Origin of the sequence: Caballeronia cordobensis (assembly GCF_001544575.2) — a bacterium.
In the GTDB taxonomy this organism is placed as follows: Bacteria; Pseudomonadota; Gammaproteobacteria; order Burkholderiales; family Burkholderiaceae; genus Caballeronia; species Caballeronia cordobensis.
Genome location: NZ_FCNY02000003.1, coordinates 228,636 through 340,976, shown reverse-complemented (window position 1 = coordinate 340,976; position 112,341 = coordinate 228,636). Strand labels below are relative to the sequence as shown.

At 64.6% G+C, this 112,341-nt stretch carries 109 protein-coding genes (2 of these 109 running past the window's edge); 52 read left to right on the top strand and 57 right to left on the bottom strand.

What is annotated here, in order from left to right:
* The 7 genes from AWB70_RS07980 to AWB70_RS07950 form a co-directional block, all read right to left on the bottom strand.
* Positions 1-1,050, bottom strand: the 5' portion of a protein-coding gene (locus tag AWB70_RS07980; protein ID WP_053571298.1) for an LLM class flavin-dependent oxidoreductase. Its footprint begins 342 nt before the window's first position; the window shows 1,050 of its 1,392 coding nt (coding positions 1-1,050); the start codon lies at positions 1,048-1,050; its stop codon lies off the left edge, out of view.
* Between the two features lie 3 nt (positions 1,051-1,053).
* The gene (locus AWB70_RS07975; protein ID WP_053571297.1) at positions 1,054-2,019 is read right to left on the bottom strand and encodes an ABC transporter ATP-binding protein; all 966 of its coding nucleotides are present in this window, start codon (positions 2,017-2,019) and stop codon (positions 1,054-1,056) included.
* A complete protein-coding gene (locus tag AWB70_RS07970; RefSeq protein ID WP_063786747.1) occupies positions 2,016-3,011 on the bottom strand; it encodes an ABC transporter ATP-binding protein in 996 nt (331 codons plus the stop codon). Before AWB70_RS07970 ends, AWB70_RS07975 begins: the two co-directional genes overlap by 4 nt.
* Positions 3,008-3,805: an ABC transporter permease gene (locus tag AWB70_RS07965; protein ID WP_060854066.1), complete on the bottom strand. Its 798-nt coding sequence runs from the start codon at positions 3,803-3,805 to the stop codon at positions 3,008-3,010. Before AWB70_RS07965 ends, AWB70_RS07970 begins: the two co-directional genes overlap by 4 nt.
* Positions 3,802-4,722 (bottom strand): ABC transporter permease, encoded by a 921-nt coding sequence (locus AWB70_RS07960; RefSeq protein ID WP_053571295.1) that lies wholly within the window; start codon positions 4,720-4,722, stop codon positions 3,802-3,804. The genes AWB70_RS07965 and AWB70_RS07960 overlap by 4 nt, the downstream gene beginning before the upstream one ends.
* A 3-nt stretch (positions 4,723-4,725) precedes the next feature.
* Positions 4,726-6,294: an ABC transporter substrate-binding protein gene (locus AWB70_RS07955; protein WP_053571294.1), complete on the bottom strand. Its 1,569-nt coding sequence runs from the start codon at positions 6,292-6,294 to the stop codon at positions 4,726-4,728.
* A gap of 207 nt (positions 6,295-6,501) precedes the next feature.
* Entirely contained in the window at positions 6,502-7,710 is a 1,209-nt protein-coding gene (locus tag AWB70_RS07950) for an LLM class flavin-dependent oxidoreductase (protein ID WP_053571293.1), read from the bottom strand.
* A 261-nt stretch (positions 7,711-7,971) separates the two neighbouring features.
* Between AWB70_RS07950 and AWB70_RS07945 the strand changes: the two genes are divergently transcribed.
* The 19 genes from AWB70_RS07945 to AWB70_RS07855 all read left to right on the top strand — a co-directional run bounded on the left by AWB70_RS07945 (position 7,972) and on the right by AWB70_RS07855 (position 29,031).
* Positions 7,972-9,570, top strand: a complete 1,599-nt coding sequence (locus AWB70_RS07945) for an ABC transporter substrate-binding protein (RefSeq protein WP_053571292.1) — start codon at positions 7,972-7,974, stop codon at positions 9,568-9,570.
* Between the two features lie 12 nt (positions 9,571-9,582).
* Positions 9,583-10,563, top strand: a complete 981-nt coding sequence (locus AWB70_RS07940) for an ABC transporter permease (protein ID WP_053571291.1) — start codon at positions 9,583-9,585, stop codon at positions 10,561-10,563.
* Between the two features lie 23 nt (positions 10,564-10,586).
* A complete protein-coding gene (locus AWB70_RS07935) occupies positions 10,587-11,555 on the top strand; it encodes an ABC transporter permease (RefSeq protein ID WP_053571290.1) in 969 nt (322 codons plus the stop codon).
* A 16-nt stretch (positions 11,556-11,571) separates the two neighbouring features.
* Entirely contained in the window at positions 11,572-13,269 is a 1,698-nt protein-coding gene (locus AWB70_RS07930; RefSeq protein ID WP_053571289.1) for an ABC transporter ATP-binding protein, read from the top strand.
* A 300-nt stretch (positions 13,270-13,569) separates the two neighbouring features.
* Complete coding sequence (locus AWB70_RS07925) at positions 13,570-14,139, top strand: sugar O-acetyltransferase (RefSeq protein WP_087086240.1); 570 nt, start codon at positions 13,570-13,572, stop codon at positions 14,137-14,139.
* A 62-nt stretch (positions 14,140-14,201) separates the two neighbouring features.
* Positions 14,202-14,849, top strand: a complete 648-nt coding sequence (locus AWB70_RS07920; protein WP_235024164.1) for a TetR/AcrR family transcriptional regulator — start codon at positions 14,202-14,204, stop codon at positions 14,847-14,849.
* Positions 14,850-14,944: 95 nt separating this feature from the next.
* Positions 14,945-16,120: a cytochrome P450 gene (locus AWB70_RS07915; RefSeq protein WP_053571288.1), complete on the top strand. Its 1,176-nt coding sequence runs from the start codon at positions 14,945-14,947 to the stop codon at positions 16,118-16,120.
* Positions 16,117-16,326, top strand: a complete 210-nt coding sequence (locus AWB70_RS07910) for a ferredoxin (RefSeq protein WP_041733368.1) — start codon at positions 16,117-16,119, stop codon at positions 16,324-16,326. The genes AWB70_RS07915 and AWB70_RS07910 overlap by 4 nt, the downstream gene beginning before the upstream one ends.
* Entirely contained in the window at positions 16,323-17,468 is a 1,146-nt protein-coding gene (locus AWB70_RS07905; RefSeq protein WP_053571287.1) for an NAD(P)/FAD-dependent oxidoreductase, read from the top strand. The genes AWB70_RS07910 and AWB70_RS07905 overlap by 4 nt, the downstream gene beginning before the upstream one ends.
* 184 nt (positions 17,469-17,652) lie before the next feature.
* A complete protein-coding gene (locus tag AWB70_RS07900) occupies positions 17,653-18,717 on the top strand; it encodes a phosphotriesterase family protein (protein WP_235024163.1) in 1,065 nt (354 codons plus the stop codon).
* Positions 18,714-19,691, top strand: coding sequence for a phosphotriesterase family protein (locus tag AWB70_RS07895; RefSeq protein WP_053571286.1), 978 nt, complete (start codon positions 18,714-18,716; stop codon positions 19,689-19,691). The genes AWB70_RS07900 and AWB70_RS07895 overlap by 4 nt, the downstream gene beginning before the upstream one ends.
* A 26-nt stretch (positions 19,692-19,717) precedes the next feature.
* On the top strand, positions 19,718-20,836 hold the full coding sequence (locus tag AWB70_RS07890) for an FAD-dependent oxidoreductase (protein ID WP_053571285.1): 1,119 nt from the start codon (positions 19,718-19,720) through the stop codon (positions 20,834-20,836).
* A gap of 4 nt (positions 20,837-20,840) precedes the next feature.
* On the top strand, positions 20,841-21,782 hold the full coding sequence (locus AWB70_RS07885; RefSeq protein WP_053571284.1) for an alpha/beta hydrolase: 942 nt from the start codon (positions 20,841-20,843) through the stop codon (positions 21,780-21,782).
* Positions 21,779-22,714 (top strand): MBL fold metallo-hydrolase, encoded by a 936-nt coding sequence (locus AWB70_RS07880; RefSeq protein ID WP_053571283.1) that lies wholly within the window; start codon positions 21,779-21,781, stop codon positions 22,712-22,714. The genes AWB70_RS07885 and AWB70_RS07880 overlap by 4 nt, the downstream gene beginning before the upstream one ends.
* Entirely contained in the window at positions 22,711-24,399 is a 1,689-nt protein-coding gene (locus tag AWB70_RS07875; RefSeq protein ID WP_053571282.1) for a CocE/NonD family hydrolase, read from the top strand. Before AWB70_RS07880 ends, AWB70_RS07875 begins: the two co-directional genes overlap by 4 nt.
* A 218-nt stretch (positions 24,400-24,617) precedes the next feature.
* A complete protein-coding gene (locus AWB70_RS07870; protein WP_053571281.1) occupies positions 24,618-25,538 on the top strand; it encodes a SphA family protein in 921 nt (306 codons plus the stop codon).
* 13 nt (positions 25,539-25,551) lie between these two features.
* A complete protein-coding gene (locus AWB70_RS07865; RefSeq protein ID WP_053571280.1) occupies positions 25,552-26,817 on the top strand; it encodes an MFS transporter in 1,266 nt (421 codons plus the stop codon).
* 304 nt (positions 26,818-27,121) lie between these two features.
* The gene (locus AWB70_RS07860) at positions 27,122-28,390 is read left to right on the top strand and encodes a M20 family metallopeptidase (RefSeq protein WP_053572068.1); all 1,269 of its coding nucleotides are present in this window, start codon (positions 27,122-27,124) and stop codon (positions 28,388-28,390) included.
* Positions 28,387-29,031, top strand: coding sequence for a trimeric intracellular cation channel family protein (locus tag AWB70_RS07855; protein ID WP_053571279.1), 645 nt, complete (start codon positions 28,387-28,389; stop codon positions 29,029-29,031). Before AWB70_RS07860 ends, AWB70_RS07855 begins: the two co-directional genes overlap by 4 nt.
* A 45-nt stretch (positions 29,032-29,076) precedes the next feature.
* On the opposite strand, the gene AWB70_RS07850 is transcribed toward AWB70_RS07855, so the two are convergent.
* From AWB70_RS07850 to AWB70_RS07805, 10 genes are all read right to left on the bottom strand, one after another.
* Positions 29,077-31,038 (bottom strand): serine hydrolase domain-containing protein, encoded by a 1,962-nt coding sequence (locus AWB70_RS07850; protein ID WP_510183500.1) that lies wholly within the window; start codon positions 31,036-31,038, stop codon positions 29,077-29,079.
* Between the two features lie 90 nt (positions 31,039-31,128).
* On the bottom strand, positions 31,129-31,707 hold the full coding sequence (ssuE, locus tag AWB70_RS07845) for an NADPH-dependent FMN reductase (RefSeq protein ID WP_053571277.1): 579 nt from the start codon (positions 31,705-31,707) through the stop codon (positions 31,129-31,131).
* A gap of 15 nt (positions 31,708-31,722) precedes the next feature.
* Positions 31,723-32,004: a 2Fe-2S iron-sulfur cluster-binding protein gene (locus tag AWB70_RS07840; protein WP_014252258.1), complete on the bottom strand. Its 282-nt coding sequence runs from the start codon at positions 32,002-32,004 to the stop codon at positions 31,723-31,725.
* 52 nt (positions 32,005-32,056) lie between these two features.
* Positions 32,057-32,815, bottom strand: coding sequence for an iron-containing redox enzyme family protein (locus AWB70_RS07835; RefSeq protein WP_053571276.1), 759 nt, complete (start codon positions 32,813-32,815; stop codon positions 32,057-32,059).
* A 33-nt stretch (positions 32,816-32,848) separates the two neighbouring features.
* Positions 32,849-34,177, bottom strand: coding sequence for an ATP-grasp domain-containing protein (locus AWB70_RS07830; RefSeq protein WP_053571275.1), 1,329 nt, complete (start codon positions 34,175-34,177; stop codon positions 32,849-32,851).
* A 6-nt stretch (positions 34,178-34,183) separates the two neighbouring features.
* Complete coding sequence (locus AWB70_RS07825; protein WP_053571274.1) at positions 34,184-35,428, bottom strand: ATP-grasp domain-containing protein; 1,245 nt, start codon at positions 35,426-35,428, stop codon at positions 34,184-34,186.
* Positions 35,425-36,552, bottom strand: a complete 1,128-nt coding sequence (locus AWB70_RS07820) for a pyridoxal phosphate-dependent aminotransferase (protein WP_053571273.1) — start codon at positions 36,550-36,552, stop codon at positions 35,425-35,427. Before AWB70_RS07820 ends, AWB70_RS07825 begins: the two co-directional genes overlap by 4 nt.
* Before the next feature lie 8 nt (positions 36,553-36,560).
* Complete coding sequence (locus tag AWB70_RS07815) at positions 36,561-37,436, bottom strand: phytanoyl-CoA dioxygenase family protein (RefSeq protein WP_053571272.1); 876 nt, start codon at positions 37,434-37,436, stop codon at positions 36,561-36,563.
* Positions 37,437-37,455: 19 nt separating this feature from the next.
* Positions 37,456-38,844: a 3-phosphoshikimate 1-carboxyvinyltransferase gene (locus AWB70_RS07810; protein WP_063786745.1), complete on the bottom strand. Its 1,389-nt coding sequence runs from the start codon at positions 38,842-38,844 to the stop codon at positions 37,456-37,458.
* Between the two features lie 25 nt (positions 38,845-38,869).
* Positions 38,870-39,979, bottom strand: a complete 1,110-nt coding sequence (locus AWB70_RS07805) for an N-acetyltransferase DgcN family protein (RefSeq protein ID WP_053571271.1) — start codon at positions 39,977-39,979, stop codon at positions 38,870-38,872.
* Positions 39,980-40,161: 182 nt separating this feature from the next.
* On the opposite strand from AWB70_RS07805, the gene AWB70_RS07800 reads away from it, so the two are divergent.
* Together AWB70_RS07800 and AWB70_RS07795 are read left to right on the top strand one after the other, a co-directional pair.
* Entirely contained in the window at positions 40,162-41,403 is a 1,242-nt protein-coding gene (locus tag AWB70_RS07800; protein WP_235024162.1) for an LLM class flavin-dependent oxidoreductase, read from the top strand.
* On the top strand, positions 41,393-42,673 hold the full coding sequence (locus AWB70_RS07795) for an MFS transporter (protein ID WP_235024161.1): 1,281 nt from the start codon (positions 41,393-41,395) through the stop codon (positions 42,671-42,673). Before AWB70_RS07800 ends, AWB70_RS07795 begins: the two co-directional genes overlap by 11 nt.
* A gap of 33 nt (positions 42,674-42,706) precedes the next feature.
* Here AWB70_RS07795 and argP read toward each other — a convergent pair whose 3' ends face one another.
* A complete protein-coding gene (gene argP, locus AWB70_RS07790) occupies positions 42,707-43,651 on the bottom strand; it encodes an HTH-type transcriptional regulator ArgP (RefSeq protein WP_063716395.1) in 945 nt (314 codons plus the stop codon).
* Positions 43,652-44,183: 532 nt separating this feature from the next.
* Positions 44,184-44,447 (bottom strand): hypothetical protein, encoded by a 264-nt coding sequence (locus AWB70_RS07785; protein ID WP_053571269.1) that lies wholly within the window; start codon positions 44,445-44,447, stop codon positions 44,184-44,186.
* Positions 44,448-44,697: 250 nt separating this feature from the next.
* On the opposite strand from AWB70_RS07785, the gene AWB70_RS07780 reads away from it, so the two are divergent.
* The 3 genes from AWB70_RS07780 to AWB70_RS07770 all read left to right on the top strand — a co-directional run bounded on the left by AWB70_RS07780 (position 44,698) and on the right by AWB70_RS07770 (position 48,288).
* A complete protein-coding gene (locus tag AWB70_RS07780) occupies positions 44,698-45,993 on the top strand; it encodes a sugar efflux transporter (protein ID WP_053571268.1) in 1,296 nt (431 codons plus the stop codon).
* A gap of 41 nt (positions 45,994-46,034) precedes the next feature.
* The gene (gcvA, locus tag AWB70_RS07775) at positions 46,035-46,949 is read left to right on the top strand and encodes a transcriptional regulator GcvA (RefSeq protein ID WP_053572065.1); all 915 of its coding nucleotides are present in this window, start codon (positions 46,035-46,037) and stop codon (positions 46,947-46,949) included.
* An 85-nt stretch (positions 46,950-47,034) separates the two neighbouring features.
* Positions 47,035-48,288: an MFS transporter gene (locus AWB70_RS07770; RefSeq protein ID WP_053571267.1), complete on the top strand. Its 1,254-nt coding sequence runs from the start codon at positions 47,035-47,037 to the stop codon at positions 48,286-48,288.
* 10 nt (positions 48,289-48,298) lie between these two features.
* On the opposite strand, the gene AWB70_RS07765 is transcribed toward AWB70_RS07770, so the two are convergent.
* From AWB70_RS07765 to AWB70_RS07735, 7 genes are all read right to left on the bottom strand, one after another.
* Entirely contained in the window at positions 48,299-49,123 is an 825-nt protein-coding gene (locus AWB70_RS07765) for a serine hydrolase family protein (RefSeq protein ID WP_053571266.1), read from the bottom strand.
* A gap of 143 nt (positions 49,124-49,266) precedes the next feature.
* Positions 49,267-50,475: a YbfB/YjiJ family MFS transporter gene (locus AWB70_RS07760; protein ID WP_053572064.1), complete on the bottom strand. Its 1,209-nt coding sequence runs from the start codon at positions 50,473-50,475 to the stop codon at positions 49,267-49,269.
* Positions 50,476-50,583: 108 nt separating this feature from the next.
* Positions 50,584-51,507, bottom strand: coding sequence for a LysR family transcriptional regulator (locus tag AWB70_RS07755; protein WP_060854065.1), 924 nt, complete (start codon positions 51,505-51,507; stop codon positions 50,584-50,586).
* 42 nt (positions 51,508-51,549) lie between these two features.
* The gene (locus tag AWB70_RS07750) at positions 51,550-51,966 is read right to left on the bottom strand and encodes an organic hydroperoxide resistance protein (protein WP_041733356.1); all 417 of its coding nucleotides are present in this window, start codon (positions 51,964-51,966) and stop codon (positions 51,550-51,552) included.
* Positions 51,967-52,003: 37 nt separating this feature from the next.
* Positions 52,004-52,276, bottom strand: coding sequence for a hypothetical protein (locus tag AWB70_RS07745; protein ID WP_041733354.1), 273 nt, complete (start codon positions 52,274-52,276; stop codon positions 52,004-52,006).
* A 43-nt stretch (positions 52,277-52,319) separates the two neighbouring features.
* A complete protein-coding gene (locus tag AWB70_RS07740) occupies positions 52,320-52,541 on the bottom strand; it encodes a DUF4148 domain-containing protein (protein WP_053571265.1) in 222 nt (73 codons plus the stop codon).
* 207 nt (positions 52,542-52,748) lie between these two features.
* On the bottom strand, positions 52,749-53,204 hold the full coding sequence (locus tag AWB70_RS07735; RefSeq protein WP_235024160.1) for a redoxin family protein: 456 nt from the start codon (positions 53,202-53,204) through the stop codon (positions 52,749-52,751).
* Positions 53,205-53,553: 349 nt separating this feature from the next.
* Here AWB70_RS07735 and AWB70_RS07730 point away from each other — a divergent pair, with 349 nt between their 5' ends.
* Complete coding sequence (locus AWB70_RS07730; protein ID WP_053571264.1) at positions 53,554-54,297, top strand: response regulator; 744 nt, start codon at positions 53,554-53,556, stop codon at positions 54,295-54,297.
* Positions 54,294-55,634, top strand: a complete 1,341-nt coding sequence (locus AWB70_RS07725; RefSeq protein WP_053571263.1) for a sensor histidine kinase — start codon at positions 54,294-54,296, stop codon at positions 55,632-55,634. Before AWB70_RS07730 ends, AWB70_RS07725 begins: the two co-directional genes overlap by 4 nt.
* A 9-nt stretch (positions 55,635-55,643) precedes the next feature.
* Here AWB70_RS07725 and AWB70_RS07720 read toward each other — a convergent pair whose 3' ends face one another.
* From AWB70_RS07720 to AWB70_RS07695, 6 genes are all read right to left on the bottom strand, one after another.
* Entirely contained in the window at positions 55,644-56,411 is a 768-nt protein-coding gene (locus AWB70_RS07720; RefSeq protein WP_053571262.1) for a glycosyltransferase family 2 protein, read from the bottom strand.
* Between the two features lie 67 nt (positions 56,412-56,478).
* A complete protein-coding gene (locus AWB70_RS07715; RefSeq protein ID WP_053571261.1) occupies positions 56,479-57,276 on the bottom strand; it encodes a lysophospholipid acyltransferase family protein in 798 nt (265 codons plus the stop codon).
* On the bottom strand, positions 57,269-58,114 hold the full coding sequence (locus AWB70_RS07710; protein ID WP_053571260.1) for a MipA/OmpV family protein: 846 nt from the start codon (positions 58,112-58,114) through the stop codon (positions 57,269-57,271). Before AWB70_RS07710 ends, AWB70_RS07715 begins: the two co-directional genes overlap by 8 nt.
* The gene (locus tag AWB70_RS07705; RefSeq protein WP_053571259.1) at positions 58,114-59,433 is read right to left on the bottom strand and encodes an NAD(P)/FAD-dependent oxidoreductase; all 1,320 of its coding nucleotides are present in this window, start codon (positions 59,431-59,433) and stop codon (positions 58,114-58,116) included. The genes AWB70_RS07710 and AWB70_RS07705 overlap by 1 nt, the downstream gene beginning before the upstream one ends.
* A 16-nt stretch (positions 59,434-59,449) precedes the next feature.
* The gene (fabG, locus tag AWB70_RS07700; protein ID WP_014252232.1) at positions 59,450-60,166 is read right to left on the bottom strand and encodes a 3-oxoacyl-ACP reductase FabG; all 717 of its coding nucleotides are present in this window, start codon (positions 60,164-60,166) and stop codon (positions 59,450-59,452) included.
* Between the two features lie 147 nt (positions 60,167-60,313).
* Positions 60,314-60,574 (bottom strand): phosphopantetheine-binding protein, encoded by a 261-nt coding sequence (locus tag AWB70_RS07695; RefSeq protein WP_014252231.1) that lies wholly within the window; start codon positions 60,572-60,574, stop codon positions 60,314-60,316.
* A 443-nt stretch (positions 60,575-61,017) separates the two neighbouring features.
* On the opposite strand from AWB70_RS07695, the gene AWB70_RS07690 reads away from it, so the two are divergent.
* The 10 genes from AWB70_RS07690 to AWB70_RS07645 all read left to right on the top strand — a co-directional run bounded on the left by AWB70_RS07690 (position 61,018) and on the right by AWB70_RS07645 (position 71,441).
* Positions 61,018-61,671, top strand: a complete 654-nt coding sequence (locus AWB70_RS07690) for a COG4648 family protein (protein ID WP_053571258.1) — start codon at positions 61,018-61,020, stop codon at positions 61,669-61,671.
* A gap of 20 nt (positions 61,672-61,691) precedes the next feature.
* Positions 61,692-63,404, top strand: coding sequence for an ApeI family dehydratase (locus AWB70_RS07685; protein WP_053571257.1), 1,713 nt, complete (start codon positions 61,692-61,694; stop codon positions 63,402-63,404).
* Complete coding sequence (locus AWB70_RS07680; protein ID WP_235024159.1) at positions 63,401-64,375, top strand: lysophospholipid acyltransferase family protein; 975 nt, start codon at positions 63,401-63,403, stop codon at positions 64,373-64,375. The genes AWB70_RS07685 and AWB70_RS07680 overlap by 4 nt, the downstream gene beginning before the upstream one ends.
* A 4-nt stretch (positions 64,376-64,379) precedes the next feature.
* Positions 64,380-64,964 carry a LolA family protein gene (locus AWB70_RS07675; RefSeq protein WP_053571256.1) on the top strand — a complete coding sequence of 195 codons (585 nt, stop codon included), beginning with the start codon at positions 64,380-64,382 and terminating at the stop codon, positions 64,962-64,964.
* Positions 64,965-64,971: 7 nt separating this feature from the next.
* Positions 64,972-67,326, top strand: coding sequence for an MMPL family transporter (locus tag AWB70_RS07670; protein ID WP_053571255.1), 2,355 nt, complete (start codon positions 64,972-64,974; stop codon positions 67,324-67,326).
* A complete protein-coding gene (locus AWB70_RS07665) occupies positions 67,323-68,135 on the top strand; it encodes a polysaccharide deacetylase family protein (RefSeq protein ID WP_053571254.1) in 813 nt (270 codons plus the stop codon). Before AWB70_RS07670 ends, AWB70_RS07665 begins: the two co-directional genes overlap by 4 nt.
* Before the next feature lie 31 nt (positions 68,136-68,166).
* Positions 68,167-68,889, top strand: a complete 723-nt coding sequence (locus tag AWB70_RS07660) for a class I SAM-dependent methyltransferase (protein WP_053571253.1) — start codon at positions 68,167-68,169, stop codon at positions 68,887-68,889.
* Between the two features lie 85 nt (positions 68,890-68,974).
* Complete coding sequence (locus AWB70_RS07655) at positions 68,975-70,183, top strand: beta-ketoacyl-[acyl-carrier-protein] synthase family protein (protein WP_053571252.1); 1,209 nt, start codon at positions 68,975-68,977, stop codon at positions 70,181-70,183.
* Complete coding sequence (locus AWB70_RS07650; protein ID WP_053571251.1) at positions 70,180-70,977, top strand: beta-ketoacyl synthase chain length factor; 798 nt, start codon at positions 70,180-70,182, stop codon at positions 70,975-70,977. The genes AWB70_RS07655 and AWB70_RS07650 overlap by 4 nt, the downstream gene beginning before the upstream one ends.
* Positions 70,974-71,441 (top strand): hotdog family protein, encoded by a 468-nt coding sequence (locus tag AWB70_RS07645; RefSeq protein WP_053571250.1) that lies wholly within the window; start codon positions 70,974-70,976, stop codon positions 71,439-71,441. The genes AWB70_RS07650 and AWB70_RS07645 overlap by 4 nt, the downstream gene beginning before the upstream one ends.
* Here the strand turns inward: AWB70_RS07645 and AWB70_RS07640 are convergent.
* The 3 genes from AWB70_RS07640 to AWB70_RS07630 all read right to left on the bottom strand — a co-directional run bounded on the left by AWB70_RS07640 (position 71,414) and on the right by AWB70_RS07630 (position 73,713).
* Positions 71,414-72,181: a class I SAM-dependent methyltransferase gene (locus AWB70_RS07640; RefSeq protein ID WP_053571249.1), complete on the bottom strand. Its 768-nt coding sequence runs from the start codon at positions 72,179-72,181 to the stop codon at positions 71,414-71,416. The two genes, AWB70_RS07645 and AWB70_RS07640, sit on opposite strands and share 28 nt — an antisense overlap.
* Positions 72,182-72,251: 70 nt before the next feature.
* Positions 72,252-72,911 (bottom strand): hypothetical protein, encoded by a 660-nt coding sequence (locus AWB70_RS07635; RefSeq protein ID WP_053571248.1) that lies wholly within the window; start codon positions 72,909-72,911, stop codon positions 72,252-72,254.
* Between the two features lie 220 nt (positions 72,912-73,131).
* Positions 73,132-73,713, bottom strand: coding sequence for a flavin reductase family protein (locus tag AWB70_RS07630; protein ID WP_053571247.1), 582 nt, complete (start codon positions 73,711-73,713; stop codon positions 73,132-73,134).
* A gap of 153 nt (positions 73,714-73,866) precedes the next feature.
* Here AWB70_RS07630 and AWB70_RS07625 point away from each other — a divergent pair, with 153 nt between their 5' ends.
* The gene (locus AWB70_RS07625; RefSeq protein WP_053571246.1) at positions 73,867-74,604 is read left to right on the top strand and encodes a PadR family transcriptional regulator; all 738 of its coding nucleotides are present in this window, start codon (positions 73,867-73,869) and stop codon (positions 74,602-74,604) included.
* Positions 74,605-74,618: 14 nt separating this feature from the next.
* Positions 74,619-75,449 (top strand): siderophore-interacting protein, encoded by an 831-nt coding sequence (locus tag AWB70_RS07620; protein ID WP_053571245.1) that lies wholly within the window; start codon positions 74,619-74,621, stop codon positions 75,447-75,449.
* Positions 75,450-75,458: 9 nt separating this feature from the next.
* On the opposite strand, the gene AWB70_RS07615 is transcribed toward AWB70_RS07620, so the two are convergent.
* The 8 genes from AWB70_RS07615 to AWB70_RS07580 all read right to left on the bottom strand — a co-directional run bounded on the left by AWB70_RS07615 (position 75,459) and on the right by AWB70_RS07580 (position 82,684).
* Positions 75,459-76,343, bottom strand: coding sequence for an isocitrate lyase/PEP mutase family protein (locus tag AWB70_RS07615; protein ID WP_052485903.1), 885 nt, complete (start codon positions 76,341-76,343; stop codon positions 75,459-75,461).
* 16 nt (positions 76,344-76,359) lie between these two features.
* Positions 76,360-76,977, bottom strand: coding sequence for a 3-isopropylmalate dehydratase small subunit (gene leuD, locus AWB70_RS07610; protein WP_053571244.1), 618 nt, complete (start codon positions 76,975-76,977; stop codon positions 76,360-76,362).
* Positions 76,974-78,380 carry a 3-isopropylmalate dehydratase large subunit gene (leuC, locus tag AWB70_RS07605; RefSeq protein ID WP_053571243.1) on the bottom strand — a complete coding sequence of 469 codons (1,407 nt, stop codon included), beginning with the start codon at positions 78,378-78,380 and terminating at the stop codon, positions 76,974-76,976. The genes leuD and leuC overlap by 4 nt, the downstream gene beginning before the upstream one ends.
* Before the next feature lie 2 nt (positions 78,381-78,382).
* Positions 78,383-79,159 (bottom strand): ABC transporter permease, encoded by a 777-nt coding sequence (locus AWB70_RS07600; RefSeq protein WP_053571242.1) that lies wholly within the window; start codon positions 79,157-79,159, stop codon positions 78,383-78,385.
* Positions 79,156-79,914, bottom strand: a complete 759-nt coding sequence (locus AWB70_RS07595; RefSeq protein ID WP_053571241.1) for an ABC transporter permease — start codon at positions 79,912-79,914, stop codon at positions 79,156-79,158. The genes AWB70_RS07600 and AWB70_RS07595 overlap by 4 nt, the downstream gene beginning before the upstream one ends.
* Entirely contained in the window at positions 79,911-80,771 is an 861-nt protein-coding gene (locus tag AWB70_RS07590) for an ABC transporter ATP-binding protein (RefSeq protein WP_053571240.1), read from the bottom strand. The genes AWB70_RS07595 and AWB70_RS07590 overlap by 4 nt, the downstream gene beginning before the upstream one ends.
* A 7-nt stretch (positions 80,772-80,778) precedes the next feature.
* Positions 80,779-81,777 carry an ABC transporter substrate-binding protein gene (locus tag AWB70_RS07585; protein WP_235024158.1) on the bottom strand — a complete coding sequence of 333 codons (999 nt, stop codon included), beginning with the start codon at positions 81,775-81,777 and terminating at the stop codon, positions 80,779-80,781.
* A 211-nt stretch (positions 81,778-81,988) separates the two neighbouring features.
* Entirely contained in the window at positions 81,989-82,684 is a 696-nt protein-coding gene (locus AWB70_RS07580; protein WP_063786744.1) for a GntR family transcriptional regulator, read from the bottom strand.
* Between the two features lie 211 nt (positions 82,685-82,895).
* On the opposite strand from AWB70_RS07580, the gene AWB70_RS07575 reads away from it, so the two are divergent.
* A complete protein-coding gene (locus AWB70_RS07575; RefSeq protein ID WP_053572060.1) occupies positions 82,896-83,591 on the top strand; it encodes a GntR family transcriptional regulator in 696 nt (231 codons plus the stop codon).
* 10 nt (positions 83,592-83,601) lie between these two features.
* Here AWB70_RS07575 and AWB70_RS07570 read toward each other — a convergent pair whose 3' ends face one another.
* On the bottom strand, positions 83,602-84,102 hold the full coding sequence (locus AWB70_RS07570) for a universal stress protein (protein ID WP_053571239.1): 501 nt from the start codon (positions 84,100-84,102) through the stop codon (positions 83,602-83,604).
* Positions 84,103-84,255: 153 nt separating this feature from the next.
* On the opposite strand from AWB70_RS07570, the gene AWB70_RS07565 reads away from it, so the two are divergent.
* From AWB70_RS07565 to AWB70_RS07550, 4 genes are all read left to right on the top strand, one after another.
* Positions 84,256-85,503, top strand: coding sequence for a LysR family transcriptional regulator (locus tag AWB70_RS07565; RefSeq protein WP_053571238.1), 1,248 nt, complete (start codon positions 84,256-84,258; stop codon positions 85,501-85,503).
* Positions 85,504-85,614: 111 nt separating this feature from the next.
* Positions 85,615-86,151: a hypothetical protein gene (locus AWB70_RS07560; protein WP_053571237.1), complete on the top strand. Its 537-nt coding sequence runs from the start codon at positions 85,615-85,617 to the stop codon at positions 86,149-86,151.
* A gap of 4 nt (positions 86,152-86,155) precedes the next feature.
* A complete protein-coding gene (locus AWB70_RS07555; protein WP_053571236.1) occupies positions 86,156-86,674 on the top strand; it encodes a sigma-70 family RNA polymerase sigma factor in 519 nt (172 codons plus the stop codon).
* Positions 86,671-87,495 (top strand): anti-sigma factor family protein, encoded by an 825-nt coding sequence (locus AWB70_RS07550; RefSeq protein ID WP_053571235.1) that lies wholly within the window; start codon positions 86,671-86,673, stop codon positions 87,493-87,495. The genes AWB70_RS07555 and AWB70_RS07550 overlap by 4 nt, the downstream gene beginning before the upstream one ends.
* Here AWB70_RS07550 and AWB70_RS07545 read toward each other — a convergent pair.
* Both AWB70_RS07545 and AWB70_RS07540 read right to left on the bottom strand, forming a co-directional pair.
* Positions 87,462-88,997 (bottom strand): SulP family inorganic anion transporter, encoded by a 1,536-nt coding sequence (locus tag AWB70_RS07545; RefSeq protein WP_053571234.1) that lies wholly within the window; start codon positions 88,995-88,997, stop codon positions 87,462-87,464. The two genes, AWB70_RS07550 and AWB70_RS07545, sit on opposite strands and share 34 nt — an antisense overlap.
* An 82-nt stretch (positions 88,998-89,079) precedes the next feature.
* Positions 89,080-89,727 carry a carbonic anhydrase gene (locus AWB70_RS07540; protein ID WP_053571233.1) on the bottom strand — a complete coding sequence of 216 codons (648 nt, stop codon included), beginning with the start codon at positions 89,725-89,727 and terminating at the stop codon, positions 89,080-89,082.
* A 281-nt stretch (positions 89,728-90,008) separates the two neighbouring features.
* Here AWB70_RS07540 and AWB70_RS07535 point away from each other — a divergent pair, with 281 nt between their 5' ends.
* Positions 90,009-90,827, top strand: a complete 819-nt coding sequence (locus tag AWB70_RS07535; protein ID WP_235024157.1) for an alpha/beta fold hydrolase — start codon at positions 90,009-90,011, stop codon at positions 90,825-90,827.
* Here AWB70_RS07535 and AWB70_RS07530 read toward each other — a convergent pair.
* Positions 90,817-91,671, bottom strand: a complete 855-nt coding sequence (locus AWB70_RS07530) for a polysaccharide deacetylase family protein (protein ID WP_053571231.1) — start codon at positions 91,669-91,671, stop codon at positions 90,817-90,819. The genes AWB70_RS07535 and AWB70_RS07530 overlap by 11 nt on opposite strands.
* Positions 91,668-92,753: a glycosyltransferase gene (locus tag AWB70_RS07525; protein ID WP_053571230.1), complete on the bottom strand. Its 1,086-nt coding sequence runs from the start codon at positions 92,751-92,753 to the stop codon at positions 91,668-91,670. Before AWB70_RS07525 ends, AWB70_RS07530 begins: the two co-directional genes overlap by 4 nt.
* A gap of 435 nt (positions 92,754-93,188) precedes the next feature.
* Between AWB70_RS07525 and AWB70_RS07520 the strand changes: the two genes are divergently transcribed.
* Positions 93,189-93,599, top strand: a complete 411-nt coding sequence (locus AWB70_RS07520; protein WP_053571229.1) for a hypothetical protein — start codon at positions 93,189-93,191, stop codon at positions 93,597-93,599.
* Positions 93,600-93,624: 25 nt separating this feature from the next.
* Here the strand turns inward: AWB70_RS07520 and AWB70_RS07515 are convergent, their stop codons facing one another.
* Positions 93,625-94,380, bottom strand: coding sequence for a FadR/GntR family transcriptional regulator (locus tag AWB70_RS07515; protein ID WP_014252195.1), 756 nt, complete (start codon positions 94,378-94,380; stop codon positions 93,625-93,627).
* A 589-nt stretch (positions 94,381-94,969) separates the two neighbouring features.
* On the opposite strand from AWB70_RS07515, the gene AWB70_RS07510 reads away from it, so the two are divergent.
* Positions 94,970-95,392 (top strand): hypothetical protein, encoded by a 423-nt coding sequence (locus AWB70_RS07510; protein WP_053571228.1) that lies wholly within the window; start codon positions 94,970-94,972, stop codon positions 95,390-95,392.
* Positions 95,393-95,425: 33 nt separating this feature from the next.
* Here the strand turns inward: AWB70_RS07510 and AWB70_RS07505 are convergent, their stop codons facing one another.
* On the bottom strand, positions 95,426-95,677 hold the full coding sequence (locus AWB70_RS07505; protein ID WP_053571227.1) for a hypothetical protein: 252 nt from the start codon (positions 95,675-95,677) through the stop codon (positions 95,426-95,428).
* A 154-nt stretch (positions 95,678-95,831) separates the two neighbouring features.
* Here AWB70_RS07505 and AWB70_RS07500 point away from each other — a divergent pair, with 154 nt between their 5' ends.
* Positions 95,832-98,513: an excinuclease ABC subunit UvrA gene (locus AWB70_RS07500; protein ID WP_053571226.1), complete on the top strand. Its 2,682-nt coding sequence runs from the start codon at positions 95,832-95,834 to the stop codon at positions 98,511-98,513.
* Between the two features lie 9 nt (positions 98,514-98,522).
* Here the strand turns inward: AWB70_RS07500 and AWB70_RS07495 are convergent, their stop codons facing one another.
* Positions 98,523-99,164 carry a YdcF family protein gene (locus tag AWB70_RS07495; protein WP_231928013.1) on the bottom strand — a complete coding sequence of 214 codons (642 nt, stop codon included), beginning with the start codon at positions 99,162-99,164 and terminating at the stop codon, positions 98,523-98,525.
* Between the two features lie 475 nt (positions 99,165-99,639).
* Between AWB70_RS07495 and AWB70_RS07490 the strand changes: the two genes are divergently transcribed.
* From AWB70_RS07490 to AWB70_RS07470, 5 genes are all read left to right on the top strand, one after another.
* Positions 99,640-99,891: an acyl carrier protein gene (locus AWB70_RS07490; RefSeq protein WP_045460334.1), complete on the top strand. Its 252-nt coding sequence runs from the start codon at positions 99,640-99,642 to the stop codon at positions 99,889-99,891.
* On the top strand, positions 99,888-101,141 hold the full coding sequence (locus AWB70_RS07485) for an acyl-CoA dehydrogenase family protein (protein ID WP_053571224.1): 1,254 nt from the start codon (positions 99,888-99,890) through the stop codon (positions 101,139-101,141). Before AWB70_RS07490 ends, AWB70_RS07485 begins: the two co-directional genes overlap by 4 nt.
* A 32-nt stretch (positions 101,142-101,173) precedes the next feature.
* Positions 101,174-102,226: an amino acid--[acyl-carrier-protein] ligase gene (locus AWB70_RS07480; protein ID WP_075644327.1), complete on the top strand. Its 1,053-nt coding sequence runs from the start codon at positions 101,174-101,176 to the stop codon at positions 102,224-102,226.
* Positions 102,223-103,227: a DUF1839 family protein gene (locus tag AWB70_RS07475; protein WP_041733332.1), complete on the top strand. Its 1,005-nt coding sequence runs from the start codon at positions 102,223-102,225 to the stop codon at positions 103,225-103,227. Before AWB70_RS07480 ends, AWB70_RS07475 begins: the two co-directional genes overlap by 4 nt.
* 71 nt (positions 103,228-103,298) lie before the next feature.
* On the top strand, positions 103,299-105,776 hold the full coding sequence (locus AWB70_RS07470) for a glycosyl hydrolase 2 galactose-binding domain-containing protein (RefSeq protein WP_053571223.1): 2,478 nt from the start codon (positions 103,299-103,301) through the stop codon (positions 105,774-105,776).
* A 4-nt stretch (positions 105,777-105,780) separates the two neighbouring features.
* On the opposite strand, the gene araH is transcribed toward AWB70_RS07470, so the two are convergent.
* The 6 genes in view from araH to AWB70_RS07440 are tightly spaced (at most 48 nt apart) and all read right to left on the bottom strand, a layout consistent with a single transcriptional unit that may run on beyond the window.
* Positions 105,781-106,791: an L-arabinose ABC transporter permease AraH gene (gene araH, locus AWB70_RS07465; protein WP_014252186.1), complete on the bottom strand. Its 1,011-nt coding sequence runs from the start codon at positions 106,789-106,791 to the stop codon at positions 105,781-105,783.
* A gap of 28 nt (positions 106,792-106,819) precedes the next feature.
* Entirely contained in the window at positions 106,820-108,349 is a 1,530-nt protein-coding gene (gene araG, locus AWB70_RS07460; protein WP_053571222.1) for an L-arabinose ABC transporter ATP-binding protein AraG, read from the bottom strand.
* A gap of 6 nt (positions 108,350-108,355) precedes the next feature.
* A complete protein-coding gene (locus AWB70_RS07455; RefSeq protein WP_014252184.1) occupies positions 108,356-109,360 on the bottom strand; it encodes an arabinose ABC transporter substrate-binding protein in 1,005 nt (334 codons plus the stop codon).
* Positions 109,361-109,408: 48 nt separating this feature from the next.
* Complete coding sequence (locus tag AWB70_RS07450; RefSeq protein ID WP_053571221.1) at positions 109,409-110,347, bottom strand: Gfo/Idh/MocA family protein; 939 nt, start codon at positions 110,345-110,347, stop codon at positions 109,409-109,411.
* A gap of 48 nt (positions 110,348-110,395) precedes the next feature.
* The gene (locus tag AWB70_RS07445; protein WP_053571220.1) at positions 110,396-111,325 is read right to left on the bottom strand and encodes a dihydrodipicolinate synthase family protein; all 930 of its coding nucleotides are present in this window, start codon (positions 111,323-111,325) and stop codon (positions 110,396-110,398) included.
* Between the two features lie 39 nt (positions 111,326-111,364).
* Positions 111,365-112,341 carry the 3' portion of an MFS transporter gene (locus tag AWB70_RS07440; protein WP_053571219.1) on the bottom strand. The gene runs 370 nt beyond the window's last position, so the window shows 977 of its 1,347 coding nt (coding positions 371-1,347); its start codon lies off the right edge, out of view; the stop codon is at positions 111,365-111,367.

Genomic DNA, 112,341 nt, shown 5'->3' with positions numbered 1-112,341 from the left:
CTCGGGATCGGCAACAGTGAAGGCTTCGATCGCCGACTGCATGCCTTCGCTCTTCACGTATTGCAAAGGATCGTCCGGGCTGTATTTCGACAGGTCGATGCCGCTCCAGCGCGAGAACAAGGCAAGCGCGCCTTCGAGGCTCACGTGGCGCTGAATGTCCTGCCATTTCGCTTGCGCTTCTTCGGCGGTCGGCGCGACGATCACGGTCGCGAGCGAAAAGAACAGCACCGATTCTGGATCGCGGCCGAGCGAGGCGGCGCGCGCACGCACGTCGGCGACATCGCGCGCGACCAGATGCGCGGTCGGCGAACTGAGAAACACGCATTCGGCGTGACGCGCGGCGAACTCCTTGCCGCGGTTCGACGTGCCCGCCTGATACAGCAGCGGCGTGCGCTGCGGCGAAGGCTCGGAATAATGCGTGCCTTGCATCGAAAAGAAGCGGCCTTCATGACGGATCTCATGCACGCGGCGCGGATCCGCGAAGATGCGCGCATCGCGGTCGCGCACGGCCGCGCCGTCTTCCCAGCTCTCTTCCCACAGCCGATAGACGATCTCCATGTACTCGTCGGCGAGGTCGTAGCGCTCGTCGTGCGGACGCGCATCGGGCTGGCCGATCGCGCGCGAGCCGCTTTGTCCGAAGCTCGTGACGATGTTCCAGCCGATGCGCCCGCGCGTCAGATGATCGAGCGTCGACATGCGCCGCGCGAACAGGAACGGCGCCTCATAACTTACGCTGCTCGTCACGGCGAAGCCGAGATGCTCGGTGACTTGCGCCATCGCGGAGACGAGCAGCAGCGGATCGAGACGCGGGAATTGCAGGCCCCAGCGCACGCCGGCCGCGTTCGATCCGCCGTAGACGTCGTACTGGCTGATGCCGTCGGCGAAGAAGAGTGCGTCGTAGCCACCGCGTTCGGCCGTGCGCGCGAGATCGGTCCAGAGCGAGAGCGCGTTGTAGTCGAGTGCGCGGTCGCGCGGATGCGCCCAGAGTCCGGGCGAAAGATGCGTCGGTGCGAAGGCCAGAAATGCGTTGATGCGAATCTCTTTTGACATGGCTCAAGCTTTCGGTGTGATCGGGAAATGACACGTCACGCGATGCGTTGCGGACAGGTGTCGCTCGGGCGGCGCATCGACGCGGCATGGATCGCGCGCGGCGGGGCAGCGGGTATGAAAGACGCATCCGGCAGGCGGCGCGAGCGGCGACGGAATTTCGCCACCGATCACGCGCACGTCGGGCGCATCCGGCTCGGATGCGGCGATCAGCGCATGGGTGTACGGATGCGCCGCGCGCTCCACGATGTCCTCGCGCGTGCCTTGCTCCATGAAGCGGCCGAGATAGAGCACGCCGATATGGCTGCTCATGAACGCGACCACGGCGAGATCGTGCGAGATCAGCAGATACGAGAGACCGAGCGCGTCCTGAAGGTCCTTCAGCAGATTGAGGACTTGCGCCTGGATGGAGACATCGAGCGCGGAGACCGGCTCGTCGAGCACGAGAATCTCCGGCTCCAGCACGAGCGCACGCGCGATCGCCACGCGCTGGCGCTGACCGCCGCTTAGTTCGCCGGGACGGCGGCGCTTGAATTCCGCCGGCAAGCCGACCTGGGCGAGCAGTGCATCGAGACGCTTTTGCAGGGCCTCTTTCACTATGCCGCTTTGCTGGATGCGCAACGGTTCGAGCACGATATCGCCGACGTTCATCTGCGGATCGAGCGAGCCGAACGGGTCTTGCAGCACGGCCTGCACCGCGCGTTGCCGCCAGCGCCGGTCGCTGTCGCTCGTGCGCTTGCCGAATACGCGCGTGCCGAAGCGCACTTCGCCGTGCGTCGGCTCGTCCGCGCCGAGGATGATTTTCGCGAGCGTCGATTTGCCCGATCCCGATTCCCCGACGAGGCCGAACGTGCCGCCGCGCGGCAGCGCTAAGGACGCGTGCTCCACCGCGCGCAGCAGTTTCGGCCTGGCGAAAAGGCCGCCGCGCAAGGGAAAGGCGCGCTGGATGTCCGACACTTCGAGAGCGTTCATGAGGTGGCCGTCATGAGAAGAGCCTCAGCCGTTCTTTCGTCCGGCTCGGGATGAAAACACGCGACGCTGCGATGGGTGTCGATCGTGCGCGTCGCGGGATAGGCGCTCATGCAGTCGGCCCGTGCGCCGGGACAGCGCGGCGCGAAGCGGCATCCCTGCGCGATGCTGCCCGGCAAGGGCGGCTGACCGGGAATCACCGTGAGCCGACGCTGCGGGCCGCGCAGACGCGGCACGGCGCCGAGCAGACCCTTCGTGTACGGATGTCGCGGCCGCGCGAATACATCGCCGACCGGCCCTTGTTCGACGATGCGTCCCGCGTACATCACGGCGACATCGTCGCAATAGCGGCGCACCAGGTGCAGATCGTGCGTGACGAGCACGATCGCCGTGCCGCGTTCGGCCTGCACTTCGCGCAGCAGATCGAGAATCTGCAGGCGCACGGTGACGTCGAGCGCGGTGGTCGGCTCGTCGGCAATCAGGAGGCGAGGATTGCACGCGATATTCATGGCGATGGCCACGCGCTGGCGCATGCCGCCGCTGAACTGATGCGGATAGCTGTGCAGGCGGCTTTCCGGCGCGGGAATGCGCACGCGCCGCAGCAGTTCGATGGCGCGGGCCTCGCGTTCCTTGCGGCTCGTCATGCCGTCGCGATAGCGGAACATTTCGGTGATCTGCCGGCCGACCGTGAGCAGCGGATTGAGCGAGGTCATCGGGTCCTGAAGAATCATGCCGATCTCGCGCCCGCGCAACGCGTTCAGTTCGGCGGGCGTCTTCGCGCGCAGGTCGTCGCCGTCGAACAGGATGTGTCCTTCGGTGACGCGCACGCCGCGCGGCGGCAGGCCGAGCACCGACAGGCACGTCACGCTCTTGCCCGAGCCGGATTCGCCGACGAGACCGAGCGTGCGGCGGGCTTTCACGGAAAAGCTCACGCCATCGACAAGCCGCGCGTGCTCGGTTTCAACGGCGAGGTCATGCACGCTCAGCACGCTCATCGCACCGCTCCTTCATCGCGCTGCAAGGATTCGCCGATGCGGTTGCTCGCGAGCACGGTGGCGATCAGCACGAGCCCCGGCAGCGCGGACAGCCACCAGGCGGTATCGAGATAATTACGGCCGTCCGCGATCATGCCGCCCCACGACGGATCGGGCGGTTGCACGCCCAGCCCGACGAAGCTCAATGCCGCTTCCATGAAGATCACGAGGCCGATGTCCAGCGTCAGCAGCACCGCGAAGGTATTGCGCACGTTGGGCAGAAGGTGCCGCAGCGCGACATGCAGCGGCGTCGCGCCGGCCAGCTTCGCGATCAGGATGAAGTCGCGCTCGCGCAGGCTGAGCGCCTCGGCGCGGATGATGCGCGCGAAGCGTCCCCAGTTCGCGAGCGTCACCACGATCACGATGTTCGTCATGCTCGGTCCGCAGATGCCGACGATCAGCATCGCGAGGAACACAGGCGGCAACGCGTATTGCGCATCGACGATGCGCATCAGCGCGGCATCGAAACGTCCGCCGATATACGCGGACAGCAAGCCCGCGAGCGCGCCCGAGAAGCCCGCCAGCAGCACCGCGCAGAACGCGATGGCGAGCGAAATGCGGCCGCCGTAGAGCGTGCGCGCGAAGACGTCGCGGCCCATCTGGTCGGTACCGAACCAGTGATGCCAGTTCGGCGGCTGGAAGGTCGCGGACAGATCGATCGCGTTCGGATCGACGGCCGAGAGCCAGGGTGCGCACGCGGACGCCGCGACGATCGCGACAAGCAGGCCGCCGAACAGGACGAATCGCATGCTCATTGCCGATACCGGATACGCGGATCGACGAGCGCGTAGAGCACGTCGACCGCAAGATTGATCGAGACGAACAGCAGTACGGACACGATCACGGCCGCCTGCACGACGGTGAAATCGAGCGTGCTGATGGCCTCGACCATCAGACTGCCGAAGCCGGGCCACGAGAACACCGTTTCGATCGCAACCGCGCCGCCGATCAGCACGCCGAACTGCGAAGCCGTGAACGCGACGATCGGCAGCGCCGTATTGCGCAGCGCATGCGTTCCGATCACGACACGCTCCGGCAGCCCCTTGATGCGCGCCATGCGGATGTAGTCGGCTTCGAGCACCGTGAGCAAGTTGGCACGCGTGAGCCGTGCGATGCCCGCGGCGGAGTACCACGCCAGCGCGCACACGGGCAGGATCAGATGACGCCACGAGCCGTGTCCGCCGGTCGGCAGCCAGCCCCATTGCACGGAAAAGAGCCGAATCAGCAGCAACGCGACGAAGAAGGGCGGCGCGGCCTGCCCGAGCACCGCGAAGATCGATGCCAGCCGGTCGATCCACCCGCCGCGGCGCACCGCCGACACGACGCCCAGCGACAAGCCGATAGCCAGCGCCAGCGTCAGCGAAACCCCGACGAGCAGAAGACTCGACGCGAGCCGGCTCAGCGCCATCGAGAGCGCCGGTGCGCCGAAGTGAAAGGAGTTGCCCATGTCGCCGCGCAAGAGACCCGCGAGAAAGCGCGCGTATTGCAGCGGAACGGGATCGGCGAGGCCGAGTTGCTCGCGAAAGATCTGGCGGTCGGCCTCGGTCGCTTCGGGCGGCATCAGCAGATAGGCAGGATCGCCCACCATGCGCACCAGGACGAAGATCAGCACCGACATCAGCCACACCGTGAGCAGTGCCGACCCGATGCGGCGCAGGAGATAAGCGGACATCGCTCAGTTCCCGGCCACCGCTTGCGGCGTCCACTGGATCGTGCGGAAGTTCAGGAAGCCGCCGCCTTGCTGTGGCTGCCATTGCAGCGTCTTCTTCTTCGCATACACGTAGGTGAACTCGGAGATGAAGAACGCGGCGGCATCGTCGTGCAGTTCGCGGCCGATCTTCTGGAACACTGCGCCGCGCTGCTTCGTGTCGCTGACGCGCGAGACATCGGCGAGCAGCGCATCGACTTTCGGATTCGAATAGTCGGACCAGCTTCCGTTCGATGCGAACGCGCCGCCCACCGGATGCACAGGGTCGTACAGCGCGTTGGTGAACTGGCTCAGCGCGAGCGGGCCGGACGTGTGCGTGTTGTTCAGGCGCTGGAAGGTCGCATATGTCAGGCGGTTGAGCTTGACCTTCACCCCGACTTGCCCCCAGTACGCCGCGAGCGCTTCCGCGACGCCTTGCGGCATGTCGCCCTGAATGTTGAGGGTGGTCTCGAAACCCTTCGGATAGCCGGCCTGCGCAAGCAGCGCGCGTGCCTTCGCGGGGTCGTACGGATACGGCTTGATCGAACGATCCGCGCCGTAGGGATAGTAGTTCGAGATCATCGTGCCGAGCGGCTCGCCCACACCGTACAGCACGCTCTTGATGATCGCGTTGGTGTCGAGCGCGTAGCTCAACGCCTGACGCACCTGGACATTGGAGAAGGGCGAGTTCTTGTCGGTGGTATAGACGCGCACGTAGACGGGCGACGCGACGCGGCTCTCGATCACGTCGAGCCCGCTTTCCTTCCGGAGCCGCGCATAGTCCGAGAACGGCAGCGCCACCGAGAGATCGACTTCGCCGCGCAACACCGCATTGACGCGGCTCGCCGGCTCGGTGATCGCGCGGAAGATCAGCGTCTTCACGCGCGGTTTCTCGCCCCAATAGTCGTCGAAGCGTTCGAGCACGAGCTCGCTGCCGCCGGGCGCGAGCGACTTGAACTTGTACGGGCCGAGCGATACCGGCTTTTGCGCGAACGCATCGGGATTCGGCAGGCTCGCGAGATAGTCGGACGGAACGATATAGAGATAGCCCGCGACCTTGTTGGCGAATGCGCCATCCGGCTGCTTCAGTTTGAACACGACGGTGAGATCGTCGGGCGTCTCGACCGCGTCGACGACCGGCGCGAAGAAGGGCCGCCGCGTGCTCTTGCTGCGCGGATCGAGCACGTGTTCGAGCGATGCCTTCACGTCGCGCGAGGTGAGCGTCGCACCGTTATGGAACTGGACGTTGGGACGCAGCTTGTAGGTGAACACGCGCGCGTCGTCGGAAACGCTCACGCTTGTCGCCAGGCGCGGCACGAGATTGCCTTTCTGGTCGAACCCGTAGAGCGTGTCGTAGATCTGCCAGCCGTAGCGAAGCGAATCGCCGCTCACGGCAACGAGTCCGTCGAGGTTATAGAACTCCTTTTCGACGCCGATCACGACAGTGTCGCGATCGACGGCGGGCGCCGTGCTCGCGGCGTGCGCTGGCAGGATGAAAGCGCCGGACAGGGTGGCGGCGAAGACCAGTCCGCGAAGGACCGACGAGAACGTGCGCATAGGTTGGTCTGCTGTTGGGCGGGGCGCGCCCTTTTTTGGTTGGAGAAGCCGGCGGATGAATGGAATATGATGACGCGCGTGCTTCCGAATCCGAAACGACGAAAAGAGATATCGATATCGAGTCGGCATTCAGGTCGATTTCACGCGTTGCGTCGTTATGCTGAGCATCGGCGCATGCGCGATTTTTCTTCGGTACCCTCGAAGAGATCAGTGTCGCAGGCCCGCTTCGCGCAACAGCGGCAGCACGCGCGCGCCGAAGAAGTCTAGGTCGGGCTTGAAATCGAAGAAGCTCAGCTGCACGCCGTCGATGCCGGCGCGATGCAGACGCACGATGGTGTCGGCCACTTCCTCCGGCGATCCCGTGATCGACACGTTGCCGCCCACCGCGCGCGCCGCGGCCTGAGTGCGCTGATCCATGCCGCCGCGCCACGCGTGCGCGTCGCTGTCGAAGCGCTGGAAGCTGCCTTCGTCGGCGTGCGCGACGATCGCATCGCGATACGCGCGCGCTTCGGCCGCCGTCTCGCGGCACACGACAAGCGGGTTGAGCAGCGTGCGGATCGTGCGGCCGTGCCTCGCGGCGGCGGCTTTCACACGCGCGGCGTGCGCGGGCAGCGCCTCCAGCGCGCGATCGATGTCCGGCCCCGCCGGGCTCGTGATGAACACGACATCCGAATAGCGCGCGGCGAACTCGATGCCCGCGTCCGAACCCGTTGCGTTGATGAGCAGTGGCCGGCCGTAGCGAGGCTTGGGCGTGACGAACGCGCCACTCAGCTTCCAGCTCGATAGCTCAGGTTCGAACGTGAAGTTCTCGCGTTGCGCCCAGAGCTGCTGTACGGCGTCGATGAACTCGGCGGCCATCTCGTAGCGCCGGTCGTGCTCGATCCGGTTCCAGCCGAACATCTCGTGCTCGACCGCGCGATGTCCCGTCACGACGTTGATGGCCCAGCGTCCGCGCGAGATATGATCGAGCGTCGCGGTGAACTTCGCGAAGTGCAGCGGATGCCACGGGCCGTATAGCACGTGGCTGGTCGCCGCGAGAATGATGCGCTCGGTGCGTGCGGTGAGCGCCGCGAGCGTCATGAAGGAATCGAGCGCCTCGCCGTTGAAGACACCGCCGTAACCCCCTTTCGGCAGCCATTGCGACAGCGCGAACACGAGATCGAAGCCGAGCGATTCGGCCTTCAGCACGAGATCGGCGTTGTAGTCGAAAGACCAGTCGGTCGTGCGCGGCAGGGTGGAGGCGCTCCAGCCGCCCGCCTGGATCGGCAGGAAGAGGCCGAGCATGAGCGGCTGCGCGAACACGCGCGACACCGGACTGTCGGGAAACTGCACGGGTGACGCGACGTCCACGAACGCGCTCGCGCGTGATTGCGTTGCATGCGGCTCGGAGTGCGCGGAGTACGTTGTCTCGCTCATGTTGCATGTCCAGAAGGTTGACCGGGCGACGTCGCGCATCGGAGCACGAGAGTTAAGCACGTGCTCACACTCGCAGACAAAGAAGCATTTGTGGATTGTTTTGGACGCGCGGTATTGCAGTCCACGTCACATGCTTTTCGACACGCCTTGCTTTTCATATGCGCAACCGTTGGTTCACGCGCACGCAACGCCGTTCTATCGTGATCGCTGCGGCGCGTCATATGCCGTCATCGAACAACGAACAGAAAGGAACGGCATTACATGGCAGGCTTCAATCGACGCGATTTTCTGGTTTCATCAGGCGTGGCGCTCGCGTCCGCCGGCCTGTCTTCGCTCGCATACGCGCAAGAGGGCCCGCCCAGGCGCGGTGGCACACTCAACATGCTGATCAACCCCGAGCCGCCCGTGCTCGTCTCGATCTTTCAGACGACAGGTCCCGCGCTCGTCGCGAGTTCCAAGGTGCTCGAAGGCCTGCTCGCGTACGACTTCGATCTGAAGCCGAAAGCACAGCTCGCGACCGCGTGGAACGTGAGCCCGGACGGTCTCAAGTACACGTTCACGCTGCGTCAGAACGTGAAGTGGCACGACGGCGAGCCTTTCACGTCGGCGGATGTGGCGTTCTCCATCGAGCTTCTGAAATCGATTCATCCGCGTGGGCGCAGCACCTTCGCCAACGTCACGCGCGTGTCGACGCCCGACACACGCACCGCGATCATCGAATTGTCGAAGCCCGCGCCGTATCTGTTGAAGGCGCTGTCCGCCGGCGAATCGCCGATCGTGCCGAAGCATCTCTACGCAAGCGGCGATCCGCTCTCAAACCCGCATAACAATGCGCCCATCGGCACGGGGCCATTCCGCTTCAAGTCGTGGACGCGCGGCGCGAGCATCGTCTACGAACGCAATCCGGACTACTGGGATGCGGGCAAACCGTATATCGACTCGCTCGTGTTCAAGGTGATTCCCGATGCGGCCGCGCGCTCGGCCGCGTTCGAAACCGGCGCGCTCGATCTCGGCGGGGAAAATCCCGTGCCGCTCTCGGATCTGCCGCGTCTCACGCAATTGCCGCAACTCGCAGTGGAGACGCGTGGTTATCGCTTTCTAGAGCCGCTTTCGGAGATCGACTTCAATCTCGATCATCCGATCCTGAAAGATGTGCGCGTGCGGCAGGCCATCGCGCATGCCATCAATCCGCAGGTCGTGCAGAAGACGATCGCCTACGGCTATGCCGATATCTCGCCGACGCCCATCACGCCGGGATCGCCGTATCACGACGCGAAGCTCACGCCCTACGCATTCGATATCGCCAGTGCGGAAAAGCTGCTCGACGCCGCGGGTTATCCGCGCAAGAACGGCGGCCCGCGCTTTCAACTGACGCACGATTTCCTGCCTTATGGCGATATGTACCGCCGTCAGGCCGATTACGTGAAATCGGCGCTCGCGCGCGTGGGCATCGACGTGACCGTGCGCTCGCAGGATCTGCCTTCGTTCCTCAAGCGCGTCTATGCGGACCGGCAGTTCGATTTCACGAGCATCGGGGTGAATACGTTGTTCGATCCGAGCGTCGGCGTGCAGCGGCTCTACTGGTCGAAGAACATCCGGCCCGGCGTGCCGTTCTCGAACGCGCCGCATTACAGCAACGCGGAAGTGGACACGCTGCTCGAATCGGCGTCGATCGAAACCGATGAGAAGAAGCGCGTGGCGCTCTATCAGCAGTTTCAGCAGATCGTGTACCGCGACCTGCCGATCCTGAGTCTCGTCGCGCCCCGCATGATTACGCTCGCCAACCGGCGCGTGCGCAATCACACGGTATCGGCGCAAGGGCTCGAAGGCAATCTCGCCGATGTCTGGCTGAGCGCCTGAGGAGTTCGCGCGATGAACCGACGCACGCGCCTTGCCGCAATCGCGCGACGCACCGCATGGCAGGCTGTGCCGACCGTGCTCGCCATCGTGATCCTCAACTTCTTCCTGCTCCGGTGGATGCCCGGCGACGCCGCCGACGTGCTGGCCGGCGAGTCCGGCTCGGCGACGGCGGAAACGATCGCGTCGCTGCGCGCCAAGTTCGGTCTCGACCAGCCGGTGCTGCATCAGTTGTGGTCTTATCTTTCGCATCTCTCGCATTTCAGTCTCGGCTATTCGCCGCGCTACGACGCGCCGGTGATGGAGTTGATTCTCGGGCGGCTGCCGAATACGCTGATCCTGATGGGCACGGCGCTCACGTTCGCCATCATCGTCGGCGTGGTGCTCGGCGCGATCATGGCGCACTGGGCCGGCAAGTGGCCGGATCGCGTGCTGTCCGTGCTGGCGTTGCTGCTTTACTCGACGCCCGGCTTCTGGATCGGGCTGCTCGCCATCGTGCTGTTCTCGGTGCATCTCGGCTGGCTGCCGAGCGGCGGCGACGTCACGGTCGGCGCGCAACTGCATGGCTTCGCCTATCTCACGGATGTCCTCAGGCACGTGCTGCTTCCCGCAGCGACGCTCGCTACGTTCTTCGTGGCGATCTACGCGCGCCTTACGCGCGCTGCGATGCTTGAAGTGCAGCGTCAGGACTTCGTGCGCACCGCTCATGCCAAGGGGCTGCATCCGCTGCGTGTGAGCGTGCGCCACGTGCTGCGCAATGCATTGATGCCGCTCACGACGATGGTGGGCATCCACTTCGGCACGCTGCTCGGCGGCGCAGCCGTCACCGAGACGGTGTTCAGCTGGCCCGGGCTCGGGCGTCTCGCGCTCGACGCCGTCATGGCGCGCGACTTCAGCGTGCTGCTGGGCGTGCTGCTGTTGTCGTCGTTGCTCGTGATCGCGGCGAACGTGGTCGTCGATCTGTTGCAGGCCTGGCTCGATCCGCGCATCGCCTGAACCGTCTTTCATCTGGGTAACGCATGGCTTCTGAATCATCCGAACTCGTTACGGCATCCGCTTCCGCCGGCTCTGCATGGCGGCGTCAGCTCACGGGCGCGCTGTTCGGCGCGCGCCGCGGACAGGACCCGGCCGCTCCGCGCGCGGCGCGCGGCACGCATACCGTTCTGCGCGCGTTGTTGCGCAATCCGTCGGCGCCGGCGGGCCTGGCGCTGCTGACGGCGTTCGTCGTGCTGGCCATCGGCGCGCCGCACTTCTTTCCGGGCGATCCGCTCGATATGGTCGCCGCGCCCTTCGAATGGCCTGGCACCGATCCGCTCTATCGTCTGGGCACGGATTCGCTCGGACGCGATGTCGCGGCGGGCATTGCGCACGGCACGCGGGTCTCGCTGCTGATCGGCGCGTCGGCGGCGGCGATCGGGCTGCTGATCGGCACGCTCGTCGGCGCGTTGGGCGGCTTCTTCGGCGGCGTGCTCGACGATCTGCTCGTGCGCGTGACCGAACTGTTCCAGACGGTGCCCTCGTTTCTGCTCGTGATCGTCATCGTGGCGATCGGCAATCCGGGCGTGAAGGTCATCGCGCTCGCGATCGGCATTGCGTCGTGGCCCACGGTCGCGCGCATCGTGCGGGCCGAATTCCGCACGCTGCGTCATGCGGACTTCGTGCTCGCGGCGCGCAGCCAGGGCTTCAGCAGCGCGCGCATCATCTTCGGCGAGATCCTCCCGAATGCGCTGCCGCCTGTGATCGTCACCGCGTCCGTGATGGTGGCGAGCGCGATTCTCATCGAATCGTCGCTGTCGTTTCTCGGCATGGGCGACCCCAATGTGGTGAGCTGGGGCGGCATGATCGGCGCGGGACGCGATTCGCTGCGCACCGCGTGGTATCTGACCGCGCTGCCGGGCGCCGCCATCGTGCTGGCGGTGCTTGCGCTGAATCTGCTCGGCGACGGCCTGAACGACGCGCTCAATCCGCGCCTGCGCAATCGCGCCTGACCATTCCGAGGTATTCGTGAAGAATCAGCTTGAAGTGCGCGATCTGCGTGTGAATTTCGGCGGGCATCGTGCGGTAGGCGGCATCGACCTGGATATCGCCGCTGGCGAAACGCTCGCGCTCGTGGGCGAATCCGGCTGCGGCAAGTCCGCCACGGCGCTGTCGATCATGCGGCTGCTGCCTGCGCCGGGACGCGTGTCCGGCAGCGTGCGTTTCGACGGGCGCGAGCTGCTCGACCTGAGCCCCGCCGACATGCGCGACGTGCGCGGCGGCCAGATCTCGATGATCTTTCAGGAGCCGATGACGTCGCTCAACCCGGTGCTGTCGATCGGCGCGCAGATCGTGGAGACCTTGCGGCAGCATGAGCGCCTGTCGAAAGACGCGGCGTGGAAACGCGCCATCGAACTGCTCGACCTGGTGCATGTGCCGGAGCCGCACCGGCGTGTCTCCGACTATCCGCACGAGCTGTCGGGCGGGCAGCGCCAGCGTGTGATGATCGCGATGGCCGTGGCCTGCCGTCCGCGCCTGCTGATCGCCGACGAACCGACGACCGCGCTCGATGTGACCATTCAGGCCCGCATTCTCGACCTGCTGGGCGAGCTGAGGCGGGAGCTGTCGATGTCGCTGCTGCTCATCACGCACGACCTCGGCGTGGTGAGCGAGCATGCGGATCGCGTGGCGGTGATGCTCGCCGGCAAAAAAGTGGAAGAGGCGCCGGTCGCCCAATTGTTCCTGCAGCCGAAGCATGCCTATACGCGCGGCCTGCTCGGCACCTCGTTGAATGTGTCGAGCGGGCTGCACTATCGCGAGTGGACGCTGCCCGAGATCCGCCACACGACATCCGGCGAGGGCGAGCACGCATTCAACGTGACGCCTCTCGCGCCGCGCGCTGTGGCGCCCGATCCGGCCGGGGCGGAGGACGAGCGGGCGCCGCTGCTGTCCCTACGCAATCTGACCGTCGACTATGCGCATCGGCATGGCAGGGGCGTGATGCGCGCCGTCGATGATGTGTCGTTCGATATCGCGCGGGGGGAATCGGTGGGGCTCGTCGGCGAATCGGGTTGCGGCAAGTCGACGCTTTCCCGCGCCATCATGCGTCTCGTCCCGGCCACGAGCGGCGCGATCCGCCTTGGCGGCACGGATATCGCGCCGCTCTCCGAGCGTGCGTTGCGGCCGCTGCGGCGGCAGGTGCAGATGGTGTTCCAGGACCCGTACGCTTCGCTCAATCCGCGGCGCAGCGTGGGCGAGATTCTCGAGACGGTGATGGCGGTCAACGGTATCGGCGATGCGCGCACACGGCGCGGCCGAGCCGCCGCGATGCTCGATCGGGTGGGGCTGCCAGGCGCCGCGCTCAATCGCTTTCCGCACGAATTTTCCGGTGGACAGCGGCAGCGGATCGGCATTGCACGTGCGTTGATTCTCGAACCGGCGTTGCTCATCTGCGATGAACCGGTGTCCGCGCTGGATGTGTCGATTCAGGCGCAGATCCTGAATCTGCTCGTCGAGCTCAAGCGCGATCTCGGTCTCGCTTATCTCTTCATTTCGCATGATCTGTCCGTGGTGCGCTATATCGCCGATCGCGTGCATGTGATGTGCGGCGGCCGCATCGTCGAAAGCGGCAGTCATCGGGAGATCTGGCGTTCGCCGCAGCACGCTTATACACGCGCTCTGCTCGACGCCGTTCCGTCGCGGCAATTCGATGCGCAGGCGGCCTGATACGCGCGCACTTCGCCGACCGCGCGGATCTGCGCGTCGCAATGGCCACTCGGCGTGTGTCTGCCGCTCGAAACGCAGCGCGGTTAACACGTCCATGTGCCGAACCGCGCCGCGCTCCTGGCGCGCCATGCCAAGGAAGGTTTGCCGGCCCTCGATCTGTCTCGGTCGGCCGTCACCTGTTCTTGCCCCTTTCTCGATTGCGCGCTTCGACGATTCGAACGTTTAAGCGTTCCATGGGTCAGACGCCATGTACCCCGAGTGGAAGTGACGCAAGCGATGCGCTCGACTGGAGAGATAGTCATGAGCAGAACGGAGAAAGAAAAGATGCTCGCCGGAGAACTGTACACGGCGAACGCACCCGAGATTCAGGCCGATCAGGCGGCAGCCCGGGCATGGATGGCCCGCTTCAACGGAGCCATCGATATGCCGCTCTCGGAGAGATTCGAACTCTTGCGAGAGAGACTCGCCACGATTGGAACGGACTCCATGATTCGTCCGCCGTTTCATTGCGACTATGGCTTCAACATCAGTCTGGGCGCGGGGGTGTTCCTCAATTACAACTGCATCATCCTTGATGTCGTTCAGGTCGAGATCGGCGACATGACGCAGATTGCAACCGGCGTGCAGATTCTGACCGCCGATCATCCTCGCGATCCGGCCGTTCGTGCGGCAGGGCTGGAATTCGGGCGCCCTGTGAGAATCGGACGCAACGTCTGGATCGGTGCGGGCGCGATCATTCTGCCGGGCGTGACGATTGGCGACGATGCATTGATCGGCGCAGGCAGCATCGTCACGCGCGACGTGCCGGCTGGCGCCACTGCTGTGGGCAATCCCGCACGCGTGCGTTCGGCTGCCAAAGATCACGCATGAGTGGTCAGGAACTGGAAACTCGGATTTTCGCGTGAGCGTTAGAGGAGGGTTGTCGAACAACAATGATCGGGGTTATCGTTCCCGCCATGACAAAGCAACCCAAAAATCAAAGAGAAATTCAGAAGGAAGCGACTCGGCAGCGCATCCTCTCAACGGCGCTCGAGTTATTTGTTTCGCGCGGCTACGTGGTCACTACAGTCGATGACATCGCCGCCGCCGCCAACACCACCCGCGTCACCTTCTACTCTCACTTCGAGTCGCGCCGCGAATTGATGCGTGCGTTGATTCACGAACTCAACGGCATCCTTGAGCGGCATGAAGAACCCGGTCGCAACTCCACGGCCAGCTTGCTGGTCGCGGTGGTGCGCGAAGGCTCACGCGAACAACTGGGTGGCTGGCTGCGCGACCAGGCTGCGCGCTGGCCGGCGATCAAACCCTATGTGCTGGCGGCAACCGAAGCGTCCGCTGTCGATGCTGAAATGCGTGCGCTGCTGCGCGGCTGGATCGAAGAGGTGGTGGCAGACATCCGCGAAGGCCTCGATGCAGCCGACCGCTATGAGCCGAACACGCGGCATTATCGTGGTGAATTGGCCTATGTCGCGCTCGACCAAACTGCGCTCTCGTGGATGCGTGGCGATCTGGATTTGACGACCGAACCGGCCCTCGACGTGCTGACCGAAATGTGGTGGAAATTGCTGGGCGCACCTTAATTCAGGGATTACCCTATCAAGGTATTCTTTCGCTTTACACGATGTAAAGCGAAATTGATAATGCAGGCCATGATCAACGACGTGGAGCATGGCCTGTGACTAGCGTCCCCCAATCCGGCATCGACCTTTGGGCCGACGATGTGCTCGTCGATCCCTATCCGTCTTATCGGGCATTGCGCGAACTCGGCGAAGTCGTCTATCTCACGCACTCGAAACTCTATGCCCTGACTGGCTACGACGTTATCAAGGAGGCGCTGGCCGACCCGACGCGATTTTCTTCCGCTCAGGGCATCGGCTTCAACGACGGCGTGAACCAGGCTTTGCAGGGAACCTCGCTGGCGTCCGATCCGCCGGTGCACACCCAGTTGCGCGCAGCCCTTTCCGAGAACCTCACGCCGCGGGCGCTGCGTGGTCTGGGCGAGCAGATCAAGGCCAATGCGCAGGCACTGGTGGCCCGCCTTGTAAAACAACCCTCCTTCGACGCAATCGACGACATCGCCCGGCGCTTTCCGATCGGCGTTGTTGCCGACCTCGTGGGCTTCCAGGGTGACGCCAGGGCGAATATGTTGCGCTGGGGGCAGGCCGCGATGGAAGTCGTCGGGCCGATGAATCAACGCACGGCAGAGCATTTCCCTATCGCGGGTGAACTTTACGGCTACTGCTCGCAGATCACCCAGGACGCGCTCACCCACGGCTCTGTTGGCTGGGGTGTTTTCGAGGCGGAGCGCAAAGGGATCATTCCCGAAGGCGCCGCACGCCACATCATCCACCAGTATCTCGGCGCTGGCCTCGACACGACGCTTGCCGCGATCGGCAACACCGTCGCGCTCTTCGGGCGCTTTCCCGAAGAGTTTGCCAAGGTGCGCGAGGATCTCTCGCTGGTTCCCTCGGCGTTCAACGAGGTGCTGCGCTATTACTCGCCCGTCCATGTGTGGAGCCGGGTTGCGACGCAAGACGCGGAAGTCGGCGGCGTGAAGATCCCGGGCGGCTCGCGCATTGCGATCATTCTGGGCGCAGGCAACCACGACCCGCGCCATTACAAGGATCCTGAAGTCTTCGACGTGACACGCAACCCGATCGACCATCTCTCCTTCGGCTATGGCCCGCATGGTTGCGCCGGCCAAGGCCTTGCCCGCATGGAGGGTGCCGCAATCATCGAGGCGCTTGCGACTCAAATCAAATCGTTCCGCATCGGCGATGTCGCCCGCGTGCCGAGCAATATCACGTTGTCGTTCGACACCGTCCCCGTCATGGAGCTGGAGGCCGTATGATCAAACTCATTCTTGATCGCCCTCGTTGCGAAGGTCATGGTCTCTGCGTAGAGGTGGCCGCACAGCTTCTTCATATCGACGATGAAGGCTATGCCGCCATCGATATGAACGAAATCAGCGATGCGATCCTGGCGACGGCGCAGGCTGCGGCGCGCGTCTGTCCGGTAGCCGCGCTCAGGCTCGTCGACGAAGAGGCGACGCGATGAGTGTCCTTCGAAATGCCGTCCGCGATATCGTAGTAGTAGGCAGTGGCATCGCGGGATTGACCGCTTGCGACACGCTTCGCGCCGAAGGATTCGATGGCCGCATCACGGTAATCGGTGACGAGCCGGTCGCGCCATACAGCCGTCCGGCCCTGTCCAAGGCCATGCTGCGCTACCAGGATGATCTGACTTCGCACTTGTTGCCGGCGGCGACGCACGGGGCAATCGAACGGCGCGGCATGGCTGCCGTGGGTCTCGATGTCGATCGGCAGCGCGTGCGGCTTGCGGATGGTGACGAGGTGCCGTATGACGCGCTGGTGATCTCCACCGGCACGCGCGCCCGACGCCTTGGCCTGAACACTAGTAGTACTGAATACACCGTTCGCACGCTCGCCGACGCGCTGGCGTTGCGGGCGCGACTCTCGACAAGGCCTTCGGTCGTGGTGGTGGGCGGTGGCCCGCTCGGCATGGAGATCGCATCCGGCGCCATCGGGGCTGGATGCGCGACGACACTCGTTGCGAAAGGCGCGCCGCTCGCCGACCATCTCGGCGCATTGCTCGCGGCGCGGTTCCACGATGCGGCTCTCGCGCAGGGCCTCAAGATCGTCACGACTGACTCCGCCGAGATCGTGATGCGCGATGGTGCATCCGTGGTGGCGCTCGGCGACGGCACGGTAATCGAGGCGCAGGTGATTGTCTCTGCTATCGGCGATGCCCCCAATGTGGAGTGGCTTGCCAACACCGGGCTACTCACTGGAGGCGCGCTCGAGGTGGACCGGCGCGGCCTGGTTCGCCCGAACATTGCAGCGGTGGGAGATGTCGCCGCATTCCCGCACGCGGGGCGCGTCGCACGTGTTCCGCTATGGACGAGCGCCATCGATCAAGCGAAAGTGGCCGCCGCCGCGCTGCTCAAGCGGGATGCTCCGGAGCTGGCATTCCAGCAGTACTTCTGGACAGAGGCTTTTGGTGTCTCTCTGAAAGCCATTGGGCCAACGCCGGTTGCGGGTGAGGCGGAGATCGTGGAAGGCACCGGTGAACAGGGAGTGCTTCGCTGGCGGCAATCGGACGGCACCGCGACTGCCGTCGCGATTGACTATCGCGTTCCGATCCCGAAGCTGCGCCGCGTGGCTGCGTGCAGCCTGTAGCCGGCACGCGTTAGCGATAGATCCAGCATAAGCCAAACGGAAAAGCCGCGATATTACGTAGGTGTACTACGGGAACGGCATTACAAAGAACATCATGTTTTAGATGGGGAGTTTGCTTTGAGTGAGATGACCGCTTCTACCGTTGATAACGCGCATTGCGTCTCGCCACTTATGGGAGACGAATATGTGCGTTAAACACAGCCAGGGTGCCTTGGAACCCTTGCCGCCTTTCACTTCGCTGATCCTTGACCCTCCCAATTACGGCGGTGTCAATGCAACGCTGGTCAACACGGTGCTCGGCCCGGTCGAGGCAAGGCGGCTTGGCATCACGCTCGTCAGCGAATCGCTGATGTATGTGTTACCGGGAGCGCAGTACGCCTATGACATCAAGATAGATCGCGCTGAAGTCTTTGAGCGCCTGGCGGCCAAGCTGAGCGCGTTCAAGGCGGCCGGCGGGGGCACCATCGTCGATGCGACGGGCATGTTCCAAGGGCGCGACCTGCGCATGTACGAGTCGCTGTCACGTGACACCGGCGTTCACATCGTCGCTTCCACGGGGCAGGGGCCCGAGTCCATGCTGGGTGGATATTTTCTGACGCCGCAGACCAATCCTCCCACCCCGTGGCCAGCAAGCAAGTTTGCCGAATTGTTCGGCAAAGAAGTCAATGAGGGCATGGTGGTGCCTCGAAGGGAACGTCGTGCGCCGGCTGGCATGGTGGTGACCGCGGTCACCCAAAGTGGCATGACGCCCACCGATGACAACCTCGTGCGAGGCGCCGCGCGCGCTGGCTCGACTTATGGCGTGCCTGTGTTCATCCGCAGCGGTGCCGATGCTCTGGCTGAAATGCAGTTGGCCATCGACGAAGTGCTGGAGCCGGACCGCCTTATCATGGGCGGAATGGATCGTCGCGACGCCGTGGTCAAGGGCTGGCCCATGGCAGTCGCGCGGGCCGGTGTCCGCTTGAGCATCGATCACATCGGCTCGAACGACCCGCTTTATCTCAGCGATGTCGAACGGGTCAGTTTGATATCCAAATTGATCGAAGAAGGCTATGCCGATCGCATCCTTCTGTCCGCCAATGCCACGGGGGTGGCCTTTGGCGAACCGGGTAACGACATTCCCTACAGCGACGTGCTGACGAAGTTCGCGCCCATGCTCCAGGCAGCGGGTGTTTCGCAGGCACACATCGCACAAATGCTGATTACGAACACCGCGCGATTGCTGAGCGTGAATGGGGAGGTCAAATGACACGAGTGAATACGGTACTGGGCACCATTTCGGCTTCGGAGCTCGGGTTTGTCGCAATCCATGAGCACATTGGCTATGGCATGCCGGGTTGCGAACTCGACAGCAAGTGGTGGAAGACGCCAGAGCAGCGCTATGAGGAGACGGTGCCGAAGCTGCGCCAGTTTCATGAGAATACGAAACCCTGGGGTGCAGCCACCTTCGTGGAGGCCACGGGCATCTGCAACGGTCGCGACATCGACTACTACAAGTCTCTGTCGGACAAGACGGGTGTGCACATCGTCGCCAGCACGGGCTTTGTCGGCGGCGACACGGCATTGCCGTTCTTCGAGCGGGCAAGCGTCGAGTATCTGACCGACCACTTCATCCATGAAATCGAGGTCGGAATTGGCGGCACCGGTGCGAAGGCCGGGATCATCAAGGTCGGGGTGAGTCGCGGCTTCAAGATGAAAGAGCTCGACCTGCGTATCTATCGCGCTGCTGCGCGTGCCTCCAGAATCACCGGCGCACCGATCTTCACCCATCTTGCGGTTGATTCCGCGCCGGCGCTGAACATTTTTGCGGAGGAGCGGTTGCCTTGCCATCGGGTGTTGTTTGGACATGCCGATGATGGTGTGAGCCAAGGCTTGATCAACGAAAAGGCCCTTCTGGATGCGGGAGCACGGATTGGCTTCGATACCTTCGGTTACGACCTTGAATTGCCCGATCCGCCATTCTGGGGCCGCCACCGTCAGGAGCGTTTGCACCACTTTCTACGATTCCTCAGAAGTGGCTTGACCAAACAAGTCCTTGCCTCGGCGGATGCCAATTGCTCACCGCTGGGTTGGCCAGGCGTGAAAGGCCACACGGTGAACTATCTGTTCGAGCAACTCATCCCTGATCTGCATGCGGAAGGTATCGATGACTCGGTCATCGACCAGCTGTTCGTTCATAACGCGGCCGAGTTTCTGACCTTGACGCCTATTTCCCATCATTGAAACGTAGTGGACCAGAGAGACAAATCATGACACCCGGCACTTTGAAGGAACTGAATATCGCCGTAATCGGCGCCGGTTATGCGGGTGCAACCGCGGCGCTGGCGCTGAGCCAGTTAGGCGCAACGGTCACGGTGTACGAGCAGGCGCAAGAGATCAACGAAGTGGGGGCCGGAATTGGATTACGTCCCTCCACGATGGACCAGTTCCGTAAGCTCGGAATCTTCGATCGAATCGCCGCCGTGACCTCGCCGAGCGACTACTTCGAAATTCTGACCGCTCACGGTCAGCGAATTGCCATGGAGGAATGGCCCGAAAAGCAGGCCTTTGGCGCCAGCACGCATTTCGTGCACCGGGGCGACTTCATCGAGACGTTGCTGAGCACGCTTCCCGCAGGCATGGTGAAGCTGAACCACCGTCTCAGCCGAATCGTCGACAACGGCGACGGTGCCACGGCTGTCTTCGAGAACGGTGTGACGGTCAACGCCGATCTGATTGTCGGTGCCGACGGCATCCGCTCGCAAGTGCGCAAGTATCTGTTCAGCGATAAGCCCCCCGTGTTTGCCGGCGAGCACGCCTATCGCGCGGTCATCCCGGCGGCAGACACCTTTGGCCTGGTGGCTGATGGCAACCTTCGCATGTACCTGGGGCATGGGACCAAGATTTACCTGTTGCCACTACACCATCGCAACGAGGTGTCGTTCGATGTCACTTGTCTGGCGACCGACTCCACGCCAGCGCCCGCCGTCAGCAAGGAGCAGTTGATGAAAGTCGTGGAGGGTTTCGATCCTCGATTAGTGGCAATCGCGGAGGGGCTCGACTTGAGCAAGGTGAATCTGCGTGCCGTGTACGACATCGACCCGGTTCCCGTCTGGCATTCCAACTCGGTGGTGCTGATTGGCGATGCCTCGCACGCGATGCTTCACCATCAAGGCCAGGGCGCGAATTCGGCGGTGCTGGATGCCGGTGCGCTTGCCGAGAAGCTTCGTGAGGCCGATTCAATTCCCGAAGCACTCGCGCGATACCAGGCCAGCCGCAAGCCGGTAACCGATGAGTTGCAACGCCTGTCCCGGCAAAGCTGGAGCGAAGACGAAGTTCAGAGTGTCTTCCCCAACCAGCATCAGGGCGAAATCGCTGCGAGGAGCTAAAGCTATGGCACTGCATCCGACTGTGGCCGAGTTCATCGCGTCCCTTCCGCCTCCACCTCCCGGTCCACTCAATCCGGAGGCCATGCGAGCGGCTGACGAGAGCCACGTTCCTCCGTTAGAGAAGCGGCCTCCCGTTCATTCGGTATTCGACCAGTCCTTGTCGACACCGGCCGGCGATGTTCCCGTGCGCGTCTACAAGCCGACGGAAGCCGACATCCATCCGGTACTGGTTTATTTCCACGGTGGCGCGTTCTTTCTTGGCAGCCTCAACACGCACGATCATGTTGCGCGCGCACTGGCCAATGCCACGCAATGCGTTGTCGTTTCAGTCGGTTACCGGCTGGCTCCCGAACACGTCTTCCCCGCAGGCCTGAGCGACTGCTACGCCGTGGTTCAGTGGATAGAAAAGAATGGCCGCAGTCCGGGCAACGGGATTGGCTGGGACGGTCAGACCCTGGCAGTGGCAGGTGACAGTTCAGGCGGGAACTTCGCGGCTGCGGTCGCCGCGATGGCGGTCGATGCGGGTCTGAAATGCATCACGCATCAGGTGCTCTATTACCCGTCGCTCGATCTCGACTTCGATGTCGAGCGCTATGCGTCGATGAAGACCAACGCCGTTGGCAATGGTCTGGAAACGGCGATGTTGAAGCCATTCAACGCGTTCTACATCGATAGCGGTGCAAACCCTGCCGATCCTCGCGTGTCGCCCATTAAGAGAGCGGATTTATCCGGATTGCCGCCGGCACTCATTGTCACTGCAGAATGCGATCCCCTTCGTGACGAAGGGGAGTTGTATGGCGCAAAGCTGCAGCAGGCAGGCGTTCCGGCCACGGTTCATCGCTACGAATCGGCCGGGCATGGTTTTGTCCAGCATTTTTCCTGGCTGCCGGAATTCCAGGGCGTGTTCGCCGAAACGTCTGATTTCATCAGGAATGCAAAGCGATGAACGCCGTCGATATCCACCCGTTGTTTTCGCAATGGGGGCGTTTTGGCCTCTACAGTTTCTTCATCGACGGAAGCGAGCCGGCTATCGTTGACACTGGCATCGCATCATCGCCGGCGGACGGCATTGCACCAGCCCTGAAGCAATTGGGGCGACGCATTGAAGACGTGCGCTGGATTCTTTTGACGCACGGGCATATCGACCACATGGGTGGTGCGCATGCCTTATGGGAGCTGACCGGCCGCAAAGCCAAAGTGGTTATCCACGAGGCGGATGCGCCGTTCCTTCGATCGCGCCGCACTCACGTCGAAGAATATCTGGCCGCGCGTGGACGCTATATCAACGACCCGGAAGGAGAAGCCAGGCTGACGGCGGCCTGTGAGGCCGCTATCTCCGGGGAAATGGAGCCGCACCGGGTTGTCCGCCATGGCGACCAGATATCGCTTGGACCGGATGTGACGATCACAGTGCACTCCGTGCCGGGTCACACGGCAGGTTCGGTGGCCTATGTGGTGGAAGGGCAGCGCGATGTATTCGTCGGCGATGCCGTGCAGATTCACGGTGCCGCCAACGGATTTCCGAGCTATGCAGATCCTGATGCGTATCGTGCCAGCCTGCTGCACCTGCGCGACCACGTCAAGCCAAACCGCCTGTTTCTCGGTCATCCCTATCGCAGCCAGGGTGCTGAATCATTGGGCGTGGTGCTGGACCGCGAACAGGCAGCAGCCAAGATCCAGGAAAGCCTCGACATCGAGGCGAGGGTGCGTGCCGCCACCAAGCAATTCGGCCTCGACGGCAAGGCTATTGCCACGGCTCCCTGTTCGCCGTTTTGCTGTATCGCCCAGCATTTGCGCTACGACGGCGATCCAACCTTGGAACCCTCACCGTTCTTTACCACGATGCACGGATACTTTCACAAGGGCTATCGCTCATGATGGTTGTACACAAAGACCTGCGTGTGCCTATGCGCGACGGCATTCAACTGGCCGCAGACGCCTATCATGCCGAAGGCGATATGCCGCGCCCGGCACTGGTCGCGCTGAGTCCTTACGGCAAGGAATTACAGGCGCTGGCGCTTACCATTCCGCCCCAGCGACGTCCCTCTCCGTTGTGGGACGGATGCATCGAGGCGGGTGACATCGCTCGTGTGGTGAAGGAGGGCTACGTCCACGTGATCGGTGACGTACGTGGCTCCGGCGGTTCAGAGGGAGAACACATCGGCAACTACAACGCCGGTGGCGTTCCGCTCGGATGCGACGCATACGATTTCATTGAGTGGGTTGCCGCGCAACCGTGGTGCAACGGCGTGGTGGGCATGATCGGTATTTCTTATTTCGGCTCCATGCAGATCTTTGCCGCGGCCGAGCGCCCCCCGCATCTCAAGGCCATCTTCGTGAGCGGTGGGCATTTCGACTTCTACGAAACGACGTATCACGGCGGCGTCATGTGGTTCATGCCGCGCGCTGCACGAGAGGGCCGTGGCGGCGACTCGGGCTGGGCCTTCACGCATCGTCACAAATCTCGCATGCTGGAGACGTACTCCGAAGAGGAAATCAAGCGACGTGTGGCAGAGCGACTCGCCGACCCCGACGTGGCCGCCTGGCCCAACCTGGTGCATCTACTCAATTATCCGATTCACCACGAGTCCTGGTTCGACATTGTCATGAACCCTCTCGACGGCGATTGGTACGAAGAGCAGAACCCGATCAATCTGGCTAAAAACATCGACATCCCTGTCTATTTGCAGATCAACCAGGGGCGCGGCTGGACCATGGACGGAACGATCGAACTCTTCGATGTGCTGAAAGGCCCGAAGAAGCTGGAAATCGGTCCGTATCCACCGATGCAGACGCGCCCTTGGGTGGACGAGCACGACACCATGTTCCGCTGGTACGACTACTGGCTAAAGGGTATCGACAACGGGATCATGGACGAGCCAGCGGTGAAGGTGCATGTCGAAGGCAGCCGTCAATGGATGGCCGCCGACCATTGGCCCGTCACGCCTGTGACATACAAGGCTTTGTACTTGCGCACGCGTAGCAAGCTGGCGTTCGAACCCGAGCCGTTGAACGCGGATCATGCACATCCCGAAGGCTTCTATCAGGCGCCGCTGACAATGGTAGACAAGGTCGAGAAGCTGACATGGTCCACCGAACCGTTCCAGGTTGCAACATCGGCGCATGGCGTGGGCGCCGCGCATCTTTATGTCGCAATCGACCAGGACGATACCAATCTTATCCTGCGCCTGTGGGACGAAGCGCCTACTGGCAAGCGCCAGCTTGTTACGACAGGTTTCCTCAAGGCGTCGCATCGCGAACTCGACGAACGTTCCAGCGACGGCAGTCCGTATCACCCACATACCCTCAGTGTGCCTGTCGAGCCTGGAGTGATCAACGAATACGTCGTGCGACTCTATCCCTTCGCAAATGAATTTAAGGCTGGCCACAAGCTGGTCGTCGAACTTATGTGTAATGAGCCGCTTGTGGATGAGCACAATTCCCTGTTGCCTCCCGACGCATTTCACCTGCCCGTTGGACGAGCAGTGACTCACACCATTTATCGAGATTCAACGCACCTTTCGCGTCTTGTTTTGCCTTTTGCGTTGTGTTCGAACAGATAGCCAGCAAGACATTCAATTTTTCCGAATAGGCACTGCATAGCCGTGCCATTGCCTTTGAATAGGTCGTTTTAGGGGATGGTCGAAAGTCGATGAACATAGAGATCTATAAAAAGTAAATAGTAGTACTACCTATAGGAGACGAAATGAAAAGAGGGCGTGTTTCCCAAAGAAGGATACAGCGATCCGTACAGGTCGTTCTTGGAGCGACGTTGGCTGCGATGTCATGTTCGAGTCAGGCATCGACATACCAGCCGGCGGGCATCGACCTTGGCGCGACGACGTTCAACGATGCGTTTGGCAGTATGGAGCCGGGTTGGACGACGATCCAGCTCTTGCAGTACAAGCACAACACCAAGTTTTATACGAACACCGGCGCGCAAAGTTCCGCATTCAAGGACGCGCAGCTCAATGCGTTCGTATGGGTGCCGCAATTAATTTATACGTCGCCGATTCACGTACTAGGGGGCGCGCTCGGCTTCACGGCGCTGCTGCCGGTTACGTCGTTGAACGCGCACTCGACCGAGTTCAATCCTTATGCGCCGACGCTGACCGCGCGTTCGGGCATTGGTGACATCACATTCGGGCCGTTTTTGCAGATGGCTCCGGTGATCAGCAACGGTCGCCCGGTTTTCGTGCAGCGTTTCGAGTTCGACGTAATCGCGCCGACGGGCGCCTATGACCCGAACAAGCTGGTCAATCCGAGTTCGGGATTCTGGTCGCTGAACCCGCACTGGTCGGTGACGGTTTTGCCTACGCCGAAGACGGAAGTGTCGATGCGGATGCACTATCTATACAACTTCAAGAACACCAATCCGGGCATCAACAACCTCTACCAAGTCCCGGGGATTGTCAACTTCCGGGCTGGCCAGGCGGTGTGGGCTAACTTCGCCGCATCTTACAAGATAATGCCGAACCTCGATGTCGGCTTGAACGGGTTCTGGTTCCGCCAGATTTCGGACGATCATGTCAATGGCGCCAGCCAAGCCGCTGGCCGCACGACAAACCTGTCGCTCGGTCCCGGTGCCCAGTGGACGATCGATCATAAGAACTTCGTATTTGCAAACCTCTATTTCCCGGTGGTGGAGCGCAATACTTACTCCGGCACTCATGTGAACCTGCGCTGGATTCATGCGTTCTGACCAGGAGATGGCCATGCAGAAGGTACAGGACTTACCAAGAATCGAGAGTGCTCGCGGGATAGCGACACTAATGATGTCCCACTGCGCAGGTATGTTGGACCTGGTTGCACTGCCGTTATGGGTGGGCACGCTGATCGCGCACTATCGGTTCAATCCTCAACAGGCGGGAACACTACCGACGCTATTTTTGATTGGCGCATCGCTGTCCAGCATGTTCTTTGCATCCCGCTTTAACCGCGTGAACGCAAAGTGGACTGCGGTGATTGGCTTCGCTTCAGCGGCGTTGGCCTTCGCGCTGTGCTTCGGACAATCCACCATGGCCACGCTGGCGCCCCTGCATTTCGCCGGCGGCTTGGCGGTGGGAGCCGCTTTGAGTTCGACGCACGGCACGATTGGGCGTGCGCTCAATCCTCACCAGGTATTCGCATGGGCTGGGCTAGCTATTGGCGTATTCGGTATCGTTTTTTTTGGCGGTACGCCAGAGGTTCTAGCCAAGTTTGGAGGGGCGACGCTCTTTATTGTCTTTGCGGGAACCATGGGACTGGCGGCCGTGATGGGACTGCTCTTTTTCCCATGTCCGAGCCGGCAGATCGCGGAAGATCGCCAGCAATCTTCTGTTCGAGCGCAGCCGCTCGACCGGGCGGTCTGGTTCACGATTGCCGGAATCGCTTTGCTCGCGATGACCCAAGGTATGACACTCTGTTTTTACGAGCGAATCGGAATGGCGCGAGGCTTTGGCCGGGAACTGGTGACTTTGGCGCTGGTGGTTTATGGCATCGTCGCGCTACTGCCGACACCGTTGGCTAGTCTCCTTGAAAAGCGCATCAAGGCAACGACCGTTATTTCAATAGGGCCAATCATGCAGGCCGTATGCTCCATGATCGTGACGCATACCTGGAGTTATGCGATGTTTGCAGCATCAGGCGCGCTGATGGCATTCACAATTTTGTTCGTACACACCTATGCTTTTGGACTGCTTGCGCGCCTGGATTCTACCGGGCGCGCGGTGGCGGCAACTCCTGCCATGCTCATGGTGGGGGCCGCCATCGCGCCATTCCTTGGCGGGACACTTGTGAAGTTCATCGGATTCAATGCAATTGGTTATGCGGCCATTGCTTTGGTCGCGGCTCAATTGTTGTTTTTTAACCTGACGCGCCGGACTGTCGCGCAAACAGAAGACACTCGCGCCGGCTTTTCAGGAAGTGTCGTCGAGCTTTCTGCGCCGTTCGGAGAAGGACGCGAGGAAGTATGGTCGGACGAGGGGCGACGTTCTCGTTGATCCACTTGGTGCTGGATTGAAGGACCTGCTCTCCACAAGAGCAGGTCGCGCTTCCGCAACAAAGACCTTTTCGATTATCGTGATCGAGACTATCGTTTTGTCGTGTCCCTGTCCCATTTCGATGCAGTAGGCAATTTGACGGGAAACATAATATGAAGTGTCAGGGTGGAGGGGTGGCCCGCCCGAATGTTCTATGTTTCGCTCTAATCGGCCGCAAGACCAGCCTCAAACTCAAGCTTCACTGATGACCGACGCGTGCGACGCGACATCGACCACCGCAATGAAACATCGAAAAGGATCGATCATGCCAGCATTGGTGGAAGCGACGAAGGACGCCATCGAAAACCTCTTGCCTGAACTCGAAGCGATCTACAAAGACCTGCACCAGCATCCCGAACTGTCGATGCAGGAGGTGCGCACCGCAGGCATTGCGGCAGACTATGTGGAAAAGCTCGGCTATGACGTGACGCGCGATGTGGGTGGGACCGGCGTCGTGGCGGTGTTACGCAACGGCGACGGTCCGACCGTGATGTTGCGCGCCGACATGGACGCGCTTCCGATGGCGGAAGCGACCGGATTGCCGTATGCAAGCACGGTGAGGGCGAAGGACGAAGAAGGCATCGAGGTGGGCGTCGCGCACGCGTGCGGCCACGACATGCACGTGACCTGGCTCATGGGTGTGACGCACCTGATGGCTGCGCATCGGGACGCCTGGCGCGGAACGCTGATGGCAGTCTTCCAGCCAGGCGAGGAAGTGGGGCGCGGCGCCCGCAGCATGATCGACGACGGCATGGCCGAACGCTTCCCGAAGCCTGACGTGATATTCGGGCAGCATGTCATGGTGGGCGAGGCGGGCACGGTCGGTTATCGAAGCGGCACGATTCTTTCGGCAGGCGACAGTCTGAAGGTGACGTTGTTCGGACGCGGCGCGCACGGATCGCAGCCGCAAGCGTCGATCGATCCGGTCATCATGGCAGCCTCGACGACGCTCCGTCTACAGACCATCGTATCGCGGGAAGTCTCGCCGCGCGATAGTGCCGTGCTGACCATTGGCGCGCTGCAGGCGGGAACGAAAGAGAACATCATCCCCGACGACGCGACGCTCAAGCTCAACATGCGCACATTTGACGAAGACGTGCGCGAGTACATGTTAGGCGCGATCCGTCGCATTTGCTGCGCGGAATGCGTTGCCTCCAACGCGCCACGCGAACCCGAATTTACGACGCTTTCGAGCTACCCTCTGACCATCAACGACGCAGAGACGACCCAGCGCGTGAGCAAAGCATTCAAATCGCACTTTGGCGAGCGCGCCTACGAAACCGACCCGGCAGCGGCGAGCGAGGACTTCAGTGTTTTCGGGCGAGAGTGGGGCGTGCCGTATGCGTTCTGGTTCATCGGCGGGACCAATCCGGATACGTTCAGAAGGGCGTTGGAAGAGAAAAAGCTCAACGAAATTCCCGGCAACCATTCACCCAAATTTGCGCCCGTGCTCGACCCCACGCTGCGTACGGGCCTGGAGGCGATGCTTTGTGCGGCGGGCGCGTGGCTCGATCCGCGAGATGCATCGGCGTGAATCCGCACTCGGTCTACTTCGCCCTGGATCTGATCGGGACGTTTGCATTTGCCATCAGCGGAGCCGTTGCCGCTCGCCAAAGGCGGCTCGACCTGTTCGGCATCCTGGCCATCGCCTTCATGGTGGCGTGCGGCGGCGGAATCGTGCGCGATGTCTGCATTGGCGCGATTCCGCCGGCGGGGCTTTCGAACTGGAGATATCTGGCGGCTTCCGTGCTCGCATCCGCTGTCGCGATTTTTGCGTATGCGCCGGTACGCCGCCTGCGACAGCCTGTCCTTTTCTTCGATGCGATCGGGCTTGGCCTATTCGCCGTGGCGGGCTCGCAAAAGGCCCTGAGCTTCGGGCATAGCGCGGAACTCGCCATTTTGCTCGGCATCGTGACTGCGGTTGGCGGCGGTGTCATGCGCGACGTCGTGCTCTCGCGCCTGCCGGCCATCCTGGATCGCGAAATCTATGCCACGGCTGCGCTCGCCGGTGCAGGCGCGCAAGTGTTGTTCTCATACGCGCACTGGACGCAGTGGTGGACGCCGTGGTTCGCGACAGTCCTATGCGTCGTCATTCGGCTCGCGTCGCTTCGGTTTGGCTGGCGCCTTCCCGTGTTTCGTGGGGATCGCGCCAGCGAGCTTGCTGGCGACGAATAGCACGACGGGGGCGAAATGAGGCACTGCGACAGAGCCACGCCATGTTCAGAGCTTCGTGTAAATCGAACTCCCCAGCGTCAGAGTCGTTCCGCTGCCCGCCGATGCAAAACGAATCTCATAGAGATCGCGACCAAAGTTGCCGGGCACTTTGACCGACATCCCGCCACGGTCGTCCGCAAGCGGCACGAAGAGCTGATAGCGAAGGTCCGTGTTGCCGTACAGAACATAGCCCGGCAGCTCGGTTAAGGTAGTGAGGAAGGCCGGCTCGTTGCCGAGGATGACGATCGGCACGGCCGTCGGCGAATCGTTTGTCAGGGTCCACTGCGTGCCCAGGCGCTGCTGCCACGCGTTGTCGAGCGGCGCAAGCGGGGCCAGCTGCTGACCGATCGGCAGCGTCAGATAGGCATAACCGGCGCCCGGCGCGACGCGCTTCATCAGATAGCGGTAGCTGAATGCATTGCCGTTTTCGTCCGTTCCGGAAGCGACCGCGAAACGATACGACGCGGTATCGGTGCCGCTCCACCACCAGCCGTCGCTGCGATATTGATAAGCGCCTACCTGCTTCCACGCACGCGTAGGGCCATCCCATTGATTGAGTTGCAGGCTGCCATCCGGATTGGCAATCGCCTGAAGCGGCGAGTCGGAATTGCCGTAGATGCCGCCCGCGGTGGTGATGCCCGGACCGGACGCAGCGGGCGGCGCGGTCGTGCTGACTTTAGCCGGCAGCGAGGTGATGGTGCCGTCTTCCTTTAGCGCGGACAGCACGAGACTTTCCGCGAGTTTGCGGGCGTCGTAGCCTGAGTTGCCGGTCACCATCAACGCCAGTTGCGCCTTCGGCACGACGAAAAATTCGCTCGTGTAGAACGCGGTCCCGCCATCCTTTTCCCATCCGAGGACGCCCGCGGCCTGCAGTGCGGGCTGCTGGACCGAATCCCAGCCGAGACCCCAGCGCCATTCGGGCGACGGGTTGATGAGGAGGCCGGTCGACTGGTCCGTGCCCATTTGCGCGATGCCTTCGGCGGACACCACGCGTTTCCCGTCGAACACGCCGCCGCCGAGGAACATCTGCGCGAGATTCATCATGTCGGCCGGTGTCGAGCTCAGGCCGCCGGTCGCGTAGGCATTGACGAATTCCTGATACTGCGTGCCCTGCGCAAACGGATACGAGAAGGAACCCTCGGTGGGCACGGCGGTGAGATAACTGGAGTTCGTCATCTTGAGCGGCGCGAGGATGTTCGCCTGAACGAAGCTCGCAAAGCTCTGCCCGGTCCTCGCGAGGACGATCTGCTCGACCATCGTGAAGCCGTCGTTGCAATACACGGCGAGCTCGCCGGGAAAATGCTTCAGATGCGTATTCGCCAGTTCGGCCTGTGTATCGGCCGCGTAACCGGGAACCGGTGCGAAGGTGAAGAGATTGCGCGAATTGGTGCCCGGCAGTCCCGAAGAATGCGACAGCAGATGACGCGTGGTGATCTTCGCGAACTCGGGTGAAAGCATCGTGAACGTCGGCAGATACTGGACGATCGGCGTATCGAGCGTGATCAGTCCGCGATCCTGGAGAATCGTGGCGGCGAGCGCCGGAAAAAGCTTGCTGACCGAGCCGATATTGAAGCGCGTCTGGGTCGTCGCCTTCGTCTGGTTCGGCACCGACGATACGCCGAACGCCTGCTGCCAGAAGACGTTGTTGCCCTTGAGCATGGCCACGGAAATCGCCGCGACAGGTTGCGCCGGGTCGCCGATCACCTGCTGGATGGCCTGTTGCCCCATGGCGACGGTTTGCGGATACATCTGTGAACCGGAGTCGTCGCTGCCGCACCCCGGCAGCAGTGTCGCGAGCATCCCGGCGCCGGCAAGACCGAGAAACTGACGCCGGCCCGCGCTGTCCGGGTCCGGGTTGAAGGGCAATGCGTCGCTGGCACGGTGGGATCGGGGCACGACGGCTCTCCTTATTGTTTTTCGCGGGACGTACTCTGTGCGGATCGAACCTTGTGCGCTGATTATAGGCATGAAAATCATGCCGAAACGCTTTCGTTAGATTAAAAGTTGATGTCAGCCGATCAGGCGCCGACGCGGTCGGCGGATTCGCGCGCCCTACGACTACGCCGCCGATTGAACCATGCGCGGCTGACGCAAGCGGCGCAACGCAGCCGCATCGTCGAGCGCCGCCATGAGTGCATCGACCGCATCGGCAAGACGTTGCGCGATCGCGCCGCTGAGCGTGTAGGCGCCGTCGACCACCGCTATCTCCCCCTCCGTCGCGAAGACATTGCCGAGTACGTGCTGCGCGCCGAGCGACGCCAGGACAGGCTTCAGCGCATAGTCGAGCGCGAGCAGATGGGCGAGGCTGCCGCCGGTGGCGAAAGGCAAGACCGGCTTGGACGCCAGGGCCGAGCGCGGCAGCAGATCGAGGAAAGTCTTCAGCAAGCCGGAATAGGAAGCCTTGTAGAGCGGGGTCGCGATTACGACGGCCTGAGCCTCTTCGACGAGCGCGAGCGCGGCGCGCACGTCCGGGTCGCCGAAGTCGGCGTGCACGAGCGCTGCCGCGGGCAGTTCGCGAACATCGATGCGTCTGACCGGAATGCCATGCGCATGCAGCACGTTTTCGGCGACATGCAGCAGGTGCGCGCTGCGCGAGCGGGCGGCCGGGCTGCCGGATATCGTGACGATAGGGTTCAAATTGGGTCTCCCGGCTCAGCGTTGCTGGATCGTCACATCGCCGTGCAACTGGCATTGGCAGGCTAGACGATGACTTGCATCCCTATAACCGAGAAAGGCGAGCAGGCGCGTCTCGTCCTCGTCGGGCAGCGAAAGGTTGGCTGCGCCGTCGATCACCTCGATCACGCAGATGCCGCACATGCCGGCCCGGCATCCGAAGGTGAGCCCCGCGAGCTGCAGCTCGGCGGCATCGGAGAGATAGGCGTCGTGGGGCAGCGTGAAGCTCTCGCCGGTCGTGCTGACGTTTACTTTATGCATGTTCAGGCCCAGGTGCGACGGCTGCCCGTGCGGGCAGCCGCAGGTTATCGATTCACGCGGTCGCCATTTCCGCCACGGGCGGCGTTCCGACCGTGGTCTCGTAAAGCTCGCGGAAGTACATGGCGAGGATGGTCTGAATGTCGTCGAAATAGCGCAGCACCTTTTCGACGTCTTCTTCCGATTGAATCAGGTAGCGCAGGATGCGCCACATCTCGCCCGCGTGATCGTCGCCGACATCGGTGTTGATGTGCGCGAGCTGGCCTTTGATCTTCTCGTCGCCGAGCGTCGTGCGCAGCGATTCGATCTGGCGAGGCGTGAGCTTCGCCGTCGTGTACTCGACCAGATAGCTCGATGCGACCACCCCGAGCGGGCTTTCGTGCTCGCAGAGAAAATAGAAGAATCCTTGCAGCAGACGGGTCGCGAGGAACGGCTCGGTGGCAAGCAGTTCCTCCTGCGTGACGCCGAGCGCCTTGCAGTCCTGCATGAACAACTGGTCGTGGTTCATCTCTTCGGACTGGTATTGCCCGTAAAGCTGCGCGGCTTCCGGCGAAATCTGGGTGATCGCGTGCAGCGCCTTGCAATGCGCCGAGCGGCTCAGACGAATGCGCCATACATGCTCGATCGTATGGCGGCGATACCATCTGCTGTCCAGCTTCCGGCTTTCCAGGTGGTTGGCATAGGGAACGGTAGCGGCCCATTCGGCCATCTTCCCGTCGAGATACCGGTCGAGCCGGGCCCGCACTTCCTGGCCCTCGGCGAGTGAGTAAAAGGGTGTCGGGCGTTCAATGCCGCATCGGGTCACGCGATTCATGGTCTTCTCCTCGAGAATGGAATGGGCGGCGCGTCATGCCGCATCGGAATAACGCACGACGAGCTTCTGGTCGAGCATGGCCGCGAGCGCATTCAGCTGGGTCGCGATCTCGTCGATGGGCACCTTCCAGAGCGCGTTCAGAATGAAGATGCCGCGCTCCGAGTCGGGCAGCCTGGTGCCTTCGCGCACCGGGCTTTCGATGATGTCCGGCTGCGGCGCGAGCTCGTGTGTCGACAGCGTCGCGAGCGTACGGTTGCGCTGGCCATAGCGGCTGAAGAACACCGTGCCCTGCTGCATGCTCTTGTCGCGACGGCGCGTGCTCTCGCGCAGCACGTCCAGTTCGTCGCGCAATGCGCGGCGCGCGGCGTCGGTCGTGGCGCACAGCATCCTGACCCATAGTTCGAGCATCGAAAGGCCGCCCGTGAAGATACCGATGCTCTGGTTGATGAGCGCGCCGCCCATACGGGCATTGATCTCGATGATGTCCCAGTGCTCGTCGCGCGGATCGTGGCGCGCCTCGATGTGATAGCACCCGTCGCGCAGTTGCAGCGCCGCGAGGCATTCATCCACGAAACGCTCGCCGGCGAGCTGTTGCGCATCGCTCAGGCGCGGCGCGGGAAGCGAGTTGCTGGTTTCGAGCGTCGTGCCGCTCGAATCGTCCAGATACTTCGCGTGCACGCCGATGACATAGCTCGCGCCGCCCATCGCCAGTACTTCCAGGCTGTACTCGTCGCCGTGCAGGTAGTCCTCCGCGATGAAGTCGAACTGGCCGGCGAAGATCGCGCGAAAGGCTTGATCGTCGCGCATCTGCTGCTTGAGCACCTGTAGCCGCTCGGGCGTCAGCGTATCGTCGAGCCGGAAGCAGGCGAACGAACCGGCGCCGCGCCGTGGCTTGACGAAGAGCTTCCTCCCGCTCGCGCGCAGCACGCTCAGCGACTCTTCATCGAGCACGGTCGCCACCGAGCGGCTCAAGCCTCGCTCGACGAGAGACTGGCGGCACAGATACTTGTCCATGCAGCGACGCACCGCCGCCGGATCGACATCGACGGCGCCGAGCCGCTGGTTGGTGAGCGCCATCAGCACGCGGTAGCCTTCGAACGTCGCGAGCGATGCGATGATCGTGAAGCCTTCGTCGCGCGCCTCGGTCAGCACCATCGACACATGGGATTCGTCGAGGTGCTCGTCGTCGACATGCCAGAGGCGGGCGGGGCTGAGCGCGTTCAGTTGCTCGAGATCGCGCACGTCGCGCGGTTTCGAGCTGAGAATCACCAGGGCGACGTCGAGTCGTTCGACGTACTCCTTGATCATCGCCGCATAGGAGCGGGCCTGGTGTGCGAAAAGAAGCAGGGCGGGTTTCGTCATGATGTGTCAGGGCTCGGTGGTGGTGATGGAGAACGCGTTGAGAACATGGGCGACGTCGCTTTCGACCTCGTCCGCGGACGTCGAGTCGAACAGAAAGCGGCCCGACTGCATCGAGCAGTAGCCGTCTTCGTGCTCGATGAGCTGGCCTTCGTCGGGCACGAGCTGGCGGTAGAGGCTGCGCAGGCGGTCATCGAAGCGCGTGACGGAGCGCACGCGCAGGGGCAGGCCATCGGGGCGAGGGAACATCAGCCACGCGCCGATCGAGCGCTGTTGCGCGCGCAGCGTGGCGTCCTGACCCATGCTCATGTTGACCCACTCGCAGAACAGGTTGATGCCGGTGGCCCGATGGATGACCGAAGGCACGTCCGCGCCGCCGACACGCGCGCCGACTTCCAGGAACACGAGTTCGCCTTCGGCCGTGTGAAAGAGCTCCAGGTGAAACGGGCACGCCTTCAGACCGATGGCCTCGATGCAGCGCGCCGAGAAGCGGCTCACCGTTGTATGAAGCACGGTGCCGGGTTTCAGCGTGATCGCACCGAGCGGCGCGCCGAAGGTGAAATCGAGGCACGTGTTGAGATAGCGCGAGGGCACGACCAGCGTGACGTTTCCTGAAGGATCGACGAGCCCGTCGATGTGCAGCAGCGTGCCGTCGATGAACTCCTCCAGGTCCCACGTCTCGTGCGCCGGCAGCGCGGACACGCTGGCGCGCAACTGAGGCGCGTCCTCGATCCTGCGTACGCCCTGACTCGACTGGCCGTTGGTCGGTTTCAGGATCAGCGGATAGCCCGCGCTCGCCGCGAACGCGAAGGCGTCGTCCACTTGCCCCGCCGTGATCGCGGTGTAGCGCGGAGTGCGCAGTCCGGCAGCCGACACTTTCGCTTTCATCAGGAGCTTGTCGCGGCCGAGGCGATTCTCGGCCGTCCATTTGCCGGGGATGCGAAACTCCTCGCGAAGCTGCGCGCCGAGGTCCTGCAGCGACTCGGAGAAGACGATCAGGCGATCGATCGGCCCGTGCTCGCTCGCGATTCGCGAGAGAATCGGCCGGTACGCCGCGATGTCGTCGAGCCGGTCCAGTTCGTACACGCTGTGGCTGCCCGGCGGCGCCATGATCGCCGAGCGGCCGCGGCGGTTCACGATATAGCTGACGTCGTGCGCTTCGTGATCGAGGAACGCCTCGTAGCACACGAGATGGAAGTCCCATCTCGCGGTGCCGGGAAAGCGCGCGAGGTTGTTGATGATGACGACGTTCACGCATCCTCCTCGGTCGTATGGGTCAGGTTTTCAGGCTGCATGAGTTCACGGATGGCGGCCACGAGCCGCCCGATCTCGTCCGCCGTGCCCACGGAGATGCGCAGATGACCGGGCAAGCGGTACGCGTGCATCGCGCGCGTGATCAAGCCACGCGCGAGCAGGCCTTCATAGACGGCGGGTGCGGCCGGTCCGAAATCGGCCAGAACGAAGTTCGCGCTGCCGTCGGCGACGGGAATCTTCATGGCGCCGAGCGCATCGACGAGCGTGCGCCGGCCTTCGCGCACCTGCGCGACGATGCATTCCATATGCGCGCGATCGTCCAGTGCCGCCGCCGCGCCGGCTGCCCCGACACGGTTGACGGGAAAAGGCGGGCGGATGCGGTTCAGCCAGTCGATGAGGCCCGCATCGGCGATGGCGTAGCCGATGCGCAGCCCCGCGAGGCCATACGCCTTCGAGAATGTGCGCGTGACCACGACCCTGGGATGGATGAGCGGCAGCTGCGCGTTGAACGCCGACGCGTCGTCCGATGCGAATTCCGCATAGGCCTCGTCGAGCACCAGGACGACATGAGCGGGCAGGCGCTCGACCAGGTCTCTGAGCCGCGCCGCATCCAGCGCGTGGCCCGAAAGATTGGTCGGCGAGTCGATCAGCATCATGCGCGTACGCGCATCGACCAGGGCTAGCAACGCATCGACGTCGTGCCCGAAATGGCGCCCGGACGCAGCGAACTTCACGGTCGCGCCCTGTTCCTTCACGAAGGCAGGGTAGGCGCAGTAGCCGAACTCCGACAGCACGACGTTATGCTGCGGCGAAACGCATGCGCGAACCAGCGACGCGATCAGGTCGATGGAGCCGTTCCCGATCATGAGGTGACTCGCGGGCACGCGCAGATGCTGCGAGAGCCGGGCGACGAGATCATGCGTATCGGGATAGCGGTGGCTTTGCGCGAGCGCGTCGCCCATCGCCTTCAACATGAGCGGTGACGGCGGCAGCGGCGCCTCGTTGCTGGAGAACTTGAAGATCTCGCTCAGGCCGAAATCCCGCCTGAGCTTCTCCTCGGTGATGCCGGGCCGATACGGCGTGAGCGAACGCAGCGGTGCGGCGACAAACGATGACCAGTCCATTGCGTGCCTCACTTTGCTGCGATGTCGGCGACGGCATAACCTGCCGTCTCCATCACCGTCAGATCCTTGCGCAGATGTGAGCCCTCCTGCACTTCGTACAGCGACCCGAATTCGCGCTCGGCGATCGGCAGCCGATGCAGGCCGGCCTCCACGCGCGCTGCCCGTGCGCGCTGGCCGCGCAGCAGTTGTATGCCCGGCTCGTTGTGCGCGGCATGGGGACCGAAGTAGATCGGAAAGGCGTCGGCTGCGCGGTAGGCCGGCAGGAAGGTGCGGCGGGGCAGGTCGGATTCGTTGCGGGCGGAAGCGTGGAGCGTGAGGCAGTGCAGAAACACGACGCTGCCGGCCGGCACTTCGAGACTGACCGCGCGCGCTTCATCAACGCCCTCGACCTTGCCGCGAAAGTAGCCGTCGATATCGTGCGACAGCAGGCCGCCGCGATGCGAGCCGGGTATCACGCGCAGGCAGCCATTGCGGGCGCTCGCATCGTCGAGAAAGGTGAGGGCGCTCAACAGATCCGTGTTGGTGTGCGGGTAGTACGAGAAGTCCTGATGCCACTCGACGACGCTGCCCACGCGCGGGCCCTTCATGTTGAGCTTGCTGTAGTGAAAGAGAATGTTCCCGCCGATCAGCCGCTCGATGCAGTCCAGCAGCGCGGGCTCGGTGGCCATCGCCCAGAACGTTTCGTGTTTGCGCGTCGGCGACCAGATGCGGCGGACGGTAACGCCGTCGCGCGGCTCGAATTCGTACGGCTTGTCCGGATTGGCGGGGCTCAGCAGTTCGTCGATGGCGGCGAGCGCGCGCCCGACCTGCTCCCGATCGAACATCCGGTCGATAACCAGATACCCGTTATCGGCGTAAAAGCGTGCTTGTTGATCTGAAATCATGCTGGTTCTCCCGTATCGTTCATGCCCGAAGCAGACAGGGTTCGCTGTCGCTGTCATCGAGTTCCTGGCCCGGGCCGACTTCGCGGCAGTGCACGCCCAGGCTTTCGAATTGCGTGAAAAAGTCGGGGAAGGAGCAGGTCACGTCGCGATAGCCGTCGAGCAGATTCGCGTGCCGGCATCGCAGCGATGCGACGAACAGCGACATGAAGATGCGATGGTCTCCCCAGCTCGACAGCTCGACGCCGCCGCTTGGGTCCTCGCCGTGGCCGTTGATCTCGAAGCCGTCGTACACGCCGTCCTTGAACAGCCCTTTGATATCGACGCCGAGCTTGCCGAGCTCGCTCACCATCGCCTTGATCCGCGGCGACTTGTGCAACCGCGTGATCGAACCGCCCACGACGCGGAAGCGTCCCTTCACATAGGCGCCTATCGCGGCGAGCGTCGGCACGATGTTCGGGCAGTCGCTCGCGTCGAACTCGAAGTCGCCGGCGAGCCCCGGCAAGCGATTGACGAGGGTCAGCCGCTTGTGGGTCTCGTCGAAGTTCACCTCGATACCGAGCGTACGCACCACGTCGATAATCGCGTACTCGCCCTGCAGGCTTTGCGCGCTCATGTTCTCGAGCACCGTGACGCCGGGAAAGATCGCGGCGGCGCCGATCAGATAAGACGACGAGGTGTAGTCGCCGCTCACGCGATACGTCGCGGGCCGATATTCACCCGGATACACGCGGATGAGCGAGAGATCGTCGCTCGCTTCGACGCCGATGCCGGCGTGCGTGAGCGTCGCGATGGTCTGGCGAATGTAGGACTTCGAGAGGATCTCGCCTTCGATCACGATCTCGCTGGGCTGCGCAGCCAGGGGCGCGGCAAACATGATCGCGGTGATGAATTGGGAGCTGACATTACCGGGCAGCACGCAGCGCCCGCCCTGGAAGCCGCCGCCCCAGTTGACGATAGGCGCCTTGCCCGCGTCGCCGATGCAGTCGATGCGCGCGCCGAGCCGGTGGAGCGCATCGAACAGCGGCTTCATCACGCGCCCCCTGAGAATGGCGTCGCCGGTGATGACGGCGGGCGATGGCGCGAAACAGGTAAGCGCGGCGAACGTGCGGAATACCAGACCGGAGCCGAGTGCGTCGATGACGCGGTGCCCCAGGCGAAAGTCGCGACCCACGCCGTGGATATCGAGGTAGCCGTCCTTTTCTTCGATCACCGCGCCGAGCGCACGGCATGCGTGCTTCATCGTCTGCGTCTCCACGCAGCGCAGGTCGTTTTCCAGCACCGAGTGGCCACGCGCGAGCGTCGCGGCCAGGATGGCGCGCTGCGTCTCGGGCTTGGAAGATGGCGTGACCGCGCGACCGGTCAGCGCGCGCGCCGGTTCGACGCGCAACAACATCGATTCAACGTTCATGTCGGGTGCTCCCGTTTCGTGCGTATCAGTGGTTCCGGGCCGGTGCTGCGACTCGAAGCGAAGCCTCCGTGCGCTCACCCAGGAGCCCGCGCCGATGTGCGGCGAGCGCATCGACGAGCGTGTCGGCGCCGAAGTGGATGACGTCGGTGGCGGGCAGCCCGGTTTCATCGCGGATGCGCTCGACCACGCTCGCGGCGTCCTCGCGGTTCATGTGCCCGCAATGCACGCTGACACCGACGACTTTGGCAGGCCGCTGAAACGATGCGAGCTGCTCGTACACGGCGATGAGCTCCGCCAGTGGACGCAGCGGCGCATTGGGCCAGCCCTTGTGATGCGAGAGATCCGCCTCGTGGCACAGCACGAGCGCCTGAGGCATCGCCCCGTGCAGCAGGCCGAGCGTGACGCCGCTGTAGGCCGGGTGCGAGATCGAACCCTGGCCTTCGACCACGATCCAGTCGTGATGCGCCGCTGATTCGATCACCATCGATTCGGTGACGCCGGCGATGAAGTCGGCGGGCACGGCATCCACCGCGACCCCTCGGCCGCTGATATAGATGCCGCTCTGGCCGGTAGCGACGAAACCGGCGTTGAAGCCTTTGCGCCTCGCAGCTTCGGTGATCTCGATGGCGCTGGTCTTCTTGCCGACGCGGCAATCGCTCCCGACCGTATGAACGACGAAGCCGTCCAGCTCATCGAGCCGGGCTGCGTTGGTGGCCAGCGTCGCGGGCGGCTCCTTGGTGTCCCATATGCGGCTGCCGGATGCGGCGGACAGTGCGGCGAACTCCGGATCGGTGGCGATGCGAAAGTGCAGGCCGCTCACGACATCGATGCCCCGGCTGAGCGCAAGCGCGATCTGGCCGCGCCATGATTCGGGCAACTCGTTGGAGAACAGGCCGACGCCGATCAGGAGGATCTGCGGCTCGAAGCGCAGCGCCGATTCGAGCGAATCGACGAGCGGAATGCCGTGGCCATAGCCGAGCACGGCGCCCACATCCTGTCCGGCAAGGCGGCTATCGACGACCGCCACGCAATCCTTGTGGCGGTATCGCAGATAGGAAGTGGCGACCTTGCTCGTCACCGGGCCGAAGCAGCCCTCGGCAAAGACGACCACGCGTTTTTCTTTGAGACACAGCATAAGCTCTTGCTCCTGTCATCGGTCAGTCGACTCGTCCCCGAACGAATCGTGAAATCAATGTAGATCAGGAAATGCCGCTCGAGCACATCGGTCGATTTAATTGACGGCGCGTCAGTAAAAGTGCCGGTGAAATAGCCCAAGGCGGTTCGGCGAATGTGCACGGGCCTGCGCGGATACAAGGCGTGCGGTCGGCGATGAGCGGACCGGGATGCACCGCACGCGTTGAGCGCGGCTATCGGTCCGTCAGAATTTCTTGCATCGATGAGTTAGCGCTTGCGATGAGGTTTGCATCGCACCTAAGCTCGTTTCAACTTCAACGAATCCATGCGGAGCAAGCGATGAGACCACTGAGATTCCACTGGTGCGCGCCCAGGGGAGACGGGAATACTAAGGCATCCGAAAAGGATCTGGCGAACGAACTGAACCTCGACGGCATGATCGATTTCGTCCAGGAGGCGGAAGATCTGGGCGTGGATTCGCTGTTGATGGGGATCGGGTTCCACCTGCCTGACCCGCTGCCGCTCATCGGCGCACTGGTCCGGGAGACGAGGAAAGTGACGTTCATTCTCGCGTATCGCCCGGGGTTGATGCCGCCGACGCTGTTTGCGCAGGTCGTGAATACGATTTCGTGGATGTCCGGCAAGCGGATTTCGCTGAACATCGTCGCCGGCATTTCTCCCGAGGAGCAGGCGTACTACGGCGACTATCTGCAGCATGACGATCGCTATCGCCGCACCGATGAATATCTCGCGGTCCTGCAGCGCTTCTGGCACGGCGAATCGCCGATAACGCACGAAGGCGAGCATTACCGCCTGAGCGGCGCGAAACTCGGGCTGCCGTACAAGGACGGCGATCGCCCGCGTCTCTATCTGAGCGGCGCTTCGCAGCAGGCGCAGGAAAGCGCGGTGCGTTGGGGCGATTGCTGGCTGCGCTATGGCGACACGCCGGAAGGCATCGCAGCGGCGAGCCGGTTCGTGCGCGATGCAGGGCGGGAGGTCGGGATTCGCATGCATGTGCTCGCTCGCGAAACGCACGCTGAGGTGCTTGCCGAGATCAAGGCGATGATGGCCAATCCGGACGAGCAGCATCGGCGCAACGTTCGCGAGTTCGTCAGCCACTGCGACTCGCAGGCGGTGAAGACCTCGTTCCGGCTGGCGGAGCAAGCCGTCGATGAATGGTTGTCGCCGGTGCTGTGGTCGGGCGCCGTGGCGTATCGCGGCGGGCCGGCGCTGTGCCTTGCGGGCAGCTACGAGGACGTGGCGCAGAGTCTCATGCAATACAAGAAGGCCGGCGTCACGGAGTTCATCTTTTCGGGCTGGCCCACCCGCGGCGAAATGCGCCGTTTTTTCCAGCATGTTGTCCCGCTCGTGCGCAAGCTCGAAGCCAATGAAGGTGAGCACGAGGAGATAGCCCTTGTCATCTGATGCCATCGACAGCCGCAAGGCCCGGCGCCTGCGCTGCTTCGCCGCCGGGCTGATGCTCGGCATCGTCGCCGAGCAGACGGTGCTTTTCGCGGTGCCCCTCATCATCTATCAGGAAACGGCGAGCATGACGTATTCCGGCATCGCATTTGCCGTGGAGTGGGTGCCGGCGCTGATCTGCTATCCGTTTGCCGGCGTGCTCGCTGACCGTGTCGGTGGAAAGCGGCTGTTTCTCGCGTCGAATGCCGGGCGTGCGCTATGCCTGCTGATTGCGGCGCTCGTATGCTGGACGGTTCCCGGCGCGGCGATCGCCGCGCTCATGATCAATAGCGCATTGCTCTCCGCGTTCATGGCGCCGATTCGCATGTCGGTGGAAAAGACCGTTCCGGCGCTCGCGGAAGGCGACACCCTGGCGCGCCTGCAATCGCTGGTGCAAAACGCGGAATTGCTGTCGAGAGCGCTCGGGCCGGTGCTTGCCGCGGGACTTGCGTACCGGCTCGGCAAGCTCCCGCTGCTCGTCGTCGCGGCGGGTGCGTTCGCCGCCGCCGTCCTGTGCTGGCGCGGTATGCCGACAGGGCTGTCCGCCAAGGCCACACCGAGCCGCGTGGGGCAGGAGCTCCTGCTCGGCTGGAAGCTTCTGATCCGTAACCGGCCGGTGCTCATGCTCGCACTGGTCAACTTCACGATCAACCTTGCGTTTGCCATCGCGATCAGCGCCAATGCCTACCTCATAACTGGGCTCTTCCATGCGCCGGACAGCGTCTTCGGCCTGATGAACACCGCCGCGGGATTGCTCGGCTTCATCAATCTGCTGGCGATGCCCCGTTTGCTGAAAATGTGGTCGGTCTATCGCATCGGCGCGTCGGGATTCGCCGTGATGTGCATCGGCCTCGCGTCGATGGGCTGGACGGACACGCTGTGGATCTACGCAATGTCATTTCCCGCTGCGATGGCCGGCGTCGCGTGGTTCAACGTATTCAACCGCACGCAGCGGGCGAGGGCGATCGAGCCCGAGCACCTCGGCAAGGTCATCGGTCCGTTCTATCTCGTGAACTCGCTCTCGTATCCCATCGCTGGGCTCATTACGGCGGGCCTCGGACCCGCGCTCGGCGTGCAGCACATCATGCTTTTCATGGCAGGGCTTCTATCGCTGCCCGGCGCGGCGTTGCTATGGCTGACGGCTCGCGGGTTCCGCGCAAAGCTGGATGACAAGGGTCCGCAGGAACATGCGCCGGCGTCTGCCGCTGCGCCGAAGTGCCCCGGACGAGCGTAGCGTTGTCGGCCGCGCTCGTCGGGTGCAATGTCTTCACGGGGTCGTGGGTGCCGTCGCATGACTCGCGACTTCCGCGCCGCTCATCTGCAGTATCTCCCGCGCGCTGTTGACGATATCCGAGGAGATCGCCTCGCAGACGGGCGGTGCTGCTCGCCAGTGATGCCAGTACAACGTGACGTGCAGCGGCATGTGCCGCATCACATCGACGAGTTCGCCGCTGGCGAGCCGTGAGCGCACGGTCTGCTCCGGAAGCAGCCCATAGCCCACCCCCGCGACGATCGCCTCGAATTGCGAAGCGGCGGAAGGCAGGAAGTTCTTGCGATAACGGGCGGCGGCTACGCCGAATACCGTGTCGAGATACCGATCCAGCATGGCGGTGCGCTTGCCGAGCAATACGGCGGGCGCTGACGTGGCCGAATGCAGGGTGAAGCCTTTGCAAAAATACCGCAGCATGAAGGCCGGACTCGCAACGCAACGATAGGGCATGGTGCCGATGAGCGTGGCGGCGCAACCGCGCGCAGGCCGCGGCACGGTCGAGACGCAGCCGATGATTTCACCGCGCGTGAGGACCGGAAAAGCCGGATCGGCGTCATCCACGACGATTTCCAGTTCTACCGTGTTGCGTTCGATCAGGCGCTGGGCGACGGCGCTGAACCACGTGTCGATCGAATGCGCATCCACGCCGATGGCGAGCGGCATCATGCCTCGTCCCTCGACGCCATGCGGGCGCACCTGGCTGTAGGTGTCGGCTTCGAGCAGCCGGATGGCGACCACATGCTTGAGCAGCACCTCGCCGACCGCGGTGAGGGCCAGCGGCTTGTCGCGCACCAGCAGGACGGTCGATAGTGCCTCTTCCAGTGCCTTGACGCGTTGTGAGATCGCGCCGCGCGTTACATTGAGCCTCTCGGCCGCGCGTTCGAAACTCAAGGTTTCGACGACGGCTGCGAAAGCCTCCAACTGATGTCGGTCGAGCATCATCAGTTTGCTCCTCAAAATATAGTCAGTACGCGCGTGCATCATGTCGGCACGCGTCGGCCAAGCAACGAGCATCGAGTGGCCAGGGCGATGCTTCGACGGCGCATCGGGAAGGATGGTCCGCAGTCAGGCGAATTGCAGGCACGAATGATGCCAATCGACGGTTGCTGGCGCTTAGAGGCGGCGAATTGTCGGGCGGGCGCGAGGAACCCGCCGCCCGGCGCTCATTGCAGCGGCGATTGTCCCGCTGGCGCCGCGAGTTCGCGCATCGCGTAGCGTTTCGATGGAATCATGTGTCGTTATCGTGTTAACAAAAGACGGCGCACTGTTGGATCGCTTCCATCTGGCGTTCGCCTTGTCGAGAACTGGTTTGAAGCGGCCATGGCGATCGACGCGCAGGCGTGGTGGCGTCGATCAAGGAGCAGCGCACGTTCGTGACAACGATAGGCGAGCTTGCAAGCAATACAAACCCTCCAAAGGAAGGCATGTGGTTCGAGTGGCTGCTTTCGCCGAGCGCCTAAGCGCTTTCAACTAATTAGTCGTCGAACTCGCCGGACTCCAGAGCATCCGCGAAATCCGTGAGCCAGATGGCGAAGTGATCCGTGTCGTAGCTCGCCGTCTTGCCGTTGGAGATTCGCGTGACGGAAATCTGCCGCGTGGCGCCGGTTGAGTTGTCCTCCGGGACGATGACATTGTCCGTAATCCGGAAATCACGAAGTTCGAGCCCCCGATTCACAAGCACGGCTTTGACGTCTTCTTGTTCGTCCCAGGAAAACTGGGAGAAGTCATGGGCTGTCATGCGGTCTCCTCGCACGGGTGGGAAAAGCGTTGCGCTCAGTCGCCAGTTTGCCACCGGTTTAAAACCCGACATCTGTATTTAGCTGGCGCTACGACATTTCTAACTGGCCGCGACATAAAAACCGACGCTAATTTACATTATGTCAACTAACACGCGCACCCCAATCCCGAAATCCCCCAACCGCCCAAATCCCGCACAATCACCCCAAACCCGCCCATACGCGACCCCAGCCGCGTCCCTCAACATCCCGATGAACACACGCCTTTTCAGCCTCGCGAAAATTCCCTTCTTCCTCCCGCTCGCCGGCGCAACCTTGATGCTCGGCATCGCGATGTCGTTCACCGCGCCGTATCTCTCGCTGTTCAGCGTCGAACAGGCCGACATGACGCCGCTGCGCCTCGGCGTCTTCATGACGGTGATCGCGGCGAGCGGCGTCGTCGCGAGCGCCTTCGCGGGCAAATGGTCGGATCGCCACGGCCATCACCGTGGGCTGCTGCTTGCCGCGCTCATCGCGTCGGCGCTCGGCTTCCTTCTGCTGTGCCTGCTGCGCAGCTATCCCGCGCTGATCGCCATCGGCATCGTGTTTCTCGGCGCGGGCGGCGCCGCCATGTCGCTCGTGTTCTCGTTCGCACGCGCCGCTTTGCCCGTCGATGACGAAGCCGAACGCGCACTCGCGCTTTCCACGCTCAGAACCGTCCTGTCGATGGCCTGGGTCTTCGGCCCCTCGGTCGGCGCACTGGTGCTCGCCGCCGCGGGCTTCTACGGCCTTTTCCTGTTCGCGGCCGCGTGTTTCGTCGCGTGCGGCGGCATCGTCTGGCGCATGCACGATTCGCCAAAAGGTGATCCGCACAGCGCACCCGCGCACTACGCGGGCGATCCGTCGTCGCTCCTCGAAGTGACCGCGCCCGATACCGACGAACTCGTGCCGCCGCACGCCGGCGCGCCGCACACGCGCGCGGAAATCTGGCGCGCCACCGTGGCCATGACGCTCATCGGGCTGGCCGCGAGCGCCACCATGATCGTGTTGCCGCTGTACGTCGTTCACGGCATGCACGGCACGCGCATCGACGTATCGGTCATGCTCGGGCTCGGCGCCTTCCTCGAAATCCCGATGATGCTCGCGCTCGGCGCACGCGGCTCGCGCCTCGACAAGCAGCGATGGCTCGCCGCCAGCGCCGCCGTGCACACGGTTTATTTCATCGCGGTCGCGGCGTCGCAGAGCATCCGCTTCCTGATTCCGATGCAGGCGTTCAACGCGTTCGTCGTGTCCGTCATCTCATGTCTCGGCATGATCTATATGCAGGACCTGATGCCCGAACGACCCAGCTCGGCCACGGCGCTCTTTTTCAACGCCTCGCGCGTCGGCTCGATTCTTTCCGGCGTGCTGTCGGGCGCGCTCGTCGCGGCACTCGGCTATCGAGGCACGTTTCTCGTCTGCGGCGGCATCGCGCTGGGCGCAGCGGTCCTGTTCGCGAATCCGCCGTTCGGACGCATCGCGCGCCGGTCGTGGAACGGGTGGAAGTCGCGGCGCGAGCCGGCCCGCTGAAATGGCAATATAAGCACACGCCGCCGACCGACACGCCCAACATGCCCCAGCGCCTCCCGCCGCTCAACGCCCTGCGCCTCTTCGAAGCCGCGGCGCGCCATCGCAGTTTCAAGCTCGCCGCGGCCGAGCTCAACGTGACGCCGGGCGCCGTGAGCCACGGCATCGGCGCGCTCGAAAAGCTGCTCGGCGTGGAGTTGTTCGTGCGCGAGCCGCGCGGCCTGTCGCTGAGCGCCGCCGGCGAACACTACCTGCCCTACATAGCCGAAGCGTTCTCGCTCATCGCCATCGGCACGCGATCGCTGGCCGACCGGCGCACACGCCGCTCCATCTCCGTCACCTGTGCACCTACGCTCGCCGCCCGCTGGCTCGTCCCGCGCCTCGCCGATTTCCGCGCGCGCTGGCCCGACGTCGACGTCAGCGTCGATACCTCGCGGCGTCAGGCGGGTTTTCCCGTCGATGGCTTCGATATCGGCCTGCGCCTCTCGCGCGGCCCGGTGGACGGCGCATCGTGGCAGCGTCTTTTCGGCGAGCGTCTCGTGCCGCTTTGCAGCCCGGCCTACCGCGCGGGGCTGTCGGGCGCGGACGGCAGCGCGGATCTCTCACGCGCCACGCTGATTCACGTCGATACCGCGAGCCAGGACTGGCAGGCGTGGATGGACGGCGCGGGCATCGACGGGCTCGATCTTCGCGGCGGTCTGCGCTTCGATACCGTCCAGCTTGCCTTCGACGCCGCCGCGGCGGGGCTTGGCGTCGTCATCGGCAGACGGCCGCTCGTCGATCGCGAACTGACGGCGGGCACGCTGGTGGAAGCGTCCGCGACGCGCGTCGAAACGCAAACGGCCTACTGGCTGTGCGAATCGCCGCACGCGAGCGAGCGCGCGGATCTCGTCGCGTTTCGCACCTGGCTGATCGAACAGGCGGCCGGTTTCGCCGAAAGCGAAAAAGCGAGCGATTGAACTGCGCTCAACCGTCCACGAAAAGTTTTCGTTTGCCAGCACGGACGTTCGCCTGCGACGATGGCGGCAAGGAGGAACACGCGCCATGTCAAGCCTATCCGCCACGAAAGACACGAGCCGCGCAACGGCGTGGGCGCTCATCGCCGCCGCCGGGCTGATTTTGAGCGCCGCGATGGGCGTGCGTCAGACCTTCGGGCTTTTCATCGGGCCGTTTTCCTTCGATCGCGGTCTGCCCGTCACGCTGATCGCCTTCGCGATCGCGCTGCACAATCTCGTGTGGGGCTTCGCGCAGCCGTTCGCGGGCGCCGCCGCCGACCGCTACGGCGCGGCGCCCGTCGTCGCGACCGGCGCGGCCACGTTCGCCGCCGGGCTCGCGCTCGCCGCCGCCGCGACATCGGGATGGATGCTCGTATTGGGTCTCGGCGTGCTCGTCGGCATCGGCATCAGTTGCACGAGCTTCGGCGTGGTGCTCGCGACGGTCGGACGCGTCGCTTCGCCGCAAACGCGCAGTGTCGCGATGGGCCTCGCCAGCGCGGGCGGCTCCCTCGGCCAAGTGCTGATGGTGCCGTTCGCGCAGGAGATCCGGCTGTATGCGGGCGTGCCGGCGTCGCTCTACGCGCTCGCCTTCGTGCTCTTGCTCGCGGCGCCGCTCGGCATCGTGCTCGATCGCGCGAGCCGCCGTCAGCGCGTGGCGGCGGCGTCATCGCATGAAACGCAGAGCGCCGCCATGCCGCTCGCCGAAACGCTGCGCTTCGCGACGCGTCATCGCGGCTACCGGCTGCTGACGCTCGGCTTTTTCACGTGCGGTTTTCAGCTTGCGTTCATCGCCACGCATCTGCCCGGCTATCTGATGCTCTGTCACATGCCGGTCGGGCTCGGCGCAACGGCGCTCGCGCTCATCGGCCTGTTCAACATGTTCGGCAGTTGGGGATGCGGCTGGCTCGGCGGACGCTGGCGGCAACAGCATGTGCTCGCGTGGCTCTATCTGATTCGCGGCGGCACGATCGCCCTCTTCGTGCTGCTGCCCACGACGAGCGTTTCCGTCGTCGTCTTCGCCGCCGTGATGGGCCTCACATGGCTCGGCACGGTGCCGCTGACCAATGGTCTCATCGCTAAAGTGTTCGGCACGCGTCATCTCGGCACGCTGTTCGGCGTCGTGTTCCTGAGCCATCAGCTCGGCTCGTTTCTCGGCGCGTGGCTGGGCGGCTATGTGTTCGACACGACCGGTTCGTACTCGCTGATCTGGGGCGCGACGGCCGTCGCGGGGCTGGTCGCGGCGCTGCTGCACTTTCCGATCGACGACAGGCCCGTCGCCGAGGAATCGCTCGCCGCGGCCTGAAAACGCGCCGCTAGCGCTTCAAAAGCCAGCTTCGCAGCCTTTCCGCGTCCTGAAAGTGCCCGTGCACACTCGGCGCGCCGAGGATGACGAAGAGCGTGGGACGCCCCCGCACCGTCGCGATGACGATGAGGCAATGCCCCGCCTCGTTCGTGAAGCCCGTCTTCTGCAAGCCGACATGCCACGCATCGCGATACACGAGCGGATCGGTATTGCGATACACGAGCGGCCCCTCGCCGCCGAGCACCAGCTTGTGATGCGACGTCGCGAATTCGCGGATTGTGGGATAGCGATACGCCGCGCGCGCGAGCCGCGTGAGATCGCGCGCCGTCGATACGTTGTGCGGCGAAAGACCGGTCGGATCGACGAAATGGCTGCGGTTCATGGCGAGCCGCTTCGCGGTGCGGTTCATCGCGCGCACGAAGCCCGCGCGGCCGCCGGGATAATCGCGGCTGAGCGCGAACGCGGCGCGATTCTCCGACGACATCAGCGCGATATGCAGCATCGTCTTGCGCAGCAAAAGCGAGCCGACGGGCAGCCGCGAGCGCGACCACTTGAGTCGATCGACATCGGCATCGGTGATGCGCGCGGGCTTGAGCAGCGAATGCTTCGAGTCGAGCACGACCATCGCGGTGAGCAGCTTGGTGAGCGAGGCCACGGGCAAGCGCCGGTCGGCGTGCTTCGCGTAGAGCGTGCGGCCGCTCGTCAGATCGACGACGATCGCGGCGCGCGCCTGCACGGCGGGCTGCTTCGGGGCGGCGGCGCGCTTCGCATGCGCGATCAGCGGCGCCAGGCTCGCGAAGAGAAAGACAATGAAGAGCAGATGCAGTTTAAGCATGACGCGTCCGGATGCGCGTCGGAATTGAGCGTCGATGTGGCGGCATGGTGCGGCGGCGGACGAAAGAGTCCGCTACCGTATGGGGCGAGGCTTAAGCGAAACTTAAACCGGGCAGTTCGGCCTCGACGCGCGACCCATCCGGCTCAATTCGCCCTCGACCTCAACGCGGCGAAGAGATCGACGGTGAGCGCAACCGCCAGCGCCGCCGCGCCGATCGCGAACAGCAGGCGATAATCCCCGCCGCTATTCGAGAACAGAAACGACAGGCCATACGCGGCGAGCGCCTGGAGCACGGCGAATCCCGTCGTCGCGGTGCGCCACGCGCCCTTCTGCGCGGCCGGATGATGCGCGAGCAGTTCGTTCACGCGTCCGAGCACGAGCGGCACGATGCCCGGCGTGAACGCGCCGACCACCACGCTCGACACCATCAGCAACACCGCGCTCGACGACACCGCCGGCAGCGCGACGGCCACCAGTTGCACCAGATACGCCACGCGCAGCGCAGGCCCGAAGCCCGCGCGATCCGCGAGATGGCCGGCGAGAAGCGGTCCGGCGATCGCACCGAGCCCATACAGCACCCAGAATTGCGCGCCCGCATCGACGCCCTTGCCGAGTCCGCGCGCGACGAAATCGACGAGAAAGATCATGTGCGGGACGAGCCCCACCGCATTCAGCGCGTATTCCGCGAACAGCGCGCGCAACGCGGGCGGCGAAGGCGCTTTCGCATGCGTGTGTCCATGCGCGTGCTCCTGCGCCGGCGCTTCGTCCGACGGCCAGCCGTGCCACGCGACCATCGTCAGCAGCAGCGACACCGTCGCGAGCCCGAGCCATGTCTCGGTCAGCCCGTGCCGCAGCAGCAGCGGCACGATCGTCCCCGACGCGGCGATGCCGAGCCCGATGCCCGCGAAGATCGCGCCGCTCGCAAAGCCGCGGCGCGACGGCGCGACATGCGCGATGATCGTCGGCGCGGCGAGCACCATCAGCGCGCCGCCTGAAATGCCGGACAGAAAGCGCCACGCGAAGAACCACAGAAACGACACCGGAAAAGCGCACGCGACGAACGCGATGGTGGCGAGGATCATCATCGCGCGCAATACGGTGGCGGCTTGCGCGCGCCGCGCGAGCCAGCCCGCCGCGAGCGCGCCCGCGAGATAACCGCCGAGATTGGCCGCGCCGAGATACGCCGCCGTGGACGCCGGAAACCAGTGCGCGCCGATGATCGCCGGCAACAGCGGCGTATAGGCGAAGCGCGCGAGCCCGATGCCGACGAGACTCGCGCTCGCCCCGGCCAGCACGCCGCGCCAGACCTGAAATGTGCCCCTTTCCGATTGATTCGAGACTGCGTATCGCATGGTGCCTCCCTGCCGCATCGGGCACGGTCTACGCGCCCTTCGATGAAGGCCAGTCTATATTCGATCGAATCGAGAGAGAATCGCCGCGAGCCGGAAGTCAATCTTCCGCTAGACGGTCGAATCGAGCTCCAGCCGCTTGAATTGCTGGCGCAGGCGCGGCGTGGCGAAGTCGACGAACGCGCGCACCTTCGGCACCGACAAACGCCCGTGCGGCGTCAGCAAGTGGACCGGCAACGGCGCATGCTCGCTGTCCGCGAGCACGATCCGCAGCGACGCGTTCTTCACTTCCCTGGCGACGTGATAGGAAAAGAGCCGCGTGAGGCCGTGGCCATCGACGGCCGACGCCACCGCCGCCCGCACCGTGTTCACGATGAAGCGCGGCGCGAACTGCACGACCTGCGGAATGGCCGCGCCGCCCGATGTCGGAAAGCTCCATGAATCGAGGCCGAAATGCGTCATCGAAATAACCTGATGCTGAGCGAGATCGGCAGGCTTGCGAATGCGCGGATGCTTCGCGAGATAACGCGGCGACGCCGCCACCACGCGCCGCACCGCGCCCACGGGAATCGCGATCAGCGTCGAGTCCGACAGATGCGCGATGCGCAGCGCCACATCGATGCCTTCGTCGATCAGGCTCACGGGCCGGTCGAGCAGTTGCAGGCGCACGGAGACAGCGGGAAAGCGCGCCAGAAAATCGTCGATCAGCGGGCGCAGGAAGTCTTCGCCCGCGGCGACGGGCGCGGTGATCGTCAGAAGCCCGCGCGGCGCGGAGCGTTCGTGCGCGATCAGTAAATCGGCTTCTTCGAGATCGGTGAGAATGCGGCGGCACGCGGCCGCGTAACGCTCGCCCGCTTCGGAGAGCCGGATCGTGCGCGTCGTGCGATGAAGCAGCGCCGTGCCCGTATGTTCCTCGAGAAACGCGATTGCCCGGCTCACGGCGGCGGGCGAGCGGCCGAGCCGCCGCCCCGCGCCTGCCAGGCTGCCTTCGTCCAGCGTGGCGATGAACACTTTCATCGCGTCGATACGGTCCATGTCGGCTCGGTGCTTCAGGGGCGAAGCGCCAAGTCTACCGCCTCAGACCACCGAGATCGTCACGTCGATATTGCTTTTCAGCGCCTTCGAGTACGGGCAGGTCTGATGCGCCAGGTTCGCGATTTCCTCCGCCACCGCGCGCTCGATGCCCGGCAGGCTCACGTTCAAGCGTGCGCGCAGCAGATACGCTTCGCCGGCCATGCCGAGATCCACTTCGGCATCGACGGCGGTGTCGGCGGGCAGGCGCGTCTTCAGCTTGGCCGCGGCCTTGCCCATCGCGCCGATGAAACACGCCGACCAGCCCGCGGCGAGCATCTGCTCGGGATTGGTGCCCGCGCCCGCCGATCCGGGCGGCGAGAGCTTCACGTCGAGACGGCCATCGGTGCTCTTCGCATGGCCTTCGCGGCCTCCGACGACGCGCGTTTTGCCGGTGTACAGGACGGTGTCGATCTGGGTCATGATGATTTCCTCTGGGTGCGTTCGAAAGTGGCTGGGCTTAGTGATGCGCGAAAAGTCTGGCGACGTCGTTCGTGTTCACGCCGCGTGCGCCCGATTGCGTGGCGCCGTCGGCGATGCCGCCATACGCCTGCATCGGCATGGCCGCGCTCTCGCTGGCGATGGTCTGCGCGCTCACGCCGCGCTGCGAAGCGGGCGCGCCCGCGAGCGGGTCGTAATGCGGCGCGGGGCCGTAGCCGCTGCTGGCGAACGCGGAGCCGGCTGCGACGGCGCTGACGGCGATGACTGCGGCGGTGACGAATTGCTTGATCATGATGTGTCTCTCTTCGATGATGTGGAAAGGGTGTTGAATCGGATTAGCTGCCCTGATACAGGCTGCGCAAGGCGGCGATCTGGCCGTCGCGCTGTGCCTGCACGAGTTCCTGCTTCACCTCGGCGCGCGTCTTGCCAAGCACCGCGCGATTCGCGACGGCCTGCTGGGTTTGCACGTCCACCGTGCTGCCGTGGGTCACGGCGGCATGCGCCACACCGGTCAGAGCGCTGGCGGCGAGAGCGAAAGCAACGATCGTGGATTTCATGGCGTTTCTCCTTGAGCGAATGAATCAGTCGGGTCGAATGGGTTGAGGCACGTCGGCTTTCGCGGTGTTCGCTTTGCGTTTCACTCGTCAGCCGTCGATGTGTGTATTTGAAGGCTCGCAGGTATCTGCCATGTGTCCCGGAACCGTGTGTTGTGCAATGTTTTGTATCGCCCGCGTTCCAGATACATTGCGATACGAAAGCCCGGTTCAGCGCGCGGCCAGCAGCGTTTCGATGGCCGCTTCGGTCTGGGCGTCGCCGCCCTCGCCTGCTTGCGTGTGGACGACGCGCCCGTGTCGATCGATCAGATAGCGCGACGGCCAGCGCTGGTTGCCGTATGCGGCCCACGTCGCGTAGCCGTTGTCCTGCGCGACGGGATACGCAATCCCGAAACGCTCGACGGCGCGCTTCACGTTGTTCGTGTCCTCTTCGAACGGAAACTCGGGCGTATGCACGCCGACCACGACGAGCCCTTTGTCCGCGTATTGGCGATGCCACGACTTCAAGGCCGGCAGGCTCTCGATACAACTGCCGCACGCAAAGGCCCAGAAATCGACGAGCACGACCTTGCCGCGCAACTGCGCGAGCGTGAGCGGCGTGCTGTTGATCCATGTGTCGATGCCCGCGAACTCGGGCGCGGCGGCGTGGCGGATGGACCGGTGCATGACGAAAACCTCCGAATGCGGTAGAAATCGGGGCGGCGCGCACGATGCGCACGTTCCCGGCACAACCGCATTGGACTGCGCGGGCGTATCCCGCTTGTGTCGGTTCGCGCCGGGCTGCGCAATGTTATGTATCGCGCGGCATGCGGGATACACTGCGATACAAAAGCCCCGCCGAAGCGCGCTATAACGCAGTCATTGGTTATCGGCGGGAGCAAAAAGATGAAACGCATACTGGCGGTGCTCGCCTTTCTCGCAGGCGGAATAGCGACGGAATTAGCCCATCCGGTTCAGTGTCTGCTGGTCAGCCCGGGCCGGGTGCAACTCAAGCGTCAACGACAACGATCCATCGATGGAAACCAATGATCACGTATTGATCGTCGACGACGATCGCGGCATTCGCGAACTGCTCGCGGAGTATCTCGAGAAGAACGGCATGCGCGTGTCGCTCGCCGCGAACGGCCGCCAGATGCGTGCCGTTCTCGACCAGCAGGGCGCGCCGGATCTCGTCGTGCTCGATCTGATGCTGCCCGGCGAAGACGGTCTCGTGCTGTGCCGCGAACTGCGCTCGGGCAAGTTCCGCGACGTTCCCGTGCTGATGCTCACCGCGCGCAACGAAGAAGCGGATCGCATTCTCGGCCTCGAAATGGGCGCGGACGATTACCTGCCGAAGCCTTTCGCCGTGCGCGAACTGCTCGCGCGCATCAAGTCCGTGCTGCGCCGCACGCGCATGCTGCCGCCGGGCATGGAGGTGAGCGAGTCGTCGCAGATGCTCGCCTTCGGCGACTGGCGGCTCGACACGACCGCGCGCCATCTGCTCGACACCGAAGGCACGATGGTCTCGCTCTCCGGCGCGGAATACCGCCTCCTGCGCGTGTTTCTCGACAACGCCCAGCGCGTGCTCACGCGCGATCAACTGCTGAATCTGACACAGGGCCGCCAGGCCGATGCCTTCGACCGCTCCATCGACCTGCTCGTCTCGCGGCTGCGCCAGCGCCTGCGCGACACCGCGCGCGAGCCGCGCTACATCAAGACGCTGCGCAGCGAAGGCTACGTGTTCTCGGCCGAAGTCACCCCGATCGAGTCGCCTCGATGAGCACGCTTTCGCCCCTTTCTCCGCGATCGATGCTGCACTGGCCGCGCACGCTGTTCGCGCGGCTCGCGCTGATCCTCGTCGTCGGCCTGGCGCTCGCGCAGACCTTCTCGTTCCTGCTGACCATGCACGAACGCGACGAATCGATGACCAACGTGATGGTCGGCTACGTCGAGCGGGAAGTCGCGAGCTCGGTCGCGCTGCTCGATCATCTGCCGCCCGCCGAACGCGCCGCATGGCTGCCGCGGCTCGCGCGGCGCAGCTACGAATTCATCCTCGGACCGGGCGAGACGAACGGCACCGTGCCCGACGCCGCGCTCTCGGAGCGCTTCGCGCGCTCGATCGGCGATGGCATCGGCAAGCGCTATCCGCTGACCGTCAACGCGGTGCCCGGCCACAAGGAGCGCTTTCAGGTGCATCTGAAGCTGTCGGACGGCTCGCCGCTCACCATCGACATGCGCCCGATGGTCGGCACGCCGCTGTCCGCCTGGCTGCCGCTGGTTCTGGTGTTGCAACTGATCGTGCTCGGCGCGTGCTGCTGGCTCGCGGTGCGTCTCGCGACCGGCCCGCTCAAGCGGCTCGCGAGCGCCGCGGACACGCTCGGCCCCGATCTCAAGGCCGAGCGCCTGCCGGAATCCGGCCCGGAGGAAGTCGCGCGCGCCGCGCAAGCCTTCAACGCGATGCAGGACCGCGTCTCGATGTACATGGCCCAGCGCATGCAGATTCTCGCGGCGATCACGCATGATTTGCAGACGCCGATTACGCGCATGCGCCTGCGCGTCGACACGATGGACGATGAAACCGCCGGCGCGAAGCTCCAGCAGGACCTGAAGGAAATGGAATCGCTCGTGAAGGAAGGCGTCACGTATGCGCGCACGCTGCACGGCACGAACGAAGCGCCGCGGCGCATCGATGCCGATGCGCTGTTCGAAAGCATGGTCGACGATTATCTCGATGCCGGCGAAAGCGTGACGCTCGCCGGCAGCATCGGCGGCGCGCTGATGGCCCCGCCGCAGGCGCTCAGGCGCGTGGTGGGCAATCTCGTCGATAACGCGATCAAGTATTCCGGCGCGGCGGAAATCGAAGTCGCCTCGCGCGCCGATGGCCGCGCCGTGATCGCCGTGCTCGATCGCGGGCCGGGCATTCCCGCCGAATCGCTGGAGGCCGTCTTCGAGCCGTTCGTGCGGCTGGAAGGCTCGCGCAACCGGCAGACGGGCGGCACGGGTCTGGGTCTCGCCATCGCGCGCCAGCTTACGCTCGCGATGGACGCGTCGCTCACGCTGCATCAGCGCGAAGGCGGCGGGCTGGAAGCGCGGCTCGTGCTGAAGCAAGCCGCGTAGGCCGGGCGTCTAACGGCCCGTCGCGCGCCGCGCGATCAGCATCGGCAAACGAATCAGAAAGCCGAGAAATAGCCGCGTGTGCATCCACGTGAGCAGCACGTTGTCGCGGCCATAGTGAAAATGCGACACGCCGCCCTCTTCCGGCATGAAGTAGCGCACGGGCGCGTCGAGGTTGATCGGCCGCACGCCGCGCCAGCACAGACGCACCACCGCTTCGGGATCGAAGTCGAAGCGGCGCATCCACGATTGCGAGCGCATCAGCGAAGCGAGCGGCGCAATCGGATAGACGCGAAAGCCGTACAGCGAATCGCCGATGCCCATCCAGAGCGTCTCCAGATTCGCCCAGCCGTTCGAGATGCGCCGTCCCTGCACGCGCAACTGCGGGGCGCTCGCGTCGAACTTCGGGCGGCCGAGGATCATCGCCTCGGGCGCGGCCATCGAGGTCTCCATGAACGTGCGGATCAGCGCGGCGGGATGCTGGCCGTCCGAGTCCATGGTCAGCGCATGCGTGAAGCCGAGTCTGGCCGCTTCTTCGAGGCCCGCGAGGACCGCCGAGCCTTTGCCGCGATTCTCCGGCAGCACGATCACACGCAGGCCGGGATCGGTCTCGGCCATCTTCGAGAGGCGCGCGGCGCTGCCGTCCGTGCTGCCATCGACGACGACCCAGACGGGATTCCACTGTTCGCGCGCGCCGCGCACGGTTTCATCGACTTTCTCGCCGGGGTTGTAGCTCGGAATGAGGACGAGATGCGTGGACGATGCGCGAGTCGAAGACATTGAAGAAGCAGAAAACGGAATGGATGCGACGAATTTTAACGTCTGCCGGCGCTTCGATTTCAGCCGCTCAGTCGCGCGCGCGATGCGTGTCGAGCTCGCCCGCGTAGAAGCGCTGCAATTCGCCGATGAACGCCTGCAGCGCGGCGTGGTCGCGCCCCGGCGGCGCGAAGCGGCGGCCGAGCGTCACCCGGTAGGTGATCGGCAGCGCCGGCTTGCGGAAAATCTGCCAGCCTTTGCCGAGAAAGCCCGAATCCGTCTCGATGATGAGCGTCTGCACCGGCGCCTGCGCGCGCGCCGCGATCAGCGCGATGCCGCCCTTCAGCGGATTCACCGCGGCGCTTTCCGTGCGCGTGCCTTCGGGAAACAGCAGCAGCGGGCTGCCGCGCTGCAGTTCGGCGACGGCGGCGCGAATCAGCCGGACAGGCGTGTCGTTGACGATATAACCCGCGAGCAGCGCGCCCGGCCCGAGAAACACGTTGCCGGCGACATCGCCCTTCATCACGCAGCAGGTATCGGGCACGCGCGACGCGATGAGCAGCGCATCGAGCAGGCAGGGATGATTCGGCGCGAGGATCATCGCGGGTTCGCCCGCGAGCGAATCCAGCTCGGAGAGATCGAAGCGGCACGCGCCGAGCGTGCGCAGCAGCGCGAAGTACAGGTGCCACACGCGCTGCACGACGGCGCGCCCGACGCGCCGCCCCGCATCGACGGAGAGCACGGCACGCAGAATCAGCGCGAAGGGAAACCACGCGAGGCACACGAGCGCGAGCACGGCGAGCGCGAAATAGAACGCCGCGCCTTGCCAGACGCTTTCGAGCGACAGCTTCGCGTCGGCGCCGCCGATTTTGCGATGCGCGTCACTCATCGCTCGCCACCGTTTTCGACGACTGCCCGAACACCCACGCGACCGCCACGCCGCCCGACAGCACGCTTTTCTGACGCACGAGCGGACTGTCGGCGAAGCTCGCGCCCGCGAGATTGGCGTAGCGCATGAACGCGCCGACCCAGTAACGGCTGAAGCGCCGCGACATCGACACGAGCGCCTGCGCGCCCGAATAACCGCCGCTCGCCTGAAACGCCGGCCGGCCGGGCGTCGCGTATTGCGGCGCGACGGTGTAGTAGTGGTCGCTGTAGTGGCCGTTCGCGAACATCGGCCCCGCGAACATGCCCACGCGCAGGCCCGGCACGCCGGCGACATCGACGAGATCGAGGTTCACGTTCGGCTCGAACTGCCAGCCGACCGTTTTCGGCGACGATTCCAGCGTAATGCCCATACGCAGCGGCATGCGCAAATCGAGCAGCATGTCGCGCGAAGCGGAGCGCCACAGATGCACCTCCACCGACGGGCCGATCTCGATGGTCGGCTTCAAATCGGGCATGCCGGCGCGCGCGTTGTCGTCGCGGCTCGAAACCGGCAGCGAACCGAGCACGCTGATGTTGAAATTGACGCGATCGCTTTCGAGCAACTGGCCGCGCACGCCGTCGCGGTCCGCGCGCAGGTACTTGCCGCGATAGATCACGTACGGAAACGGAAAGACCCACGCGCGCGTCTGGTCCGAGCCGGGATAGTGCGGAAACGCGGCCACGCCCATGCCGATGCCCAGTTCCCACAGCGGCTTCTGCGGCGGCGGCGTTTCATCGGCGAATGCGGCGCTGCTGGCCAACAGCAGCGTCAGAAGCGCAAGGCGCGGTCGCAGGCTCATCAATTTGCGGGCGACTCCGCTTCGCTCAGATTGCGGCGGCGCATGCGGTAGGCGCGCAGCGAATTGCGCCAGTCGAGGAGCGCGGTGGCGTAGTAGATGCCCTTGAACGCGCGCAGCGAATGCCAGATGGGCGTGGTGCCGAAAATATCGCCCGCGAGCAGCGACAGCAGCGCTTCTTTCATGCGCAGCGGGTTTCTCGGGCCCATGAAGAGATTGCGCATCGTCGGCGAGGTCATGCGGTAGATGAACCACGAGAACTCGCGCGGGCCGTGGCGCACGTCGCGGTCGAACTTGGCGAGCGCGGCTTGCGCGCGGGCCGGATTCGAGAGCGCCTCGTCGATCGCTTCCGCGCCCGCGAACGCGCTTTGCATCGCGAGCATCACGCCGGACGAGAACACCGGGTCGATGAACGCGAACGCATCGCCGAGCAGCAGGAAGTTGCGCCCGTGCGTCATGTCGCCGGTGTAGGCATAGTTGCCTGTCGCGTGGACCTCGCTGATCAGTTCGGCGTCTTTCAGGCGCTCGGCGAGCGGCCCGCACAGCGCGATCGTCTCGCGAAAGTACGCTTCCACCGACGTGCCCTTCGGACGCCGCTTCAGATACGCCGGCCACACGACCGCGCCGATGCTCGTCGCGCCGTCGGCGAGCGGAATGAACCAGAACCAGCCGTGCTCGAACCAGAACACGGTGATGTTGCCCTCGTGCTCGCCCTCGTTGCGCCGCGCGTTCCTGAAATGGCCGTACAGCGCCGACGAGTTATGGCGTTCGTTGCGGCGCTTGGTCTTGAACTGATTCGCGAGCAGCGTGTCCCGGCCCGATGCATCGACGACGAAACGCGCCCGCACCTGCTCGATGCGGCCATCGTCGTGCTCGACGCCGATCGTCGCGCTGGAATGGTCAGGCGCGAACGCGACCTCGCGCGCGCGGCAGCCTTCGCTCACGTGCGCGCCGTGCTTCGCCGCGTTGCGCAGCAGGATCTCGTCGAGCTCGGAGCGGCGCACCTGATACGCGCTCGGCATCGACTTGTCCCACGCATCGGCGAACAGAAAGCGCTGCGTGCGGTTGCCATGCTGCGGCGACACGAATTCGGCCGCGCGCTTGACCATGCCGATCGCGCGCACCTCGTCTCCGACGCCGAGCTTCTCGAAGAGCCGCAGATTCGCCGGCAGCAGCGATTCGCCGATATGAAAGCGCGGATGCCGCGCCTTCTCCAGCACCCGCACGCGATAGCCGCGGTCCGCGAGCAGCGTCGCCGCCGTCGAACCGGCCGGACCGCCGCCGATCACGACGACGTCCCAGGCTTGCGTCGCTTCGCTCATCCGTGTTCCTCCGTTTTCAGGCGATTCCGCCGTTGACCGACAATACCTGGCCGGTGACATAGGCCGCCGCGTCCGAGACGAGATAGGCCACCATGCCGGCGATTTCCTCGGCCGTGCCCGCGCGCTGCGCCGGCACCAGTTGCTTGATGCGCTCGGGCGGAAACGCCGCGCCGAGCATGGGCGAATCGATGACGCCGGGCGCGACCGCATTCACCGTGATGCCGCGCGACGCCAGTTCCTGCGCGAGCGCACGCGTCGCGCCGATCAGCCCGGCCTTCGCCGCCGCGTAGTTCACCTGCCCGCGATTGCCCATCAGACCCGACAGCGACGACATGTTGACGATGCGGCCCCAGCGCGTGCGGATCATCGGCATCAAAAGCGGCTGCGTGACGTTGAAAAAGCCGTCGAGCGTCACGTCGAGCACGCGCTTCCATTGCCGGTGCGTCATGCCGGCCATGGGCGCGTCGTCGTGGATGCCCGCGTTGTTCACGAGAATCTGGACGGGGCCGTCGGCCAGAATGCGCGCGAGCGCGGTTTCCGTCGCATCGGGATCGGTCACGTCGAAAACGATGACATGCGCTGCCCCGCCCGCCGCGCGAATGGCTTGCGCGCAGCTTTCCGCGCGATCGACGCCGCCGTTCGCGTGAATCCACACTTCGTGTCCGGCGGCCGCGAGCGACCGGCTCACCGCCTGGCCGATTGCGCCGCTGCCGCCCGTCACGAGCGCGCGCATGGGGCTCCCGTCATCGATTGCACTCCGTTTTCATGTGTCGCCGCAACGCGTCGCACGCGCGTGCGCCTTGTCCAGTCTCGATGCGGCGGATTTCAGTCGCATGACAGCGGCTGCCGACGCATTCGGCGCACGACGCCGCGACGCGCGTTATCGCGTGCGATGCGCGGCGACGTGCGCCGCGAGCGCGCCCAGGTTCGCGAAGATTTTCTGGTTGTCGGGATTGTCCGAGCGCAGTTCGAAGCCGTACTTCTTCGAGATGAGGAGCGCGATTTCCAGGATGTCGATGGAATCGAGTCCGAACCCCTCTTCGTACAGGCGCGTATCGGCCGAGACGGCCTTGGGATCGACGTCTTCGAGGTTCAGTTCGGCGACGATCAGCTCGGCGAGCTCTCTTTCCAGTTCATTCATCGTGTGTACAACCGGCGCGAAAACGCGCGGCGAGGGTCGCCCGGAAACCGTGCGCCCCGCGTTCTCCGCACGCTGCCGGCCGTCTTTATCTAGATAATTGCGGTGGCGAAATTCTAGACGAAGCCCCTTGGGACGCCTAGTAGTAAAGGTAACGGGCCGTGCGGTGCGCCACGACACGATATTTTTGAGAAAAATCAGCGGCTTCCCCCACGGGTCGGGGGGCCACGCCAGTAGGGTAAAATTCGCCGGTCTGACGAATGTAAGATCCTCGAACAATCGGTTACAGACCGGGCGCGCACCCGCGCGAGAAAATGATCGTCAGGCGGGCGACTGCCGCATTTTTGTTCAACAACCGAGCGTTCACAAAGAGCGCCGCAGCCGCATCCCATGTTGCGTACCTTTTTCCTTCTTTCATACGCGCCGCGCGGCGCGGGTCCGCGCCGATGAGCGCCGCCCGCTTTCTCCGGGCGGCCGGCGTCGTGGCGGCGATCGTCGCGTACCAGCTCGCCGCGCATCACGCGGCGTCCACGCCGGGCGCGCACGGCCTCGGGCTCGCGCTCGTGCTTGCGCCGCTCCTGCTCGTCACGCTGAACGGCGCCACGCGCTCGACTGCGCGCGCTTGGCTGCTGCCGCTCTGGGCGCTGGCGTGCGCCGCGCTGTGGCTCGCGCGCGCCCCGCTCACCGCGCATTTCGGCTGGGGCCTGTGGCTGGAGCACGCGTGCTTCAATCTCGCGCTCGCGTGGATGTTCGGGCGCACGCTCGCCGCCGGCCGCGAGCCGCTCTGCACCCAGTTCGCGACGATGGTCCACGGCAGGCTCGACGCGCGCGTCGCGCGCTATACGCGCCGCGTCACCGTCGCGTGGACGCTCTTTTTCATCGCGACGGCGCTCGTGTCGACGCTGCTGTTCGCGTGCGCGCCGCTCGTCGCGTGGTCCACCTTCGCCAACTATCTCGCGCTGCCGGCGGTCGGACTGATGTTCGTCGCCGAATATGCGTGCCGCCGCGTCGCGCTGCCGGACATGGAGCCGTCGAGCATCATGGACGCCGTGCGCGCTTACACGCATTCGATGCAGATGCGCCGCAGCGAGGCGCAGTAATGCCGACGAACTCACCGCCCATGCAGACCTTTCCGCTGGTTTTCCACGCGTCGCCGGATCAAACGATCGCCTGGCGCGACGGCACGCCCGTCAGCGTGCGCGCGTTTCTCGCCGACGTGCGGGCGCTCGCCGCCGCGCTGCCCGAAGGCGGCCACGTGTTCAACGTCTGCACGGACCGGTACCGCTTCACGGTAAGCCTGTGCGCGACGCTCGTCGCGGGCAAGACGAGCCTTCTGCCGTCCACGCACACGCCGGAAATGGTGCGCGCCCTCGCCTCGTTCGCGCCGGACGCCTTCTGCCTGCACGACAGCGACGATTGTGCGATCGACCTGCCGCGCTTCCGTTATCCCGACGCCCTCCGCGCCCCGGCCGATGGCGATGGCGAAGCGACCGTGCCGCATATCGACGGCGCGCGCGTCGTGGCTTACGTGTTCACGTCCGGCTCGACCGGCGCGCCGGTGCCGCATCGCAAGACGTGGGGCTTTCTGGTGAAGAACGTGCGCGCGGCGGCGGCGCGCCTGAACCTGCTCGGCGATGCGCGCGCGACGCTCATCGGCACGGTGCCGCCGCAGCACATGTACGGCTTCGAATCGACCGTGCTGCTCGCGCTGCTCGGCGGTCTCGCGTTCAGCAACCGCCAGCCGTTCTATCCCGTCGATATCCGCGCGGAACTCGACGCCATTCCCGAGCCGCGCGTGCTCGTGAGCTCGCCCATTCACCTTCGCGCGCTGTTCGCGAACGACGAAGCGCTGCCGCGCGCGTCGCTGGTGCTGTCGGCGACCGCGCCGCTTTCGGAAAAGCTCGCGCTCGATGCCGAAGCGCGCCTGCAAGCGCCGCTCATGGAAATCTACGGCAGCACCGAAACGGGCCAGATCGCGACGCGCCGCACCGCGCAAACGGCCGCGTGGGAGTTGTTCCCCGATATCGCGCTGACGCCGCGCGCCGACGATGCCGGCGAACAGACGATGTGGGCGTCCGGCGGCCACGTCGAAGTGCCGGTGCCGATGGGCGACGCGCTCGAACTCATCGACGGCGCGCATTTTCTGCTGCACGGACGCAAGGCGGATCTCATCAATATCGCGGGCAAGCGCACGTCGCTCGCGTATCTGAATCATCAGTTGAACGCGGTGCCGGGCGTCGTCGACGGCGTGTTTCACATGCCGGACGAAAGCGGGTCCGATAGCGAGCCGGTGCGCCGCCTGATGGCCGTCGTGGTCGCGCCCGGACTGGACGCAGCCGGCTTGCAGCGCGCGTTGCGCGAGCGCATCGACGCCGCGTTCATGCCGCGGCCGCTGCTCTTCGTCGATTCGCTGCCGCGCAACGCGACGGGCAAGCTGCCGCGCGAAGTGCTGACGAAGCTGATCGAAACCGAACGCCAGCGCCGCACGGCGCTCAGGTTCACCGTGCCGCCCGAACATCCCGCGCTCGCCGGACATTTCCCCGGACACCCGATCGTGCCGGGCGTGGTCCTGCTCGACCACGCGCTCGATGCGATCGGCGCGGCGCTCGGCAGACGCTTCGACGCGTGCCGGATCGAATCGGCGAAATTCCTGAGCCCGGCCGCGCCGGGCGAGGCGCTCGATATCGCCTACGAAACGGCGGCGAGCGGCGCGATCCGCTTCACGATCCGGGCCGGCGAACGCGCGGTGGCGAGCGGTGCGCTCGCCGCTTCATCGGAAACCGCAACGGCGACAGCAACGACCACCACCGCCACGGACGCGCACGCATCGTGAACAAACCGCGCAACCGCGACGACTGGGCCGACCGCCAGGAGCGCAGCAACCTCGCGCTGCTGCGCTTCATGACGTGGATCTCGCTGCGCTTCGGCCGGCGCGCGGGGCGCGTGCTGCTGCGCATCATCACCGCGTATTTCGTGGTCTTCGCGCCGCGCGCGCGGCGTGCATCGCGCGCTTATCTGAACCGCGCGCTCGGACGGCATGCGGGCTGGCGCGACGGCTATCGCCATGTGTTTTCGTTCGCATCGACGATTCACGACCGCATCTATCTGCTCAACGAGCGCTTCGATCTGTTCGATATCCGCACACATGGCGTCGAGCATGTCGAAGCCGCGCTCGCCGATGGACGCGGCGCGTTTCTGATGGGCGCGCATCTCGGCAGCTTCGAGGTCGTGCGCGCGATCGGCCGGGCGCAGCCGCATATCCGCATCGCCATCACGATGTACGAGGAGAACGCGCGCAAGATCAACGCGATTCTCGCCGCCGTGAATCCGGCCGCGCATCACGACGTGATCGGCCTCGGTAAAGTCGATGCCATGCTGAAAGTGCGCGAGCGGCTGGATGCGGGCAGTCTCGTCGGCATGCTCGCCGACCGCACGCTGCGCCAGGCCGGCGACGCGCTCGCGGAACGCGATTTTCTCGGCGCGAGCGCCGCGTTTCCGCTCGGGCCGCTGCACATGGCGGCGGTGCTGCGGCGTCCGGTCGTCTTCATGACGGGGCTGTATCTCGGCGGAAACCGCTACGACATCCACTTCGAAACGCTCGCCGATTTTTCGACGATCGAGCGTCGCGACCGCGCCGCCGCCGTCGATGCCGCGTTGACGCGTTACGTCGCGCTGCTGGAAAAATACTGCCGGGCCGCGCCGTACAACTGGTTCAATTATTTCGACTTCTGGCAGGCGAACGCCGCGCAGGCTCCCGCGCACGCGACCAGCGCCGTTCTGCAGAAAGTCGCGAGGGATTCCTGAGCTTATGCGAGTTTTCGCCGCGGTCCTGACCGCCGCCGTTCTCGGCGCTTCATCGATGATGGCCGTCGCCGCCGACACGCCCTGGACGCTCGATCGCCTGATGAACACGCTCGGCGCGAAGAAGTCCGGCCGCGCGCGCTTCACCGAGACGCGTTATCTGAAGATCGCGCAGGAGCCGCTCGAATCGTCGGGCGAACTCGTGTTCGTCGCGCCGGATCATCTGGAAAAGCACACGGTCAGCCCGAAACCCGAAAATCTCGTCGTCGACGGCGACATGCTCACCGTCGATCGCAACGGCCGCAAGGTCACGATTCCGCTGCGCAATTATCCGGAGCTGGGCGCGTTCATCGAAAGCATCCGCGCGACGCTCGCCGGCAACCGTTTCGCGCTGGAAGAGGCCTACACGGTGTCGATCTCGGGCCGTGGCGACGACTGGACCCTGACGCTCGTGCCGATCGATTCGCGCATGAAGCAGAAAGTCAGTTCGATCACGCTCGCCGGCACGGGCGCGGCGCTGGCGCGCGTCGAGATCAAGCAGGCCGACGGCGACCGTTCGCTGATGCGCCTGCAAGACGCGTCGGCGCATTAGGCCCGGCATGCGCGCCGTTCTTCGCGAGCCGGCCGTAATCGTCTGGCTGTGCCTGCTCGCGCTGTGCGCGGGCGTGATCGCCCGCACGAATTTTTCCGCCGATCTCTCCGCGTTCCTGCCGCGCTCGCCGAGCGAGCAGCAGCGCGTGCTCGTCGAGCAGTTGCGCGACGGACTGGTGTCGCGGCTGATTCTCGTCGGCATCGAGGGCGGCGATGCGAAGGGCCGCGCGGACGCGTCGCGCAAGGTTGCGGCGAAGCTGCGCGCCGACAAGCGCTTTTCCGCCGTCAATAACGGCGAGCCGGTCGGACAGGCGCGCGACGAGCGTTTCGTGTTCGAGCATCGCTATCAGCTGAGTCCGGCGGTGACGCCCGAGCGCTTCAGCGTGGCCGGCCTGAAAGACGCGCTCGCGGACAGCCTCGATCTGCTGAGCTCATCGGCCGGCATGATGGCGAAGGACTTGCTGCCGCACGATCCGACCGGCGAAGTCACCGCGCTCGTCAGTCAGCTGGACAGCGGCGCGCAGCCTTCGATGCGCGAGGGCGTGTGGGTGTCGCGCGACGGCCAGCGCGCCGTGCTGCTTGCGCAAACCGCGAGCGCCGGTTCCGACACCGACGCGCAGGCGTCCGCGATTGCCGCGATCCACGATGCGTTCGCAGCGGTTGCGCCGTCGTACCGGCTGTCGATGACGGGCCCCGGCGTGTTCGCCGTCGAAACGCGCGACACGATCATGCGCGACGTGCGCTGGCTGTCGGCCGCGAGCATCGTGCTGATCGTCGTGCTGCTGCTCGCGGTGTATCGCTCGGTGCCGACGCTGCTGCTCGGCCTGATGCCGGTGCTGTCCGGCGTGGCGGCGGGCGTCGCCGCGGTGAGCGTCGCGTTCGGCACCGTGCATGGCCTCACGCTCGGGTTCGGCACGACGCTGATCGGCGAGGCCGTCGATTACTCGATTTATCTCTTCGTGCAGTCGGCGGGCGTGCAAAGACGCGAGTCGCTGAAAGACTGGGTCGCCGGTTTCTGGCCGACGATCCGTCTCGGCGTGCTCACGTCGATCTGCGGCTTCGCGTCGATGCTCTTCTCCGGATTTCCGGGCCTCGTGCAACTCGGGCTGTATTCGATCGTCGGTCTGGCGACGGCGGGCATCGTCACGCGCTTCGTGCTGCCGCATCTGCTGCCGCAAGGCTTCGCGATCCGCGATGTGTCGCACCTCGGCAATCTGCTCGCACGCTTCGCGGCGCGGGCGTCGCGCCTGCGCGGGGCGCTCGCCGTGCTGCTGCTCCTGGCCGTCGCGGCGCTGCTCATGCAGCGGCATGGTCTGTGGAGCCAGGAATTGTCGGCGCTGAGCCCGGTGCCGAAGGCGAGCCAGGATCTCGACGAACGCCTGCGCGCGGACGTCGGCGCGCCGGACGTGCGCTATCTCGTCGTGGTGCAGGCGGCGAACGAGCAGACGGCGCTCGAACGCGCGGAAGCGGTCGCGCATCGCTTGCAGCCGCTCGTCGACGAACGCGTGATCGCGGGCTACGAAAGCCCCGCGCGCTATTTGCCGAGCGACGCAGCGCAGCGTGCGCGCATCGCGAGCCTGCCGCCCGCCGACCTCTTGCGCGCGCGTCTCGCCGCCGCGCTGAAGGATCAGGCGATCCGCGTGAAGCCGGTGGTTTTCGAGCCCTTCATCGCCGATGCCGACGCCGCCCGCGCGCAGCCACTCGTGCGCCGCGCCGATCTGCAAGGCACGTCGATGGCGCTCGCCGTCGATTCGCTGCTCACCGAGCGCGACGGCCGCTGGACCGCGATGCTGCCGCTGCGCGCGGCGCAAGGCTCGGAGGTCGAGGCGCAGAAAATCCGCGCGGCGGTGGCGTCGGCGAACGTGCCGGACGCGCTTTTCGTCGATATGAAAGCCGAAGCCGACCGCCTCTATCAGAACTACGTGCACGAGGACATTCGCCTTTCGCTCGGCGGGTTCGCGGCCATCGTCGTGCTGCTCGTGCTCGCGCTGCGCTCGCCGGTGCGCGCGGCGCGCACGCTCGCGCCGCTCGTCGCGGCGGTGATCGTCGTGATCGCGGCGCTCGCGCTGGCGGGCAAGTCGCTCACGATCCTCCATCTGATCGGCATGCTGCTGATCGTCGCGGTCGGGTCGAACTATGCGCTCTTCTTCAACTATCGGGCGCACGCGGAAGACAACGCCATTTCGCCGCAAACGCTCGTGTCGCTCGTGATCGCGAATCTCGCGACCGTTCTCGGCTTCGGGCTGCTCGCGCTGTCCAGCGTGCCGATGCTGAAAACCTTCGGCCTGACTGTCGGCCCGGGTGCGATCCTGGCGCTGCTGTTCTCGGCGATCCTCGCGCCGCGTGCCGGATTCAGACGATGAACGCGCCGGGCACACCTCGCCGCTGGACGCCGACGCCGCTCGTCGGCGGCGCGCTCGCCGTGCATGCGGGCGCGCTCGCGTCGCTGGCCGTAGCGCCCGCGGCATGGCCGTGGGCGGCGGGCGGCGTGATCGCCTCGCATCTCGCGCTGACGGCGGCGGGGCTCTGGCCGCGCAGTGCCCTGCTCGGCCACAACTGGACGGCGCTGCCGGCATCGGCGGGCACGCGCATCGCCATCACGATCGACGACGGCCCCGATCCCGAGGTCACGCCGCGCGTGCTCGACCTGCTCGACGCGCATCGCGCCCGCGCGACGTTCTTCTGCATCGGCGAGCGGGTGCGCGCGCATCCGCAGATCGCCCAGGCGATCGTCGCGCGCGGGCATGCCGTGGAGAACCATAGCCAGCGGCATCGCCATAATTTTTCGCTGATGGGGCCGGGCGCGCTGCGGCGCGAAATCGATGCGGCGCAGGCGACGATCGGCGAGATCGCGGGCACGCGGCCGGTGTTCTTTCGTGCGCCTGCCGGGCTGCGCAATCCGTTTCTGGAGCCCGTGCTGTGCGGTCTCGGCCTGCATCTCGCGAGCTGGACGCGGCGCGGCTTCGATACGCGCACCGGCGATGCGGCACTCGTCGCCCGGCGGCTCCTGAACGGGTTCGCCGCGCGCGACATTCTGCTCGTCCACGATGGGCACGCCGCCCGCGCGCCCGACGGCGCGCCCGTCGTGCTCGCCGCGCTCGACACGGTGCTGCGCGCGGCGGCCGAGCGCGGGCTTGCGACCGTGACCTTGCGGGAGGCGATTGTCGGCTAGACTGCACGGGCCCAACGTTACGAACGCCCGCATGGTCCCGACCGCGCTCATCGAAGCCGCCAGCCGTCCTTACCGCGCCGCGGGCCGCTTCGCGTGGCACTTCGCGTCGGCGAAGCTGCGTCACGATCCGTTCTTCGCCCACGTGCTCGCCCACGGACTGATCGCCGATGACGCGCGCATCCTCGATCTCGGCAGCGGCCAGGGTTTGCTCGCCGCGTGGCTCGTCGGCGCGCACGCTTGGCATCGCGATGACGCATCAGCGAAGTGGCCGCCCGACTGGCCCGCGCCGCCCCTGCCGCAATCGATACACGGCATCGACCTGACGCCGCGCGACGTCGACTGGGCGCGCATCGCCTTGAAGGCGCACGCGGCGCGCGTGAGCTTCGTCTGCGACGACATTCGTGCGGCGCCGTTTCCCGAGACCGATGTCGTCGTCGCGTGCGATGTGCTGCATTACGTCGATGCCGATGCGCAAGCGGACATCCTGCGCCGCGTGCGCGCGAGTCTCGCTTCGGACGGCGTGCTGCTCCTGCGCGTCAGCGACGCCGCCGCGGGCTGGCGCGCCGCCGTCGATCGCGCCGTCGATTTCGGCGTGCAGGTGGCCCGATCGGGACGCACCAGCGGGCTCACCTGCCGCAGCGAGGCGCAATGGCTCGCGCTGCTCGACGGCCTGGGCTTTCGCACGACCGTCCGCCCGATGGGCAACGGCGCGCACGAGGCCAATCGTCTGCTGATCGCGAGACCGGCCGGCTGAGCGTCGCCCGGTCCGACGAGACCCGTTTGTTACAATTCATCGACCCACACGCCACTAAGCCACCGAATACCGAGGCGAGCCTGTAGTGAACCCTCTCCTGCTTACGCATTTCACCGCCACGAGTTGCGCGGGACGCGGCATTGACGCGACGCTGGCCGCGCTCGCGCAAGGACGCGGCGGCCTCGCGCCGTGCGACTTCGAAGGCGCCGCGCTCGCCACCTACACGGGGCGCGTCGCGGGCGTCGAGGATGCGCCGGTGCGCGCGGATCTCGCCGACTTCGACTGCCGCAACAACCGCCTCGCGCAACTGGCGATGACGCAGGACGGCTTCGACACGCGCGTGCGCGAAGCAATTGAACGGGCGGGCGCGGAGCGCGTCGGCGTGTTCATGGGCACGAGCACGGCGGGCATTCTCGAAACCGAACTCGCCTACCGCCGCCGCGATGCGCAAACCGGCGCGCTGCCCGCCGATTTCAGCTACGCGACCACGCACAATCCGTATTCGCTCGCCGGCTTCGTGCGGGCGTACTTCGGGCTGCGTGGCCCGGCGGTCTCGGTCTCGTCGGCGTGTTCGTCGGGGGCGAAGGTGTTCGGCTCGGCGCGGCGCATGCTCGAAACCGGTCTCATCGACGTGGCCGTGGTCGGCGGCGTCGATACGCTCTGTCTCACGACGCTTTACGGCTTCAACTCGCTCGAACTGCTTTCGACCGGACCGTGCAAGCCGTTCGACGTGAAGCGCGACGGCATTTCCATCGGCGAGGCGGCGGCGTTCGGGTTGCTCGAACGCGAGCCGGCCGGCCATGCCGACGATGACGACGCGATCCGCCTGCTCGGCATCGGCGAATCGAGCGATGCGTATCACATGTCGTCGCCGCATCCGGAAGGGCTCGGCGCGCGTATCGCGATGGAACAGGCGCTGGCGAGCGCGGGCCTGACTGCGCGCGACATCGGCTATGTGAATCTGCACGGCACCGCGACACCCAGCAACGACGCCGCCGAAAGCCGCGCGCTCACGGACCTGTTCGGCCGCGTGCCGTGCAGTTCGACCAAGGGCGCGACGGGGCATACGCTCGGCGCGGCAGGCGCGCTCGAAGCGGTGATCGCGGCGCTCGCGCTCAAGCATCGGATGATTCCGGCGGGCGCGAATACGACCGAGCCCGATCCCGCGCTCGGTCTCGACTACGTGTTGAGCTCGCGCGACGCGCCGCTCCACGCGGTGCTCTCCAACTCGTTCGGCTTCGGCGGGACGAACTGCAGCCTCGTGTTCGGACGCAAGGGAGCGGCATCGGCATGACTCCATTGCGCGCCTATATCGAAGGGATCGGTGTGATCGGGCCGGGGCTCGCCAACTGGCCGCAGACCGCCGACGTACTCACGCAACGCGCCGTGCGCGACGAAGCACGCACCTCGCTGCCGGCGCCCGCCGGCCTGCCTTCCGCCGAGCGGCGCCGCACGGGGCCGGTCGTGCGCGCGGCGCTCGCGGCGGCGCACGAAGCCGTTGCGCAGAGCGGCCGCGACGCCGCCACGCTCGCCGCCGTGTTCGCGGCGTCGGGCGGCGATGGCGGGAATTTTCATGCGATCTGCGAAACGCTCGCGAGCGACGAGCCGCAACTTTCGCCGACGCGCTTTCACAACTCCGTCCACAACGCGCCCGCGGGCTACTGGAGCATCGCGACGCGCGCGATGGCCGCGTCGAATGTGCTGTGCGCCTACGACGGCAGTTTCGCGGCGGGCTTGCTGGAGAGCCTCGCCCAAGTGAGCGTCGATGGCGCCGAGACGCTGCTCGTCGCCTACGACACCGATTACCCGGAGCCGTTGCGCCACGCGCGTCCGATCGCCGATGCCTTCGGCGTCGCGCTCGTGCTCGCGCCTGAGCCCGGCGAGCGCACGCTCGCGCGCATCGAGGCGCGTCTCACCGACGCAAGCGCGTTCGCCTTCGCCGATGCCGGTCTCGAAGCGCTGCGTCTTTCGAACCCCGCGGCGCGCGCGCTGCCGCTGCTCGACGCGCTGGCGCGCGGGCAGGCGTCGAACGTCGTCATCGATTATCTCGACGGCACGCGTCTCGCCGTGGAGATCGCTCCGGCATGAGCGCCGCGCAGACTTATGATCGCGACTGGATCGCCGCGCGGATTCCGCATGGCGGCTCCATGTGTCTGCTCAATGCCGTCGTCGCGTGGGATGCGCAGCGCATCCGCTGCACCGCGACGAGCCATCTTGCCGCCGGCAATCCGCTGCGTTCCCGGGACCGGCTCGCGTCGGTATGCGGGATCGAATATGCCGCGCAGGCGATGGCCGTGCATGGCGCGCTTCTCGCCGATGCGGGCGAGCGTCCGCGCGTGGGGATGCTGGCGAGCGTGCGCGGCGTGCAGACGCACGTCGAGCGCCTCGATACGCTCGACGGCCCGCTCGATATCGAAGCCGAGCGCATGGGCGGCGACGGCAACACCGTGCTCTACCGCTTCGCCGTGCAGTGCGCGGGCCGCTTGCTCCTGAGCGGGCGCGCAGCCGTGATTCTCGACGCCGCTCAGGCCGCCGGCTTGGTCGCGCAATAGGCCGAAAAGATACCGAGTTCGACATCGCGCCGCACGTTCGCGAAACCCGCGCGGCGAATGGCGGCCAGCACGGCGTCGGGCGGCACGCAGGCTTCGATCGTGTCCCAGTAATAGCGCATCAGTTCCACGCTTTCCTCTTTCTTTCCAACGATCCGCGCGATCATCGGCACCACGCCGCGCATGTAGAGCTTCAGCGCGGCGACGCCCACGCCATGCGCGGGACGCGTGATTTCGAGCACGCACAGCCGGCCGCCGGGCGCGAGCACGCGAAAATATTCGTCGAAGGCTTTCGCGAGATCGCCGACATGGCGCAACGCGAAACCCATGCTCAGAAAATCGTAGGCGGCGCTGTCGCAGGGCAACTCTTCGGCCGTGCCGATGCGCGTTTTTACGCCTGCCGGCAGATGCGCCTGCCCGACCATGCCCGGACTCGGATCAACGCCCGTGACGAGCGCGGGGTCTCCCGTGATCGCAACGGCTTCCCTCGTGACGAGCCCCGTTCCCATGCCGACATCGAGCACGCGCATGCCCGGCGCGAGGCCCGCCGAACGCAGCGCGCGATTGCGATACCACGGGCCGGAGCCGAAGGCCATCGCGCGTTCGATTGCATCGTAGTCGGAGGCGGTGCGGTCGAAGATGCCGCGCAGCCAGAGGCGCCGTTTCGATTCGTCGGGGTAGTAGGACGTGAGCGGCTCGTGCGGGGCGTGGTCATTGCTCGTGTCGCGCCGGGGGGAAGTCATCGGGTCTCCTGGGTTCGGTGCTGAGCCGCGGAAAGGTGCCGATCGTTTTTTTACCACAGCGCGCGCCGTCTCAGTCGGCTATCGCCACGGATGCTTCCACCGGCGCGCCCGCCTCCGTCCACTGCGGCGTTTTGCGTGCGCGCGTGATCGTATTGCGCACGCGCGGCTCGGGCCGCCCGAGCATGCCGCCGCCGACCAGCGCGACGAACGATGCGACCAGCGGCGCGGCGAGCAGCATCGTCGCGAACCTGAACAGCCCGAACTTCAGCGGACTGCGCGACGCCCACGCCGACCACGCGAGCGCGAACGCGACATAAGCGATGGCCGCCGGCGCTCCCGCCAGTTCGGGCATGCCGATGCGCTGCGCGAGCGGCATCGGAAAAATCAGCACCAGGAGCGCGATGCTCGACGTCGCGTGAAGGAGCAACGCGCGCCGCGCCTTCACGAGACTCGCGATCGACCAGACGGCCAGCACGATCAGGAAAAGCGGACACGCGGCCACCACGGCGGCGAGCGCGAGATAGACGACGGCCCCCGTCATCAGATTGCGCAGATAGCCCTCCGACGACGCATACCAGACCATATATCCGGCGGAGAGCGCCGCCACGCAGGCGACGAACGCGATCATGCCGCCCTGCCCGTCCGGCGCAACGAGCAGTCTCAACAACAAAAGACTCGTGAAGCCGATCAGATGAATCACGAACCGCACACCCGAAAAACGCTGTTCCATACCGCACCCCTTTCCCCTGACGGTGCGAGCGGTCGCCGCCGTGGTCGCGAGACCCGGCCAACCTGTCCTCGCCCATCTGTCGGCGCGTCCGATTCGAATGACGGATCGCGCGCTCGAAAACGCCGACGCGAATAGCCTTTCGGTCTTTCGCGGTCGACGTCTCTTTATCGACGGGGAAACGGGGAATCTTTAGCCCTGCGCTAACGGGCCAAAGGGCACATCAGCGCGCCAGCGGCTTCGCCTGCTCCATCGCCGACGCGCGCACGAACTTGCCCGCGCCGAGATGGTGGATCGTGTGCAGCGGCTGATTCGATTCGTCGATGATCCAGTGACCGTCGACGAACACGCGCGCATCGGCGGCGGCCGCGACGACTTCGGCGAAACAGGTGTCGTAGGCGTCTTCGGTGTGCTTCTCGTCGATCAGGCGGCATTCGAGCCACGCCGCGCAGTTCGTCTCGATGAGCGGCACGCCGAGCACCGGCCCCTGCACGGCGTCGATGCCGAACGCCTCGAACTTGTCGATATCGCGCCCGCTCGTCGATCCGACCGCGTAAGTCAGATCGATCAGCGCCGCGCCCGGCACGACGATGCCGAACGTGCCGCTCGCGGCGGCGAGTTCGCGCGTGTACGTGCTCTTGTCGATCACCACGGCGATGCGCGGCGGCGTGAATTCCACCGGCATCGACCAGGCCGCCGCCATGACGTCGCGCCGCCCGCCGTGCGCGCTCGTGACGAGCACGGTCGGACCGTGATTGATGAGGCGGCTGGCGTGTTCCAGCCTGACGGGAAGAAAGTGGCTCATGGTTTCATGCATGCAAAAGACAATGCGCGTGATTGTATGCGGCGTTCAAAATGCACGCGCTCCCGCGCGATCCTCCCCTTAAAAGTCGTCTTGACAGACGCTCTTACGATATATATCTTTAGATATGTTTTACGACATATCTGGAGCATTCATATGAAATCCCGTTGCTTTCAACATGGACGCAATGCCGGCGGCCGCGCCTTCGGCCCTGATTTTCCGTTCGAGGTCCCCGAGTGGGTCGAACGCTTTGCTTTCGAACGCTGGGGCATGATCGGCCGTCATGGTCGCGGCGGCGGCCGCTTTGGCGGCGGTCCCGGTGGAATGGGCGGTCCGGGCGGCATGGGCGGATTCGGCGGCGAAGACGGCATGCCGCGCGGCCGCAAGTTCTCGTCCGACGACCTGCAATTGCTGCTGCTCGCGATGCTCGCCGAAGCGCCGCGTCACGGCTACGAACTCATCAAGGCGCTGGAAGACCGTTCGAACGGCTTCTACGCACCAAGCCCGGGCATGGTCTATCCGGCGCTCACCTATCTGGAAGAGCTTGGCTATACGACCGTCGAACTGGAGGGCAATCGCAAACGCTATGCGCTTTCCGACGCGGGCCGCGACTATCTCGGGGCCAATCGCGAACGCGTGGACTTGATGCTCGCGAAGCTCACCCACTTCGCGCGCAAGATGGATCTCGTGCGCCGCGCCTACATGGGCGAAGAAGCCGACGATGCTTCGTCCGACGGCGGCTGGGCGCCCGAACTCATCGCCGCGCGCCGCGCGCTCAAGAAGGCGCTGCTATTGCGCACCGACGCGCCGCACGACGAACAGCGCCGCATCGCCGCGATCCTGGCCCGCGCGACCGCGGAAATCGAACAGAACCCCGCCCCGAAGCAGGCGTGAAAGGAACCGACACGATGACCGATCCCATCCTGCAAGACCGTCCCGATCTCGACGTCACGCGCGTGCGTCACGCGCTCAAATTCCGCCTGCTGCAAGTCACGCGCGTGCAGGCTGTCAATCCGCATCTCGTGCGCGTCACGTTCACGGGCGATGACCTCGACGACTTCGTCAGCGCATCCTTCGACGATCACGTGAAGCTGTTTTTCCCGGCGCCCGGCGAGACGATGCCCGCGCTGCCGCAGGCCGGTCCCAACGGTCCCGAGTTCGATCCGTCGAAGCCGCGCCCCATCGCGCGCGATTTCACGCCGCGCCGTTTCGACCGCGCCGCACGCGAGCTGGATATCGAATTCGCGCTGCACGAAGCCGGCCCCGCGACCGCGTGGGCCGCACAAGCCGCGCCGGGGCAGCAGCTCGGCATCGGCGGGCCGCGTGGCTCGTTCGTGATTCCGACGCAGTTCTACTGGCATCTGCTGATCGGCGATGAAACCGCGCTGCCCGCCATCGCGCGGCGGCTCGAAGAACTGCCCGAAGGCACGCGCGTCGCGGCGCTGATCGAAGCCGCCGATCCGTCGGCGCGCATCGAATTCGCAACGCGTGCCGATCTGTACGTGCAATGGCGTTACCGGAACGAGAGCGAGCATCCGGGCGGCGCGCTCCTGCTTGCGTTACGCGAAACCTATCTGCCCGATGGCGATGGCTACGTGTGGGCCGCAGGCGAAGCCACCTTGATGCGCGCCGTGCGCAAGCTGCTGTGCGACGAGCGCGGCATCGACAAGAAGCGCATTCGCGCATCGGCGTACTGGAAACGCGGCGAGCAAGCCGTGCATGAAACGATCGACGGCTGAGCGCGCGCGTTACTTCGTCGAGCCACCGCCCGCGAAGCGCTTTTCCACGGCGACCGCCTCGCCGAGACCGACGAAGCGGTTGTACTCCTCGAACGGCGTCAAGCGATCCGCGATGGCGTCGGTCGAGCCTTCGCGCATGAACACGGCCAGCATGTCCTTCACGGCCTTGTGCATCGCAAGCATGGGTTCGATGGGGCTCAGCGTGTAATCGAAGCCTATTTCATAGGCTTCTTTCATCGACACATACGGGCTCTTTCCCGTGCGCGCCTGATTGAACAGAATCGGCTTGCCGAGCGGCTGCAGGCGGCGCGTGAGCTCGCGCATGTGTTCGAGGCTTTCGGGCGCATCGGCATAGAGGCCGTCCGCGCCCGCTTGCGCATAGGCTTCGAGCCGCGCGATGGCATCGTCGATGCCCGTCACCGCGATCGCGTCCGTGCGCGCGACGATAAAGAAATCCGGATCGCGCCGCGCTTCGATCATCGCGCGCAGCTTCAGCACCATCTCCTCTTTCGAGACGAGTTGCTTGCCCGCATAGTGACCGCACTTCTTCGGCAAAGCCTGATCTTCGAGATGCAGCACGGATGCGCCCGCTTCTTCCCAGAGACGCATCGTGCGCTGCACGTCGAGAATGCCGCCGTAGCCTGTATCGGCATCCGCGAAGATGGGCACCGAAGTCACGCGGCAGATGCGGCGGATATGCTCGAACATCTCCGTTTGCGACAGCACGCCCACGTCGGGCTGCCCCGCGACGACGCCTGAAGCAACGAAGCCCGACACGTAGATCGCCTTGGCGCCGGCCTGCTCGGCGAGCATCGCGGTAATGGCGTCGTGCGCGCCCATGCAAACGAACGGGCCTTCCTTGAACAACTCGCGAAAGCGTGCGGAACGGGTCAAGATCAATCTCCGGAAGTCAGGCGAAGTACGCCCAGGCGCGCGTCTTGCGGTCGTTTGCCCGGAAGCGCGCGATATGTTCGGCGAAGCGCCGTGTCTGGTCGATGTCGTCGAGTCCTTCGAGCAAGGCCTCGCGTTGTGCTTCGTCGAATTCGAAAGGAATGGCGCTCAGTTGCGGCGCGCGTATTTCGAGCGCGCGCAAATCGACTTCGATGCTTTCGCCGTCACGCGACGCATCCGCAATACGCTCGATCTCTTTTGCATCGAGCCGAACGAGCAGCAAGCCGTTTTGCAGGCAGTTGTTGTAGAAGATATCGCCGAACGACGGCGCGATCACGCAGCGGATGCCCGCTTCTTCCAGCGCCCACACGGCCATTTCGCGCGAGCTGCCGCAGCCGAAATTCTTGCCGCCGAGTATCGTGCATGCGTCGCGAAACGCGGGCCGATTCAGAACGAAGTCTTCACGCTCGCCGCTCGCCGGTCCACCGTCGCGATAGCGCAGCGTTTCCAGCAGATACGGCCCGAGTTCGCCGCGCTTGAGTTGCGATATGCGCTCGATCCGGATGATGAGATCGGTGTCGATGTTATCGCGCAAGAGCGGCGCGGCCGCGCCCTGAATCGTCGTGACGGCCTTCATTGCGATGCCTCCGCGTAGGGCGCGGCGATATGCCCGGCGAGCGCGCTGGCGGCGGCCACGGCCGGGCTCGCGAGATGCGTGCGCGCGCCCGGTCCCTGCCTGCCGACGAAATTGCGATTCGATGTCGATACGCAACGCTCGCCGCGCCCGACCACATCGCCATTCGCGCCGACGCACATCGAGCAGCCCGGCTCGCGCCATTCGAAGCCCGCCGAGCGAAAGATGTCGTCGAGCCCTTCTTCGTGCGCCTGGCGCGCGACCATGAGCGAGCCGGGCACGACCCACGCCTTCACATGGCGCGCGACATGATGACCGTCGACGATACGCGCTGCGGTGCGCAAATCCTCGATGCGGCTATTCGCGCACGAGCCGATGAACACGCGATCCACGGCGAGCTCATCGAGATGCTGGCCCGCGCGCACGCCCATGTAATCGATCGCGTTTTGCGCGGCCTGCCGCCGCGATTCATCGACGAGCGAGGCGGGATCGGGAATCGTCTCGTCGAACGCGATCACATGCTCGGGACTCGTGCCCCAGGTGACTTGCACGCGAATGGCCGATGCATCGACAATCACTTCGTGATCGAAATGCGCGCCTTCGTCCGTCGCAAGCCGCTTCCAGTCCGCAACGGCCGCGTCGAAATGCGCGCCCTGCGGCGCATAGGGTTTGTCGCGCAGATAAGCGAACGTTGTCTCATCCGGCGCGATCAGCCCGAACTTCGCGCCCAGTTCGATGCTCAGATTGCACAGCGTCAGACGCGCTTCCATCGACAAGTCTTCGATTGCTTCGCCCGCATATTCCACCGCATAGCCGGTGCCGCCCGCCGCGCCGATCTTGCCGATCACATACAGGATCATGTCCTTCGCGCTCACGCCCTCGCGCACGCGGCCATTGAACAGCACGCGCATCGTGCGCGGACGCTTCTGGCGGATCGTTTGCGTGGCGAGCACATGCACGACTTCCGTCGAGCCGATGCCGAACGCGACCGCGCCCATCGCGCCATGCGTGCAGGTGTGGCTGTCCGCGCAGACGATCGACGTGCCCGGCACCGAGAGCCCGAGCTCCGGCCCGATCACATGCACGATGCCTTGCCGCCCCTCGCTTCCGATATCGAAGATCGGAATCGCGTGATGCGTCATCTGCCCGCGCATCGCATCGATCATCTCGGTGCTCCACGCGGCATCGCCGGCATGCCGGCCTGGCAGCGTCGAGATTACATGATCGAGCGTCGCGAACGTGAGCGCGGGGCTGTCCACCGCGAGTCCGCGCCGCTCCAGCACACGCACCGCTTCGACGCCCGTCAGTTCGTGCATGAGGTGGCGATCCACGTGCAGAAGATCGACGCCGCCCGCGAGATGCGCGATCGTATGGCTGTCCCACAGCTTGTCGAAGAGCGTTTTCATGTTCAGTCGCTATGCGTGAGATGACGCTGCCATGTGAGGAACAGCAGATTGACGAGTGTCGCGAACACGAACAGCATCAGCGCGAGCGCCATGATCGTGCTGGTTTCGTTGCGGTTCATCGCGATCATCAACATGCGTCCGATGCCGCTTTGCGAGGCGAACATCTCGCCGATCAGCGTGCCGAGCAGCGTCAGCGAAAAGCCGATGCGCAAGCCCGAGACGACCTCCGGCACGCAGGCGGGAATGAGTACGTGACGCGCGAAATCGCCGGGACTCATGCGATACGTTCTGGCCGCGCGCGCATAGATGGGCGGCATGTTGCGCACCGCGTTCATCGTGAAGAGCGTGATCGGCACGATGCCATGCATGACGCCAAAGACGATCTTCGCCCACAGGCCGAGTCCGCACGCGAGCAACACGACCGGATACAGCGTGACCTTGGGAATCGAATAGAAGCCCATCATCAGCGGCTCCATGACGTCGCCGGCCATGCGGCGCGTGCCGAGCAGCAGGCCGAGGCATACGCCCGCGATCGCCGATATCGCGAATGCCGACGCGAACGCGAGCGACGTCACATACAGGCTCGCCGGAAAATCCGCATCGCTCACGATATGCAGCGCGCGCTGCACCGTATGCGCGGGCGTGGTCAGCACATCCGGGCCGAGCAGTTCGCTCGCGGCCTGCCACAACGCGACGAGCACGACGACCAGCACGAGCGCGTCGGTCCAGCGCCGCACGCGCCGCGTGCTCGTCCCATGCGTGATGACGACGGTGCTCATGCCGCCTCCCTTCTGATGCGCCGGTAGAGCCGCCGTTCGGCCTGGCGCAGCAAGCCGTTGATGGTCGTGACGAAGATCAGCATCAGCAGCATGAGGCCGTACATCGTCGGATTGTCGAATGCGTTGTACGCGAAGGCGATCTGATAGCCGAAGCCCGAGCCCGACAGCACGAACTCGCCCGCGACGACCGCGATGAACGCGTACACGACCGTGAGCTTGATGCCGGTGAAGACGAACGGCAGGCTCGCGGGCAGCGTGATCAGGCGAACTTCATCCAGCGTGCTCAGACGGCACACGCGCGCGGTGCGCAGGAGCACGCGCGGCACGCGCTCCAGACCGTTGAGCGTATTCACGGCCATCGCAACGACCGCGAACAGGAAGCCGATGCCGACCAGCGGCCAGCGATTCAAGCCGAAGATCACGATGAGAATCGGATAGAGCACGAACACCGGCACCGCATAGTACGAAAGCAGCAAGGGATCGAGCACGCGCCGCAGACGCGGCAAGCGAAACAGCAGCACGCCGCCGATAAAGCCCGCGACCACGGCGAGCGCGACCGCAAGCATGGCGCTGCCAAGCGTCTGCAGGATATCGATCGTGAACTGTCCGGACGTGAGAATGTCCCACGCGCTCACCGCCATGCGCGAAGGCGGAATGAACGACACCGGATTGATCCATGCGAGACGCGTCGCGATTTCCAGCAAGAGCAGCAGCGCGACGACGAGACCGATGCGCCAGCGCGCGGCCGTGTTCACGGCCGGCTCCCGAGCGCTTTCAACGCTTCGTCGCGCAACAGGCCCCACACTTGCGCGGTGAGTTCGCCAAAGCGCGGATCGAGCGCGATCTTGCCGTCGCGCAGGCGCGTCCAGCCGGTTTCGATCGTCGCGATGAAACGGCCCGGACACGCCGACATCACGCCGATGCGGTCCGACAGCAGCACCGCTTCGTCGATCGAGTGCGTGATGAGCATGACGGTTGCGCCCGTATCGCGCCAGAGCTTGAGCATTTCATCGCCCATCAGCAGACGCGTTTGCTGGTCGAGCGCGCCGAACGGCTCGTCGAGCAACATGAGACGCGGACGCACGACCATCGCGCGCGCGATGCACACGCGCTGGCGCATGCCGCCCGAAAGCTGCGCCGGATACGCGCGCGCGAACGACTTCAGGCCCATGAACGACAAGGCATGATCGACGCGCTCGCGCACCTCGTTTTCCGGCACGCCCGCGCGGCGTGCGGCGAACGCGGCGTTATCGAATACGTTGAGCCAGGGAAAGCTCGCGTCTTCCTGGAACACGACCGCGACGCCGTCCGGCACTTCACGTCCCACCGGCTGCCCTTCGAATTCCACCGTGCCGCCGCTCGCCGGATTGAGACCCGCGAGCACGTCGAGCAAAGTGGATTTGCCGCATCCCGAAGGGCCGACCACCGAGAAGAACTCGCCCGCGCGCAATTCGAGACTCACGGGCCCGAGCGCATGAAACGGCGGCTTGTCCGCGGTGCCGGGATAGATGCGCGTGACATCGGCGAGACGCGCCTGCACGCGATCGGCGTCCTCTGAAGCCGGATCGCGCGATACGACGGATATCTTCGTGCGACGTGACAACACGCTCATCGCAGCCTCACTTCTTCGTTTGCAGATCGGCGGGCAACAGCGATTCGTCGACGATCTTCGACCAGTCGAACGCGCCATCGGGAATCGCCTTCACGAGAATCAGGCCCTTCAGCACTTCGTCCATGCCCTTGCGATCGAAGCTGCCTTCGCTCCAGTACTTCGGGTCCGAATCGAGCACGTTATTCACCGCCGACGAGGCCACGGCCGGGTCCATCTTGTACTGCTTCGCAACCATCTGCGCGGACTCGTCACGATGCGCGACCAGGTACTGCACCGCCTTGCGACGCGCCTTGATGATGCCTTTGATGACTTCCGGATGCGCCTTCAGATAGTCGGTGCGCACGATGCCGACCGTCTGCGTTTCATTGGGCACGATATCCGTCGAACGAAACGCGATGCGCAACTGGTCCTTCTTCGCGCTATACGACGGCTCGGTCATGTAGGCGACATCGACCGCGCCCTGTTGCAATGAAGTCAGCATGCCGCTCGAACTGCCGACGGGTTTGCGCTGCACTTGCCCCGTCAGTCCGGCGCGATCGAGCGCAATGGTGACGATGGTGTCGGTGGTCGATTTCGGGCTGCTATAACCGATCGTCTTGCCTTTCATCTGCTGGATGCCGGTGATCGTGCCGTCCTTCTTCTCGACCCATACGAGGTCGGCAAGACTCTGCACGCCGCCATGCACGATGGTCAGATCGACGCCCTGCTTCACCGCCGAGATCGCGGCGGGCAGCGCGACTTCGCCATAGGGAATCTCGGACGCCATCGCGTTGCGCACCGTCGTGCCGCCGCCTTCCGACGTGATGAAGCCCGACACGTCCACGCCTTCTTCCTTGAAGAAGCCCTTTTCCATCGCGACCGCGAACGGCACGCCGTACATGCCGTCGCCCCAGTGCGTGACGGTAAGCGGCGCGGCGCGCACGGCGGCGCTGCAGACCAGAGCCGCGGCGACGGACATGAAGCAGGCACCGCGTGCGAATCTCGCGATCTTTTCAGGCGCAAACATGTAGGCGTCTCCATCCGTGACCGGCGGTCTCGCAGCGTGCTCGGCGCATGCGGCCGCACTGTGTTTTTTGGACCTGCTCCCGGTATTGCGATTGCCGCGAGCACACGGCTGCATCGCATAACCGTGCAAGTTAATGTATGCATTAACTTAGTGAAAGTCCAGATTCATCGAGGGCGTAGATACCCTCGTCTGCGCTGGCGTGAGTTTTGAATCAGGCTTGCTGGATGCCGTATTGCTGCAGCACGCTGGTCTGGTCGCGCCAGCCGCGCTCGCGATGTGCGCGATACAGGCCGCTTGCTTTCGCTGCATCGCCGCAACGCATCGCGTCGATGATCGCGTAGTGCTCCTGTATGGATTTCAGTGGCTGCGGATGAGGCTTCACCATCTGCGTGAAGCGGCGCACGCGGTGCACCTGATCGCGGCAATTCATGACGATCGCGTGAAGGCGCGCATTGCCGCACGAGGCGACGAGCGTCTCGTGAAAGACCTCGTCCGCCTCCGCCCAGGCGAGCATGTCGCCGCGTTCGAACGCGGCGGTCATCGTCTCGCACGCTTGAACGAGCGGTGCGAGATCCGCGTCCTTGCTCGCCGCGATGAGTCCCGCCGCCGTCGATTCGAGGCTCATCAATACTTGATAGATATGCTGGATATCGGAGATCGACGTCGGCACGATGCGAATGCCGTGGCGCGGCACGATCTGCACGAGCCCCTCGCCCTGCAGGCGCAGCGCCGCTTCGCGGATCGGCGTGCGGCTGAAGCCGAGCATGAGGCCGAGTTCCTGTTCGAGCAGGTACGATCCCGGCGTCAGTTCGCTTTCGATGATGCGGCGGCGCAGTTCGCGATACGCGAGCTCAGTTGTGTTGCGCCTTGCGGGATTCGACGTGACGGTAACGCGCGAGGCGGTCATGCTTGAACTCCATGAAGGAATCATCGCTCGCGCCGATGTTAGCACCGCATCAACGGTGCGTGAGACCTCCGGGACGAGCAAATCTTTTCTTTCGCCGGGCAGTAACGTATGCGTTGAGTGATACATATAATGAAGGCATTCCGTCCGCCAGTTCGCATTTCGGCGGACATTGCGTCCGTGCATCGACGGCAACGTTTTCGGAACGCCCATCATGGCTCCAGCCCGGACCGCCGAAGCGATCAACAAGCCGCGTGAGAAATCGACCGAGACGGTCTATCAGGCGCTGCGCGAAAAAATCCTCAGCAACGAGCTGCGGCCCGGCACGCAGTTGCTCGAACAGGAACTCGTCGAACGGTTCGGCGTGAGCCGCACGCCGGTGCGCGAGGCGCTCATCCGTCTGCAGAACGAGCATCTCGTGCAGATCATTCCGCGCCACGGCATGCGCGTGCGCAATGTGTCGATGGCGGATATCGAGGAAGTCTTTCAGGTACAGACGAGTCTCGAAGCAACCGCCGCAGCGGCCGTCGCCGCGCGCAAGCCGGGCGCGCGCGAACTCAAGGCGCTGGAACGAGCATGCACCGACATGGAGCGCGCTTTCTCGAAGAACGATCGCGAGGCATGGTCCGCCGCGCGCGAAGCGTTCCATGCCCGCCTCGTCGAACTGAGCGACAACCCGCGTCTCATGCAGATCGTCGGCGAATGCTCGGATCAGGTGCGGCGCGTGCGCGAACTGACCTTGCGTCTGATCGACCCCGACGAATCGCAAGCACAGGCACTGCGCGCGATCATCGATGCCTTGCGGCAAGGCGATGCCTTATCGGCCGAAACACTCTGCCGCGAGCATCGCGCGCGCAATCTTCAGACGCAAATCGAGGCCTTACAACGCTACCGGATTCTCGACGTCTGATCGCACCGCATTACGCGTGATGTGCCTGCAATAGCGCGCCGCGCAAGCCGGTCACGCGTGCCTTCGGCGCGATGCATTCGCGCGCGATCAGCACTTCGCGCTCGGTATGGCGGCACACGACATTGCGCACATGATGCATGCCGATGCCCAAAAGCCCGCGCTTCTCCGCGCCGAGAACGATGAGATCCGCGTCGAGCCGGTTCGCCTCGTCGGCGATGACGCGGCCTATGCTTCGGCCCGCTTCGGGCAGTGTGCGCACGAGCCACTGTGCATCCACGCCCTCGCGCTGCGTCATCCGTTCGCAATGGCGGCGGATCACGAGCGCGAGTTGCGTCACGAGCGAGGGCATGTCGCACAGACTGTCGCCCTGCCATCCCGCCCACCATCGCGTGGTTTCCGCTACATGCAGGATGGTCAGACGCGCATCGTTGTCACGCGCCCGCGCGATGGCGGTCGACATGGCGGCTTCGCTGAAGCCCGGTCCCACGGCGACGAGAATATGTCGATACATGGCGCAACCCTCCGATCAATGAAAGCACGCGTCGTTTCGTGCATGACGTCATGATCGTTGCCGAGAATTAGCTTTCAATGAGCGCAGGCGTCGGACGAGGCGCTACGGTCCGATAAATTAAACTGATGGCCTCGCATTCACTCGCTCCGGCCCATGGATCATCGCGATTTGCTCAATCTCGCGTATTTGCGTGCATTCCGCCTCGTCGCGCAGACGGGCAGCGCCACGCGCGCCGCCGCCGCGCTGTTCCGCGCGCAGTCGGCCGTCACACGTTCCTTGCAGGAACTCGAAGCGGCAGTGGGCGAAACCTTGCTCGAACGCCGCCCCTCGGGCATGTTGCCGACGCCCGCGGGACGCGCCGTGCTGTTGCGCTGTCAGCGCATCTTCGGTGAGCTGGAGGAACTGGCGCAATGGTGCGCGGCGCGTCAATCGCGCCGCAGAACCGCAAGCGGCGGGACGCTTCCCGCGTTTCTGCTCAACACGCGGCGGCTGCAACTGTTCTCCGCACTCGCGCGTCATCGGCACATGCCGAGCGCGGCGCAAACATTGGGGCTCAGTCAACCGGCCGTGAGCAGCGCGATCCGCATCATGGAAACGGGCGCGGGTATGCCATTGTTTTATCGCAGTCCGCGCGGACTGCTGCTCACGAGCGAAGGCGAGACCTTCCTCCTGCATGTGCGCCGCGCGCTAAACGAACTGCGCCATATTCCCGACGATCTCGCGGCCTTGCGCGGCACGATACAAGGGTACGTCACGGTGGGCTCGTTGCCGCTGGGCAGAACGCTGATCCTGCCCGGCGCGATCGCGCGCGTGGCGGCGCAATACCCGGGCGTGCGCATCGTGACCGACGAGAGCGCGTATGAAACGCTCGTCGCGGGCTTGCGCGCGGGCGATATCGACTTCGTGCTCGGCGCGCTGCGGCAGAACGATGCGTCGAGCGGCCTCGTCAACGAACGCCTCATGTCGGAAGACATCGTCGTGATCGCGCGGCGCGGACATCCGCTGGCGGGTGCGAGCGCGGGCGGATTGACGCTCAAGGATCTGATCTCCGCGCAATGGATTTTGCCGCGCAGCCAGGCGCCCGCGCGCGGCATGTTCGAAGCGCAGTTCAAGCGCTGGAAGCTGAAGCCGCCGATGCCGACTGTCGAAACCGCGGACCTCGCCGTCATTCGCGGACTGCTGTCGCAGACCGACATGCTCGCCGCCGTGTCGGCGCAACAGTTGCACTACGAATGCGAATCGGGCCAGCTCGTCGTGATGGATATTCCGCTTCGAAACACGCGGCGCGACATCGGGCTCACGCTGCGCGCGGGCAGCACGCCGTCTCCAGCGGCGCGGGCTTTGATCGACGCCATACGGCTGACCGTCGATCGGCTCGGACATGAAATGCGCCGCGCATGACCGCGTGTTGCTCGCACTGAAGCGTCTGGCAAAAAATACGCGCAATGGCGGGAATAAAACGCTCGCCCTGACTGTTAGCGCATCGAGAGCCTGGAATTTCGATGCACCGACATGGACCACTTGTTTCCTACACGCCGCCTGCAAGCTATCGCGACCCGACGCCCGGCGCGCATTTCGCTCGCCGGCGTGAGCCTGGGCGTGGGCATCGTGGCAGCCGTGGCCGCGGCCGGCTGGTGCGCGGCCACGCGCGCATGCGCCGACATGCTCGATGCCGCCGCGGTCATGGCGCTGGCGGAAACATCGAGTGCGCGCGGCGCGAACGCTCCGCCGCTCGTGTCGCACGATCCGCATTTCATCGAACTGACGCCGGTCGGCCTCGAACTGGTCGCGAGCCGAACGCGGCAGCCCGCCAGGCTCGCGCAGATCGATGAATTCGACTATCGCAATGCGGACGGCGATGCCGTCGTCCTGCTCGTCGCCTCCGCGCCCTTCGCGAGCGAAGAGGCGCACTGGAGCGCGCGGCGCGTGGGCGAAATCCGCCTGCTTACGTGGACCAGCGGCGGCAAGCGCCATGTACTCGCGGGACGCGCCGGCACGCATGGGCTCATGCGCGCCGCCGACGCGCTGACCGCGATGCCCGAGCGATAAAGCGATGGACGTCCGTGATGAACTGATCGAACACGTTCCGAGGCTGCGCCGCTATGCGCGCGCGCTGCTGAACAATCGCGACCTCGCCGACGATCTGGTGCAGGACACGATGGAACGCGCGTTGTCGCGCACGGCGATGTTCGAAGCGGGCACCGATCTGCGCGCATGGCTTTTCACCGTCATGCATAACGTATTCGTGAATCAGATGCGCAAGGCATCGGCGCGTGCGGCACACGTTTCTGTCGACGATGACGGAATCGACGAACGCGAATTCGCCGTGCCCGCCCCGCAATTTCATTCGCTCGATGTGCGCGATCTCGACTATGCGCTGCAGCGTCTGACCGACGAGCAGCGCGAAGTGGTGCTGCTCGTCGGGCTCGAAGAAATGAGCTATGCCGAAGTCGCGATTGCGCTGGACATTCCCATCGGCACCGTGATGTCGCGGCTATCGCGCGGACGCGAACGCCTGCGTGCATTGACGGCGGGCACGCAGCCCAATGCAAAGTTGAAGGTGGTGCGATGAGCGACCAGCACACTCCGATCAGTGAAGAGGACATTCATGCCTACGTCGACGGCGCGCTGTCGGCCGCGCGGCGCGCACAGGTCGAGCGGGCCATCGAGCTGAATCCCGCGCTGGCCGCGCGCGTGAGCGATTACTTTTCGCTCAACAACATGTTTCATGAGCGCTACGACCGCGTGCTCAACGAACCCATGCCCGCGCGCTTGCGGACCTTGAAGCGCCGGCGCTGGTTCGCCGCGGCCAACTGGCCGCAATTCGCCGGCATGGCGGCGGCGCTCGTGCTGGGCATCGGCATCGGCGTCGGCACGAACATGGGGCGCGACGCCATGTCGTTATCGGGCGCGGCGGCGACGAACATCCGCAACGCGAGCGCCGACGGCATGGAAGGCATGGCGCGACAGGCCGCGATCGCGCATGTGGTGTACATGCCCGCCGTCGATCGCCCCGATGACATCGGCACAGATCGCGACCAGGACTTCGTTCAATATCTTTCGAACAAGCTCGGCACCGACGTGCATCCGCCGTTGCTCACGAAAAACGGCTTCGAGTTGATGGGCGGACGCATTCTCCCCGGCGAGAACGGTCCGACCGCGCAGTTCATGTATCGCGGCGCCAAAGGCGAGCGCGTCACGTTATGCATCTCGCATCGCAAGACGAGCACGAACACCACGGCGTTCAGGCTGTACCAGGACGGGCCGGTGAACGTGTTCTACTGGATCGACGGCGACTTCGGTTATGCGGTCTCGGGCGGCATCGATCGCAAGGTGATGCTCGAACTCGCGCACGATGTCTACGCGCAACTGACGCCATCGACGCCGGGTTGAGCGCGCGGCAGCTTTCTGCATTCGACATGCATGCCTCGCGAAGGCGCGGCCGCCATGAACCGTTCGATTTCCTCGCGCACGTCCGGATCGATATAGTCGGCGCGCGAGGCATCGAAGATCACCGTGGCGCCATCGGGAATCGTGCGCAGATGATGCTTGAGCGTGACCTTGCCGAGAAATGAGACGTCCTTGCGGAACGACAGCAGGTAATGGTCGTCGTGCTGCGCCAGCGTGATCGGGCGTTCGAGGTTCGCGCGGATCGCAAGCAGAAGACTGCATGCGATGCCGAGCAAAATGCCCATCAGAAGGTCCGTCAGCAACACGCCCGCAATCGTGACGACGAACGGCGCAAAGCGTTCGAGGCCCTGCTTCGCGACCGCCGCGAAGAGCGAAGGCTTGGCGAGCTTCAAGCCCGTGAAGATCAGGATCGCCGCGAGGCAGGCAAGCGGAATCAGGTTGATCACGCTCGTCAGCGCGAACACGCTCAAGAGCAGCAGCACGCCGTGCACGAACGAGGACCAGCGGCTCTGCGCGCCCGCATGCACGTTCGCGGAGCTACGCACGATCACCGAGGTGATCGGCAACGCGCCGATCGCACCCGCCATCATGTTGCCGATGCCTTGTGCCTTCAACTCGCGATCCGGATGCGCCGCGCGCTTTTTCGGATCGAGCTGCTCCACGGCTTCGAGACTCAGAAGCGTTTCGAGACTCGCGACGATCGCGAGCGTCAGCGCAAGACGCCACACGTCAGGATTCGCGAGTTGAGCGAAATTCGGCAATTCCAGCGCATTCGTGAAGGCCGCAAACGTTTCAAGCGACGGCAAACCAACGCGATGTTGTGCGGGCGGAGCGAACCCCGGCGCGAACACATCGAGCAACAGCGTCATGCCGATGCCAAACGCGACCACCGCAAGCGGCGCGGGCACCGCGCGCACCAGCGCGAAGCGCCGCATCGCGCGTGTTTCCCAGCCAGCCAGCATGACGAGCGATACGACAGCCACCATGCACGCCGCCATCGATATGGGACCGAACGGCGTGCCAAGCATGCCCGGACCGCTCGCAGCCGGCGCGCCTTGATTCGCGAAGCCCGCAGCGAGCGGAATCTGCTTGATGACGAGCAGCAGGCCGATGGCCGCGAGCATGCCCTTGATAACCGACGAAGGCACGTACGCCGCGAAACGTCCCGCTTTCAGCATGCCGAAGCCGAACTGGATCGCGCCCGAAAGCAGCACGGCAAGCAGGAACGCGGAAAAGCTGCCGAGTCCCGCGATGCCATCGACGACGATCACGATGAGGCCCGCGGCAGGGCCGCTCACGCTCAATTGCGAGCCGCTCAGCAATGCAACGACGAGCCCGCCGATGATGCCCGACAACAGCCCGGCAAACGGCTCGACGCCCGATGCATTGGCGATGCCGAGACAGAGCGGCATCGCGACGAGAAATACGACAGTGCCCGCGAATACATCGCGCGGAAAAGTGGCGAGACGGTTAGCTTGATTCATGAGTTTTTTTCGAACGAGTTGGGGCGTGCGAACGTCGCGGGGCGACTTCGCATCGACAAGCTATCGATTGGAAAAAGCCGGCTTAAGCAGCCTGAAGCGCTACCAGTTGCGCGCGCGCCGCGTCTTGCGTTTCGCCCGCTTGCGCATAGCCGGATGCGAGCACCTCGATAAGACCGTCATGCAGGCCGAAGATCCAGCCATGAACGAGGGGCGGCTCGTCGCGCTCTCGCACGACCGCGTGTTGCCGCAAGAGGCGGACTTGCTCCAGCACGTTCAATTCGGCGAGGCGATTGGCGCGCGTATCGAGATCGGCGAAGGTATCGAGTTCCGCGCGATGCCGCTCGCCCAATGCGCACAGCGGCGCGATACGGCGATTCACGTGCGGCAAGTCGCTCGACTGCGGCAGCAGCGAGGCGCGCACGCCGCCGCATCCGTAATGGCCGCATACGATCACGTGATCGACTTTCAGCACGCGCACCGCGTATTCGAGCACGCTCATCGTGTTGTCATCCGAAGGAGAAAACAGATTCGCGATGTTGCGATGAACGAATAAATCGCCGGGATTGGCGTTCGTTACCGTTTCAGCGGGCACGCGGCTATCCGCGCAACCGATCCACAGCACTTTCGGGCTTTGCCCTTGCGCGAGACGCGGAAAGAACTCCGCATCCGCATGCGCGGTTTCGCGCGCCCAGGCGATGTTTTCCAGCAGCATCCGTTTCGGTCGATTCATGCATGTCTCTCCAGAAGCAAACGTTTGCGTCGTCAGTGACGACGCGGGTTTTCTAAAAGGGTCGCAGCTACGCTGCACTGCAGCGAGTTCCTTACGAATAACTTTCGCAGAAAAAGTTCAGCGCCGTCCAGAGAAAAAATATGATGTTTCAATTTCACCTCGCACCGGCGTGAATCATGCATCGCGCGGTCAGGTTTTATTGCGGTGCATGCACTGGCGTCTGTTAATCTTTATCGATCGAATTCAGTCATAAAACTTTCATGAACGGCCCGGCAGAGAATATGAATGCAACGCGCTTCGTCGAGTTGAACGACGGTGCTTATCCGGTGCATATCGAATATCAGTGGTTGAATGCGGAGCGCGCCGAGGCGCCCATTGCGCTATTCCTGCATGAGGGGCTGGGATCGATCGCGCTATGGAAAGACTGGCCGCAGACACTATGCGATCGCCTCAAATGCCGCGGCCTCGTTTATTCCCGACCGGGTTATGGGCGCTCAACGCCTCGACGGGCCGAAGAAACGTGGCCGGTCGAATTTCTGCATAAGCAAGCGCATGAGGTACTGCCCGCCCTGCTCGATGCGCTCGGCATCGGCGCCGATGAACGCGCGCGCATGTGGCTCGTCGGCCATAGCGACGGCGGCACGATCGCGCTCCTGTATGCGAGCGCCTTTCCCGAAGCGCTCGCCGGTCTCGCCATCATGGCGCCGCATGTATTCGTCGAGGCAATGACGGTGGAAGGCATCGAAAAGGCCCGCCGCACGTATGAGACCACGTCGTTCAGGGAAAAACTGAGTGCGTATCACGACGACGTGGATTCAGCCTTTTACGGCTGGAACGATGCGTGGCTGAATCCCGCTTTTCTTCGCTGGAACATCACGCAAGAGATATCGTCGATCGTGCGCCCATTGCTGGCGATACAAGGCTACGACGACGAATACGCGTCGATGCTGCAACTCGACGAGATCGAGGCGGCCATCCCGCACACGCAACTCGTCAAGCTGGCGCAGTGCAGGCACTCGCCGCATCGCGATGCGGCCGAAGCCGTGAACGATGCGATTGCCGCTTTCGTGCAATCGCATCGCGCGCGATTCAGCGCTTGATCTTGAGATAGGCCCGGCTGATCGCGGGCCGCGTATGCACCCATAAGCGCGACGCCAGCCACGACGCCGGACGATCGCGCACTTCGAGCCGCTTGATGGTGCGCTCCGCATCGGGCGATGCATTGCGATCGAGCGGATTCGCGCCGACGTTCGTGCCCGTATGGCACGTATAGAAGTGCCTGAAACCCGCGCTCAGCGCCACGTCCCGATAGTCGTCGTCGTAATAGCCTTGCGGCCAGCACAGATGATCGGAGACTTCGCCGAGGCGGGCGCGCAACGCGGCACGCGCCGCGTGTAGATCGTCGTGCAGACGTTCGCGCTTCTCGCCCGGCGAGCCCGCGACGCGGTCCCAGCGCACATGCGTATGCGTGTGACTATGGAACTCGAACGTGCCGGCAGCGCGCATCGCTTCGATCTCGGACCAGCGCAGGATCGCATCGTCGGCACGTCCGCTCTCGATCGCGCGTTCGCCCGCATGATGATCGAGCAGAGCCGGCAAGGCCGAGCCCGCATACGCCGCATTCGGGCGCACATGGCCTTCGCCCGGCCAGCTGCTCACGAGAAAGCACAAGGCCGTGAAGCCGTGGCGCTCGAGCACGGGATGCGCGTGCACCCAGTTGTCGAGATAGCCATCGTCGAAGGTAATGACAATCGATTTCGGCGGCATGTCCTCGCCGCGCAGAAACGCCGCGAGTTGTGCCGAGCCGATGGTTCGATAACCCGCGCTCGCCAGATAATCCATTTGCGCGGCGAAATGCCCGGGCGTGACGGTAATCATGCCCGGCGACGTGCTGACATGGTGGTACATCAGCACGGGAACGGCGCGTGCCTGCTTCCTGCTCATTGCGGATGCCCCCGCTCCTGCAAGGCGCGTTGATAGAAGCGCGCCGTCTCTTGCGCCATTTCGCCGACGGTGAAGCCGCGTTCGGTGATGCGCACGCTTTCGCGTTGAAGACGTTGACGCAAAGCCGGATCGTCGATCATGCGGGCGATCGCCGCGCGCAGCGCAACCGGATCGTGCGGCGGGACGAGCAGGCCGTTCACGTCGTCTTCGATCAGTTCGGGCACGCCATCGACACGCGTGCCGATGACCGGCAAGCCCGCGTCCATCGCCTCGATGAACGCCTGGCCGAGCGCTTCCTGATGCGTCGGCAGCACGAAGAGATCGGAGCCGCGGAAGATGTTCGGCACGTCGGTGCGAAAGCCCAGCAAGTGAATGCGATGCGCAAGACCGAGGCCTTCCACGATGCCCTTGATGCGAACGTATAGATCGCCGTCGCCCGCCATCACGACGTGCAGGTGCGGATAGGTGTCGAGCAGCGGACGCACCGCGGCGATCAGATCTTCATGGCCCTTCTTGTCGCGCATGATCGCGACCATGCACGCGATGAACGCATCGTCGCCGAGACCGAGTTCCTCGCGCAGCGTCGAATGCGCGACGGGCTGCGGCTTGACGATGCCGTCATAGATCGTCTGCACCCGCTTCTCGGCGACGCCCGCCGAAATCAGATAGCGCCGCACGTAGTGACTCACGGCGATCACGCGATGCGGAATCCACGTATAGGTGGCGAGCGAAGAAATGGGCAGCGCGAGATGCCGCGTGCGCACGATGAGCGGCGTGCGCGCGAGCCGCGCCGCCGTGCCCGCGACGAGACTGTCATGACCGCTATGAGTGTTGACCACATCGAACGGACGGCGGCGCAGCAACGCGCCGATGTGCAGCATCGACTGCATGTCGCCGCCCCCGCGCATGCGCGCGTGATGCACGGTGAAACCGAGTTCCTTGCAGCGATGCCCGAGGCGCGCCTTGATCGGACACACCAGCTCGACGGTATGGCCGCCTTCGCGCAGCGCCACCATCTCCTTCAACGTGCGGATCTCCTGACCGCCCCATCCCGTTGAGGACTCGCTATGTAGGATCTTCAAGTGCTCTGCTCTCCACGATTCCGGCGGTGACGCGCCGAAATATTTGGTAATAATTCGTCTAGCTTGCTGCCCTTGGTGGTTCGTAAAGAAAACGCAAGGGATTGAATGCTGCCTCGAACGAGGCTCTCGGAAGAAATGCTGGGCTTGTTAGCGTAATGAAAGACCGGTGCCGACGGTGCTAAAAACAATCGCTAGCTGTAAAGTTTTGCGCCCGTCTTGATAACGGCTCGAACCAGCGTCCGGTTGACGCCTGCATGGCGATTTTGTCAGTTTCGGATCGATATGCAATGGCAATCGAGTGCGACGAAACACTCAGGCAAACGCGTGAAACGTTTGCATTTCGTTCGACCAACTATTGTTCATCGAGACCTTGCCCCGTGTCAGCGAGCGCCGAGTGAGCGTGATAACTTGAATCGAAGTTTCAAGGAGAAAATCATGCTGCTGTCCGACGAAGAACTCGCGCGCCTTCAATCCGTCGCGCCGTTTTTACGCAGCGAAGCGCATTCGGCGCTGGAGGCCGAAGCCAGCTATGAAGTGACGATGGAACTCGAATCGCATCTGCAACCGGGCTTGCGCATTCGCGCGCCTGAATCAGCGCGAACGTCGGCCGATGCCGATGCGCCGCCGTATCCGCTCGATCTTTTCGTTGGCTTGCCGTTGAGCGAATTGCGCGCGCTATCTCATGCCGATGACGCCACGCGCGAAGCCGACATTGCGCGATTCGGCGCGCGCTTCTCGCCGCGTCTGCTGCGCGCAATCGCCACCATGACGCCGCACGAGATCGATCTCGATGCGGGTGTGCAAAGCGAAGCGGGAACGCTGTCGGTGATGCTCGACGAGGACTAGACCTCGCGTTTGATTCAGACGGCGTTCATCCCGCGTCTTGCGACTTCGACAACGCTTCGTGCGCACGCCGCAAGCGCTCGCGGCTATTCGACAAATGCATGCGCATGGCCGCGCGCGCCGCTTCGGGATCGCGACGCTCGATCGCATCGTAGATGTCTTCGTGCTCGCGATTCACGCGATCGAGATAGCTGCCCGGATCGTTGTGCGCGAGCGCCGCGGAGTTGACGCGCGTACGCGGAATGATGGTGTTGCCGAGCTGACTCAGGATGCTGTGAAAGTAACGATTGCCGGTTGCCTTCGCGAGTTCCAGATGGAACGCGACATCGGCGGCGACGGCGTTGCCCTCGCCCGCTTCGACGAGGCGCTCGAACTCGTCGAGCGCGCGGCGCATCTGCGCGAGATTGTCGTCGGTGCGGCGCATGGCGGCGAGTCCCGCCGCTTCCGCTTCGAGACTGATGCGCAGTTCGAGAATGGCCATCACGTCACGCACGGTGAGATCGCCTGCGGCTTCGATCTGGAACCGGTCCTGATCGCCCGCTTCGAGCACGAACGTCCCGATGCCGTGACGCGTCTGCACGAGCCGCGCCGCTTGCAGCCGCGAGATGGATTCGCGCACGACCGTTCGGCTCACGCCGAGCTGCGCCATGATTTCGGATTCCGTCGGCAGCTTGTCGCCCGGCTGAAGCGCGCCGCTGCGAATCCGCTCAGACAATTCGGCGACGACTTCCTCGGTGAGATTGCGGGAGCGGCGAAGCGCGCCGGACGCGAGTGCTTGGGACATTGAAAAGGCCGATCATGGTGTGTGCTGACCGGCCCATTATAGGGCGCGCGACAGCTTGTACGATGACTATCGAATTTTGCACGCAAGATGCCGCCGCATTGCACACGCCGATTTAGAACCAGCATTCGTTTTAACGATTAAGCGAATCAGGAGTCGGGTAAGGCGATGACGAACACCTCGAAATCATGCGATTAGGGACAAAGCAACCCGTTGATAAACCGCCGGTTGCGGCGTAAAGTTGAAGTACCGCATGAAGTGAAAACGCGCCAGCCAGGCGGCATCAGCCGCATATCGGCCGTGCGCGCTCGTCTGTATAGGGCGAGTTCGCTTTATCGTCCGGCTCGCGAATCCATGTCCGCATCCGTTGGATTCGCCATCTCCTCGCGCACTCGCGGGCCTGAGCACAGCGGTTCACCGGCTGGTTTCGTGCGTATGGGCGCGTGTCTGTGCGCCTCGTCACATGCGTTGCGCTGCTCGCGCGTCGCCGTCAACCATCAGGCGAAAGCCGGTGAACATCCGTATTCCCATTCGCCGGGTTCACGGCGATACTGAGGCGCAGCATCGAGGTTGGCAGGCAAGGAGACGAGCAATGATGCGTGAAGTAAGCGGCGCGTTCTGTGGCGCGCGAAAGCTGGACGAAGCATTGGAAGACTTGCGCGCGGAAGGCATCGCGGGCGACCGGGTGCGCCTGGCGAGCATGAGCGGCTTTGCCGATTTCCACGCTTCGCAGACTCAGAGCAACAACGCGCAGACCCAGTGGATCGCGGCGGAGTACGCGGGCCACGGCGAGCATCTCGGCGTGGTCGATACGCACGACTACCCGTTCGGCCTCGATATGACCGGCGACGACATCCTGCCCTCGTTCGGCGCCGATGGCGACGACGCGGACGAAGCCTGTGCCATCACGCGCGTGATCGTCAGCATTCGCGACGAAGCCGAGATGCGCGCGGTGTGCGACATCTTCTCGCGCCTCGGCACCGACGATATCGACGTGGAAAGCGTAGCGGCCTGATCCGCAGCGCCCGCGCGTCATGGCTTCATTGCTTTATTGCGTTTGCGTCGCGGGCTTCGCCTTCTTCTTGTGCTTGACATGCGCGCCATCCTGACGCGCGCTGCCGGGCGCGGACGTACTTTCGCCGCCAACGGTCGGCCCGGCTGTCGCCGCGCCGTGCGCATTGCCGCCGCCCGAACCGCCATTCCCATTGCCGCCGCCCGATTGCGCCAGCGCCACGCCTGAGACGCCCATCGTCATGCTCGCAGCCGCCGCGAGCAACACCTTCCACACTGCCGTCCTCATTGTCCTCTCCTTCGGTTTCATCGCCAGTCGGTTTGCATTCCGCACGCAAGATGCATAACGCAAAATGCCATCTGGTATATGGCATGCTGCATGCTCGCTGCTCAATCTCCTTCTCAACCTCCACGCCGCGTCTGGCCGTCATTCCGCCCTGCCCATGGATGTCCGTAAAACCACCCGCAAGCCAGCCGATCGCGACGATGCCGCATCTGCATCGAGAGCAGGTTTCGTGCGCGTTCGCGGCGCGCGCGAGCACAACCTGAAAAACGTCGATGTCGATGTGCCGCGCGACGCGCTCGTCGTGTTCACCGGCGTCTCGGGATCGGGGAAATCGTCGCTTGCGTTCGGCACGCTGTACGCCGAGGCCCAGCGGCGCTACTTCGAGTCGGTTGCGCCGTATGCGCGCCGCTTGATCGAGCAGGTCGGCGTGCCGCAGGTCGATTCCATCGAAGGCCTGCCGCCCGCCGTCGCGCTCCAGCAGCAGCGCGGCGCGCCGAATGCGCGGTCATCGGTCGGCAGCGTGACGACGCTGTCGAGCCTCGTGCGCATGCTGTATTCGCGCACCGGCAGCTATCCGCCGAAACAGCCGATGCTGTACGCCGAAGATTTCTCGCCGAACACGGTCCAGGGCGCGTGCCCGGTCTGTCACGGTCTCGGCCGCGTCTACGAAGTCACGGAAAAGTCGATGGTGCCGGACGACTCGCTCACGATTCGCGAGCGCGCCATCGCGGCCTGGCCGCCGGCATGGCACGGGCAGAATCTGCGCGATATCCTCGTCACGCTCGGTTACGACGTCGACACCCCCTGGCGCGACCTGCCGAAGAAAGACCGCGACTGGATTCTCTTCACCGAAGAGCAGCCGACCGCCCCCGTGTACGCCGGACTCACGCCGAAGGAAACGCAGGCGGCGCTCAAACGCGGCGCGGAGCCGAGCTATCAGGGCACGTTCACCGGCGCGCGCCGCTACGTGCTGCACACCTTCGCGCATACGCAAAGCGCGCTCATGAAAAAGCGCGTGTCGCGCTTCATGATCGGCAGCGATTGCGCCGCGTGCCACGGCAAGCGGCTCAAGAAGGAAGCGCTGTCCGTGACCTTCGCGGGGCTCGACATCGCCGAGTTCGCGCGGCTGCCGCTCAACCGTCTCGCCGATCTGCTCGCGCCGATCGCGCGCGGCGAATGGCCCGCTCACGACGATGCGCCCGGCGCCGCGCTCACGAAGAAAGCGCGCGACGCGGCTGTGGCGCAGCGCGTCGCGGCGGGCGGCTCGGCGCACAAGGCCGCGCCCGATGTGCGCCGCACGGCGAACCTTTCCGACGAGAAACGCGCTGCCGCCGAGCGCATCGCCGCCGACTTGCTGGAGCGGCTCGCCACGCTGATCGATCTCGGACTCGGCTACCTCTCGCTCGATCGCGCGACACCGACGCTCTCATCCGGCGAATTGCAGCGGCTGCGGCTCGCGACACAACTCGCTTCGCAACTATTCGGCGTCGTCTACGTGCTCGACGAACCGTCCGCGGGGCTGCATCCCGCCGACAGCGAAGCGCTCTTCGCCGCGTTGCAGCGTCTGAAGGCGGCGGGCAATTCGCTCTTCGTCATCGAGCACGATCTGAATACGATGCGGCGCGCGGACTGGCTCGTCGATGTCGGTCCGGCCGCCGGCGAACGCGGCGGACACGTGCTCTATAGCGGACCGCCGGCAGGCCTCGCATCGGTCGTCGAATCGCAGACGCGCGCGCATCTTTTCGCCTCGCGGAAGACGAGCGAACGTGCGGCGCGCAAGCCGCGCGGCTGGCTGAGGATCGAGGGCATCACACGCAACAATCTGCATGGCATCGACGCGGCCTTTCCGCTCGGCGCCTTCACGACGGTCACCGGCATTTCAGGCTCGGGCAAGTCGAGCCTCGTGAGCCAGGCGCTGCCGGAACTCGTCGCCGAACGGCTCGGACGCGCGCTCGACGACGCCCAGGACGACGAGCAGGACCCGCTCTTCGCAGCCGCCGACGCCTCCGCGGGCGGACGCATCGTCGAGGGCATGGAGACGATCCGGCGTCTCGTGCGCGTCGATCAGAAGCCGATTGGCCGCACGCCGCGCTCGAATCTCGCGACCTACACGGGCCTCTTCGATCACGTTCGCAAGCTCTTCGCCGACACGCCCGCCGCCCGCAAACGCCGCTACGGCGCGGGGCGCTTTTCGTTCAATGTCGCGCAAGGGCGCTGCCCGACCTGCGAAGGCGAAGGCTTCGTGAGCGTCGAGCTGCTGTTTCTGCCGAGCGTCTACACGTCCTGCGCGACGTGTCACGGCTCGCGATACAACCCGCAGACGCTGGAGATCGAATGGCACGGCAAGAACATCGCCGACGTGCTCGGCATGAGCGTCGATGCCGCGTGCGACTTTTTTGCCGATGAACCGAACGTGATGCGCGCGCTTGCCGTGCTGCGCGACATCGGTCTCGGCTATCTGCGGCTCGGGCAGCCCGCGACGGAACTTTCCGGCGGCGAAGCGCAACGCATCAAGCTCGCGACGGAACTGCAGCGCGCGCACCGCGGCGACACGCTCTATATCCTCGACGAACCGACGACGGGCCTGCATCCCGCCGACGTGGACCGCCTCATGGCGCAACTGCAGGGACTCGTCGATGCGGGCAACACCGTGGTCGTCGTCGAGCACGACATGCGGGTCGCGTCGTCGTCCGACTGGGTCATCGATATCGGTCCGGGCGCGGGCGAGGATGGCGGCAAGATCGTCGTGGAAGGCCCGCCGCAACGCATCGAGAAGCATGCCACGAGCCGCACGGCGGGTTATCTGAGGGAGGCGCTCTCGTCGGGCCGCGCGAGTTGACGAATCGCGTCAATACAACCCGATCCATCGCCAGACATAGAATCGCGCGATGCCGACCAGCTCGTGCAACGCGCGGTTCGAATCGAACAAGGCGGCCGGGCGCAGCACCCAGCGCGAATCCGGTTCGCGTATCGAGGCCACCGCCGGCTGCGGATGCACGCCGAAACTGCCGAACGCGAGCATCGCGCGGCGCATATGCAGCGACGAGGTAACGAGCACCGACGTGTCGTATTGCCTCGACCGTAGCAGCTTTGCCGTATTGCGCGCGTTCTCGTAGGTATCGAGACTCTGATTTTCGATGACGAGATCCGCGCGTTTCACGCCCGCGTCGAGCAGAAAGCCGCTATAGAGATCGGCTTCGCTCTGTTCATGATGCTGCGGATTGCCGCCGCTCATGACGACGAAGCACGACTTTTCCGTTTCGACACAGCGCCTGTAGAGCGATGCCGCGAGATCGATGCGGGCCATCCCATCGCCTTCGGGCACGAGACGCTTGTAGAAATCGTGGCGCGTGCCCCCGCCAAGCACGATGATCGCCGTGCGCGCGCCCAGATGCGGCTCCCTCGCCACGCCAAAGCCGGAATTCGCGATCCACACGAGCGGGCCCGCAAGCCAGCTTCCGAGCAGCCAGAATACCGCGCATGCCAGCAAGAAAATCGTGGCGCGCCGTTTATTCCAGACGACGAACAGCAACACAAACATAAGCAGTAGCGCAATCAGTACCAATTACCTCACCCGCGTCCTTATATTTTCAGATTGCTTTCAATCTCGCATAAAACTTGCAAGATTGATATGGACAAACAACGCGCATTGCGTAAAGCACGGCCAGCAGGAGTTTGAACGATATCGGCGATTAAAAGCGTGCGGGTTATCGCACATAACGCCGCATGGCTCTTGGAAGCCCTCCGTGCGCCATCGCACGGACGCATAGTGCCGCAAATCCGTTAAATACGATCAAACAAAGAAAACGGCAGTGCGTGAGAGGAGGCTCGTGAAACCGTCTTCACGAGAGAAGAACAACACCGCTGTCAGCACGTTCCGGAATGAATGCGGCATTCGATAAGAATTCATCGTCGCAGTCCGGATTAAATTGACCGTTGGTCGGGTAACAGGGAAAACACACACAATGAAAACTGAATTGCGCCGTATCCTCGCCGAGTCCGCTCGTCTCGACGTGCCCATCGACACGCTCTCCGACAGCGACGATCTCTATTCCGCCGGTCTCTCCTCGCTTGCCACGGTTCACGTGATGCTCGCTATCGAAGACGAATTCGGCATCGAGATTCCCGACCACATGCTCACGCGCCGCCTGTTCTCGAGCGTCGATTCGCTCGCGGCGGCGGTCGATGAACTGCGTCGCGCGCAGGCGGCAGCATGAACGCGCCCGCTCAGGAGCTGGAGATCGCCGAGCTCGCGCAGAGCGTCGGCGCGCGCAGCGAAAGCGAGCTGATCGAAGCCGCGAAGCGCGTTGCCGCCGTCGCGGCGAAGCACGCCGATGCGGTGGACCGGCAGGCGCGTTTTCCCGCCGAAGCCGTCGAGGCGATGCGCGAAGAGCGCCTCTTCTCCGCGATGATCCCGGCGAGTTACGGCGGCGACGGTCTCTCGCTCACCGGCGTGGCGCGCCTGTGCGAAGCCCTCGCGCAAGGCTGCGCGTCGTCCGCGATGATCTATGCGATGCATCAGAGCCAGGTCGTGTGCATCGTCGATCACGGCGCGAACGTGGCGTGGCAGCGCGACTTTCTCGCGCGCATGGTCAGCGAGCAATTGCTGCTCGCATCGGCCACGTCGGAAGAGAACATCGGCGGCAACATGCGCACGAGCGCGTGCGCAGTCGATCTCGTCGATGACGCGTTTCGCATCGAGAAGCTCGCGCCGACCATCTCGTACGGCAAGTATGCCGACGCGATTCTCGTCACGGCGCGCCGTCATCCGGATGCGCCGCCTTCGGATCAGGTCCTGATCGTCGCGCCTCGCGATACGTTCACGCTCGAACAGCGCGGCACGTGGGACACGCTCGGCATGCGCGGCACTTGCAGCGAAGGGCATCGCCTCGTCGCGAGCGGCACCGCGGAGCAGATCCTGCCCACGCCGTTCTCGAAGATCGCCGACGAAAGCATGCTGCCCGTATCGCATACCTTGTGGTCGGCGGTCTGGTGCGGCATCGCGAGCGATGCGACCAACCGCGCGCATCAGTTTTTCCGCAATCAGGCGCGCGGCAAGCCCGCGCTGCCGCCATCGGCCGCACGGCTTTCGCAAGTGCTCACGCTCATCAAGATGATGCAGGCGCGCCTGCGCGAATCGCTCGCCAATGTCGAAGCCGCGAGCGCGCAGCGCGCGGCGCGCAAGGCGAGCCAGAGCAACGACGACGACGCGCCGCTCGCGGCATCGATCGGCATCAATGCCGACCTCAACATGCTCAAGCTGGCGATTTCGCAATCGGCCGTGCATGTCGTGCAAGAGACGCTGATGATCTGCGGCATGGCGGGCTACAAGAACGACACGCCGTTCAGCGTGGGACGGCATCTGCGCGATCTGCACTCGTCGCCGCTCATGATCAGCAACGACCGCATTGAATTGAACACGGCGAATCTGCTGCTTGCGCAGCGCGCCGCAACGGGGACACTTTGACGATGAACATGCCGACGGAACAGGCCGCGATGATGCAGGCCGAAGCACAACAAGCCCAACAAGCACAGCAAGCGGAAGCGGCTCAGGCCCCGTACGATAAATCGGACCTGACCTTGCGCGATCGTCTCCTCGAGGCGGGCATTCTGCTCGACACGGGCGAAGACGGTCTGTATGGCCGCAGCGAAGTATTCGAGGATGTCGTCGAGCGCCTGAATCAGGCCATCACCATGCTCGGCGCCGATCAGCACGCGGAAGTGTTGCGCTTTCCGCCCGCGATGCGCCGCCGCGACTTCGAGGACAGCGAGTATCTGAAGAGCTTCCCGAATCTCGCGGGCACGATCCATAGCTTCCAGGGCAACGACCGCGGGCATCATCGCCTGCTCGAAGCGCTCGACAAGATCGTGCATGTCGGCGAAGAGGAAGAGCGCTCCGACGCATGGATGGATCAGCAAAAGCCCACGCGCCTCGTGCTCACGCCGGCCGCATGCTATCCGATCTATCCGCTCGTCGCGAAGCGCGGCAAGCTCGCCGAAGACGGCGCGACCTTCGACGCCTTCTCGTACTGCTTCCGTCACGAGCCGTCCATCGATCCGGGCCGCATGCAGATGTTCCGCATGCGCGAATATATTCGCGTAGGCAGCCCCGAACAGGTCATGGCGTTCCGCCAGAAGTGGATCGACCGCGGCTCGCTGCTCGTGAACCTGCTCGAATTGCCCTTCGAGATCGATCTCGCCAACGATCCGTTCTTCGGGCGTGGCGGCATGATCGTCGCGGACAGCCAGCGTGCGCAGCAGCTCAAGTTCGAACTGCTCGTGCCCGTCGCAACGCCCGATCGTCCGACCGCGTGCCTGTCGTTCAACTATCACCAGGATCACTTCGGCGAGCTGTGGCATATCCGTCAGGCCGACGACGAAGTGGCGCATACCGCGTGCGTCGGATTCGGCATGGAGCGCACCACGCTCGCGCTCTTCCGTCATCACGGACTCGATGTGAATGCGTGGCCCGAGAAAGTGCGCCAGTTGCTCTGGGGCGACAAGGCGCCGCTCATCGAACAAGGCCTCGCGAACCTGGGAACGAACGTATGAACGCACGCTCGCCGGCAGAAACCGTGATCGCCACGTCCACGCCTGCGGATAGCGGCTTTCAGCAACACGCGCTGCATCGTGAAGAGCGCGTGTGGCTGGAAACGAATTGCTATGTCGATCTGTGGATCGAGCTGCTGCATCACTACCGTTGCGATCCGCATGCGGGGCTCGGCTTCACGGTGACGCAGGCGTTCGAGGGCGATCAGTTCACGTTCCCGAAGTTCTCGCTCGACGATATCGCGCGGCTCTACGGCCTTCAGGCGCAGGAGCTCGCGATCTACGACACGGTGGAAGCGCACGTGCGCGAGCAGACGCGTCGCGGGCAGATGGTGGTGGTCGAAATGGATGCGTACTATCTGCCCGACACGCGCGCGACCGCGTACCGGCAGACGCATACGAAGACGACCATCGCCATCGACGCCATCGACACGGAAGCGAAGCGCATCACGTACTTCCATAACGCGGGCTATTTCGTGTTGTCGGGCGAAGACTACGACGGCGTCTTCCGTCTGATGCCCGGCCTCGCGAGCGACGTGCACGCGCTCTTTCCGTACGTCGAGTTCGTGAAGCGCGCGCGTGCCCCGCTCGAAGGCGAGGCGCTCGTGCAACGCTCGCTCGAACTGCTTGCGTTGCGGCTCGCGGATCGTCCGCAGGTGAACCCCGTCGAGCAATGGCGCGCGGCATTTCCCGAGCATTTGCGCGCGTTGCTCGAACGCGATCCTGCGTACTATCACCTCTACACGTTCAACGTGATGCGGCAGTTGGGCTCGAACTTCGAGTTGCTGGCGAAGTATCTCGGCTGGCTGGGCAGGCATGGCGTGGAGGTGCCCGTCGAGATTCAGACGAGCGCGCAGTCGCTCGCGAGCGAAGCGATGGTGATGCAGTTCCGTCTCGCGCGCGCCCGCATGCGTTCGCGCGCCGACGCGTGCGAGGATTGCTTCGATTCGATGCAGGCTTCCTACGATAAAGTCATCGAGCCGCTTGCCGCGCGCTTTCTCTGAACGCCGAAGCCGCGCGATCCTCTCGCGCGGCTTCGTTTTCGTTCCCCATTCCATCGTCATCGAGGAAGGTCATGCACGTCTTGTCCGCGCACGCGCCGCTGCGTCTGTCCGAAGGCTGGCAATGCGCGAGCACACCCGCGGGCGCATACGCCACGCCCGCAGCGCTCGACACGCTCACAGACACGCACTTGCACTGGATCGCCGCGCCCGTGCCCGGCACGATCGCTTCCGCGTTGCGCGCGTCCGGCGTCGCCGATGAAGCGCTCGCGCAGCCGTTCGCGCATTCGGATCACTGGTATCGCGTGAAGATCGCCGGCGACGGCAAGCGGCGCCTGCGCTTCAACGGGCTCGCGACCATCGCCGAAGTGTGGCTCGACGACCGCAAGCTGCTCGAATCGGATTCGATGTTCATCGCGCATGACGTCGATGTCGAACTGAACGGCGAGCACATGCTGCATCTGTGCTTTCGCTCGATCGCGCCCGCGCTCGGCGCAAAACGTCCACGCGCGCGCTGGCGTCCGAAGCTCGCGCAACCGGCCACGCTGCGAAACGTGCGCACGACGTTGCTCGGGCACATGTCCGGCTGGTGTCCGGCGATTCAGCCCGCGGGGCCGTGGCGCGCGATCGAGCTGATCGGCGCATCGCCTGCATGCATCGACCGTGTGGACATGCGCACGCGCGTCGAGGGACGCGACGGCATGCTCGACATCACGCTTCGCTTCTTTCACGCGCAAGCACCCGCGCCGCATCGGATCGAATGCGGCAGCGTGCAAGCCACGCTGCAATGGCAGGACGCGCATACGCTGACGGGCAGCGTGCGCGTGCCGGACGTGCGCCTGTGGTTTCCGCATACGCACGGCGAGCCGGCGCGCTATGCGGTGAAGCTTAACGATATCGACCTCGGTGATGTCGGCTTTCGCACGATAGAAGTCGATCGCGGCGCGGACCAGCAGGACTTTCGGCTCGTTGTGAACGGCGTGCCTGTCTTTGCGCGCGGCGCATGCTGGACCTCGGCCGATATCGTCGCGCTGGACGCGTCGCGCGAGAAGCTCGAAAGCATTTTCCGGCTGATTCGCGACGCGGGTCTCAACATCGTTCGCGTGAGCGGCATCACGCTCTACGAGTCCGATGCGTTCTACGCGCTTGCGGACGAATACGGCGTGATGATCTGGCAGGACTTCGCTTTTGCGAATTTCGATTATCCCGACGACGAATCCTTTCGCGCGAGCGCGCAACGCGAAGCCGAACAGTTTCTCGCGCGCACGCGGCGCTTCGCATCGCTCGCCGTGTTATGCGGCGGCAGCGAAGTGCATCAGCAGGCCGCGATGCTCGGCTTGCCCTTCGACGCCTATCAGCAACGCCTTTTCACCGAACTGTTGCCGAACGCGATCGCCGCACATAGGCCCGATGCCGCGTATGTCGTGAACTCGCCGAGCGCCGCGCCCGGCGATACGGTATCGATGCCTTTCGGCACGCGCGGCGGCATCACGCATTACTACGGCGTGCCCGCGTATCAGCGCGCGTTCGACGACGTTCGCCGGGCGCAAGTGCGCTTTGCCTCCGAATGCCTCGCGTTCGCCAACGTGCCCGACGATGCCGCATTGCGCGCATTGCCGAACCCGCGCGCGCACGAGCCGCGCTGGAAATCGGGCGTGCCGCGCGATCCCGGTTCCGCGTGGGACTTCGACGACGTGCGCGAGCATTACATGCAAGCGCTCTATCGCATCGATGTGCCGCGTCTGCGCTATGAAAATCCCGAGCGTTATCTGGAGTTGTCGCGCGCCGTCGTCGCCGATGTGATCGGCGCGGTATTCTCCGAATGGCGTCGCGAAGGATCCACTTGCGCGGGCGGCATCGTGTGGAATCTGCTCGATGTGCGGCCGGGCGCGGGCTGGGGCGTCATCGACGTGCTTGGCGCACCGAAGAGCGCGCTGCATGGACTCGCGCGCGTGCTGCAACCGGTGCAGGCGCTGATTCTCGACGAAGGCCTCGACGGCCTCGACGTGCATCTCGTCAACGAGACGGCGCGCGAGATTCGCGCGCGCGTCGAGTTGACGTGCCTGCGCGAAGGCGCGGTCAAGGTGGCGGGCGGTTCGAACGATATCGTGTTGCCGCCGCGCAGCGTGCAACGCGTGTCCTCAAATGCCCTGATCGGCGCGTTCTTCGATATCGCGTATGCGTACCGCTTCGGGCCGCGCGCGCACGATGCGACGCATGTCGTCCTGCGCGATGCGGATACGGGCACGACGCTATCCGAAGCGTTCCACTTTCCCGATCCATCGATAGGCGAGCGGCGCGATATCGGCCTGCGTGCCTCGGTCGAGAAGGACGGCGAAGGCTGGAGTCTCGTCGTCGAAACGGCGCAGCTCGCGCGCTGGGTGCATATCGTCGATCCGAACTATTACGCGCGCATCGACTGGTTTCATCTCGCGCCCGGCGGCACGCGACGTATACCGCTCGTCGCGCGGCACGCGAATGTGCGCGCCGCGCCCGAGGGCGATGTGTGCGCGGTCAATGCGCTGCGCAGCGCGACGTATCGCGCTGCGTGAGGCGTCAAACCGCTCGCTTGCTGCGCCGGAACTGGTCGAACAGCACGGCCAGCAGCAGAATGCCGCCGCGAATCAGATACTGATAGAACGTCGGCACGTTGAGCAGGCTCATCGCGTCCTGCACCGCGCCCATGATGAGGACGCCGACGAGCACGCCCGAGATCGTCGCGACGCCGCCCGTCAGCGATACGCCGCCGAGCACGCACGCCGAGATCACGCCGAGTTCGAGACCGACCGATGTCTTCGGATCGCCGAGACTCATGCGCGACGCGAGCATCACGCCGGCAAAGCCCGTCACGAGCCCTTGCAGCACGAACACCGTGATCTTGATGCGGGTGACGGGCAGGCCCGCGAGCACGGCGGCTTCGCTGTTGCCGCCCACGGCCAGCACGTTCTTGCCGAACACGGTCTTCTTCAGCAGAAAGCCGAACACCACGAAGCCGATAATGTTGCTCCAGATCGGAAACGAGATGCCGAGAAACGAGCCGCCGCCGAGATCGAAGAAGCGTTCCTCGGAGATCATCACCGCATCGCCGTTCGAGGTCAGGAAGGCCAGCCCGCGTACCGCTTCCATCATCGCGAGCGTGGCGATCAGCGAATTGATCTTGAAGCGCGCGATCAGCACGCCGTTCACGAGCCCGACGGCACCGCCCGCGAGCACGCCCGCCACGATGCCGAGCGTTACGCTATGCGTCGCCGTGATGACGGTGGACGCCATCACGCCGGCGAACGCGACGATCGAGGCAACGGAAAGGTCCACCTCGCCCAGGGCGAGCACGAACATCATCGTCACGGCGATGGAGCCGATGAGCGTCACCGAAAGCAGCAAGCCCTGAATGTTGCGCGGCGTGAGAAAGCCCGGCACCGTCACGGAGAGCACCGCGAACAGCACGAGGAACACCACGACGATGCCCGACTTGTTGACGAGGTCCCACATGCGCGCCTGCGAAGGCGTGACCGGGGCGGCGCTGTCGCTTGCGGATGAAGTGCCTGGAGTTTGCATGAGTTGACTCATAATCTGTTCGTCCTTCCGTGCGCGGCCGTCAACGCGGCAGCGCGAGCTTGATCAGTTCATCGGGGGTGGCGTCGGCCTTGAGCAATGAACCCGCTATGCGCCCTTCCTTCATCACGATGATGCGATCCGCCACGCCGATTACTTCGGCGAGATCGCTCGACACCATGATCACCGTGCGCCCCGCTTCGGCGAGCTCGTACAGCAGGTTGTAGATCTCGGCGCGCGCGCCGACATCGATGCCGCGCGTGGGCTCGTCCATCAGAAACACGTCGATGCGTTCGGCAAGCCAGCGCGACAGGATCACTTTCTGCTGATTGCCGCCCGACAGCGTGCCGATGGCCGTCTCGCCACTGCGCGTCTTGATCGCCAGCTTCGCGATGTATTCCTGCGCGAGCGCACGTTCGCGCCGGGCATCGAGCAGGAAACGCGCGGGACTGAAATGCCGGCGTGCGCTGATGTTGAGGTTGTCCGACACCGACGCGATCGCCACAATGCCTTCCTGCTTGCGATCCTCGGGACACAGCGCGATGCCCGCGCGCACCGCATCGCGCGGACTCGCGAACGCCACGCGTTTGCCCTTCAGCTCGACGTGTCCCGCGCTCGCCTTCGTCGCGCCGTAGATGAGCTTCATCAGCTCGGACCGGCCCGCGCCGACAAGCCCGAAGAAGCCGAGAATCTCTCCGCGCCGCGCGCTGAACGAGACCGGCTCGGACAAGCCCGGCCCGAGCAGAGCCTTCGCTTCGAGCATCACGTCGCCGGCTTCGCGCGGCCGATAGCCGTACACATCGGTGATCGAGCGGCCCACCATGCAGCCGATGAGACGATCGCGCTCGAGATCCGCGACGGACTCGAACGTCTCGATGCGCTTGCCGTCGCGAAACACCGTCACGCGATCGCACAGCTCGTAGACTTCGTCCATGCGATGCGTGACGTAGATGATCGCGCGGCCATCGGCGCGCAAGGCATCGATGATCCTAAAGAGCTGCGCGGTTTCGCGCGCGGAGAGCGACGACGTGGGTTCGTCGAAGGCGATCACGCGCGCATCGCGCATCAGCGCCTTGCCGATCTCGATCATCTGCCGCTGACCGATCGAGAGATGCTTGACCGGCGTGCGCGGGTCGATGCGTTCGCCCAGACGCTCCAGTTCCTTCATCGCGCGTTGCACGAGGGCGCGTTCGTCGAGCACGCCGCCGCGGTTCGGCAAGGCGCCGAGCATCAGGTTCTCCGCAACCGTCAGCTCGGGCACGAGATGCAGTTCCTGATAGATGATCGCGATGCCCGCCGCGATCGCCTCGCGCGTCGACGTGAAGCGCTGCTCGCTGCCGTTCAACCGCAACGTGCCCGCAAGCGGCTTGTTCACGCCGGACAGCACCTTGAGCAGCGTCGATTTGCCCGCGCCGTTCTCGCCCATCAGGCCATGCACTTCGCCCGCGCGCACCGACAGCGAAACGCCGTCGAGCGCGCGCACGCCGGGAAAGCTCACCGTGATGCCGTCGAGTTCCAGATAGCCGGCGCTCGTTGCCGGCGCGCGCGTTTCATCCAGCGTCGTCGTATCCATGACGCCTTAGATGCCGAGTTCGGTACGCACCGACTTCCAGTTCTCGCGGGTCATCAGCTTGCCCGTGGTCTGCGTGTCGGCGGGCGGCTGCTTGCCTTTGCGAATCCATTCGACGAGGTTCTGCGCGCTGTCCTTGCCGTGATTGGTCGAGCTCACCGCGATCGTGCCGAAGAAGCCCGTCTGTTCCTTCTTCTGGAACTCCGCGAAGGCCTCGCCCGCGCCGTTGATGCCCACGCCGATGACATCGGCCGAAGCAATGTGCAGTTGCTCCGTGGCGCGCACGCCGCCCAGCACGCTTTCTTCATTGAGCGCGAAGATCACCCACTTCTTGATGTTCGGATGCTGCGCGAGCACCGGCGACGCCGCATTGAAGCCGCCTTCGTCGTCGGTGGTCTTTTGCGGCGCATCGAAGATGTTCTCCTTCTTGAAGCCGCCCGCGATCAGCGCTTGCGTGGCGCCGTCGGTGCGCAGCTTGGCGGTCGGCAGTTCGTAATCGGTGATGCGCAATGCGCCCACTTCCTCCGGCTTCCAGCCGCGGCGCTTCATCTCGCCCGCGATGGCATCGCCGACCTGATTGCCGATCTTGAAGGCGGACATGCCCAGATGCGGCACGTTCGAAAGCGGCTTGCCGGATGTATCGACGAGCTGATCGTCGACGGACACGAACTTCATGTTGTAGCGCTTCGCGCGCGCCTGAATCGCCGGTCCGAGGCGCACGTCGGGTGCGCAGATCACGAAGCCCTGCGCACCTTGCGCGCCGAGATTGTCGATAGCGGCCAGCACTTTCTCGCCGTCCGGCGTGCCGATGTTCACGGACGTGAAGTTTTCCTTCTGCCCGAGCGCCGTCGAGGCCTTCTGTTCGTTGATGAACCATGCCTGTTCGGGCATCTTCACGAGAAAGCCGATCTTGAGCGGCTCGTCGGCTTGCGCCGCGCCGTGCATCGCGAAAGGCCCGGCGATCATCGCGGCCATCATGGCGCGCAGGGTCAGGCGGCGGAAAGTGCTGGTCATGTCGTATGTCTCCTTGTGTTGGCTTTTGTGTCGGTGATGCGGGTGCTGCTAACGCCCGAACGGCTCGGTTTCGATAGGACGTCCTGTGAGAAACGCATCGGCAACGAGAGCGAGCGGCCGTACGTCGACGTCGCTTTGCTTGGTTGCGATGAGTTCGTGAAAACGCTCGTACAGCGCGGGATATTCGCGCTCTGCCTGAAGCGCGATGTCCTTGCCCGCGATCGACAGGCGCTTGCCGCCTTCGCGCATCGAGAGGCGGCCTGCGTCGGTTTCGATATCGATGTCCCATTCCTCGACGGGGCCGTGGCGCCAGTCGAACACCGCGCGCACGGGCGCGCCGTTGGTCGCGACGCAATCGAGTTCCGCCGCGATGGGCGTGGACGTATCGCTCGGCGTAGTGAGCGTGGCCGCGCGCAACGCCACTTCATGCGGCAGAATGCGCGTGACGATCGAGAGCGCGTTGATGCCCGGATCGAACACGCCAAGACCGCCCGGCTCCCAGATCCATTGCTGGCCCGGATGCCAGCGGCGCACGTCTTCCTTCCAGCGCACCTCGACCGAACGCAGGGCGCCCGCCTCCTTCGATGCGAGCCACGCGCGCGCGGGCTCCACCGCGCTCGCCGCCCGCGAATGCCACGACGCGAACAGCGTGCAGCCGCGCGCACGCGCGATGTCATGCAAGGCGACGACCTCGCTCACGCTCGCGCCCGGCGGCTTTTCCAGCATGACGTGCTTGCCCGCTTCGAGCGCGGCCAATGCCTGCTCATAGCGCACTTGCGGCGGCGCACAGAGCGAGATTGCATCGAGCGAGGGCTCGGCGGCCAGCAGCGCGCCGATATCCTCGTAATTGCGCACGCCTTCGACGCTCGCGTTGCGGCTCGCGCACGCGACGAGTTCGAATCCCGGCTGCGCCGCGATGGCGGGCAGATGCTGGTCACGCGCAATCTTGCCGATACCGACGACGCCGAGTTTATAGACCGTATTCATGCGATGCCTCCTTGTCTCCGATTGGGTGGGCGAGCGTTCACGATAACGCTATCGCGCCCAGCGCAACACCAGCGGATCGAGACGTCGCGCAATGGCGATCAGCTCATCGCGCGTTTCGCGGCCCATCGCGGGCAGCGGATGACGCGGCGCATCGCATGCGATCACGCCGCCCTCCTTCATCAGCGCCTTCGCCGCGAGCAGGCCCGCTTGCCGGTTCTCGTGATTGATGAGCGGAAGCCAGCGCCGATACAGCTCGAATGCTTCGTCGATGCGCCCGTTGCGATGTGCTTCGATGATCGGACGAATGCCATCGGGGAAGCCGCCGCCTGTCATCGAACCGGTCGCGCCCGCGTTGAGATCGGCGAGCAGCGTGATCGCTTCTTCGCCGTCCCACGGTCCTTCGATCGCCTCGCCGCCGAGTTGAATCAATTCGCGCAGCTTGTTCGCCGCGCCCGGCGTCTCGATCTTGAAGTACGACACCTGTTCGATCTCGCGAGCCATGCGCGCAAGAAACGGCGCGGACAGCGGCGTACCCGCGGCCGGCGCGTCCTGGATCATGATCGGAATGGTCAGGGCATCCGAAAGACGCGCATAGAACGCGTAAATAGCGGCTTCGGGCACCCGGAACGTCGCGCCGTGATACGGCGGCATGGCCATGATCATCGCGGCACCGAGTTCCTGCGCGCGCCGGCTGCGCTCGATGCACACGCGCGTGCCGTAATGCGATGTCGTGACGATCACCGGCACTCGGCCCGCGACGTGTTCGAGAATGACGCGCGTGAGCGTGTCGCGCTCATCGTCGGCGAGCGAGAACTGCTCGGAGAAATTTGCGAGAATCGCGAGGCCGTCCGAGCCTGCATCGATCATGAAATCGACCGCGCGCTTCTGGCTTTCCAGATCGAGTTCGCCGGATTCGGTGAAGGTCGTCGGCACGACCGGGAAGATGCCGCGATAGCGTGGATGGGCGAGGCTCGTCATGCTGGCGTCCAGAGTGAATTGAATGGGAATCTCATGGGTTCATCGGGCGCGCGGCCGGTCGAGCGCGCGGCGCACGACGAAGGTGACGACGACCGCCACGAACAGCATCGCCGCCAGAAAGTAGAGGCCGTCCGCGAGATGGCCCGTGCGATCCTTGATGAAGCCGATGCCCGCGGGCCCGAAATAGCCGCCGAGATTGCCGATGGAATTGATCGTCGCGATGCCGACAGCCGCGCTCGCACCGGTCAGAAATTGCCCCGGCAATGCCCACACGACCGGCTGAATCGCATACAGCGAGAACGCGGCGAGGCATATGAACGCGAACTGCAACGGCGCGCTGCCCGCCCATGCGCTGCCCGCCAGCATCAACGCGCCGAAGCTCGTCACCGCGACGATATGGCCATAGCGTTCCCGCTTCCTGTCGGAGTGACGCGGCACGATGCACAGCCCGACTACGGCGAAGAGATACGGCACAGCGGAGAGCAGGCCCGTCATCGAATCGGTGACGCCGAAGCTCTTGATGATCGTCGGAAGCCACAGCGAAAGGCCGTAAATCGCGAGCGGAAACGGCAGGAACAGCAACGCGAGCAGCAGCACGCGCCGGTCCTTCAGCGTCGCGAGCGGATTGCCGTGCGCTTTCAGCGCGTAGGCTGCGCGGTCCTCGGCCAGCTTGCGCTCGATCCACGCGCGATCCGCCGGCGCGAGCCAGCGCGCATGCGCGGGCGACTCGGGCAGCACGCGCAAGGTCGGCAGCGCGAGCAGCACGGCGGGCAGGCCGCTCACGACGAACAGGGTCTGCCAGTTCGACATGCCGAAGACGCCATGCGTGGACAGCAGCCAGCCGGCGACCGGCCCGGTGACGATGCCGGAGATCGGTTGTGCCAGCATCAGCAAGCCGATGATGCGCGCACGCTGACGCAGCGGAAACCACTTCGTGAAGTAATACAGGATGCCGGGATACAGCCCCGCCTCCGCCGCGCCGAGCAGAAAGCGCAGCGCGTAGAAGCTCATCGGGC

What these genes read in the sequence shown, in the direction of transcription:
- AWB70_RS07975 (WP_053571297.1), bottom strand. Translation starts at nt 2,019, where the DNA reads ATGAACGCTCTCGAAGTGTCGGACATCCAGCGCGCCTTTCCCTTGCGC.
- AWB70_RS07970 (WP_063786747.1), bottom strand. Translation starts at nt 3,011, where the DNA reads ATGAGCGTGCTGAGCGTGCATGACCTCGCCGTTGAAACCGAGCACGCG.
- AWB70_RS07965 (WP_060854066.1), bottom strand. Translation starts at nt 3,805, where the DNA reads ATGAGCATGCGATTCGTCCTGTTCGGCGGCCTGCTTGTCGCGATCGTC.
- AWB70_RS07960 (WP_053571295.1), bottom strand. Translation starts at nt 4,722, where the DNA reads ATGTCCGCTTATCTCCTGCGCCGCATCGGGTCGGCACTGCTCACGGTG.
- AWB70_RS07955 (WP_053571294.1), bottom strand. Translation starts at nt 6,294, where the DNA reads ATGCGCACGTTCTCGTCGGTCCTTCGCGGACTGGTCTTCGCCGCCACC.
- AWB70_RS07950 (WP_053571293.1), bottom strand. Translation starts at nt 7,710, where the DNA reads ATGAGCGAGACAACGTACTCCGCGCACTCCGAGCCGCATGCAACGCAA.
- AWB70_RS07945 (WP_053571292.1), top strand. Translation starts at nt 7,972, where the DNA reads ATGGCAGGCTTCAATCGACGCGATTTTCTGGTTTCATCAGGCGTGGCG.
- AWB70_RS07940 (WP_053571291.1), top strand. Translation starts at nt 9,583, where the DNA reads ATGAACCGACGCACGCGCCTTGCCGCAATCGCGCGACGCACCGCATGG.
- AWB70_RS07935 (WP_053571290.1), top strand. Translation starts at nt 10,587, where the DNA reads ATGGCTTCTGAATCATCCGAACTCGTTACGGCATCCGCTTCCGCCGGC.
- AWB70_RS07925 (WP_087086240.1), top strand. Translation starts at nt 13,570, where the DNA reads ATGAGCAGAACGGAGAAAGAAAAGATGCTCGCCGGAGAACTGTACACG.
- AWB70_RS07920 (WP_235024164.1), top strand. Translation starts at nt 14,202, where the DNA reads ATGATCGGGGTTATCGTTCCCGCCATGACAAAGCAACCCAAAAATCAA.
- AWB70_RS07910 (WP_041733368.1), top strand. Translation starts at nt 16,117, where the DNA reads ATGATCAAACTCATTCTTGATCGCCCTCGTTGCGAAGGTCATGGTCTC.
- AWB70_RS07905 (WP_053571287.1), top strand. Translation starts at nt 16,323, where the DNA reads ATGAGTGTCCTTCGAAATGCCGTCCGCGATATCGTAGTAGTAGGCAGT.
- AWB70_RS07900 (WP_235024163.1), top strand. Translation starts at nt 17,653, where the DNA reads ATGTGCGTTAAACACAGCCAGGGTGCCTTGGAACCCTTGCCGCCTTTC.
- AWB70_RS07895 (WP_053571286.1), top strand. Translation starts at nt 18,714, where the DNA reads ATGACACGAGTGAATACGGTACTGGGCACCATTTCGGCTTCGGAGCTC.
- AWB70_RS07890 (WP_053571285.1), top strand. Translation starts at nt 19,718, where the DNA reads ATGACACCCGGCACTTTGAAGGAACTGAATATCGCCGTAATCGGCGCC.
- AWB70_RS07885 (WP_053571284.1), top strand. Translation starts at nt 20,841, where the DNA reads ATGGCACTGCATCCGACTGTGGCCGAGTTCATCGCGTCCCTTCCGCCT.
- AWB70_RS07880 (WP_053571283.1), top strand. Translation starts at nt 21,779, where the DNA reads ATGAACGCCGTCGATATCCACCCGTTGTTTTCGCAATGGGGGCGTTTT.
- AWB70_RS07875 (WP_053571282.1), top strand. Translation starts at nt 22,711, where the DNA reads ATGATGGTTGTACACAAAGACCTGCGTGTGCCTATGCGCGACGGCATT.
- AWB70_RS07870 (WP_053571281.1), top strand. Translation starts at nt 24,618, where the DNA reads ATGTCATGTTCGAGTCAGGCATCGACATACCAGCCGGCGGGCATCGAC.
- AWB70_RS07865 (WP_053571280.1), top strand. Translation starts at nt 25,552, where the DNA reads ATGCAGAAGGTACAGGACTTACCAAGAATCGAGAGTGCTCGCGGGATA.
- AWB70_RS07860 (WP_053572068.1), top strand. Translation starts at nt 27,122, where the DNA reads ATGCCAGCATTGGTGGAAGCGACGAAGGACGCCATCGAAAACCTCTTG.
- AWB70_RS07850 (WP_510183500.1), bottom strand. Translation starts at nt 31,038, where the DNA reads ATGCCTATAATCAGCGCACAAGGTTCGATCCGCACAGAGTACGTCCCG.
- AWB70_RS07840 (WP_014252258.1), bottom strand. Translation starts at nt 32,004, where the DNA reads ATGCATAAAGTAAACGTCAGCACGACCGGCGAGAGCTTCACGCTGCCC.
- AWB70_RS07835 (WP_053571276.1), bottom strand. Translation starts at nt 32,815, where the DNA reads ATGAATCGCGTGACCCGATGCGGCATTGAACGCCCGACACCCTTTTAC.
- AWB70_RS07830 (WP_053571275.1), bottom strand. Translation starts at nt 34,177, where the DNA reads ATGACGAAACCCGCCCTGCTTCTTTTCGCACACCAGGCCCGCTCCTAT.
- AWB70_RS07820 (WP_053571273.1), bottom strand. Translation starts at nt 36,552, where the DNA reads ATGGACTGGTCATCGTTTGTCGCCGCACCGCTGCGTTCGCTCACGCCG.
- AWB70_RS07815 (WP_053571272.1), bottom strand. Translation starts at nt 37,436, where the DNA reads ATGATTTCAGATCAACAAGCACGCTTTTACGCCGATAACGGGTATCTG.
- AWB70_RS07810 (WP_063786745.1), bottom strand. Translation starts at nt 38,844, where the DNA reads ATGAACGTTGAATCGATGTTGTTGCGCGTCGAACCGGCGCGCGCGCTG.
- AWB70_RS07805 (WP_053571271.1), bottom strand. Translation starts at nt 39,979, where the DNA reads ATGCTGTGTCTCAAAGAAAAACGCGTGGTCGTCTTTGCCGAGGGCTGC.
- argP (WP_063716395.1), bottom strand. Translation starts at nt 43,651, where the DNA reads ATGATGCTCGACCGACATCAGTTGGAGGCTTTCGCAGCCGTCGTCGAA.
- AWB70_RS07785 (WP_053571269.1), bottom strand. Translation starts at nt 44,447, where the DNA reads ATGACAGCCCATGACTTCTCCCAGTTTTCCTGGGACGAACAAGAAGAC.
- AWB70_RS07780 (WP_053571268.1), top strand. Translation starts at nt 44,698, where the DNA reads ATGAACACACGCCTTTTCAGCCTCGCGAAAATTCCCTTCTTCCTCCCG.
- gcvA (WP_053572065.1), top strand. Translation starts at nt 46,035, where the DNA reads ATGCCCCAGCGCCTCCCGCCGCTCAACGCCCTGCGCCTCTTCGAAGCC.
- AWB70_RS07770 (WP_053571267.1), top strand. Translation starts at nt 47,035, where the DNA reads ATGTCAAGCCTATCCGCCACGAAAGACACGAGCCGCGCAACGGCGTGG.
- AWB70_RS07765 (WP_053571266.1), bottom strand. Translation starts at nt 49,123, where the DNA reads ATGCTTAAACTGCATCTGCTCTTCATTGTCTTTCTCTTCGCGAGCCTG.
- AWB70_RS07760 (WP_053572064.1), bottom strand. Translation starts at nt 50,475, where the DNA reads ATGCGATACGCAGTCTCGAATCAATCGGAAAGGGGCACATTTCAGGTC.
- AWB70_RS07755 (WP_060854065.1), bottom strand. Translation starts at nt 51,507, where the DNA reads ATGGACCGTATCGACGCGATGAAAGTGTTCATCGCCACGCTGGACGAA.
- AWB70_RS07750 (WP_041733356.1), bottom strand. Translation starts at nt 51,966, where the DNA reads ATGACCCAGATCGACACCGTCCTGTACACCGGCAAAACGCGCGTCGTC.
- AWB70_RS07745 (WP_041733354.1), bottom strand. Translation starts at nt 52,276, where the DNA reads ATGATCAAGCAATTCGTCACCGCCGCAGTCATCGCCGTCAGCGCCGTC.
- AWB70_RS07740 (WP_053571265.1), bottom strand. Translation starts at nt 52,541, where the DNA reads ATGAAATCCACGATCGTTGCTTTCGCTCTCGCCGCCAGCGCTCTGACC.
- AWB70_RS07735 (WP_235024160.1), bottom strand. Translation starts at nt 53,204, where the DNA reads ATGCACCGGTCCATCCGCCACGCCGCCGCGCCCGAGTTCGCGGGCATC.
- AWB70_RS07730 (WP_053571264.1), top strand. Translation starts at nt 53,554, where the DNA reads ATGGAAACCAATGATCACGTATTGATCGTCGACGACGATCGCGGCATT.
- AWB70_RS07725 (WP_053571263.1), top strand. Translation starts at nt 54,294, where the DNA reads ATGAGCACGCTTTCGCCCCTTTCTCCGCGATCGATGCTGCACTGGCCG.
- AWB70_RS07720 (WP_053571262.1), bottom strand. Translation starts at nt 56,411, where the DNA reads ATGTCTTCGACTCGCGCATCGTCCACGCATCTCGTCCTCATTCCGAGC.
- AWB70_RS07715 (WP_053571261.1), bottom strand. Translation starts at nt 57,276, where the DNA reads ATGAGTGACGCGCATCGCAAAATCGGCGGCGCCGACGCGAAGCTGTCG.
- AWB70_RS07710 (WP_053571260.1), bottom strand. Translation starts at nt 58,114, where the DNA reads ATGAGCCTGCGACCGCGCCTTGCGCTTCTGACGCTGCTGTTGGCCAGC.
- AWB70_RS07705 (WP_053571259.1), bottom strand. Translation starts at nt 59,433, where the DNA reads ATGAGCGAAGCGACGCAAGCCTGGGACGTCGTCGTGATCGGCGGCGGT.
- fabG (WP_014252232.1), bottom strand. Translation starts at nt 60,166, where the DNA reads ATGCGCGCGCTCGTGACGGGCGGCAGCGGCGCAATCGGCCAGGCGGTG.
- AWB70_RS07695 (WP_014252231.1), bottom strand. Translation starts at nt 60,574, where the DNA reads ATGAATGAACTGGAAAGAGAGCTCGCCGAGCTGATCGTCGCCGAACTG.
- AWB70_RS07690 (WP_053571258.1), top strand. Translation starts at nt 61,018, where the DNA reads ATGAGCGCCGCCCGCTTTCTCCGGGCGGCCGGCGTCGTGGCGGCGATC.
- AWB70_RS07685 (WP_053571257.1), top strand. Translation starts at nt 61,692, where the DNA reads ATGCAGACCTTTCCGCTGGTTTTCCACGCGTCGCCGGATCAAACGATC.
- AWB70_RS07675 (WP_053571256.1), top strand. Translation starts at nt 64,380, where the DNA reads ATGCGAGTTTTCGCCGCGGTCCTGACCGCCGCCGTTCTCGGCGCTTCA.
- AWB70_RS07670 (WP_053571255.1), top strand. Translation starts at nt 64,972, where the DNA reads ATGCGCGCCGTTCTTCGCGAGCCGGCCGTAATCGTCTGGCTGTGCCTG.
- AWB70_RS07665 (WP_053571254.1), top strand. Translation starts at nt 67,323, where the DNA reads ATGAACGCGCCGGGCACACCTCGCCGCTGGACGCCGACGCCGCTCGTC.
- AWB70_RS07660 (WP_053571253.1), top strand. Translation starts at nt 68,167, where the DNA reads ATGGTCCCGACCGCGCTCATCGAAGCCGCCAGCCGTCCTTACCGCGCC.
- AWB70_RS07650 (WP_053571251.1), top strand. Translation starts at nt 70,180, where the DNA reads ATGACTCCATTGCGCGCCTATATCGAAGGGATCGGTGTGATCGGGCCG.
- AWB70_RS07645 (WP_053571250.1), top strand. Translation starts at nt 70,974, where the DNA reads ATGAGCGCCGCGCAGACTTATGATCGCGACTGGATCGCCGCGCGGATT.
- AWB70_RS07640 (WP_053571249.1), bottom strand. Translation starts at nt 72,181, where the DNA reads ATGACTTCCCCCCGGCGCGACACGAGCAATGACCACGCCCCGCACGAG.
- AWB70_RS07635 (WP_053571248.1), bottom strand. Translation starts at nt 72,911, where the DNA reads ATGGAACAGCGTTTTTCGGGTGTGCGGTTCGTGATTCATCTGATCGGC.
- AWB70_RS07630 (WP_053571247.1), bottom strand. Translation starts at nt 73,713, where the DNA reads ATGAGCCACTTTCTTCCCGTCAGGCTGGAACACGCCAGCCGCCTCATC.
- AWB70_RS07625 (WP_053571246.1), top strand. Translation starts at nt 73,867, where the DNA reads ATGAAATCCCGTTGCTTTCAACATGGACGCAATGCCGGCGGCCGCGCC.
- AWB70_RS07620 (WP_053571245.1), top strand. Translation starts at nt 74,619, where the DNA reads ATGACCGATCCCATCCTGCAAGACCGTCCCGATCTCGACGTCACGCGC.
- leuD (WP_053571244.1), bottom strand. Translation starts at nt 76,977, where the DNA reads ATGAAGGCCGTCACGACGATTCAGGGCGCGGCCGCGCCGCTCTTGCGC.
- leuC (WP_053571243.1), bottom strand. Translation starts at nt 78,380, where the DNA reads ATGAAAACGCTCTTCGACAAGCTGTGGGACAGCCATACGATCGCGCAT.
- AWB70_RS07600 (WP_053571242.1), bottom strand. Translation starts at nt 79,159, where the DNA reads ATGAGCACCGTCGTCATCACGCATGGGACGAGCACGCGGCGCGTGCGG.
- AWB70_RS07590 (WP_053571240.1), bottom strand. Translation starts at nt 80,771, where the DNA reads ATGAGCGTGTTGTCACGTCGCACGAAGATATCCGTCGTATCGCGCGAT.
- AWB70_RS07585 (WP_235024158.1), bottom strand. Translation starts at nt 81,777, where the DNA reads ATGTTTGCGCCTGAAAAGATCGCGAGATTCGCACGCGGTGCCTGCTTC.
- AWB70_RS07580 (WP_063786744.1), bottom strand. Translation starts at nt 82,684, where the DNA reads ATGACCGCCTCGCGCGTTACCGTCACGTCGAATCCCGCAAGGCGCAAC.
- AWB70_RS07575 (WP_053572060.1), top strand. Translation starts at nt 82,896, where the DNA reads ATGGCTCCAGCCCGGACCGCCGAAGCGATCAACAAGCCGCGTGAGAAA.
- AWB70_RS07570 (WP_053571239.1), bottom strand. Translation starts at nt 84,102, where the DNA reads ATGTATCGACATATTCTCGTCGCCGTGGGACCGGGCTTCAGCGAAGCC.
- AWB70_RS07565 (WP_053571238.1), top strand. Translation starts at nt 84,256, where the DNA reads ATGGATCATCGCGATTTGCTCAATCTCGCGTATTTGCGTGCATTCCGC.
- AWB70_RS07560 (WP_053571237.1), top strand. Translation starts at nt 85,615, where the DNA reads ATGGACCACTTGTTTCCTACACGCCGCCTGCAAGCTATCGCGACCCGA.
- AWB70_RS07555 (WP_053571236.1), top strand. Translation starts at nt 86,156, where the DNA reads ATGGACGTCCGTGATGAACTGATCGAACACGTTCCGAGGCTGCGCCGC.
- AWB70_RS07550 (WP_053571235.1), top strand. Translation starts at nt 86,671, where the DNA reads ATGAGCGACCAGCACACTCCGATCAGTGAAGAGGACATTCATGCCTAC.
- AWB70_RS07545 (WP_053571234.1), bottom strand. Translation starts at nt 88,997, where the DNA reads ATGAATCAAGCTAACCGTCTCGCCACTTTTCCGCGCGATGTATTCGCG.
- AWB70_RS07540 (WP_053571233.1), bottom strand. Translation starts at nt 89,727, where the DNA reads ATGAATCGACCGAAACGGATGCTGCTGGAAAACATCGCCTGGGCGCGC.
- AWB70_RS07535 (WP_235024157.1), top strand. Translation starts at nt 90,009, where the DNA reads ATGAATGCAACGCGCTTCGTCGAGTTGAACGACGGTGCTTATCCGGTG.
- AWB70_RS07530 (WP_053571231.1), bottom strand. Translation starts at nt 91,671, where the DNA reads ATGAGCAGGAAGCAGGCACGCGCCGTTCCCGTGCTGATGTACCACCAT.
- AWB70_RS07520 (WP_053571229.1), top strand. Translation starts at nt 93,189, where the DNA reads ATGCTGCTGTCCGACGAAGAACTCGCGCGCCTTCAATCCGTCGCGCCG.
- AWB70_RS07515 (WP_014252195.1), bottom strand. Translation starts at nt 94,380, where the DNA reads ATGTCCCAAGCACTCGCGTCCGGCGCGCTTCGCCGCTCCCGCAATCTC.
- AWB70_RS07510 (WP_053571228.1), top strand. Translation starts at nt 94,970, where the DNA reads ATGATGCGTGAAGTAAGCGGCGCGTTCTGTGGCGCGCGAAAGCTGGAC.
- AWB70_RS07505 (WP_053571227.1), bottom strand. Translation starts at nt 95,677, where the DNA reads ATGAGGACGGCAGTGTGGAAGGTGTTGCTCGCGGCGGCTGCGAGCATG.
- AWB70_RS07500 (WP_053571226.1), top strand. Translation starts at nt 95,832, where the DNA reads ATGGATGTCCGTAAAACCACCCGCAAGCCAGCCGATCGCGACGATGCC.
- AWB70_RS07490 (WP_045460334.1), top strand. Translation starts at nt 99,640, where the DNA reads ATGAAAACTGAATTGCGCCGTATCCTCGCCGAGTCCGCTCGTCTCGAC.
- AWB70_RS07485 (WP_053571224.1), top strand. Translation starts at nt 99,888, where the DNA reads ATGAACGCGCCCGCTCAGGAGCTGGAGATCGCCGAGCTCGCGCAGAGC.
- AWB70_RS07480 (WP_075644327.1), top strand. Translation starts at nt 101,174, where the DNA reads ATGCAGGCCGAAGCACAACAAGCCCAACAAGCACAGCAAGCGGAAGCG.
- AWB70_RS07475 (WP_041733332.1), top strand. Translation starts at nt 102,223, where the DNA reads ATGAACGCACGCTCGCCGGCAGAAACCGTGATCGCCACGTCCACGCCT.
- AWB70_RS07470 (WP_053571223.1), top strand. Translation starts at nt 103,299, where the DNA reads ATGCACGTCTTGTCCGCGCACGCGCCGCTGCGTCTGTCCGAAGGCTGG.
- araH (WP_014252186.1), bottom strand. Translation starts at nt 106,791, where the DNA reads ATGAGTCAACTCATGCAAACTCCAGGCACTTCATCCGCAAGCGACAGC.
- araG (WP_053571222.1), bottom strand. Translation starts at nt 108,349, where the DNA reads ATGGATACGACGACGCTGGATGAAACGCGCGCGCCGGCAACGAGCGCC.
- AWB70_RS07455 (WP_014252184.1), bottom strand. Translation starts at nt 109,360, where the DNA reads ATGACCAGCACTTTCCGCCGCCTGACCCTGCGCGCCATGATGGCCGCG.
- AWB70_RS07450 (WP_053571221.1), bottom strand. Translation starts at nt 110,347, where the DNA reads ATGAATACGGTCTATAAACTCGGCGTCGTCGGTATCGGCAAGATTGCG.
- AWB70_RS07445 (WP_053571220.1), bottom strand. Translation starts at nt 111,325, where the DNA reads ATGACGAGCCTCGCCCATCCACGCTATCGCGGCATCTTCCCGGTCGTG.